Origin of the sequence: Rhodococcus sp. MTM3W5.2 (assembly GCF_001984015.1) — a bacterium.
Classification (GTDB): domain Bacteria; phylum Actinomycetota; class Actinomycetes; order Mycobacteriales; family Mycobacteriaceae; genus Rhodococcus_G; species Rhodococcus_G oryzae.
The window spans coordinates 4,262,844-4,373,448 of the sequence record NZ_CP019572.1; the positions used below are offsets into that span (position 1 = coordinate 4,262,844).

The 110,605-nt window shown below is 68.5% G+C and carries 115 protein-coding genes and 9 pseudogenes (1 of these 124 running past the window's edge); 42 read left to right on the forward strand and 82 right to left on the reverse strand.

Going from position 1 to position 110,605, the window contains the following annotated elements:
- From BTZ20_RS19185 to glgC, 3 genes are all read right to left on the reverse strand, one after another.
- A protein-coding gene (locus tag BTZ20_RS19185) for an FtsW/RodA/SpoVE family cell cycle protein (protein ID WP_077042444.1) crosses the window boundary here: on the reverse strand, positions 1-1,903 show its 5' portion. It extends 923 nt beyond the left edge of the window; 1,903 of the gene's 2,826 nt are visible here — the first part of the coding sequence; it begins with the start codon at positions 1,901-1,903; its stop codon lies beyond the left edge, outside the window.
- Between the two features lie 12 nt (positions 1,904-1,915).
- Positions 1,916-3,154 carry a hypothetical protein gene (locus BTZ20_RS19190; RefSeq protein ID WP_077042445.1) on the reverse strand — a complete coding sequence of 413 codons (1,239 nt, stop codon included), beginning with the start codon at positions 3,152-3,154 and terminating at the stop codon, positions 1,916-1,918.
- A 247-nt stretch (positions 3,155-3,401) separates the two neighbouring features.
- Positions 3,402-4,616 (reverse strand): glucose-1-phosphate adenylyltransferase, encoded by a 1,215-nt coding sequence (gene glgC, locus BTZ20_RS19195; RefSeq protein ID WP_077042446.1) that lies wholly within the window; start codon positions 4,614-4,616, stop codon positions 3,402-3,404.
- Positions 4,617-4,690: 74 nt separating this feature from the next.
- Between glgC and glgA the strand changes: the two genes are divergently transcribed.
- A complete protein-coding gene (gene glgA / locus BTZ20_RS19200; protein WP_077042447.1) occupies positions 4,691-5,896 on the forward strand; it encodes a glycogen synthase in 1,206 nt (401 codons plus the stop codon).
- Here the strand turns inward: glgA and BTZ20_RS19205 are convergent.
- The 8 genes from BTZ20_RS19205 to BTZ20_RS19240 form a co-directional block, all read right to left on the reverse strand.
- A complete protein-coding gene (locus BTZ20_RS19205) occupies positions 5,869-6,714 on the reverse strand; it encodes a putative RNA methyltransferase (protein WP_077042448.1) in 846 nt (281 codons plus the stop codon). The two genes, glgA and BTZ20_RS19205, sit on opposite strands and share 28 nt — an antisense overlap.
- Positions 6,715-6,830: 116 nt before the next feature.
- Complete coding sequence (locus tag BTZ20_RS19210) at positions 6,831-6,998, reverse strand: DUF3117 domain-containing protein (RefSeq protein WP_003931055.1); 168 nt, start codon at positions 6,996-6,998, stop codon at positions 6,831-6,833.
- 162 nt (positions 6,999-7,160) lie between these two features.
- Complete coding sequence (locus tag BTZ20_RS19215; RefSeq protein ID WP_077042449.1) at positions 7,161-7,745, reverse strand: DNA-3-methyladenine glycosylase I; 585 nt, start codon at positions 7,743-7,745, stop codon at positions 7,161-7,163.
- Entirely contained in the window at positions 7,742-8,053 is a 312-nt protein-coding gene (locus tag BTZ20_RS19220) for a DivIVA domain-containing protein (RefSeq protein WP_077042450.1), read from the reverse strand. Before BTZ20_RS19220 ends, BTZ20_RS19215 begins: the two co-directional genes overlap by 4 nt.
- A 55-nt stretch (positions 8,054-8,108) precedes the next feature.
- The gene (locus tag BTZ20_RS19225) at positions 8,109-9,035 is read right to left on the reverse strand and encodes a glucosyl-3-phosphoglycerate synthase (RefSeq protein WP_077042451.1); all 927 of its coding nucleotides are present in this window, start codon (positions 9,033-9,035) and stop codon (positions 8,109-8,111) included.
- Positions 9,032-9,916, reverse strand: a complete 885-nt coding sequence (gene folP / locus BTZ20_RS19230) for a dihydropteroate synthase (RefSeq protein WP_077042452.1) — start codon at positions 9,914-9,916, stop codon at positions 9,032-9,034. Before folP ends, BTZ20_RS19225 begins: the two co-directional genes overlap by 4 nt.
- A gap of 30 nt (positions 9,917-9,946) precedes the next feature.
- Entirely contained in the window at positions 9,947-10,495 is a 549-nt protein-coding gene (locus BTZ20_RS19235; protein WP_411269085.1) for a TIGR00730 family Rossman fold protein, read from the reverse strand.
- Positions 10,492-11,316 (reverse strand): TIGR00730 family Rossman fold protein, encoded by an 825-nt coding sequence (locus tag BTZ20_RS19240; protein WP_077042454.1) that lies wholly within the window; start codon positions 11,314-11,316, stop codon positions 10,492-10,494. Before BTZ20_RS19240 ends, BTZ20_RS19235 begins: the two co-directional genes overlap by 4 nt.
- A gap of 188 nt (positions 11,317-11,504) precedes the next feature.
- Between BTZ20_RS19240 and BTZ20_RS19245 the strand changes: the two genes are divergently transcribed.
- From BTZ20_RS19245 to BTZ20_RS19255, 3 genes and pseudogenes are all read left to right on the forward strand, one after another.
- Positions 11,505-12,158, forward strand: a complete 654-nt coding sequence (locus BTZ20_RS19245; RefSeq protein WP_189636687.1) for an MspA family porin — start codon at positions 11,505-11,507, stop codon at positions 12,156-12,158.
- A gap of 11 nt (positions 12,159-12,169) precedes the next feature.
- Positions 12,170-12,846: pseudogene (locus tag BTZ20_RS19250) on the forward strand (MspA family porin).
- 90 nt (positions 12,847-12,936) lie between these two features.
- Positions 12,937-13,827: an LLM class F420-dependent oxidoreductase gene (locus BTZ20_RS19255; protein ID WP_077042456.1), complete on the forward strand. Its 891-nt coding sequence runs from the start codon at positions 12,937-12,939 to the stop codon at positions 13,825-13,827.
- A 4-nt stretch (positions 13,828-13,831) separates the two neighbouring features.
- On the opposite strand, the gene dapE is transcribed toward BTZ20_RS19255, so the two are convergent.
- From dapE to BTZ20_RS19270, 3 genes are all read right to left on the reverse strand, one after another.
- On the reverse strand, positions 13,832-14,926 hold the full coding sequence (dapE, locus tag BTZ20_RS19260; protein ID WP_077042457.1) for a succinyl-diaminopimelate desuccinylase: 1,095 nt from the start codon (positions 14,924-14,926) through the stop codon (positions 13,832-13,834).
- Between the two features lie 137 nt (positions 14,927-15,063).
- Positions 15,064-15,993 (reverse strand): hypothetical protein, encoded by a 930-nt coding sequence (locus BTZ20_RS19265; RefSeq protein WP_189636509.1) that lies wholly within the window; start codon positions 15,991-15,993, stop codon positions 15,064-15,066.
- A gap of 149 nt (positions 15,994-16,142) precedes the next feature.
- The gene (locus BTZ20_RS19270; protein WP_077042459.1) at positions 16,143-17,063 is read right to left on the reverse strand and encodes an SMP-30/gluconolactonase/LRE family protein; all 921 of its coding nucleotides are present in this window, start codon (positions 17,061-17,063) and stop codon (positions 16,143-16,145) included.
- A 103-nt stretch (positions 17,064-17,166) separates the two neighbouring features.
- Here BTZ20_RS19270 and dapD point away from each other — a divergent pair, with 103 nt between their 5' ends.
- The gene (gene dapD, locus BTZ20_RS19275) at positions 17,167-18,120 is read left to right on the forward strand and encodes a 2,3,4,5-tetrahydropyridine-2,6-dicarboxylate N-succinyltransferase (protein WP_077042460.1); all 954 of its coding nucleotides are present in this window, start codon (positions 17,167-17,169) and stop codon (positions 18,118-18,120) included.
- 101 nt (positions 18,121-18,221) lie between these two features.
- The gene (locus BTZ20_RS19280; RefSeq protein ID WP_223263830.1) at positions 18,222-19,526 is read left to right on the forward strand and encodes an amino acid permease; all 1,305 of its coding nucleotides are present in this window, start codon (positions 18,222-18,224) and stop codon (positions 19,524-19,526) included.
- Positions 19,527-19,550: 24 nt separating this feature from the next.
- Here BTZ20_RS19280 and BTZ20_RS19285 read toward each other — a convergent pair whose 3' ends face one another.
- Positions 19,551-20,309: an SDR family NAD(P)-dependent oxidoreductase gene (locus BTZ20_RS19285; RefSeq protein WP_077042462.1), complete on the reverse strand. Its 759-nt coding sequence runs from the start codon at positions 20,307-20,309 to the stop codon at positions 19,551-19,553.
- A gap of 236 nt (positions 20,310-20,545) precedes the next feature.
- Between BTZ20_RS19285 and BTZ20_RS19290 the strand changes: the two genes are divergently transcribed.
- Positions 20,546-21,355, forward strand: a complete 810-nt coding sequence (locus tag BTZ20_RS19290) for an enoyl-CoA hydratase (protein ID WP_077042463.1) — start codon at positions 20,546-20,548, stop codon at positions 21,353-21,355.
- 1 nt (position 21,356) lies between these two features.
- Here the strand turns inward: BTZ20_RS19290 and BTZ20_RS19295 are convergent, their stop codons facing one another.
- The 4 genes from BTZ20_RS19295 to BTZ20_RS19310 form a co-directional block, all read right to left on the reverse strand.
- Positions 21,357-21,752: a PPOX class F420-dependent oxidoreductase gene (locus BTZ20_RS19295; protein ID WP_077042464.1), complete on the reverse strand. Its 396-nt coding sequence runs from the start codon at positions 21,750-21,752 to the stop codon at positions 21,357-21,359.
- Between the two features lie 164 nt (positions 21,753-21,916).
- Positions 21,917-22,246 carry a hypothetical protein gene (locus BTZ20_RS19300; protein WP_077042465.1) on the reverse strand — a complete coding sequence of 110 codons (330 nt, stop codon included), beginning with the start codon at positions 22,244-22,246 and terminating at the stop codon, positions 21,917-21,919.
- 288 nt (positions 22,247-22,534) lie between these two features.
- Positions 22,535-22,903: a YrdB family protein gene (locus tag BTZ20_RS19305; protein WP_145982355.1), complete on the reverse strand. Its 369-nt coding sequence runs from the start codon at positions 22,901-22,903 to the stop codon at positions 22,535-22,537.
- Positions 22,900-23,934 (reverse strand): NADP-dependent oxidoreductase, encoded by a 1,035-nt coding sequence (locus BTZ20_RS19310; RefSeq protein ID WP_077042466.1) that lies wholly within the window; start codon positions 23,932-23,934, stop codon positions 22,900-22,902. The genes BTZ20_RS19305 and BTZ20_RS19310 overlap by 4 nt, the downstream gene beginning before the upstream one ends.
- A gap of 97 nt (positions 23,935-24,031) precedes the next feature.
- On the opposite strand from BTZ20_RS19310, the gene BTZ20_RS19315 reads away from it, so the two are divergent.
- Entirely contained in the window at positions 24,032-24,928 is an 897-nt protein-coding gene (locus BTZ20_RS19315; protein WP_223263416.1) for a polysaccharide deacetylase family protein, read from the forward strand.
- A 12-nt stretch (positions 24,929-24,940) separates the two neighbouring features.
- Here BTZ20_RS19315 and BTZ20_RS19320 read toward each other — a convergent pair whose 3' ends face one another.
- Entirely contained in the window at positions 24,941-26,338 is a 1,398-nt protein-coding gene (locus BTZ20_RS19320; protein ID WP_077042468.1) for an acyl-CoA synthetase, read from the reverse strand.
- A gap of 104 nt (positions 26,339-26,442) precedes the next feature.
- Between BTZ20_RS19320 and BTZ20_RS19325 the strand changes: the two genes are divergently transcribed.
- Positions 26,443-26,949 (forward strand): DUF6790 family protein, encoded by a 507-nt coding sequence (locus BTZ20_RS19325; RefSeq protein ID WP_077042469.1) that lies wholly within the window; start codon positions 26,443-26,445, stop codon positions 26,947-26,949.
- A 44-nt stretch (positions 26,950-26,993) separates the two neighbouring features.
- Here BTZ20_RS19325 and BTZ20_RS19330 read toward each other — a convergent pair whose 3' ends face one another.
- The 10 genes from BTZ20_RS19330 to BTZ20_RS19375 all read right to left on the reverse strand — a co-directional run bounded on the left by BTZ20_RS19330 (position 26,994) and on the right by BTZ20_RS19375 (position 37,068).
- The gene (locus BTZ20_RS19330; protein ID WP_077042470.1) at positions 26,994-27,365 is read right to left on the reverse strand and encodes a hypothetical protein; all 372 of its coding nucleotides are present in this window, start codon (positions 27,363-27,365) and stop codon (positions 26,994-26,996) included.
- 166 nt (positions 27,366-27,531) lie between these two features.
- Complete coding sequence (locus BTZ20_RS19335; protein ID WP_077042471.1) at positions 27,532-27,759, reverse strand: hypothetical protein; 228 nt, start codon at positions 27,757-27,759, stop codon at positions 27,532-27,534.
- Positions 27,759-28,913 (reverse strand): Rieske 2Fe-2S domain-containing protein, encoded by a 1,155-nt coding sequence (locus BTZ20_RS19340; RefSeq protein ID WP_077042472.1) that lies wholly within the window; start codon positions 28,911-28,913, stop codon positions 27,759-27,761. The genes BTZ20_RS19335 and BTZ20_RS19340 overlap by 1 nt, the downstream gene beginning before the upstream one ends.
- Positions 28,914-29,039: 126 nt before the next feature.
- Complete coding sequence (locus BTZ20_RS19345) at positions 29,040-30,011, reverse strand: proline dehydrogenase family protein (RefSeq protein WP_077042473.1); 972 nt, start codon at positions 30,009-30,011, stop codon at positions 29,040-29,042.
- Positions 30,012-30,013: 2 nt separating this feature from the next.
- Positions 30,014-31,657, reverse strand: coding sequence for an L-glutamate gamma-semialdehyde dehydrogenase (gene pruA, locus BTZ20_RS19350; RefSeq protein WP_077042474.1), 1,644 nt, complete (start codon positions 31,655-31,657; stop codon positions 30,014-30,016).
- A gap of 103 nt (positions 31,658-31,760) precedes the next feature.
- Positions 31,761-32,849, reverse strand: a complete 1,089-nt coding sequence (dapC, locus tag BTZ20_RS19355) for a succinyldiaminopimelate transaminase (protein ID WP_077043835.1) — start codon at positions 32,847-32,849, stop codon at positions 31,761-31,763.
- Positions 32,850-32,889: 40 nt separating this feature from the next.
- Positions 32,890-33,213, reverse strand: coding sequence for a ferredoxin (fdxA, locus tag BTZ20_RS19360; protein WP_027502985.1), 324 nt, complete (start codon positions 33,211-33,213; stop codon positions 32,890-32,892).
- Positions 33,214-33,401: 188 nt separating this feature from the next.
- On the reverse strand, positions 33,402-34,184 hold the full coding sequence (locus tag BTZ20_RS19365) for a hypothetical protein (RefSeq protein ID WP_077042475.1): 783 nt from the start codon (positions 34,182-34,184) through the stop codon (positions 33,402-33,404).
- On the reverse strand, positions 34,181-36,766 hold the full coding sequence (locus BTZ20_RS19370; RefSeq protein WP_077043836.1) for a bifunctional FO biosynthesis protein CofGH: 2,586 nt from the start codon (positions 36,764-36,766) through the stop codon (positions 34,181-34,183). Before BTZ20_RS19370 ends, BTZ20_RS19365 begins: the two co-directional genes overlap by 4 nt.
- A gap of 107 nt (positions 36,767-36,873) precedes the next feature.
- Positions 36,874-37,068: a hypothetical protein gene (locus BTZ20_RS19375; RefSeq protein ID WP_077042476.1), complete on the reverse strand. Its 195-nt coding sequence runs from the start codon at positions 37,066-37,068 to the stop codon at positions 36,874-36,876.
- A gap of 152 nt (positions 37,069-37,220) precedes the next feature.
- Between BTZ20_RS19375 and BTZ20_RS19380 the strand changes: the two genes are divergently transcribed.
- From BTZ20_RS19380 to BTZ20_RS19400, 5 genes and pseudogenes are all read left to right on the forward strand, one after another.
- On the forward strand, positions 37,221-37,700 hold the full coding sequence (locus BTZ20_RS19380) for a PH domain-containing protein (protein WP_077042477.1): 480 nt from the start codon (positions 37,221-37,223) through the stop codon (positions 37,698-37,700).
- Between the two features lie 134 nt (positions 37,701-37,834).
- Complete coding sequence (locus BTZ20_RS19385; protein ID WP_083742966.1) at positions 37,835-39,295, forward strand: PH domain-containing protein; 1,461 nt, start codon at positions 37,835-37,837, stop codon at positions 39,293-39,295.
- A gap of 40 nt (positions 39,296-39,335) precedes the next feature.
- Entirely contained in the window at positions 39,336-42,347 is a 3,012-nt protein-coding gene (locus BTZ20_RS19390) for an alpha-mannosidase (RefSeq protein ID WP_077042478.1), read from the forward strand.
- Positions 42,348-42,445: 98 nt separating this feature from the next.
- Entirely contained in the window at positions 42,446-43,444 is a 999-nt protein-coding gene (locus BTZ20_RS19395) for an esterase/lipase family protein (protein WP_077042479.1), read from the forward strand.
- A 61-nt stretch (positions 43,445-43,505) separates the two neighbouring features.
- Positions 43,506-44,197: pseudogene (locus tag BTZ20_RS19400) on the forward strand (uracil-DNA glycosylase).
- Between the two features lie 23 nt (positions 44,198-44,220).
- On the opposite strand, the gene BTZ20_RS19405 reads toward BTZ20_RS19400, so the two are convergent.
- The 6 genes and pseudogenes from BTZ20_RS19405 to typA all read right to left on the reverse strand — a co-directional run bounded on the left by BTZ20_RS19405 (position 44,221) and on the right by typA (position 51,106).
- Positions 44,221-44,640, reverse strand: a complete 420-nt coding sequence (locus BTZ20_RS19405) for a hypothetical protein (protein ID WP_077042480.1) — start codon at positions 44,638-44,640, stop codon at positions 44,221-44,223.
- A 24-nt stretch (positions 44,641-44,664) separates the two neighbouring features.
- Positions 44,665-44,823 (reverse strand): hypothetical protein, encoded by a 159-nt coding sequence (locus BTZ20_RS27380; RefSeq protein ID WP_169310534.1) that lies wholly within the window; start codon positions 44,821-44,823, stop codon positions 44,665-44,667.
- A 106-nt stretch (positions 44,824-44,929) separates the two neighbouring features.
- Entirely contained in the window at positions 44,930-46,306 is a 1,377-nt protein-coding gene (locus BTZ20_RS19410) for a glutamate decarboxylase (protein ID WP_077042481.1), read from the reverse strand.
- Between the two features lie 147 nt (positions 46,307-46,453).
- The gene (gene mshB, locus BTZ20_RS19415) at positions 46,454-47,332 is read right to left on the reverse strand and encodes an N-acetyl-1-D-myo-inositol-2-amino-2-deoxy-alpha-D-glucopyranoside deacetylase (protein ID WP_077042482.1); all 879 of its coding nucleotides are present in this window, start codon (positions 47,330-47,332) and stop codon (positions 46,454-46,456) included.
- A pseudogene (locus BTZ20_RS19420) lies at positions 47,329-49,112 on the reverse strand (ABC transporter family substrate-binding protein). The gene mshB and the pseudogene BTZ20_RS19420 overlap by 4 nt, the downstream one beginning before the upstream one ends.
- A gap of 87 nt (positions 49,113-49,199) precedes the next feature.
- Positions 49,200-51,106: pseudogene (gene typA / locus BTZ20_RS19425) on the reverse strand (translational GTPase TypA).
- A 289-nt stretch (positions 51,107-51,395) separates the two neighbouring features.
- Here typA and BTZ20_RS19430 point away from each other — a divergent pair.
- Positions 51,396-51,611: a hypothetical protein gene (locus tag BTZ20_RS19430; protein ID WP_077042483.1), complete on the forward strand. Its 216-nt coding sequence runs from the start codon at positions 51,396-51,398 to the stop codon at positions 51,609-51,611.
- A 27-nt stretch (positions 51,612-51,638) separates the two neighbouring features.
- Here BTZ20_RS19430 and BTZ20_RS29225 read toward each other — a convergent pair whose 3' ends face one another.
- From BTZ20_RS29225 to BTZ20_RS19450, 4 genes are all read right to left on the reverse strand, one after another.
- Positions 51,639-51,800, reverse strand: coding sequence for a lipase family protein (locus BTZ20_RS29225; protein WP_145982356.1), 162 nt, complete (start codon positions 51,798-51,800; stop codon positions 51,639-51,641).
- Positions 51,797-52,849, reverse strand: a complete 1,053-nt coding sequence (locus BTZ20_RS29230; RefSeq protein WP_145982357.1) for a lipase family protein — start codon at positions 52,847-52,849, stop codon at positions 51,797-51,799. The genes BTZ20_RS29225 and BTZ20_RS29230 overlap by 4 nt, the downstream gene beginning before the upstream one ends.
- 101 nt (positions 52,850-52,950) lie before the next feature.
- Positions 52,951-54,336 (reverse strand): lipase family protein, encoded by a 1,386-nt coding sequence (locus BTZ20_RS19445; RefSeq protein ID WP_083742758.1) that lies wholly within the window; start codon positions 54,334-54,336, stop codon positions 52,951-52,953.
- A 210-nt stretch (positions 54,337-54,546) separates the two neighbouring features.
- Positions 54,547-54,963: a (deoxy)nucleoside triphosphate pyrophosphohydrolase gene (locus tag BTZ20_RS19450; protein ID WP_077042486.1), complete on the reverse strand. Its 417-nt coding sequence runs from the start codon at positions 54,961-54,963 to the stop codon at positions 54,547-54,549.
- A gap of 15 nt (positions 54,964-54,978) precedes the next feature.
- Here BTZ20_RS19450 and BTZ20_RS19455 point away from each other — a divergent pair, with 15 nt between their 5' ends.
- Complete coding sequence (locus tag BTZ20_RS19455; protein ID WP_077043838.1) at positions 54,979-55,269, forward strand: 4a-hydroxytetrahydrobiopterin dehydratase; 291 nt, start codon at positions 54,979-54,981, stop codon at positions 55,267-55,269.
- On the opposite strand, the gene BTZ20_RS19460 is transcribed toward BTZ20_RS19455, so the two are convergent.
- Positions 55,211-56,473: a mannosyltransferase gene (locus tag BTZ20_RS19460; protein WP_077043839.1), complete on the reverse strand. Its 1,263-nt coding sequence runs from the start codon at positions 56,471-56,473 to the stop codon at positions 55,211-55,213. The genes BTZ20_RS19455 and BTZ20_RS19460 overlap by 59 nt on opposite strands.
- A gap of 361 nt (positions 56,474-56,834) precedes the next feature.
- On the opposite strand from BTZ20_RS19460, the gene BTZ20_RS19465 reads away from it, so the two are divergent.
- The 3 genes from BTZ20_RS19465 to BTZ20_RS19475 all read left to right on the forward strand — a co-directional run bounded on the left by BTZ20_RS19465 (position 56,835) and on the right by BTZ20_RS19475 (position 58,586).
- Positions 56,835-57,593 (forward strand): hypothetical protein, encoded by a 759-nt coding sequence (locus tag BTZ20_RS19465; RefSeq protein WP_077042487.1) that lies wholly within the window; start codon positions 56,835-56,837, stop codon positions 57,591-57,593.
- Positions 57,594-57,674: 81 nt separating this feature from the next.
- Entirely contained in the window at positions 57,675-58,010 is a 336-nt protein-coding gene (locus tag BTZ20_RS19470) for a hypothetical protein (RefSeq protein WP_077042488.1), read from the forward strand.
- A gap of 54 nt (positions 58,011-58,064) precedes the next feature.
- Positions 58,065-58,586: a nuclear transport factor 2 family protein gene (locus tag BTZ20_RS19475; RefSeq protein ID WP_223263418.1), complete on the forward strand. Its 522-nt coding sequence runs from the start codon at positions 58,065-58,067 to the stop codon at positions 58,584-58,586.
- 172 nt (positions 58,587-58,758) lie between these two features.
- On the opposite strand, the gene BTZ20_RS19480 is transcribed toward BTZ20_RS19475, so the two are convergent.
- Positions 58,759-59,997, reverse strand: a complete 1,239-nt coding sequence (locus BTZ20_RS19480; RefSeq protein ID WP_077042490.1) for an MFS transporter — start codon at positions 59,995-59,997, stop codon at positions 58,759-58,761.
- A gap of 82 nt (positions 59,998-60,079) precedes the next feature.
- Here BTZ20_RS19480 and BTZ20_RS19485 point away from each other — a divergent pair, with 82 nt between their 5' ends.
- A complete protein-coding gene (locus BTZ20_RS19485) occupies positions 60,080-60,565 on the forward strand; it encodes a hypothetical protein (protein ID WP_077042491.1) in 486 nt (161 codons plus the stop codon).
- 49 nt (positions 60,566-60,614) lie between these two features.
- Here BTZ20_RS19485 and BTZ20_RS19490 read toward each other — a convergent pair whose 3' ends face one another.
- Entirely contained in the window at positions 60,615-61,340 is a 726-nt protein-coding gene (locus BTZ20_RS19490; protein WP_077042492.1) for a DUF1906 domain-containing protein, read from the reverse strand.
- 244 nt (positions 61,341-61,584) lie between these two features.
- On the opposite strand from BTZ20_RS19490, the gene BTZ20_RS19495 reads away from it, so the two are divergent.
- From BTZ20_RS19495 to BTZ20_RS19505, 3 genes are all read left to right on the forward strand, one after another.
- Positions 61,585-61,827 carry a maltose regulon activator MalT gene (locus BTZ20_RS19495; protein ID WP_223263419.1) on the forward strand — a complete coding sequence of 81 codons (243 nt, stop codon included), beginning with the start codon at positions 61,585-61,587 and terminating at the stop codon, positions 61,825-61,827.
- Between the two features lie 147 nt (positions 61,828-61,974).
- Positions 61,975-62,346, forward strand: a complete 372-nt coding sequence (locus tag BTZ20_RS19500) for a PLD nuclease N-terminal domain-containing protein (protein ID WP_077042493.1) — start codon at positions 61,975-61,977, stop codon at positions 62,344-62,346.
- Positions 62,347-62,401: 55 nt separating this feature from the next.
- Entirely contained in the window at positions 62,402-63,538 is a 1,137-nt protein-coding gene (locus tag BTZ20_RS19505; protein ID WP_077042494.1) for an NADH:flavin oxidoreductase, read from the forward strand.
- A 77-nt stretch (positions 63,539-63,615) separates the two neighbouring features.
- On the opposite strand, the gene BTZ20_RS29235 is transcribed toward BTZ20_RS19505, so the two are convergent.
- The 4 genes and pseudogenes from BTZ20_RS29235 to BTZ20_RS19530 form a co-directional block, all read right to left on the reverse strand.
- Positions 63,616-64,563: an antibiotic biosynthesis monooxygenase gene (locus BTZ20_RS29235; protein ID WP_077042495.1), complete on the reverse strand. Its 948-nt coding sequence runs from the start codon at positions 64,561-64,563 to the stop codon at positions 63,616-63,618.
- The gene (locus tag BTZ20_RS28395) at positions 64,560-65,222 is read right to left on the reverse strand and encodes a CBS domain-containing protein (RefSeq protein ID WP_317616103.1); all 663 of its coding nucleotides are present in this window, start codon (positions 65,220-65,222) and stop codon (positions 64,560-64,562) included. The genes BTZ20_RS29235 and BTZ20_RS28395 overlap by 4 nt, the downstream gene beginning before the upstream one ends.
- A gap of 3 nt (positions 65,223-65,225) precedes the next feature.
- A pseudogene (locus BTZ20_RS19525) lies at positions 65,226-66,630 on the reverse strand (chloride channel protein); the annotation flags it as partial.
- A 65-nt stretch (positions 66,631-66,695) separates the two neighbouring features.
- On the reverse strand, positions 66,696-67,412 hold the full coding sequence (locus BTZ20_RS19530) for a CPBP family intramembrane glutamic endopeptidase (RefSeq protein ID WP_077042496.1): 717 nt from the start codon (positions 67,410-67,412) through the stop codon (positions 66,696-66,698).
- Positions 67,413-67,532: 120 nt separating this feature from the next.
- On the opposite strand from BTZ20_RS19530, the pseudogene BTZ20_RS19535 reads away from it, so the two are divergent.
- Together BTZ20_RS19535 and BTZ20_RS19540 are read left to right on the forward strand one after the other, a co-directional pair.
- A pseudogene (locus tag BTZ20_RS19535) lies at positions 67,533-69,229 on the forward strand (fumarate hydratase).
- Between the two features lie 165 nt (positions 69,230-69,394).
- Positions 69,395-70,015, forward strand: coding sequence for a hypothetical protein (locus BTZ20_RS19540; RefSeq protein ID WP_189636510.1), 621 nt, complete (start codon positions 69,395-69,397; stop codon positions 70,013-70,015).
- Positions 70,016-70,031: 16 nt separating this feature from the next.
- On the opposite strand, the gene BTZ20_RS19545 is transcribed toward BTZ20_RS19540, so the two are convergent.
- From BTZ20_RS19545 to BTZ20_RS19565, 5 genes and pseudogenes are all read right to left on the reverse strand, one after another.
- On the reverse strand, positions 70,032-71,390 hold the full coding sequence (locus BTZ20_RS19545) for an MFS transporter (protein WP_077042497.1): 1,359 nt from the start codon (positions 71,388-71,390) through the stop codon (positions 70,032-70,034).
- Positions 71,391-71,425: 35 nt separating this feature from the next.
- Positions 71,426-71,776 (reverse strand): hypothetical protein, encoded by a 351-nt coding sequence (locus tag BTZ20_RS19550; protein WP_077042498.1) that lies wholly within the window; start codon positions 71,774-71,776, stop codon positions 71,426-71,428.
- Between the two features lie 86 nt (positions 71,777-71,862).
- Positions 71,863-73,808: pseudogene (gene htpG, locus BTZ20_RS19555) on the reverse strand (molecular chaperone HtpG).
- A gap of 307 nt (positions 73,809-74,115) precedes the next feature.
- Positions 74,116-75,516 carry a WS/DGAT domain-containing protein gene (locus BTZ20_RS19560; protein WP_083742968.1) on the reverse strand — a complete coding sequence of 467 codons (1,401 nt, stop codon included), beginning with the start codon at positions 75,514-75,516 and terminating at the stop codon, positions 74,116-74,118.
- 68 nt (positions 75,517-75,584) lie between these two features.
- The gene (locus BTZ20_RS19565; RefSeq protein ID WP_077042500.1) at positions 75,585-76,061 is read right to left on the reverse strand and encodes an SRPBCC family protein; all 477 of its coding nucleotides are present in this window, start codon (positions 76,059-76,061) and stop codon (positions 75,585-75,587) included.
- A gap of 166 nt (positions 76,062-76,227) precedes the next feature.
- Between BTZ20_RS19565 and BTZ20_RS19570 the strand changes: the two genes are divergently transcribed.
- Complete coding sequence (locus tag BTZ20_RS19570; RefSeq protein WP_083742969.1) at positions 76,228-76,602, forward strand: helix-turn-helix domain-containing protein; 375 nt, start codon at positions 76,228-76,230, stop codon at positions 76,600-76,602.
- A 16-nt stretch (positions 76,603-76,618) separates the two neighbouring features.
- On the opposite strand, the gene BTZ20_RS19575 is transcribed toward BTZ20_RS19570, so the two are convergent.
- The 4 genes and pseudogenes from BTZ20_RS19575 to BTZ20_RS19590 form a co-directional block, all read right to left on the reverse strand.
- On the reverse strand, positions 76,619-77,215 hold the full coding sequence (locus BTZ20_RS19575; protein ID WP_077042501.1) for an ATP-dependent Clp protease proteolytic subunit: 597 nt from the start codon (positions 77,213-77,215) through the stop codon (positions 76,619-76,621).
- 2 nt (positions 77,216-77,217) lie between these two features.
- Positions 77,218-77,819, reverse strand: a pseudogene (locus BTZ20_RS19580) (ClpP family protease).
- Positions 77,820-77,892: 73 nt separating this feature from the next.
- Complete coding sequence (locus BTZ20_RS19585; RefSeq protein WP_223263420.1) at positions 77,893-78,330, reverse strand: methyltransferase family protein; 438 nt, start codon at positions 78,328-78,330, stop codon at positions 77,893-77,895.
- A 185-nt stretch (positions 78,331-78,515) separates the two neighbouring features.
- Positions 78,516-78,728, reverse strand: coding sequence for a DUF4287 domain-containing protein (locus tag BTZ20_RS19590; protein ID WP_077042502.1), 213 nt, complete (start codon positions 78,726-78,728; stop codon positions 78,516-78,518).
- A 76-nt stretch (positions 78,729-78,804) separates the two neighbouring features.
- On the opposite strand from BTZ20_RS19590, the gene BTZ20_RS19595 reads away from it, so the two are divergent.
- Together BTZ20_RS19595 and BTZ20_RS19600 are read left to right on the forward strand one after the other, a co-directional pair.
- Entirely contained in the window at positions 78,805-79,131 is a 327-nt protein-coding gene (locus BTZ20_RS19595) for an ArsR/SmtB family transcription factor (RefSeq protein WP_077042503.1), read from the forward strand.
- 58 nt (positions 79,132-79,189) lie between these two features.
- Positions 79,190-79,618 (forward strand): SRPBCC family protein, encoded by a 429-nt coding sequence (locus tag BTZ20_RS19600; RefSeq protein WP_145982358.1) that lies wholly within the window; start codon positions 79,190-79,192, stop codon positions 79,616-79,618.
- 10 nt (positions 79,619-79,628) lie between these two features.
- On the opposite strand, the gene BTZ20_RS19605 is transcribed toward BTZ20_RS19600, so the two are convergent.
- Positions 79,629-79,994, reverse strand: a complete 366-nt coding sequence (locus tag BTZ20_RS19605; RefSeq protein WP_077042504.1) for a VOC family protein — start codon at positions 79,992-79,994, stop codon at positions 79,629-79,631.
- Positions 79,995-80,087: 93 nt separating this feature from the next.
- On the opposite strand from BTZ20_RS19605, the gene BTZ20_RS19610 reads away from it, so the two are divergent.
- The gene (locus BTZ20_RS19610) at positions 80,088-80,960 is read left to right on the forward strand and encodes a PE-PPE domain-containing protein (RefSeq protein ID WP_077042505.1); all 873 of its coding nucleotides are present in this window, start codon (positions 80,088-80,090) and stop codon (positions 80,958-80,960) included.
- 34 nt (positions 80,961-80,994) lie between these two features.
- On the opposite strand, the gene BTZ20_RS19615 is transcribed toward BTZ20_RS19610, so the two are convergent.
- A complete protein-coding gene (locus BTZ20_RS19615; RefSeq protein WP_136910480.1) occupies positions 80,995-81,249 on the reverse strand; it encodes a hypothetical protein in 255 nt (84 codons plus the stop codon).
- Positions 81,250-81,488: 239 nt separating this feature from the next.
- Between BTZ20_RS19615 and BTZ20_RS19620 the strand changes: the two genes are divergently transcribed.
- Positions 81,489-81,824 carry a hypothetical protein gene (locus BTZ20_RS19620; protein ID WP_223263421.1) on the forward strand — a complete coding sequence of 112 codons (336 nt, stop codon included), beginning with the start codon at positions 81,489-81,491 and terminating at the stop codon, positions 81,822-81,824.
- A gap of 100 nt (positions 81,825-81,924) precedes the next feature.
- On the opposite strand, the gene BTZ20_RS19625 is transcribed toward BTZ20_RS19620, so the two are convergent.
- Positions 81,925-83,400: an alkaline phosphatase D family protein gene (locus BTZ20_RS19625; RefSeq protein ID WP_077042508.1), complete on the reverse strand. Its 1,476-nt coding sequence runs from the start codon at positions 83,398-83,400 to the stop codon at positions 81,925-81,927.
- Between the two features lie 64 nt (positions 83,401-83,464).
- Complete coding sequence (locus BTZ20_RS28400; RefSeq protein WP_223263422.1) at positions 83,465-83,602, reverse strand: hypothetical protein; 138 nt, start codon at positions 83,600-83,602, stop codon at positions 83,465-83,467.
- Positions 83,603-83,756: 154 nt separating this feature from the next.
- Here BTZ20_RS28400 and BTZ20_RS19630 point away from each other — a divergent pair, with 154 nt between their 5' ends.
- From BTZ20_RS19630 to BTZ20_RS19640, 3 genes are all read left to right on the forward strand, one after another.
- Complete coding sequence (locus tag BTZ20_RS19630) at positions 83,757-84,860, forward strand: DUF222 domain-containing protein (protein WP_077042509.1); 1,104 nt, start codon at positions 83,757-83,759, stop codon at positions 84,858-84,860.
- Entirely contained in the window at positions 84,812-85,168 is a 357-nt protein-coding gene (locus tag BTZ20_RS19635) for an HNH endonuclease signature motif containing protein (RefSeq protein ID WP_077042510.1), read from the forward strand. The genes BTZ20_RS19630 and BTZ20_RS19635 overlap by 49 nt, the downstream gene beginning before the upstream one ends.
- 178 nt (positions 85,169-85,346) lie before the next feature.
- Positions 85,347-86,324: a pseudouridine synthase gene (locus tag BTZ20_RS19640; protein WP_077042511.1), complete on the forward strand. Its 978-nt coding sequence runs from the start codon at positions 85,347-85,349 to the stop codon at positions 86,322-86,324.
- 8 nt (positions 86,325-86,332) lie between these two features.
- On the opposite strand, the gene BTZ20_RS19645 is transcribed toward BTZ20_RS19640, so the two are convergent.
- The gene (locus tag BTZ20_RS19645; RefSeq protein WP_077043843.1) at positions 86,333-87,262 is read right to left on the reverse strand and encodes an arabinofuranosidase; all 930 of its coding nucleotides are present in this window, start codon (positions 87,260-87,262) and stop codon (positions 86,333-86,335) included.
- A gap of 487 nt (positions 87,263-87,749) precedes the next feature.
- On the opposite strand from BTZ20_RS19645, the gene BTZ20_RS19650 reads away from it, so the two are divergent.
- The 3 genes from BTZ20_RS19650 to BTZ20_RS19660 are packed head-to-tail and all read left to right on the forward strand — an operon-like array spanning position 87,750 to position 91,812.
- Positions 87,750-89,786, forward strand: coding sequence for a toll/interleukin-1 receptor domain-containing protein (locus BTZ20_RS19650; RefSeq protein WP_077042512.1), 2,037 nt, complete (start codon positions 87,750-87,752; stop codon positions 89,784-89,786).
- On the forward strand, positions 89,744-90,658 hold the full coding sequence (locus BTZ20_RS19655) for a WD40 repeat domain-containing protein (RefSeq protein ID WP_189636511.1): 915 nt from the start codon (positions 89,744-89,746) through the stop codon (positions 90,656-90,658). The genes BTZ20_RS19650 and BTZ20_RS19655 overlap by 43 nt, the downstream gene beginning before the upstream one ends.
- Before the next feature lie 17 nt (positions 90,659-90,675).
- Positions 90,676-91,812: a WD40 repeat domain-containing protein gene (locus BTZ20_RS19660; protein WP_077042514.1), complete on the forward strand. Its 1,137-nt coding sequence runs from the start codon at positions 90,676-90,678 to the stop codon at positions 91,810-91,812.
- A gap of 32 nt (positions 91,813-91,844) precedes the next feature.
- On the opposite strand, the gene BTZ20_RS27385 is transcribed toward BTZ20_RS19660, so the two are convergent.
- The 16 genes and pseudogenes from BTZ20_RS27385 to BTZ20_RS19715 form a co-directional block, all read right to left on the reverse strand.
- Positions 91,845-91,991: a hypothetical protein gene (locus BTZ20_RS27385; protein WP_189636512.1), complete on the reverse strand. Its 147-nt coding sequence runs from the start codon at positions 91,989-91,991 to the stop codon at positions 91,845-91,847.
- 553 nt (positions 91,992-92,544) lie between these two features.
- A complete protein-coding gene (locus tag BTZ20_RS19665; protein ID WP_077042515.1) occupies positions 92,545-92,880 on the reverse strand; it encodes a hypothetical protein in 336 nt (111 codons plus the stop codon).
- Positions 92,877-93,188: a hypothetical protein gene (locus BTZ20_RS19670; RefSeq protein ID WP_077042516.1), complete on the reverse strand. Its 312-nt coding sequence runs from the start codon at positions 93,186-93,188 to the stop codon at positions 92,877-92,879. The genes BTZ20_RS19665 and BTZ20_RS19670 overlap by 4 nt, the downstream gene beginning before the upstream one ends.
- Positions 93,188-94,066: a phage major capsid protein gene (locus BTZ20_RS19675; RefSeq protein ID WP_077042517.1), complete on the reverse strand. Its 879-nt coding sequence runs from the start codon at positions 94,064-94,066 to the stop codon at positions 93,188-93,190. Before BTZ20_RS19675 ends, BTZ20_RS19670 begins: the two co-directional genes overlap by 1 nt.
- Positions 94,067-94,099: 33 nt before the next feature.
- Positions 94,100-94,327, reverse strand: a complete 228-nt coding sequence (locus BTZ20_RS19680; RefSeq protein ID WP_077042518.1) for a hypothetical protein — start codon at positions 94,325-94,327, stop codon at positions 94,100-94,102.
- A 14-nt stretch (positions 94,328-94,341) separates the two neighbouring features.
- A complete protein-coding gene (locus BTZ20_RS19685; RefSeq protein ID WP_077042519.1) occupies positions 94,342-94,764 on the reverse strand; it encodes a hypothetical protein in 423 nt (140 codons plus the stop codon).
- A complete protein-coding gene (locus BTZ20_RS19690) occupies positions 94,757-95,152 on the reverse strand; it encodes a hypothetical protein (protein ID WP_145982360.1) in 396 nt (131 codons plus the stop codon). Before BTZ20_RS19690 ends, BTZ20_RS19685 begins: the two co-directional genes overlap by 8 nt.
- A gap of 180 nt (positions 95,153-95,332) precedes the next feature.
- Entirely contained in the window at positions 95,333-96,658 is a 1,326-nt protein-coding gene (locus tag BTZ20_RS19695) for a phage portal protein (RefSeq protein WP_077042520.1), read from the reverse strand.
- The gene (locus BTZ20_RS29240) at positions 96,655-97,494 is read right to left on the reverse strand and encodes a phage terminase family protein (RefSeq protein WP_262982499.1); all 840 of its coding nucleotides are present in this window, start codon (positions 97,492-97,494) and stop codon (positions 96,655-96,657) included. Before BTZ20_RS29240 ends, BTZ20_RS19695 begins: the two co-directional genes overlap by 4 nt.
- A 56-nt stretch (positions 97,495-97,550) precedes the next feature.
- A pseudogene (locus BTZ20_RS29245) lies at positions 97,551-97,919 on the reverse strand (terminase large subunit domain-containing protein); the annotation flags it as partial.
- A gap of 44 nt (positions 97,920-97,963) precedes the next feature.
- The gene (locus tag BTZ20_RS28415; protein WP_223263423.1) at positions 97,964-98,110 is read right to left on the reverse strand and encodes a hypothetical protein; all 147 of its coding nucleotides are present in this window, start codon (positions 98,108-98,110) and stop codon (positions 97,964-97,966) included.
- 807 nt (positions 98,111-98,917) lie between these two features.
- On the reverse strand, positions 98,918-99,205 hold the full coding sequence (locus BTZ20_RS19705) for a hypothetical protein (protein WP_077042521.1): 288 nt from the start codon (positions 99,203-99,205) through the stop codon (positions 98,918-98,920).
- Between the two features lie 798 nt (positions 99,206-100,003).
- Positions 100,004-100,255 (reverse strand): hypothetical protein, encoded by a 252-nt coding sequence (locus BTZ20_RS19710; protein WP_077042522.1) that lies wholly within the window; start codon positions 100,253-100,255, stop codon positions 100,004-100,006.
- Positions 100,255-100,416, reverse strand: a complete 162-nt coding sequence (locus tag BTZ20_RS27390; protein WP_189636513.1) for a hypothetical protein — start codon at positions 100,414-100,416, stop codon at positions 100,255-100,257. The genes BTZ20_RS19710 and BTZ20_RS27390 overlap by 1 nt, the downstream gene beginning before the upstream one ends.
- A complete protein-coding gene (locus tag BTZ20_RS27395) occupies positions 100,417-100,650 on the reverse strand; it encodes a hypothetical protein (protein ID WP_223263424.1) in 234 nt (77 codons plus the stop codon).
- Positions 100,651-100,697: 47 nt separating this feature from the next.
- A complete protein-coding gene (locus tag BTZ20_RS19715; protein ID WP_077042523.1) occupies positions 100,698-100,901 on the reverse strand; it encodes a helix-turn-helix transcriptional regulator in 204 nt (67 codons plus the stop codon).
- Between the two features lie 187 nt (positions 100,902-101,088).
- Between BTZ20_RS19715 and BTZ20_RS19720 the strand changes: the two genes are divergently transcribed.
- The 3 genes from BTZ20_RS19720 to BTZ20_RS28425 all read left to right on the forward strand — a co-directional run bounded on the left by BTZ20_RS19720 (position 101,089) and on the right by BTZ20_RS28425 (position 102,771).
- Positions 101,089-101,346, forward strand: coding sequence for a hypothetical protein (locus tag BTZ20_RS19720; RefSeq protein ID WP_077042524.1), 258 nt, complete (start codon positions 101,089-101,091; stop codon positions 101,344-101,346).
- 231 nt (positions 101,347-101,577) lie between these two features.
- Positions 101,578-102,084, forward strand: coding sequence for a phage integrase N-terminal domain-containing protein (locus BTZ20_RS28420; RefSeq protein ID WP_223263425.1), 507 nt, complete (start codon positions 101,578-101,580; stop codon positions 102,082-102,084).
- A 51-nt stretch (positions 102,085-102,135) separates the two neighbouring features.
- Positions 102,136-102,771 carry a tyrosine-type recombinase/integrase gene (locus BTZ20_RS28425; RefSeq protein WP_223263426.1) on the forward strand — a complete coding sequence of 212 codons (636 nt, stop codon included), beginning with the start codon at positions 102,136-102,138 and terminating at the stop codon, positions 102,769-102,771.
- Positions 102,772-102,788: 17 nt separating this feature from the next.
- Here the strand turns inward: BTZ20_RS28425 and ychF are convergent, their stop codons facing one another.
- Both ychF and BTZ20_RS19740 read right to left on the reverse strand, forming a co-directional pair.
- Positions 102,789-103,868: a redox-regulated ATPase YchF gene (gene ychF, locus BTZ20_RS19735; RefSeq protein ID WP_072846694.1), complete on the reverse strand. Its 1,080-nt coding sequence runs from the start codon at positions 103,866-103,868 to the stop codon at positions 102,789-102,791.
- 62 nt (positions 103,869-103,930) lie between these two features.
- Positions 103,931-104,374, reverse strand: a complete 444-nt coding sequence (locus BTZ20_RS19740; protein WP_411269086.1) for a CD225/dispanin family protein — start codon at positions 104,372-104,374, stop codon at positions 103,931-103,933.
- A gap of 215 nt (positions 104,375-104,589) precedes the next feature.
- Here BTZ20_RS19740 and BTZ20_RS26900 point away from each other — a divergent pair, with 215 nt between their 5' ends.
- Complete coding sequence (locus BTZ20_RS26900; RefSeq protein WP_145982361.1) at positions 104,590-104,814, forward strand: hypothetical protein; 225 nt, start codon at positions 104,590-104,592, stop codon at positions 104,812-104,814.
- Positions 104,815-104,822: 8 nt separating this feature from the next.
- Here BTZ20_RS26900 and BTZ20_RS19745 read toward each other — a convergent pair whose 3' ends face one another.
- Positions 104,823-105,449, reverse strand: coding sequence for a class I SAM-dependent methyltransferase (locus tag BTZ20_RS19745; RefSeq protein WP_077042526.1), 627 nt, complete (start codon positions 105,447-105,449; stop codon positions 104,823-104,825).
- Positions 105,450-105,557: 108 nt separating this feature from the next.
- Between BTZ20_RS19745 and BTZ20_RS19750 the strand changes: the two genes are divergently transcribed.
- Together BTZ20_RS19750 and BTZ20_RS19755 are read left to right on the forward strand one after the other, a co-directional pair.
- Positions 105,558-106,124, forward strand: coding sequence for a LysM peptidoglycan-binding domain-containing protein (locus BTZ20_RS19750; RefSeq protein ID WP_077042527.1), 567 nt, complete (start codon positions 105,558-105,560; stop codon positions 106,122-106,124).
- 135 nt (positions 106,125-106,259) lie between these two features.
- Positions 106,260-107,849, forward strand: coding sequence for an FMN-binding glutamate synthase family protein (locus tag BTZ20_RS19755; protein ID WP_077043845.1), 1,590 nt, complete (start codon positions 106,260-106,262; stop codon positions 107,847-107,849).
- 21 nt (positions 107,850-107,870) lie between these two features.
- On the opposite strand, the gene BTZ20_RS19760 is transcribed toward BTZ20_RS19755, so the two are convergent.
- Both BTZ20_RS19760 and BTZ20_RS19765 read right to left on the reverse strand, forming a co-directional pair.
- Positions 107,871-109,253, reverse strand: a complete 1,383-nt coding sequence (locus BTZ20_RS19760) for a lipase family protein (RefSeq protein ID WP_077042528.1) — start codon at positions 109,251-109,253, stop codon at positions 107,871-107,873.
- The gene (locus BTZ20_RS19765; protein WP_145982362.1) at positions 109,253-110,539 is read right to left on the reverse strand and encodes a hypothetical protein; all 1,287 of its coding nucleotides are present in this window, start codon (positions 110,537-110,539) and stop codon (positions 109,253-109,255) included. The genes BTZ20_RS19760 and BTZ20_RS19765 overlap by 1 nt, the downstream gene beginning before the upstream one ends.
- Positions 110,540-110,605: the final 66 nt, after the last annotated feature.

Sequence of the window (110,605 nt, forward strand, 5' to 3'; positions counted from 1 at the left end):
ACCCGGGCACGCTGGCCAGCGTCAGCACCGCCCCCGTGCGGGCGTCCATCACGATCGCCGCACCCATGTCGCCCCCACTGCTGCGCACCGCGTCGGTCAGCGCATCGGTCGCGAGCTGCTGCATCCCCATGTCGAGGTGCAACCGCAGGTCGTGTCCCCGCACCGGGTCCACCCGGTCTCCGGTGGCCACCAGACGCCCGGACGGATCGACGAACATGCACTGCTTGCCGTCGGTGCCTCGGAGCAGCGCGTCGTACTCCTTCTCGAGTCCCGCCTTGCCGACCCGCGATCCGAGGGCGAGGTGCGGCCAGCGTGCCATGTCCTGCGGGTCCGCCATCCCGACATACCCGAGGACGGATGCCAGCGATGCCCCGTGCGGGTAGTGCCTGCGCCCGGTCGGATACACGAGCACCCACGGGAGTTGGGCGTCCACGATTCGCCGAGCCTGCTCGGCGGTGACCCGTCCCAGTACGACCTCCAACTCCTCGCCACCGCTCTCCAGAGTCGCCGCCAGCTGTTCCGGCGTGACGCCGAGCAGCGCGGCCAGTTCGGCGCGCACGGGCCCGTCGTCACGGTCGAACATTCGGGCAACCACCGCGACGGCGTACTCGGGGACGTTGTACGCCAGCGGCTCGCCGTTGCGGTCGAGGATGTGACCACGCTCGGCGGGGAGGCGGATGCACCGCTCCATCTGCACGTCGCTCATCGCGCGCAACTCCGTACCCCGACCGCTCTGCAGCTGCCACGCGAACACCGACAGCACGAGGAGCATCGCCGTGACCGTGACGGCTCCTGCCGACACTCCCCTGGGCAGGCGGCGCCGCCTGGACTCGGTGGCCCACAGGGGACGTGTGACGCCGTCCCTGCGGATCGCGAGCACCAGCCCGATCGCAACGAATCCGACGATTGCGGCCGTGCCCCCGTAGCTGAACAGCGGGATCGGCATGCCGGTGTGCGGCAGGAGCGAGAGGCTCTGAGCGATGGAGACCACGGCCTGCACTCCGAACAGCCCACCGATCCCGGCCGCGACGAGGGCGGCTTCCCTTGTCCTTGCCGTTCGGGCGGCCAGCGCGGCCCGCCACACGATGATCATCGTGGCGACCACTACTGCCAGACCGGCGAACAGACCCCATCCGTACACGAGGCTCGCGAAGGCGAGGTCGTGCTCCGACTCCGGAAGGTACTCGGCCCTCAGGTCGTAAAACGGTTCACGCCCCAGACCGAACCACCCGCCGCTGCCGATCGCGATGTCCGCCTGCAACGCCGCCCACCCCGACCCCTGCGGGTCGGCGTTGCTCGACAGGAACACGTGAATGCGCTCGAGCTGGTAGGGCCGGAGAAACAGCACGGCAAGGGGTAACGACGCGATCCCGAGCGCGAACAGCGGTAACAGGGGCAGCATCGGCACCCTGGCCAGGATCAGCATGAGTATCACGGTCGAGGCGAGCACCACCGCCGTCGACAGGTCGGGCTGCAGCGCGACGAGGCCGATCGGCACACTCGAGATCAGAAGGGCAGCCGCGAACCGGCCGAGGGTGTACCCACCCGCCAAGATCGCCGCGGGGACCATGACCAGTGCCAACTTGGCGAGCTCGGACGGTTGAACGGTGAACAGGCCGAAGTTCAGCCAGCGCTGGGCACCCTTGGTCGCGATCCCGATGAGTGGCACCGCAGCGAGCAGGACGACCGAAGCTGCGTACAACGACCAGCCGAATCGCCGGAGGTTGCTGGTCCGCAGGCGCGATATCGCGTACATCGCACCGAGGCCGATGGCAGCGAAGAGTGCGTGACGGACGGCATCCGTCGTCTTCCCCGTCGAGACCAGGTTGAGCAGGCCGAGAACGACGAGGGTGATCGCCGCCGCGACGAGCCAGGGGTCTGATTCTCGCTTGTGTGCCTGCATACGACCCCCACCTCAACAACGTGCGTTCGCGGCGGGCACGAACACAGGCTCCGACGCGGCGTTCGCCGGGGCGCTGGTCAGCGCGGCGACGGCAAGCGCGGGGGCGGGCGGCAGGACGACCCTGGTGATGCCATACACCTGCTGCCCACCCGGCGGCACGTGCATCGTGACGTCATTGCCGGGAAGGACGGCTCCGGAGCATCGGTCGTACACACTCGAATGCCAGGTCACCGCGCCGAGATTCGCCGCGGGATCGACGTGGACGTCGACCCGGATGGTGCACGGTTGTCCCGTCGCGCATTCCCCGTTGGCGAAGGTGGCGGTGACGAGGGTGATCGGCCCGGCCCTGCCAGGAAGCCCGGTGTCGACCGGACCCGGCTCGGCGGTTCCCTGCGCGGTCGGCGAGGTCGCCTGGTCTGCCTCGGGCGTGGGTGGCGGCGGCGAGACCGGACTGATGTGATTCTGCTCCGACAGGTTCACCGGATGGAGAAGGGCATCCCAGCCGCGGCTCAGCTCCGACCACGCACCTGGCGCCGCCCACACCACCCCGACGAGCAGCAGGATCGATATCAGGCCGAGTACACCCCGGCGACGCGACAGCCGTCTCCGTTTGCGATGCCACGGGTTCCCGACGGGTGGATACCAGCCCTTCGGGGCGAGCGACGATCCGGCCGCAGGGGACGGCGGGCTCTGCGAGTTCGCGGGCTCCGTCACCGCCCGGTCGTCCGAGAGCGCCCGTCCCTTGGTCGCCGAGACGAGCTCCGCGAGCTGGCACCGCGTCCTTCGCACCGTGGACGGGTCGAGCTCCGTTGCGACCGCGCCGCGAACCCTCTGCGCCAGGTCGGCCAGATCTGTTGTTCGGGCGATCGATTCGTCCAACCGGTCGGCGAGCGCGTGATCACGACAGTTCGTCGCGATACTTCGAAGCAGACCCGCCACCGCGTCGTCCACGTCGTGCCACGACTGCGCACTCCCGGTGCAATCGATCGCGAGCTGTCCCCGGTCGGAGACCGTCACCGCGTGGTCCAGGAGGATGGGGTAGCCGTCCCGGCTCCGCACCAGCTCGAGCTGATCGATGACATCGGTGACAAGCAGCGCGGCCTGCGCCGGTGTCAACGTCGCAATCGCGAGCAGCCCGTGGAGAACGACACCACCACCGCGAGCCTCGTTGCCGATTCGCTGCACCGGCTCGAGGCGGGGTTGCGCCGGCTCGCTTCTGCTCACGGAGAGCCCCAGCACTGCTTCGCTCATCGCGCGTCCCGAAACTCTGGGCCCCCGCGCGCGTGTACGACTGACCGGTACGGGTGGCCGGCGGATCTTGGGTTGGTGCGTACTCGCTGTCGAAATCCATTCTGTCTCTGTGCATTCCATTAGACCAGGCAGGCGAGATTCAGGGATTACGGACGAAGATCTCGTTACTCATCCGAGACGCCGCGGCGAACCGGCACACCGAACCGTTACCCGACCGGCCGCGGACGACGCGATTGGGAGAGATGCCCTAGATCCAGACGCCCTTGCCGATCGCGACGACGCCGCCGGGGCTGATCGCAAACCGCTGCCGGTCGCGCTCGAGGTCGACACCGATGATCTCGCCCTCACCGACCACCACGTTCTTGTCCAGGATCGCGTGCCGCACCACCGCGCCCTTGCCGACGCGGACGCCCGGCATCAACACGCTGCCCTCCACGGTGGCACCGTCGTCGACCATCACGTTGGAGCTGAGCACGGAGTTGCGCACGGTCGCGGCGGACAGGATGCAGCCGGCGCCCACCACCGATTCCTGGGCGAGCCCGCCCTGCACGAACTTGGCGGGCGCCAGGTTCTCCGCCGCGCCGCGGATCGGCCAGCGCCGGTTGTAGAGGTTGAACACCGGGTGCACGGACACCAGGTCCATGTGCGCCTCGTAGAACGCGTCGAGGGTGCCGACGTCACGCCAGTACCCGCGGTCCCGGTCGGTGGCGCCGGGCACCACGTTGTCTTTGAAGTCGTAGACATTGGCCATCCCGGCGGCGACAAGCGCGGGGATGATGTCGCCGCCCATGTCGTGGTCGGAGTCCGAGTTCTCCGAGTCGGCGCGGATGGCGTCCACCAGCACCTTCGTGGTGAACACGTAGTTGCCCATCGACGCGAACGTCGCGTTCGGGTCGTCCGGGGTACCGGGCGGATGCGCCGGCTTCTCCAGGAACTGGGTGATCCGGCCCGACTCGTCGCTGTCGATGCAGCCGAACGCGAACGCCTCGCTGCGCGGTACCCGGATCCCGGCCACGGTGACCCCCGCACCCGAGTCGATGTGGTGCTGGACCATCTGCTCGGGATCCATCCGGTACACATGGTCGGCGCCGAACACCACGATGTACTCGGGGTCCTCGTCGTAGACCAGGTTGAGCGACTGGAAGATCGCGTCCGCACTGCCGGTGTACCAGCGCGGGCCGAGCCGCTGCTGCGCCGGGACAGGGGTGATGTACTCCCCCGCGAAACCCGACAGCCGCCACGTCTGCGAGATGTGGCGGTCGAGGGAATGCGACTTGTACTGGGTCAGCACGCAGATCCGGAGATAGCCGGCGTTGACCAGGTTGCTCAGCACGAAGTCGATCAGGCGGTAGGCCCCGCCGAACGGCACCGCCGGCTTGGCCCGGTCAGCGGTCAAGGGGTACAGACGTTTCCCTTCGCCTCCGGCGAGCACGATTCCGAGCACATGCGGCTGGCTCCTCACCCTGTCAACCTATCGGCCGCGCCTGACCCCCGCCAGCGGTAGCCCCAAGTCGGCTCGGCGGCTACGTTTATCGCGTGCGGGTTGCGATGATGACCAGGGAGTACCCCCCGGAGATCTACGGTGGCGCGGGGGTCCATGTCACTGAGCTCGTGGCCCAGCTCACGCGGCTCTGCGATGTCGAGGTGCACTGCATGGGCGAGCCCCGTGAGGGTGCCATCGTGCACCGGCCCGATCCCGCTCTGACAGGCTCGAACCCCGCGCTGACCATGCTGTCGGCGCAGCTGCGGATGGCGCAGGCCGCGGCCGCGGCCGACGTGGTGCACTCGCATACCTGGTACACCGGCCTTGCGGGCCACCTCGCAGGCGAGCTCTACGGGTTGCCGCACATCATGACCGCGCACTCGCTCGAGCCCCGGCGCCCGTGGAAGGCCGAGCAGCTCGGCGGCGGCTACCGCATCTCCTCCTGGTCCGAACGCAACGCGGTCGAGTACGCCGACGCCATCATCGCCGTCAGCGCCGGCATGCGGCTCGACCTGCTCGACGCCTACCCGTTCGTCAATCCGGATCGAGTGCACGTGGTGCGCAACGGGATTGACACCGATGTCTGGTACCCCGACTTCGGCGGCGAACGCCCGACCTCCGTCCTGCGCGATCTGGGCGTCGACCCGGACGCTCCCATCGCGGCGTTCGTCGGCCGGATCACCCGGCAGAAGGGCGTCGGCCACCTGATCGCGGCGGCCCACGACTTCGACCCGGACGTGCAGCTGGTGCTGTGCGCCGGTGCGCCCGACACCGCGGAGATCGCCGAGGAGACCGAGCGGGCGGTCGCGAAGCTGTCCGAGGCACGGCGCAACGTGTTCTGGGTCAGGGAGATGCTGCCCACCGCACAGGTCCGGGAGATTCTTTCCGCGGCAACGGTGTTCGTGTGCCCCTCGGTGTACGAGCCGCTCGGCATCGTGAACCTGGAGGCGATGGCCACCGAGACCGCCGTGGTGGCCTCGGACGTCGGCGGCATTCCCGAGGTGGTCGAGGACGGCGTCACAGGGACGCTGGTGCATTACAACTCCTACGAGCCGGAGGCGTTCGAGCACGCGCTGGCGGCGGCGGTCAACACGGTCGCCTCCGACCGCGACGGCGCGGCCGCGATGGGCCGGGCAGGCCGGGAACGGGCGATCGCCGAGTTCTCCTGGGAGGAGATCGCCAAGCAGACCCTCGCGGTCTACGAGGCCGCGGCCCAGGGCTACGGCGGGCGTCAGCCGGCTGCCGGGACCGGGCGGTAGCTGCTGATCGTGACGGAGGCCGTCACCGTCGAGGTCTCGGGCAACCCGGCGATACGCTGCGCCCGCGCCTCGTCGCCGAGGTGACGCGCCGACGGGCCCATCGCGATCAGGCTGTCGACATCGGTGCGCGAGAGTGTCATCGGGTACTCGACGGCGACCCGGTCAGCCCGCTCGAAGTACCCGGACATGCTGGCGCCGAGGCGCACCGTCTTGTTCTCGTCCACCCGAACCAGGCCGAGCAGGTCCACGAGTTCACGCAGGTGCCGATCCGTCGGGGTCAGCACGATCAGCGTTCCGTCCTGCCGCAGTACCCGGCGCAACTCCGCGGCGTTGCGCGGGGCGAAGATCGACAGCACATGGCTGAGGGCGTGCGCGCGGACCGGCAGCTGGGTCCAGATGTCGGCGACCACCGAGCCGGCCCGGGGATGGCTGCGGGCGAGCCATCGCGCGGCGGCCTTGGAGACGTCGACACCGATACCCCGCGCGGCGGGCAGGGCGTCGAGGACGGCGGCGAGGTAATGCCCGGTACCCGCGCCGACCTCGAGCACCGCCGGGTCCGCCGGGACAGCGGTGGCGCACGCGCGCGCAACCGCGTCCATCAGCGGGTCGAAATGGTGGCCGTCGAGGAATCGGGCACGGGCCGCGATCATCTCGGCGCTGTCGCCGGTGAACTTCGCGGCCCCGGACAGCAGGCTGACGTAGCCCTGCCTGGCGATGTCGAAGCTGTGTCCCTGTTCGCACAGCAGGGTGCGGTCGGCGACGTCCAGTCCGCCGCCGCAGTGTGGGCAGGCGAGCAGCCCGACGACCTCGGCCAGCATCGGTCCGCCTCTCTGTCGATTGCACCGCAAAGACCCCGCGAGCCGAGGTGGCAAGCGGGGCCGTATGCCTGAAGGTCCGAGTCCGGCAAGGGCACCGCACCGAACCTTGCGAGGAGTTAGCTGGTGACGCCCTTCAGCTCGTCTCCGAGCGCGGCGGCTTCTTCCGGGGTCAGCTCGACGACGAGCCGACCTCCACCCTCGAGCGGAACCCGCATGACGATTCCTCGCCCTTCCTTGGTGGCTTCGAGGGGACCGTCACCGGTCCGGGGCTTCATGGCCGCCATTACCTGCTCCCTCCAGATCTGCGCTGACAAGCTCTGCGCCTAGGCTTACCGTCGGTACCCCGACAGCTGTTGTCGGGGATCACATGTGCCATTCTTCCCTATTGCAAGGAATGCCGGGAACCTGAGTCTCGTTTCCGATCGAATGCGGACCGGAAACCGGGCTCAGCGGCGCACCTCCACCCAGCAATCGAGCAGGTGATCGTCGACCATCCCGGTCGCCTGCATCAGGGCATAAGCCGTGGTGGGACCCACAAACTTGAATCCCCGGCGCTTGAGTTCCTTGGCCATCGCCGTCGATTCCGCGGTCACCGCGGGCACCTCGTCGACGGTGCGTAACCGGCTCGGGCGTGGCTCGGGGGCGAACGACCAGAGCAGCGAGTCGAGATCGGTGTCCGTCATCTCGAGCACGGCCCTCGCGTTCGCGGTGCAGGCCTCGATCTTCGCCCGATTGCGGACGATTCCCGGATCGGCGAGCAGTCGCTCGACATCGTCGGCTCCGAACGCGGCAACCGCCTCGACGTCGAACCCCGCGAACGCGGAGCGGAACGCCTCCCGCTTGCGGAGCACGGTGATCCAGGACAGCCCCGATTGGAAGGCCTCCAGGCACAGCCGCTCGAAGAGCTCGTCCCGACCTCGCAGGGGCACACCCCATTCCTGGTCGTGGTAGTCGCGGTAGATCCGCGATCCCGACCCGTCGACCGCCCACGGGCACCTGGTCCGGCCGTCGTAGGACGCGTCCCCGCTCATGGCTTTTCCGGCCCGGAGACCGGCGCCTCGCGCAGGCTCGCCAATTCGCCCCGCAGCGAATCGATCTCGCGACCCAGCCGATCGAGTGCCCAATCCACCTCGGCGGCCTTGTACCCGCGCACGGTCTGCTGGAACCGCAGCGCGCGGACGTCGGCGCCGGTGACGTCCTCGGCCGGGAGCATGGTGGCGGTGGTCCCCGGCGGCAGCGGGGCCATCTCCTCACCGCGTCCGAACACCGCCGAGGCGGCCAGGAACAACAGCCCACCGACCAGCGCCATGATCAGCAGATAGAGCAGCACCGTGAACATGATCCGATCCTGTCACGGCGGTCCGACATGCGCCGCAACCCGGTGACCCGCCCGCCTACGGCCTGAGCGTGTTCATCGGCGGCCGATCCGCCAGCGACACCTCGGTGGTCACAGGCACGAACGAGTCACCCTCGGCAAGGAACTGCGTCAGCCCCGCTCCGGAATCCTCGATACCGCACCGGCGGAGCATGGTGCCGATGATCTGCCTGCTCATCACGCCGAGCTCGACCAGCGGCCGGTTGCGGTGCTTGCGCACCCCCAGGTTCACCTGGCCGATGGCGCTGAGCCCGAGCCGGTCGTAGGTGTCGAGCAGCAGCCCGATCTCCACCCCGTACCCCGGCGCGAACGGGACCGCGGACAACAGTTCCCTCGTCCCCGCGTACTCACCGCCGAGGGGTTGCAGCACCGAGGTCAGCTCGGGCCGCATCGCCGCAAGCAGCGGTCGCGCGACCAACTCGGTGACCCGGCCGCCGCCGTTCGCATCCTCGGTCCCGCTGACCCGCAGCGGCCGCCGGTAGTACCCCTTCACGAGGTGGATGCCGTCGACCGTCAGCAGCGGGCCGAGCAACTTCGGCACGAACTCCGGGTCGGGGTTGATCAGGTCGGAATCGACGAAGGCGATCAGGTCGCCCGTGCTCGCCGCGATCGAGCGCCAGAGCACCTCGCCCTTGCCGGGGACCGGCGCGAGGCCGGGCACCGCCTGCTCGCGACTGACCACGGTGGCCCCGGCCGCAGCGGCCCGCTCCGCGGTCTCGTCGGTGGACCCGGAGTCGAGCACGATCAGCTCGTCCACCAGGCTGCCGAGCAGCGGATGGATGGTGTCCACCACGGCGGAGACCGTCTTCTCCTCGTTCAGTGCGGGCAGCACGACGGACACCGTCCGGCCTGCCTTCGCCGCGATCAGGTCGGCGATGCTCCACGCGGGGTGGTCCCAGCTGTTCGCCTCCGACCAGACACGCTCACCGCTCGTGCTCGTCCTCATGCCAGCCCCCTGACCGTCCGGGCCGGCGCCCTGGTGCCGATGATCGCGGCGACCATGTCGACCACTCGTCTGGTGGATGCGACCTCGTGGACCCTGAAGACTCGGGCACCTTCTGCGGCTGCCAATGCTGTCGCTGCCAACGTACCCTCCAACCGCTCGGCGAGTTCTACACCTAGAGTCTCCCCGATAAAATCCTTGTTGCTCAGTGCCATCAGGACAGGCCACCCGGTGTTAACAAGAACGTCCACGCGCCGCAACAACTCGAGCCCGTGGAAGGTGTTTTTGCCGAAATCGTGGGTCGGATCGATGAGGATCCCGTCGGCGGGGACGCCGAGATCGCGCGCCCGCTGCGCCGCCGTCACCACCTCGTCGACCACATCCGCGACCACGTCCGTGTAGCGGACCCGGTGTGGCCGGGTCCGGGGCACGGCGCCGCCGGTGTGCGAGCAGACGTAACCGGCGCCCAGTTCGGCCGCGACCTCCACCAGGGTCGGATCGGCACCGGACCAGGTGTCATTGATCAGGTCGGCGCCCGCACCACAGGCCAGCCGGGCGACGGGGCCGCGCCAGGTGTCCACGGAGATCAGCAGGTCCGGGTACCGGCCGCGGATCGCCTCCACGAACGGCACCACCCGGCGGATCTCCTCGGCGGTGTCCACCTCGTCTCCCGGGCCCGCCTTGACGCCGCCGATGTCGACCAGGTCCGCACCCTCGTCGACCGCCCGGTGGACGGCCGCCATGGCCGCCTCATCGGTGAAGGTGGCACCCTTGTCGTAGAACGAATCCGGGGTGCGGTTGACGATCGCCATCACCAGGGCCCGATCGGTCGCCACCGGCTTGCCGCACAGGGTCGGCGAGGCCGCGAGGTGGGGTTCGGTCATGGCTTCATAGTGACATGCAGGGACCGACGATCACGGGGTGGTGCAGGCGTCGAGCGCCTCGCCGACCCCGGACGTCACGAGCAGCCCGTCGAGGGCCCGCTGCTGCACGAAGCCGCCGTCACGCAGTCCGTCCAGCCAGCTCAACAGGCCCGAGTAGTGGCCGACCGGGTCGAGCAGGACCACCGGCTTGGCATGCATGCCCAGGTAGCCCGCAGTCCAGGTCTCGAAGAGCTCCTCGAGCGTGCCGATCCCACCCGGCAGGGTGATGAAGGCATCGGCCCGGTCCTCCATGATCTGCTTCCGCTGACGCATCGTGTCGGTGACGATCAGTTCGTCGGCGTCGGTATCGGCGACCTCCCTGTGCACCAACGCCTTCGGGATGACGCCGATGGTCCAGCCACCGGCCTCGCGGGTGGCCCTCGCCACCGCGCCCATCATCGAGACGTTGCCGCCGCCCGAGACCAGCCGCATCCCCCGTCGGCCGATCTCGGTGCCCAGTTCCGCCGCGAGCGCCAGGTACGACTCGTCGACCGGCCCGGAGGCGCAGTACACACAGATGGTGCGGATCGGGAAGATCACCACTCCTCCTCGGTGCCCATCAGCTCGGCGGCATCGACGCCGTGCTGCGACTCGACGACGATGCGCACGGCCTCCTCGATGCTGTCGGTCACATGCAGCAGTTCGACGTCGCTCTCGGAGATCTTGCCGCTCTCCACCAGCGTCGTCTTGATCCACTCGAGCAAGCCGGACCAGTACTGGGTACCGAACAACACGATGGGGAACCGGGTGACCTTGCGGGTCTGCACCAGGGTCAGCGCCTCGAACAGTTCGTCGAGGGTGCCGAAGCCGCCAGGCAGACAGATGAAGGCCTGCGAGTACTTGACGAACATGGTCTTGCGGGCGAAGAAGTAGCGGAAGTTGATGCCGAGGTCGACCCACTCGTTGAGGCCCTGCTCGAACGGCAGTTCGATGCCGAGCCCGATCGAGTAGCCGCCCGACTCGCTGGCGCCACGGTTCGCGGCCTCCATCACGCCGGGGCCGCCCCCGGTGATGACGGCGTACCCGGCCTCGGCCAGCGCGGCGCCGAGTTCACGGCCCGCGGTGTACTCGGGGTGATCGGGCCCGGTTCGCGCCGAGCCGAACACCGTCACCGCCCGCGGCACCTCCGCGAGCGCCCCGAAACCCTCGACGAACTCGCTCTGGATCCGCAGCACCCGCCACGGATCGGTGTGCACCCAGTCGGTCGGACCGCGCTGATCGAGTAGCCGCTGATCGGTGGTGCTGGTGCCCGCCTTGCGATCGCGGCGCAGCAGGATCGGCCCGCGGTGCTTGACCGAGGCGCTGCCCCGCTTCGAGGTGTTCTGCTTCGCGGCCCGGCCGGGCGTCTTGTCGGGTGCCATGCGAGCAAGGCTATCCCGACGCGGGTGACCCAATTCACCGGGCAAACGCCAAAGCAAGCGATTGCAAAATAGCTTAGCCTTCACTAACTTCTTGTTCGCGGCGGCAACGATACGCCCCCGCCCGCCTCGGTCACCCGAGCTGCCCGGTCGAGATTCCTTGTGAGGGGATTGCTTTGAGTGTGAAGAACATGTCCGTGGTGCGCGGCGCCCGCATGGCGGGCGCAACCGCGGTCGCGGCGGTCGCGATCGGCCTGATGTCGACGGGCGCGGCCAACGCCGACACCTTCGTGCCGCTGCCCGACGGGCAGAAGGCAGGACCGGGTGCGGTCATCTCCCGCACCGGCGAGAGTGCCCTGATCTCCCCGTCGCTGGCCGCCAACGGCGCAGGCCGCACCGCATGGGTCTCGGGCACCGTCACCGCCGATGTCACCGGCATCGCCAAGGAAACCGAGGCCGGGCCGTCCAACGGTGCCACCAATGACAAGGGCACCAACAACTCGTCCACGCACGGGGTCTCGCGGATCAGCACCGGCTACATCGTCGGATGCCAGGTCGACATCACCGGGCTCGGCGGCTCGATCGGCGCCTCGATGGACCTGACCGGTCCGTCGGTCTCGGGTTCGCTGACCGTCCCGGTCTCCGCGGGCCAAGTCAAGTTCGTGGGCGTCTCCGGCAAGGACATCAAGAAGAACGGCAAGTACTCCGTCCAGTACCAGGACACCCAGCTCGAGGTCCAGAACTGCGGCGGCTTCGCCCAGGCCCGTTCCTACACGGTGGTCGAGATCGTCGGCGACAACTACTCCAAGACCACCCTGTACGGCCAGCCGTTCAGCATCGGATAACAAGGGAAATCATGAACTCCAGCAACACCGGCCTGCGTCGCGGGCTGCAGATCGCCGCCATCGGCGCCGCCACCGCCGTCGTGGTCGGCTTCCTGTCCGCGGGCGCCGCGAACGCCGACACCTTCGTCCCCTGCCGGACGGCAGCATCAGCAAGACCCTCGCCGACGGCACCGTCGTCACGATCACCCGCAGCGGTGAAACCGCCAACATCTCGCCGTCGATGGGCGCGACCCCGCTGCACCGCAACGTGTGGGTGTCCGGCCGGATCGGCGCCGAGGTCACCGGGCCGAACGCCAAGGGCGGCAGCATCACCGCGGGCTACGTGGTGGCCTGCCAGCTGACCCTCGGCGGCAAGGGTGGCGCCGACACCGGGATGTCGTCTGGTTGGGAGGGCGAGAGCGTCAAGCAGACCGCCAAGGGCGCGGGCACCGTCAGCATCGGCCCCGGCCAGGCGAAGAACATCCGGCTCCTCGACCTGGAGAAGGAGGACGGCTTCGGCAACGAATCCCACTCCGGCGCAAACTCGTTCAAGGGCACGAGCGGCAGCGTCACCTACGCCGACTCCACCATCGGTGTCGAGGGCTGCGCCGGCTACGCACAGGCCCGCTCCTACGCCACCGTTTCGGTGAGCACGGACAACATCACCAGCAGCACCACGCTGTGGGGACAGCCGTTCAGCATCGGCTAGTCACCTCGGCCGGCCTCACCCATCGACCGCCTGGGTGAGGCCGGCCGCGTTCCACCGGCGGCGCCGCGTCGCGTGTGCCACGATTGACCGATGCGTCTGGGGCTCCACGCGCTGGGAATCGGCACCGGCGCTCGCCGGGAGGTGATCGACGCCGTCGCAGTCGCCGCCGACGACTCCGGATTCGCGACGCTCTGGGCGGGTGAGCATGTCGTGATGGTGGACCATCCGACCTCCCGCTACCCGTATTCCGACGACGGCAGGATCGCCGTGCCTGCCGTCGCGGACTGGCTCGACCCGATGATCGGGCTCAGCTTCGCCGCCGCGGCGACGCGCAGGATCCACATCGCGACGGGCATACTCCTTCTCCCCGAGCACAACCCCGTGCTGGTGGCCAAGCAGGCGGCGACATTGGACCTGATGAGCGGTGGCCGGTTGACGCTCGGCGTCGGCATCGGTTGGTCCGAGGAGGAATTCGCCGCACTCGGTGTCCCGTTCGCTCGGCGTGGCCCGCGCGCCGCCGAGTACGTCGCGGCCATGCGGGCGCTCTGGCGTGACGACGTCGCCTCCTTCGATGGCGAGTTCGTCAGCTTCGACGCCGTGCGGGTCAATCCCAAACCGGTCCGTGAGCGTCGCATCCCCATTGTCGTCGGCGGCAACAGCGACTCGGCGCTGCGGCGGGCCGCGACCTGGGGCGACGGGTGGTACGGCTTCAATCTCTCCGACGCCATGGAGGTCGCGGAACGGATCGACACCCTCCGTGGACTGTGCCGCACGATCGGCCGCGACCCCGGCGAGCTGCGGATGGCCGTGGCGCTGCGCGACGTCGATCTCGGCGACGTCACCGCACTCGCCGGGTCGGGCGTCGATGAGCTGGTGCTCGTCCAGGCTCCGCCGGACGAGCCGAGCGCGGCGGCCGACTGGGTTCGGTCGCTCGCCGACCGCTGGCTGCCGGCGATCGACGGAACGGACGCGTCCGCGTGAGACGTCAGGCGCTGAGGTAGCCGCGCAGTACCCGCGTGACCTCGGTGATCTGCGTGGTCGGGACGTGCTCGTCCCGCTTGTGCGCCAGGTTCGGGTCTCCGGGGCCGTAGTTGACGGCCGGGATGCCCAGCGCCGAGAACCGGGCGACATCGGTCCAGCCGTACTTCGCTCGGAACTGTCCGCCCGCCGCTCCGATCAGCGCGGCGGCGGCAGGGGCACCCAGACCGGGAAGCGCCCCCGCCGAACTGTCCGTCACCTCGAAGCCGAGTCCGAGTCCGTCCACCACCTCCCGGACATGCTCGATCGCCTGGTCCACGCTGCGGTCGGGCGCGAACCGGAAGTTCACGTCCAGTTCGGCCGCGTCGGGCACCACGTTCCCGGCCACTCCCCCGGCGATGCGCACCGCGGACAGGCCCTCGCGGTAGACGCAGCCGTCGATGTCCACCGAGCGCGCCTGGTATTCGGCGAGCCGGGCCAGCAGCGGCCCGAACTTGTGGATCGCGTTGTCCCCCAGCCAGGATCGCGCCGAGTGCGCGCGCGTGCCGGAGGTCGTCAGCCGCACCCGAAGGGTGCCCTGGCAGCCTGCCTCGATGAACCCGCCCGACGGTTCGCCGAGCACCGCGACGTCGGCCCGCAGCCACTGCGGCAGCTCGCGCTCGATCCGGCCCAGCCCGTTGTGCACGGCCGCGATCTCCTCGCAGTCGTAGAACACCAGCGTCAGATCGTGCGCGAGTTCCTCGATCGTCGCGGCCAGGTGCAGGAACACCGCGTCGCCGGACTTCATGTCGACGGTGCCGCAGCCGTGCAGCAGCTCCCCCTGCACGGGGTCGAAGGTGCGGGTGCTCGGCACGTTGTCGGCGATCGGCACCGTGTCCAGGTGGCCGGCCAGCATCACCCGGCTCGGCAGTCCCAGGTCGGTGCGCGCGAGCACCGCGTTGCCGTTGCGGATCACCTCGAAGCCGATGGTCTGCTCGCGCAGCGCCGCCTCCACCGCATCCGCGATCAGCGCCTCGTCGTGGGAGACGCTCGGGATGTCGACCAGCGCGGCGGTCAACTCGATCGGGTCGGCGTGCAGGTCCAGGCGGGGCGTCGGAGTCACCAGATCAGATTAGGCGGCTCCGCCGCCTGTGCGCGGTAAGCGAGTCCAGGGACTCGTCAACCGCTCACGGGCGCGAAGCGCCTTCGCCTAGTTGTTGGTGATCTGGAATCCGGCACCGACGTTCTGCGGCCTCGAGTTCAGATCGTCGAGGATCCGCCTGGCGGAGGTGTACTTGTAGTGCTGGCCCACCCATGGCACGTACGGAATGATGTCCGTGATCCACGAGGCGATCCCGGCCCATTTGGCGCTCTCCCCTGAATGAAGGCGGGACCGCCGGAATCACCCTGCTTCGAGCCTGCCTGGGTGGTGAGTATTCCGTTGCTGTTGCCCAGGATCGGGCCGCACTGGACCTGCTTCGCATCGCCACTCTGGGCGAAGTACTGGGTCGTTGTCGTACCGGCGTTGCACAGCGTTTGGTTCACCGACGGGTCCGTCGGATTGCCTGCCGCGTCGCCATAGATCGCGTTCATCTTGAACCAGGGCACGGAGGCAACCTCGATCGGACCGGGGTCATACGGCTCATTGGGAGGGAAGGCAGTTCCGCTCGCATCGGGGCCGTACTTCGGGGTCGTCATCACCTGGCTGGAAAGAGTGATGTTGTCGGCGAACTCGATCACCATGTAGTCGAGCGTGCCAACCAGGGCACCGAATCCGTCCCGATCGTCGTTCGACACATAGCGGATCCAGCCGATGGGCCCGGCGCCCACGTCGCGCCAATCCCAGACCCGGTGCGTGTTGTCCAGAACTTGGACCTGTCGCCCCGGACCGATATAGCGCCTGTGGCTCTCCCAGGGATTGCAGTGCCCCGCAGTGATACCGATCTTCCGGTTCTGCGAGTCGGTGCCGACTGCACCGAGGGAGCAGGAACCCCCTTCGCGCGTGTAGTCGTCGAATGTGATCCGCATGCCCGCCGAAACCGTCTTGGCGGGCGGGACAGCGGGGCCAGGAATCTGAACTCCGGTCCCCGCGCCAGGCGGCTGAGTGGCCTGGGCGGTACCGCCGGCGAGGCCCACAGTCAGCGCACACGCGGTGAGCAGGCCGGCGAAATACCGGGTCGAACGTTTCATGTAGAGCTCCTGCTGGGTCTCGTGGACATGACAGGCGCACGATAAACCATCCGGTCGGTTTGTATTGAGGAAAAGCCCAAGGCGACTCCGCCGCCTGTGCGTGGTTACCGAGTCCAGGGACTCGTCAACCGCGCACGGGCGCGGAGCGCCTAGATCTCGTAGATGTCGCCGTCGAAGCCGGCCCGGAACAGCCGGCCTGCGGAGAACCCGGAGCCACCGCTGCCGAAGGTCAGCACGCTGGAACCCGGCAGGCCACCGGCGAGGGCGCAGTACCGGTTCGGCCCGTCCACCCGCAGGATCTCGCCGCTGATGTCGGTGGGCACGATCGGACGGCCCGCCGCGTCCAGCGCCAGCCCGTCCGGCGCGACGAACGTGTCGGCGCCGCCGAAGTCCACCAGCGACTCGGGCGCCGCAGGGTTCGCCAGCGGGATCCGGCTCACGCCCGGGTTGGCGAAGGTCCGCGAGACGTAGAGATAGCGGTCGTCGCCGCTGAGCGCGGCACCGTTGGCGCTGGGCAGCACGGCCCAGTCGGGCTGCACGACACCGTTCGGCAGCACCCGCCCGACCAGCGACGCGAGGTCGTTGGTGGCGTACACGGTGCCGTCGTGGGTCACGGCCAGGCCATTCGCCGCGGAGAGCCCCGACGCGAACGGGTGCACCGCGCCGGTCCCGACGTCGATCCTGACGATCCCCGCCTGCCGCGCGATATCGCCCACGAACACGCGAGCGTCGCCGTAGCCGACCAGCAGGGCGCCGTCCGGCGCGAAGGCAAGGCCGCCGCCGATCGGGCCGGGCAGGGTCGCGAACGGGACCGCCGGGCCGCCGGGCCGATCGATCCGGAGCACCCGGTTGCTGCGCAGGTCCGTGAGGTAGAGCCTGCCCGCACCGTCGACGGCCGCTCCCTCGATGGCCGCGCCCGGCACCCGTCCGACCAGCACGGGCGCCTGCCCCGCGCCGGGGCAGAGGGGCGCGGCGCCCACCTGCGGCGTCGACAGCAGCGAGAGAGCCGCGACCACCGCTGCCCCGACCGCGGCGATCCTGACCGAGCTGGCGAATCCGATTCCACGCATGCGTCCCCACATCCATTCGGCCGGTACGACGGTCTGCGCTCAGCCTTGCACGGGATGCGCGCGGGTGACGGTTCAATTACTCCAGCCGGTACCCTGACTGCCCGTGAGCACTCAGGGAGCATCGGCAGTCGGTATCGCAAACGTGACCACGGGCGGGGTCGTCCTCGACACCTGGTACCCGGAGCCCACGCTGGGCGATGTGGCCGAGACGGGCACAGTCGTGCTCGAGGGCGCCGACATCCCGGCCGAGCTGGCCGCGCTGGTCGGCGAGGACGAGGCCCGCGGCGTCAAGCAGGTCGCGGTGCGCACCTCGATCGCCGATCTGGCCGCCGCGCCGGTCGACGCGCACGATGCCTACCTGCGCCTGCACCTGATCTCGCACCGCCTCGTCCAGCCGCACGGCGCCAACCTCGACGGCGTCTTCGGCCTGCTCGCCAACGTGGTGTGGACCAACTTCGGCCCCTGCGCGGTCGACGGCTTCGAGGTGGTCCGCGCCAAGCTGCGCGCCCGCGGCCAGGTCACCGTGTACGGCATCGACAAGTTCCCGCGCCTCGTCGACTACGTGGTCCCCTCCGGCGTCCGGATCGCCGACGCGGACCGGGTCCGCCTCGGCGCGCACCTGGCCAGCGGCACCACGGTCATGCACGAGGGCTTCGTGAACTTCAACGCAGGCACCCTCGGCAACTCGATGGTCGAGGGCCGCATCTCCGCGGGCGTCGTCGTCGACGACGGTTCCGATGTCGGCGGCGGCGCCTCGATCATGGGCACCCTCTCCGGCGGCGGCAAGGAGGTCATCTCGGTGGGCAAGCGCTGCCTGCTGGGCGCGAACTCCGGTCTCGGCATCTCCCTCGGCGACGACTGCGTGGTCGAGGCGGGCCTGTACATCACCTCCGGCACCAAGGTCTCCGGCCCGGACGGCACGGTGATCAAGGCCAAGGAGCTCAACGGCCAGTCGAACATCCTGTTCCGCCGCAATTCGGTGTCCGGCGCCGTCGAGGTGGCGCCGTGGAAGGGCACCGGCGTCGAGCTCAACGCCGCGTTGCACAAGAACGACTGACGATGTCGACGAGCGACCCGGCAAAGGACACCGCAACAGCCCTCGCCGAGGAGGGCGACACCTCGCACCTCGGGCACGGGCTCAAGGTCCGCCATCTGACGATGATGGGCCTCGGTTCCGCGATCGGCGCCGGGTTGTTCCTCGGCACAGGTGTCGGGATCGCGAAGGCAGGCCCGGCCGTGCTGATCTCGTACATCATCGCCGGCATCATCGTGGTCTTCGTGATGCGGATGCTCGGCGAGATGGGCGCCGCGATCCCGGCCAGCGGCTCCTTCAGCCACTACGCGCGCATCGGCATCGGCGAGTGGGCCGGCTTCACGATGGGCTGGCTGTACTGGTTCATGCTGATCATGGTGCTCGGCGCCGAGATCACCGGTGCCTCGGCGATCGTGCACGGATGGCTGCCCGGCGTGCCGCAGTGGGTGGTCGCGCTGGTCTTCGTCACCTTCTTCGCGGTGGTGAACCTGGCCAAGGTGAGCAACTTCGGCGAGTTCGAGTTCTGGTTCGCCGCCATCAAGGTCGCGGTCATCATCGCCTTCCTGGTGATCGGCGTGCTGCTGGTCTTCGGGCTGCTGCCGGACACCGACCCGGTCGGGTTCACGAACCTGTTCGGCCAGGGCGGCTTCATGCCGAACGGCTTCGCGGGCATCGCCGCGGGCCTGCTCGTGGTCGCGTTCGCGTTCGGCGGCATCGAGATCGTGACGATCGCCGCCGCCGAGTCGAAGGACCCGGAGCACTCGATCGCCACGGCGGTGCGCAGCGTGGTGTGGCGCATCAGTGTGTTCTACATCGGCTCGATCGCGATCATGGTGCTGGTGCTGCCCTGGAACTCGCCGCAGCTGCAGAGCGGTCCCTTCGTGGCCGTCCTGAACCAGGCACACATCTCCTACGTGGCCGGGTTCATGGAACTGGTGGTCGTGGTGGCGCTGCTGTCAGCGTTCAACGCCAACGTCTACGGCACCTCCCGGATGGCCTATTCGCTCGCCCGTCGCGGCGACGGTCCGGCGTTGCTGAGTGGCCTGTCCAAGACCGGGGTGCCGACCAACGCGGTGCTGCTCTCGGTGTTCTTCGGCTTCGTCAGCGTGCTGCTGAACTGGCTGCTGCCGGACTCGCTGCTGTCGATCCTGCTCAACGCCGTCGGCGCCGCGCTGCTGGTGATCTGGATCTTCATCGTGGTCTCGCAGTTGCGGCTTCGACCGCGGCTGGAGGCCGAGGGCAAGCTCAGCCTCCGGATGTGGGGCTTCCCCTACCTGAGCTGGTTCACCCTGGCCGCGCTCGGCGGCCTGATCCTGCTGATGCTGACCGACGCCGACGCCCGCAAACAGCTGATCTCCACGGCCGTGCTGTTCGCGGTGATCGCCGGTCTGTCGGTGCTCAACGCGCGCAGGCGGCGTGCGGACGCCTAGGCGTCCGCACGCGCCCGGTTCCGCTCAGCGCGCAGTGAAGCCCCCGTCGATCGCGAGCGCGGCGCCGGTGACGAACGACGCCTCTTCGCTCAGCAGGAAGGCGACGAACGGCGCGATCTCCTCCGGCTGGGCGACGCGGTTCACCGGATGCAGGGCCGCGATCTGCGCCATCGCCTCGTCGGTGGGGGCCATCGATTCGCGGGAGAGCGGCGTGTCGACCCCGCCGGTGGTGATGGCGTTGACCCGCACCCCCCGCTCGGCGACCTCCAGCGCGACGGCCCGGGTCAGTCCCACGACGGCGTGCTTGGCTGCGACATAGGGCGCGACCCCTGGCAGCCCGACGGCTCCCAGGTTGGACGCGTTGTTGACGATGGCCCCGCGGGTCTCGAGCACGGCGGGAATCTGGTGCTTGAGGCAGTGGAAGACGCTGGTGACGTTCTGCGCGAGCTCCGCGTCCCAGTCGGCCCCGTCGATCCCGGACACCGGGCCGGACGCGTTGACGCCGCCGGCGTTGTTGAAGGCCCCGTCCAGCCGCCCGAACTCGGCGACCGCAGCGGCGACCAGTGCCGCGGCGTCCGCCTCCACCGACACGTCCGCAGGCACGAAGATCGCGGTGCCTCCCGAGGCTCGGATGCCCGCGGCTGCGTCCTCGCCGACCTCCCGGCGGCGAGCGCCGAGCACGACCGCGGCGCCCTCCGCCGTGAGCCGACGGGCGACCGCGAGGCCGATGCCGGAGGTGCCGCCGGTGACGATGAAGACCTTGGAGTCCAGGCGCGAAGACATGATGAGTCCTTTCGGGGGATCTGCTGAAAGCGGTGCGGTGAGCACCTGATTCAGACTGCGGAATCCCGGGACTCGGTGCTGGCGGGAATCGGACCACGCGTTTCCGGACGAGTCGGGTCGGGGTGGACACCTCCCCGACGCGCATCCTGCACCTGGTGCCAGAAACCGCTCCGCTGCGGCCCGGCAGGACGTAGTGTCGGCGCGACCTACGTCCGTCGTCGAGCAGGAGAACGGCCATGAGTTTTGTCCTCGTCGAGCGGCCCCGCGAGAACGTGGCCCTGGTGACCCTCAACCGCCCCGAGCGGATGAACGCCATGGCGTTCGACGTGATGGTTCCGCTGAAGGAATCCCTCGAGGCGATCAGCAACGACAACTCGGTGCGCGCGGTCGTCCTCACCGGCGCGGGCCACGGCTTCTGCTCGGGCGCCGACCAGGCCTCCGCGGGCAGTCCCCCGCACATCGACGGCCTCACCCGTCCGTCGATCGCGTTGCGCGCGATGGAGATCCTCGACGACGTGGTGCTGGCAATCCGCCGGATGCACCAGCCGGTGATCGCCGCGGTCAACGGTGCCGCGATCGGCGGCGGCTTCTGCCTGTCGCTGGCCGCCGACATCCGGATGGCCGCCCCGGAGGCATACTTCCGGGCGGCAGGCATCAACAACGGACTGACCGCCAGCGAGCTCGGGCTGAGCTACCTGCTGCCGCGTGCGATCGGATCGTCCCGCGCGTTCGAGATCATGCTGTCCGGTCGAGATGTCGATGCCGCGGAGGCGGAGCGGATCGGGCTCGTCTCCCGCATCGTCGACGGCCAAACCCTGCTCGACGAGTGCTTCGACCTGGCGACGCGGATCGCGGCCTTCTCCCGGCCCGGCGTCGAGCTCACCAAGCGCACCCTGTGGTCCAGCCTGGACGCCTCCTCGATGGCGCAGCACATGAACCAGGAAGGCCTGGGTCAGTTGATGATCCGGCTGATGACCGACAACTTCGAGGAGGCCACCCTGGCCCGGCGCGAGAAGCGGGAGCCGGTTTTCCGGGACAGCAAATAGTTCAGGCGCCCACGCCGGAGTCCAGCCCGAACGCGATCACCCGGTCGGGGTGGATGCGGATCAGCTCCGGCGACATCCCCCTCCCCCACGGCTCCACGCCCGTCAACGCCTCTGCCCTGCCGCGGATCTCGATGCATCGCACCATCCACGGCTGGATCGACGCGAGGTCGTCGACGACGAAGGCCACCCGGTCATTGCCCGCGAGATTGCGGAACTTCCTGCTGGCACCGAGGTTGTGGCCGCCGATGTCGATGGTGCCGAGTTCGGCGTTGTACCGATATCCCACCGGGTTGTTCTGCGGGGCGCCGCGGCGATCGACCGTCGCGAGACGGCCGAGCCGCTGGCTGCCGAGGTACTCGATCTGAGCGGGCGTGAGGGCGGACGCTGTCGCGGTCATGGGGGCTCCCGTCGTCGGTGCGATGCACCCGCGACGCTATGACCTCAACCGCGGTTCAGGTCAAGTAGCGATCGGTCGCCCTCGAGCCGGACATGACATCCAGGGTGGATCCGCACGAGTAGCTGCCCGCCGTCGAGGTGACGGCGGGCAGCTGATGTCCGGCTCTACTTGGGGCCACCGCCTCCGCCGGTGCCACCACCCGTTCCCCCACCGGTGCCGCCACCGCCGCCGGTGCCACCACCGGGTCGGCCCGGGCAGGGCTTGGGAATGGTGGGTCCGGTGCCGCCACCGGCCGGCGCGGCGACGTAGGACGCGGCAGCGACACTCTTCGGCGGGCAGGGCGTCGGAGCCGGAGCCGTGGGACCCGGTACGGGATCGGCGGGCTTGACGGCGCTTGCGGCCGTGACCGCGTAGGCAGGACCGGCGGCGGCCGCGGCAACGGCGAAGCTGGCGGCGGCGACTGCGATTGCGGTGCGGATCTTCGAGCTGGACATCTGGGACTCCAATGGTTTGGGATTGGTTTGCCCATCAATCGTCATCTGCACCAACGTTTTTCAGTAGCCGCCCTGGGGTGTTGGAGGGGCACCCTGAGGAGGTCGGAATGTTCACCCTTGGCGGGGTTGCGTGGTCACGCCACCCTTGATGATCAGCGTGCCGAAGTCGAGCCCGAACGCCTCCTCGATGGCCATGCACATGAACCAAGAGGACTGGGCCAGTTGATGATCCGGCTGATGCCCGACAACTTCGAGGAGGCCACGCCACGGAACCACAAGGGTGGGTCGCTAAGTGGCGCGCAACTCCCGCCTCCACCGCTCCGCGAACACGACCGCGGACACCACGAAGAAGGCCGCGCCGACGAGCCAGCCGAGGGCCGACCCGACGATCAGCCCGACCACCGCGAACAGCGCGACCTGCGCGTACAGCCGGGAGGGATTGGGGAGCCTCCGGCGGGACGTCGGCGCCATCCAGACAGCCCAGATCCCCGCCGCCGCGGTCGGCAACGCGATCGCCACCAGCACCCGACCGAGAATTGAATCCATCATCGCGATCCCGGCCAGGGCGAGCAGAACGAGCATCGCCAGCTCGCACAGGAACGCGATCAGTTCGAGCGGACCGACCTTCTCCTGCGGCCGTTCACCCAACTCTGTCACCCGCCCATCTCCGCGACCTTGATGATCAGCTTGCCGAAGTTGCGCCCGGCCAGCATCCCGTTGAACGCGGCGGGCGCATTCTCCAACCCCTCGACGATGTCCTCGCGGTACGCGATGCGGCCGTTGTGCATCCAGCCGGACATGTCGGCGACGAACGCCTTGAAATCGCTCTTGACGAACTCGCTCTGGATGAAGCCGCGGATCGTCAGGCTCTTCTTCAGCACATCGTTCATGAAGCCAGGCAGCCGGTCGGGGCCGGTGGGGGCCGCGGTCTCGTTGTAGTGCGACACCAGCCCGCACACCGGAACCCGGGCGAAGTCGTTCAGCAGCGGGAACACCGCGGCCCACACCGCTCCGCCGACATTCTCGAAGTACACGTCGATGCCGTCGGGACAGGCCGCCGCGAGTTGCTCGGCGAAATCCGGTGCGCGGTGGTCGATCGCGGCGTCGAAACCGATCTCGCGCAGGTAGGCGACCTTCTCGGGCCCGCCCGCGATGCCGACCGCCCTGGCACCCTTGATCTTTGCGATCTGCCCGACGGCCGATCCGACCGGCCCCGTCGCGGCGGCGACGACCACCGTCTCCCCCGGCTTGGGATCGCCGATGCGCAGCAGCCCGGCGTAGCCGGTGAAGCCGGGCATCCCCAGCACGCCCAACCAGCTCTGCACCGGCGCGGCATGCGGGTCGAGCTTGCGCACGTGATCCGCGTCGATCGCCGAGTGCGTCTGCCAGCCCGAGAAGGACAGCACCACATCGCCCGGGTGGAAGGCCGGGTCCTTCGAATCGATCACCTCGCACACGGTGCCGCCGACCATCACGTCGCCGAGCTCGACCGGATCGGCGTACGACTTCGCCGCACTCATCCGGCCCCGCATGTACGGATCGAGGGAGAGGTAGAGGGTCTTGAGCAGCAACTGCCCATCGCCGGGAACCGGGACCGGGACTGTCTCGATCCGGAAATCGGACGGCTGGGGTTCGCCGACGGGGCGTGACGCGAGCACGATACGGGTGTTCTCGGCTGGCTTGGTCATGGTTATCGAGGTTAGTCGCGTCGGCCCGGAAAAGAGCCGCCAATCGGGCGGTTCGCGCCGGCGCGCGGGATCGACTGCGATGCCCTACGGTGACCGAGTGCGTGCGACACCGACCCGTCGGGCCCTCCTATTCGGCCTGCTCGGCGGGGCCGCATCCGCAGCGACGGGCTGCGCGGATCTCGGCGTCTCCTCGGTCTCGAACGCCGGGACGACCTCCCCTCCCAGGTCCGCCGAGATCCAGGGCGGCGCGGTGCCGCAGCCCCCACTGCTGCCCCCGCCGCCACCTGACCCTGCCACCCTGATCGCGCGCCACGCGGGCGCCGTTCCCCATGAATGGGGCCCGGCCGTGACAGGGACCCGGACCCGCCTCGCGGCACCCGGCCCGCGTATGGCCCTGACCTTCGACGGCTGCGGCGGACCGCGCGGCAGCGCGGTCGACCCCGACCTGATCGCCCTCCTCGAACGCGAGCACCTGGCCGCCACACTGTTCCTGAACGCCAGGTGGATCGACGCGAACCGGGAGCTCACCGACCGGCTCGCCGCGAACCCGCTCCTCGAGCTCGCGAACCACGGCACCATGCACCTACCGCTCTCGGTGTCCGGGCGCTCCGCGTACGGGATCGCGGGCACCGCGTCGGTCACCGAGGTGATCGACGAGGTGATGGTCAACCACCAACGCCTGCAATCGATCACCGGCGTCCCGCCGCGCTGGTTCCGGCCCGGCACCGCCCACTGCGACGAGGTCGCGGCCGCCGTCGTCCGGGATCTCGGCGAGGAGGTCGTCGGTTTCACGGTGAACGGCGACTCCGGCGCGAGCATGCCCGCCGCGAAGGTCCAGGACGCGCTGACCTCAGCGGCACCCGGCTCGATCGTGATCGCGCACCTCAACCGCCCGCTGGGCGCAACCGCCGAGGGTCTGGCCGCGGCCCTGCCCGCGCTGCGGGCTCAGGGTCGCGAGTTCGTCACGCTCGGCGGTGCGGGCGCGTTGACCTAGGGCACCGCGGGATCAGCCGAGCTGCTTCTTCTGCACCTTGCCGAGTGCGTTGCGCGGCAACGAGTCCACCACCCGGATCTCGCGGGGCCGCTTGTGCGCGGACAGCTCCGCGACCACGTGCTCGATCAGGTCCTCGGGCGAGGGCACATCGCCGACAACGTAGGCGACCAGCCGCTGACCGAGGTCGTCGTCCGGCACCCCGACCACCGCGACCTCGCGGACCGCCGGGTGGCCCAGCAGCGAGGCCTCCACCTCGCCTGCCCCGATCCGGTACCCACCGGACTTGATCAGGTCGGTCGATTCGCGGCCCACGATCCGATGGAATCCGTGCTCGTCGATCACCGCGACGTCCCCGGTCTTGAACCAGCCGTCCTCGGTCCACGAGGCCGCGGTCGCCTCCGGGCGGTTCAGATACCCGTCGAACAGCATCGGACCGCGCACCTGCAGTTCGCCGATACTCTCGCCGTCGTGCTGGACCGGGGTCCCGTCCTCGTCGATCAGCCGGGTCTCCGCGCCCGCGACCGGCAGCCCCACCCAACCCGGGCGGTGCTCGCCGCCGACCCGGGTGCTGACCGTGATCATGGTCTCGCTCATGCCATATCGCTCGATCGGCACCAGCCCGGTCAGGTCCGCGAGCCGCTCGAACACCGGCACCGGGAGCGGGGCGCTGCCGGAGACCAGCAGCCGGGCGCCGCTCAGCGCCTTGGCCGACGCCTCGTCCTCGACGATCCGCGACCACACCGTCGGCACACCGAAGTAGAGCGAGCCGTTGGCCTGCGCATACGCCTCGGGCGTTGGCCGCACGGTGTGGACCAGCCTGCTGCCGACCCGCAGCGGGCCGAGCAGCCCCAGGATCAGGCCGTGCACGTGGAACAGCGGAAGTCCGTGCACCAGTGTGTCGTTCGCGGTCCACTTCCAGGCATCCGCGAGCGCGTCGAGGCCGGCGGCGATGGCGCCCCTGCTCAGCAGCACGCCCTTCGGCGGGCCCGTGGTGCCGGAGGTGTAGAGCACGAAGGCGATCGAGGACGGGGGCGGTTCGGGGTGAGAGTGCCAGTCACGGGTGTGCAACCGCACCGGCACGACCGGCAACCCGCTGCCGTCAGGAGCCTTCCCGAGCCAGGCCTGCGCCCCCGAATCGGACAGAATGTGGCTCAACTCGGTCTGACCGGAGTCCGGCGGCACCGGCACGACCGTGACTCCCGCGAGCAGGCAACCGACCACCGCGATCACCGTCGACGCGGTCGGCGTGGCGAGGACGGCGACCCGCTCGGCGCCGCCGATGCGCTTGGCGAGCGCTCCTGCAGCGCCGAGGAGGTCGCTGCGCGAGAGCGTGGTGTCGCCGATCCGGACGGCGTCGGCGACATCGTCGCCTCTGGCGACGGCGAGGGCGTCTAGCGATCGAAGCAGCACCAGCCCAGCGTCTCACACGGAGCGTTCACCAAAAGGGCAACACGACGACGTCCGAGCCGCAACCATGGAATCGACGCCCGTGACGTTCAATCCGAGGAGGTCCAGTGACCACTGTGATCGCCGTTGCGCTGGCGTTGATCGTCGCCGCGATACAGGCCCGCCGACACCGGACGGACACCAGGCCCGCGGCGGTGATCGACACCTACCTCGTGTGGTGGCTGGTGCTGGCGATCGGGCTGAGCTCGGTGGTCGGCGCCGCCTTCCACGTGTTCGACGGCCCGGCCATCGCCGAGATGATCGGGTACACCAGGGGCGACGGCGGATTCCAGTTCGAGAACGCGATGGGTGACCTCGCGATCGGCGTCACCGGCGTCCTGTGCTTCTGGTTCCGCGGCTACTTCTGGCTGGCGTTGCTGACCGTCACCACGATCCAGTACCTCGGGGATGCGGCGGGACACGTGTACTTCTGGATCGCCGAGGACAACACCAAGTCGGGCAACATCGGCGCGCCGCTGTGGTTCGACATCATCCTGCCCGTCATCGGGTTCACGCTGTACGCGCTGTCCTACCGGCGGGGCGGCGACGCGCGGCCGGTCGGCGCCCGAACCTGATCGCTAGGCCGTGGGGCTACCAGCTCACTGCTCGGACAGCTCGGTCACCGTGACGGAAAACTGCCCGGAGCCGACCGGAAACACGCTGCATTCGAAGGTGCTGCGGACACTCCCCCGGAGCTGTCTAGCGAATCGACCACGCCACGGACCTCGTGACCGAGCCCCGCGAGAGTCGTCTCGTGTGCCTCCGGGAAGTCCGGGGTCGCAGGCGAATTCAATCGTTCCGCCACGGCCTCCTCACAGCGCGATTCCGCATCGAGGGCGGCCTGCGCCGCGGAGGCGCGATCGCGTGCGTCCGCCGCCCGCGGGGCGGCCAGGTCCTCGGCGGTCGGCTGCGGCGTGTTCTCGCCGCGGATGATTGGAGTGATGACCACATAGCCGACGACGGCCCCGACGACGACACCGAGGACACTCAAGACTCGGCTCTTCCGTTTCCGGGGTGCCGCGACGTCTTGGACTTGCTGGGGTGCACTCATACAGAAGAAATATCAGACAAACCCGGCAACCCAAGAATCCGATAAGGGCTCCTATGGAACTCGCCGGGCGCGGCGTGCTCGTGCCGCGCCCGGCGAGGGCGGTAACTCACTCCGGGACGGGAATGCGTCCGTCCAGGACGGCCTTGCGGATCGATTCGCGCAACGCCGAACAGCGACCGACCCGCGCACCGCGCTGGGTCAGCGACGGATCCTTCTGGTACTCCTCGCAGATGACCTCGGGGTGGTCGGTGCTCCACTGGACAGTGGTGTGCTCCCAGCTGCTCTTCTCGACGAGCACCCGGTTGCCGCAGCGTTGGCAATCGACCGGCTCCATCAGGCCGAGGCCTCCGCGTCGGCCTTGCGGGCGATGTTGTCGGCGACTTCCTGCTTCCACGCCTCCACCGGCCTTGTGGTGTCGAGCTCGAACTCGAAGCGGTCCACCATCTCCGGCTTGACGTCGGCGACGTCCACGTAGAACTGCTCGTACCAGCGGCGCAGCTGGTAGACGGGGCCGTCCTCGTTGGTGAGCAGCGGGTTGTCGATCCTGGTCTTGTTCTTCCAGATCTCGATGTCCTGCTCGAAGCCGATGCCGATGTAGCCGATCATCGCCTGCACCATCTGGTCGGCGATCTCCGCCGGGACCTCCGCGGTCTTCTTGACCTTGATGCCGTACATCAGCACGAACTGGTCCGGGCCGACCGGGTAGTGGCAGTTGATGAGGATCGACTCGGCCTTGAAGTGCTCGTAGTGGTACGTCAGGTCGTCGATCATGAACGACGGGCCGTGGTACGCCGCGGTCGAGGTGGTCGAGACCAGCTGCGGGACGTCCGGGTCGTCCCACTCGGTGATGTCCTCGCGGCCGACGCCCTCGTACTCCTGGATCGCGACGTGTCCCTCGAAGATGTTCTTGAAATACGTCGGGAACGAGTAGTGCACGTAGAAGAAGTGCGCCATGTCGACGACGTTGTCGATGATCTCGCGGCAGTTGGTGTCGATGACGATCGACTTCCACACCCAGTCGGTCCACTCCGTGCCCTCGGGGCACATCTGCGGGATCGTCACGTCCGCGGGCGGCGGGTTGCCCTCGGGGTCGTTCCAGACGAACAGCAGCTCGTCCTGCTCCATGATCTTCCAGGCGCGAGTGCGGGCCAGCGGCGGGACGCGGCGGGCGTAGGGGATCGCGGTGCACTTGCCGTTGCCGCCCCAGCGCCAGTCGTGGAACGGGCAGGCGATCGAGTCGCCCTTGACGGTGCCCTGGCTCAGGTCGCCGCCCATGTGCCTGCAGTAGGCGTCGAGGATCTTGATCTCGCCGTTGCTGTCGGCGAACACGACGAGCTTGGTCCCGAAGGCCTCGATGGAGTGCGGCTTCCCGTCCCGGAACTCCTCCGCAAGCCCAAGGCAGTGCCAGCCACGTGCGAAGCGAGCGGGCGGGGCGCCCTGGTCGATGACGCGAACCTCATCGGTTATCTCGGTTTCCACGTTGGTCATGAAGCGTCCTCTCGTTCAGCGGCCCCCGGGGTGACCGCAGTGATACCGGTCACAGCTCCCTTCAATCTCCTTGGCCGAGAACCCGTTCTCCATAGCTGTTCCCACCCACCGGGCGGTTGCCCCTTCTCAGTCCCTCGTGAAGACCGAACGGACGAAGAAGCCGAGGTTGGCGGGCCGCTCCGCGAGCCTGCGCATGAAGTAGCCGTACCACTGGCCGCCGTACGGCAGGTAGACCCGCATCTGGGCGCCGAGCCCGGCCAGGCGGAGCTGTTCGCCGTCCCTGATCCCGTAGAGCATCTGGTGTTCGAAGTCCGCCGCGTCCCGCCCGGACGCCGCCGCCATCGAGCCCGCGTCCGCGATGATCGCCGGGTCGTGGGAGGCCACCATCGGGTAGCCGCTGCCCTCCATCAGCACCCGCAGGCAGCGCAGGTAGGAGGCGTCCACGTCGGCCTTGGCCTGGAAGGCGACCGATTCCGGTTCCCGGTACGCGCCCTTGCACAGCCGGATCCGCGAGTCCGGTCCCGCCAGGTCGCGGCAGTCTGCCTCGGCGCGGCGCAGGTACGACTGCAGCACCGCACCCAGCCACGGATAGTCGGCCCGCAGTTCGCGGACGATGGACAGGGTCGAGTCGGTGGTGGTGTGGTCCTCGGCGTCGACGGTGATCCAGACCCCGCTCCGCTCCGCCGCTGCGCAGAGCGTCCGCGCGTTCGCCAGCGCGATCGCGCGGCCGTCGACCGGCAGCGCCTGCCCCAGCGCGGACAGCTTCACCGACACCTCGAGTGGGCGCACCCCGCCGGGCTCCTTCGCCTCCTGCAGCTCCGCCAGGTCGGAGAGCAGGGCCAGGTACTCGGCGACGGCGGCCCCCGCCTGGGCCTCGTCGGTGGTGTCCTCGCCGAGGTGGTCGATGCTGATCAGCCGGCCGGTGTCGAGGATCGCGCGCGCGGCCGTCAGTGCTTCCGCCCTGGTCTCCCCCGCGATGAACCGTTTGACGATGGATCGGGTGACGGGCGCCTTGGTGATCGCCGCCTTGAGCGTCGTCGATCGCGCGGCCGCCAGGATGGCGGGCCGCAGCGGGTTCTCGAACACCTGAGCCACCACGGCTACTCTTCCGGCTCCATGTGCGGGTAGCGGTGGTCCGTCGGCGGGACGAAGGTCTCCTTGATCGTCCGGGCGGACGTCCAGCGCAGCAGGTTGATCGGCGAGCCCGCCTTGTCGTTGGTGCCGGACGCACGGGCCCCACCGAAGGGTTGCTGTCCGACCACCGCACCGGTCGGTTTGTCGTTGACGTAGAAGTTGCCTGCCGCGAATCGCAGTGCCGCGGCTGCCTTGTCGACCGCGACCCGGTCGTCCGCGATGATCGATCCGGTGAGCGCATAGGGGGCGCCCGAGTCCACCACCGCGAGCATGTCCTCGAAGGCACCTGGCTTGTCGTCGTCGTAGACGTGCACCGACAGGATCGGTCCGAAGTACTCGGTGGCGAAGGACTCGTCGCGCGGATCCTCGGCGAGCAGCACCGTCGGCCGGACGAAGTACCCCTCGCTGTCGTCGTACTTGCCACCGACCGCGATCCGCACCCCGGCTGCGTCGCGCGCCCGCTCGATCGCGGCGACGTTCTTGTCGTAAGCCGCGCGGTCGATGAGGGCCCCGCCGAAGTTCGACAGGTCCGTCACGTCGCCGTAGCTGACCTGATCGACCTCGGCCAGGAAGGACTCTCCCATCCTGTGCCACACCGACTTCGGGACGTAGGCGCGGGACGCGGCCGAACACTTCTGGCCCTGGTACTCGAAGGCTCCGCGCACCAGCGCCGTGCTCAGCACCTCCGGATTCGCCGAGGAATGCGCGACCACGAAGTCCTTGCCGCCGGTCTCGCCGACCAACCGCGGGTACCCCCGGTACGAACCGATATTGGCCCCCACCTCCCGCCAGAGGTGCTGGAAGGTCCTGGTCGAGCCGGTGAAGTGGATGCCTGCCAGGCGCGGATCGCTCAGCGCCACATCGGAAACCGCGGCGCCCGAGCCGGTGACGAGGTTGATGACGCCCGGCGGCAGCCCCGCCTCCTCGAGCAGCTTCATCGTCCAGTAGGCGGCGACGGTCTGCGTGGTCGACGGTTTCCAGACGACGGTGTTGCCCATCAGCGCGGGCGCGGTCGGCAGGTTGCCCGCGATGGCGGAGAAATTGAACGGCGTGATCGCGTAGACAAAGCCCTCGAGCGGCCGGTACTCGAGCCGGTTCCACACCCCAGGACCGGAGACCGGCTGGTCGGCCAGGATCTGCCGGGCGAAGTGCACGTTGAACCGCCAGAAGTCGATCAGCTCGCACGGCGCGTCGATCTCGGCCTGCTGGACCGACTTGGACTGACCGAGCATGGTGGCGGCTGCCAGCGTCTCCCGCCAGGGACCGGAGAGCAGGTCCGCGGCCCGCAGCAGCACGGCGGCCCGGTCGTCGAAGGACAGGGCCCGCCAGCCGGGCGCGGCGGCGACCGCGGCCTCGATCGCGTCGTCCGCATCCTCGTGGGTGGCGTTGGTGAGCGTCCCGAGCACCGCCGAATGCCGATGCGGTTGAACGACGTCCACCCGCTCACCGGCGCCCTGCCGGTGCACGCCACCGATCACGTGCGGCAGCTCGAGCGGCTCCGAGGCCAGCACGGTGAGCTTGGCGGTGAGCAACAGCCGCTCGCGGCTACCCGGTGCGTACGAGTACACCGGTTCGTTGCTGGGCGAGGGAACCCGAGTGACGGCGTCCATGCTGCCTCCTGCCCGCGGGGGACGCTGCAGGGGCGGTACCCCGGCAACGAGGAACTCCGCCCCAGGCTAGCGCCGTGGCGGGTCCGCGGCCAGGTAACGAGGGTCAGGCAGTGAGTCGCGTCGCGGCGGCGGCGATCCGCTCATCGGTCGCGGTGAGCGCGATCCGCACGTGCCGCCTGCTGCCGGGCCCGTAGAAGTCGCCGGGCGCGACCAGGATGCCCCGGTCCGCGAACCAGTCCACCGTGTCCCGGCAGGCCTCCTCGCGGGTGGCCCACAGGTACAGGCCCGCCTCCGAGTTGTCGACGGCGAACCCGGCGGCGCGCACGGCGGGCAGCAGCACCTCGCGGCGCGCGCGGTACCGCTCACGCTGCTCGTTCTCGTGCGCGTCGTCGTTCAGCGCCGCGGTCATCGCGGCCTGCACGGGGAACGGCATGATCATCCCGGCGTGCTTGCGCACCTCCAGCAGCTCCGCGACCAGGGCGGCGTCACCGGTGATGAAGCCGGCCCGGTAGCTGGCCAGGTTCGAGGTCTTCGACAGCGAGTGCACCGCCAGCAGACCGGTGTGGTCGCCGTCGCAGACGCGGGGGTCGAGGATCGAGTACGCCTCGGCCTCCCAGGTCAGGCCCAGGTAGCACTCGTCGGAGACGACGATCGCGCCGCGCTGCCGGGCGAAGTCGACGACCTTGCGCAGGTGGTCGATGCCGAGCACCTTGCCGGTCGGGTTCGACGGCGAGTTGATGAAGATCAGTGCCGGACTCTCGGGGCCGAGCCGCATGGTGCCGTCGGCGCGCAACACCCTGGCGCCTGCGAGCAGCGCGCCCACCTCGTAGGTGGGGTAGGCGACCTCGGGGATCACGACCAGGTCATCGGCGCCCAACCCCAGCAGCCGAGGCAGCCATGCGATCGCTTCCTTGGTGCCGATCGCCGGCAGCACGGCCGCCGGATCGAGCCCGGTGACCCCGTACCGCCGGGCCAGCGCACCGACCGCGGCCGCGCGCAGCTCCGGAGTGCCGTGCGTGGTCGGGTACCCCGGCACCTCCGACACGGAGGCCAGCGCCTCGCGGATCAGCGGGTCCACCGGGTCGACCGGGGTGCCGACCGAGAGGTTGACGATCCCGTCGGGATGGGACTCGGCCTTGGCCTTGGCGCCTGCCAACGAGTCCCAGGGGAAGTCGGGCAGCCCCGCGGACACGGGGACCCGGGTGCGAGCGGTCACGGCGGTACCGAGCAACTCAGTGCTCGCCCATCGGCGGCAGCGCCTTGATGAACGGCGGGTCGTAGTCGACCTTGCCGAGCTTGGCTGCGCCACCGGGCGATCCGAGGTCGACGAAGAAGTCGACGTTCGCGCTCACGTAGGCATTCCACTGATCCGGCACGTCGTCTTCGTAGAAGATCGCCTCGACGGGGCAGACGGGCTCGCACGCGCCGCAGTCCACGCACTCATCGGGGTGGATGTAGAGCATGCGGCCACCCTCGTAGATACAGTCGACAGGGCATTCCTCGATGCACGCCTTGTCGAGAACATCCACGCACGGTTCAGCAATCGTGTAGGGCACTGCTGCTCTCCCTGCCTTTCGTCAAAAACCATCACGCCGGGCGAACCCCCATGTCCGCCCAGGAGTTACCAGTATCTCCTCCCCGGGCCGGGGACACCCGCTTAGGGTGCCCTGACCGCCGGATTCGGCGCGAAACCGGGGAGCACTCACAGACTACTGGGGAGCGGCCCGCGGCACCGGGTCGAAAGTCAGACGCTCGACAGGCCCTGCACGCCCGATCGGCCCGCAGCCGTCCGCACCGTGTGGCCGTCGATCCAGCGCTGGCCCTGCGCGGCCGCCCTGGCGAGGGCGCCCCGCTCACCGAAGTAGTCAGCCACCGCGCCGACCAGGGGCAGCTTCCCGAGGGTCCGATAGGGCTGGCCCGGCCTCGGCCGCTTCCCGAGCTCGTCGGGGATCGCCCGCAGCATCCGGGAGGTGGTCCACATCGCGCCGAGCAGGGCGAACGGCCGCCAGGACGAACCGGCCTCGGGGGGCGTCGCATCCGGGTGCGCGAGCAGCGTCCTGGCGTCGGTCTGCCTGCGGCAGAGCACCGAGGCGAGCAGATCCACCTGGGCGCTGCGATCGGTGACGCCGAGCTCCCTGGCCACCGCGACCAGCACCAGCGTCTGATTCGCGAACGCCAGCAGGTCCTGGATCGGCAGCCGCCGGACGAGCGGCCCGAACACGCCGGGGAACGCCACCGCGATGGTGTTCAGCGCGCCGAGCCGGGTCACCCACCACCGGGCGCGGCGCTCGTCGCTCGCCCGCTCCCACGCCGCGGTGCCGGGCACCTCGGCTACATCGAGCAGCCAGGCCGCGGCGTCGAGCACCTTCTCCGCGATCGAGCGCTGCTCGGCCGTCGGTGTGAAGGTCCGAGCCTTGATCCGCAGCGGGTCGGTGCTCATCAGGTCGAGCACCGGGTTGATCCCCCAGGCCGCGCGGTCGAGCACCGCGACGACCCTGCCGTCACCGATCCGATCCTTCTCGCTCATGCCACTCCCACCCTTTCGGCATAACCCGTCGTGCGCTGCCGGGCCGGGCGTCCGATCCCCTCGGCGATCGCCCGGAGCTCCGCCACCGTCATCTCCGATCCGTGCTGCGAACCGGCCATCCGCGAGATGGTCTCCTCCATCAAGGTGCCGCCCAGGTCGTTGGCGCCGCCCTGGAGCATCGCCTGCGTCCCCGCGACGCCGAGCTTGACCCAGCTGGTCTGGATGTTGTGGATCCGCCCGTGCAGCATGATCCGCGCCAGCGCGTGCGCGGCCCGGTTGTCGCGCTGCGTCGGCCCCGGCCGAGACGCCCCTGCCAGGTACAGCGGCGAACTCTGGTGCACGAACGGCAGCAGCACGAACTCGGTGAATCCGCCGGTGCGGTCCTGGATTCCGCGGAGCACGTTGAGGTGCCCCACCCAGTGGTGCGGCTGATCGACGTGCCCGTACATCATCGTCGAGCTGGATCGCAGGCCCACCTCGTGCGCGGTGGTGACCACGTCGATCCAGGTGCTCGTCGGCAGCTTGCCCTTGGTGAGCACCCAGCGCACCTCGTCGTCGAGGATCTCGGCCGCGGTGCCGGGGATCGAGTCCAGGCCCGCCGCGCGCAGGTCGGTGAGCCAGTCCCGCACGCTCTGGCCGCCGCGGGAGGCGCCGTTGACGATCTCCATCGGGCTGAAGGCGTGCACGTGCATCGACGGCACCCGCGCCTTGACGGCGCGAACGAGGTCCGCGTAGCCGGTGACGGGCAGCTCGGGGTCGATGCCGCCCTGCATGCACACCTCGGTGGCCCCGGCGACGTGCGCCTCCCACGCCCGGTCGGCCACCTCGGCGGTGGACAGGGTGAACGCGTCGGCGTCGCCCTTGCGCTGCGCGAAGGCGCAGAACCGGCAGCCGGTGTAGCAGATGTTGGTGAAGTTGATGTTCCGGTTCACCACGTAGGTGACGTCGTCGCCGACGGCGTCGCGACGCAAGGCGTCGGCCAACGCGACCATCGCCTCGAGGCCCTCGCCGTCGGCGGTGGCCAGGGCCCGGTACTCGTCGTCGGTGCAGGCGCCGGGGTCGCGCTCGGCGCTGCGGAGCGCCGCCAGTACCTCGGAGTCGAGCCGCACCGGCGCGCCCTGGCTGGACAGCTCGAGGACCTGCTCGCGGACCGAGTCCCAGTCACCGAACGCGCTGCCGAGGTCGCTGCGGGTCTCGGTGTTGCGGCCCTCGGTGTCGATCGCGGTGTTCAGGTCGATGCGCCCGGCCGACACCCACGCCTCGTCCGGCTCCTGCCAGGGCAGGCCGGTCGGCCGGGTGTCCGGCCTGGCCAGCCCGGTCACCGGGTCGGCGAGGGCCTGGACGTGCGCGGAGATGCGGGGGTCGATCCACGGCGAGCCGGCGAGCACGTACGGCGGCTGCGCGGCCGTCCGCTCGGTGAGGGTGTAGCCCGCCTCGGCTGTGATCGCGGCCAGCGTGTCGAGGTTCGGCCACGGCCGCTCGGGGTTGACGTGGTCCGGGGTGAGCGGCGAGACGCCGCCCCAGTCGTCGACGCCCGCGGCGATCAGGGCGAGGCACTCGTCCGCGGACACCAGGTTCGGCGGTGACTGGATCCGCATGCCGGGCCCGAGCAGCAGCCGGGCGACGGCGATGGCGGCCCGGAACTCCTCGATTCCCGCGTCCGGCGCGTCGCGCATCGCGGTGTCGTCCTTGGCAAGGAAGTTCTGGATGATGACTTCCTGGATGTGACCGAACGCCTTGTGGGACTTGCGGATCGCGAGAATGGACTCGGCCCGTTCGGTCATCGTCTCGCCGATCCCGACCAGGATGCCGGTGGTGAACGGGACCGAGAGCCTGCCCGCGTCGGTGAGGGTGCGCAACCGCACGGCCGGATCCTTGTCGGGGCTGCCGTAGTGGCATTCACCCTTCTCGGTGAAGAGCCGGGTGGACGTGGTCTCGAGCATCATGCCCATCGACGGCGCGACCGGCTTGAGCCGTGAGATCTCCTCCCAGCTCATCACGCCCGGGTTCAAGTGCGGCAGCAGTCCGGTCTCCTCGAGCACCCGGATCGACATCGCGCGCACGTAATCCAGGGTGGAGTCGTAGCCCCGGGACTCGAGCCACTCCTGCGCCTCCGGCCACCGTTCCTCGGGCCGGTCACCGAGGGTGAACAGCGCCTCCTTGCAGCCGAGTTCGGCGCCACGGCGGGCAATGTCGAGCACCTCGTCCGGGTCCAGGTACATCCCCCGCCCCTCGGCCCGCAGCTTGCCGGGGACGGTGACGAACGTGCAGTAATGGCACTTGTCGCGGCACAGCCGGGTCAGCGGGATGAAGACCTTGCGCGAGTAGCTGACCGTCTTCGGCCGCCCCGCCGCCTCGAGGCCGGCATCGCGGACCCGTGCCGCCGAGGTGCACAGATCCTCGAGGTCGGCGCCGCGGGCGTGCAGCAGCACCGTCGCCTCGTCGACGTTGAGGGTGGCGCCGTCGCGGGCGCGGCGAAGCGCCCTTCGCATCGCGGACGCCGACGGGGCCGCCAGACCTGCGGGCGGGGCCGGTGCACCCACCTGCGCGGATCCCGACGGCATCGCGGGATCGGGCAGCATCGCGGGCGTGGTCGAGGGGGCGTCGTCAGTGCTCACGCGTTCGATCATGCGCCATCACCCGTTGGACCTGCCAGGGGAGGCCTCCCCGCCGCCGCAAACGCGCCCGGTCACCCGTGCGGATACTCGTCGTCGTCAGGCACGACACGCGCCTGTTCGGCCGCGTCGGCGTCGTTGACCTCGAGCGAGCCGGGCGACGCTTCCGCCGTGGTTTCCGCGTCGTCCTGCTCGACGACGGGGGTCTCCTGCTCGGCGCGGTCGGCCTCGGGGACCTCGGGTCCGGAGGCGGGATCGAATCGGTCCATGGTCGTTCCTTCCCTCGCCTCTCCCAGGCTAACCCTCCCGCGGACCCGCGGGAGAGGGGCGACATCGACCGAAACCGGCGGATGATCGCACTGTGACGGCACCGGATCGGGCAGGCTGGAGAGGTGAGCACTCCCCTCCCCCCGTCGTCACCATGGCCGACCCCCAGTGGCGACCCAGCACCCGCGCCCCGCAGTTGTGGGCGATCAACGCCGCGCTGATGTGGATCCCTGTCTTCATCGCCCAGATCGTCTGGGGATTCGTCGACGGGCGCTGGACCACCTGGCCGCATGTCGCGGTGTTCGTCGTCAGCCTCGCGGTTGCGGCGACGCACGTCTTGGTCGTCCCGCAATGGCGGTACCGCGTGCACCGCTGGGAGATCAGCGCCGACGCGGTGTACACGAAGACCGGCTGGTTCACCCAGGAGCGCCGCATCGCCCCGATCTCCCGGGTGCAGACCGTCGACACCGAGCGCGGACCGATCGACCGGATGCTCGGCCTCGCCACGGTCACCGTCACCACCGCCTCGTCCGCGGGCGCGGTCACCATCACCGCGCTCGACCGCGAGGTCGCGGACCGGACCGTCGCGCAGCTCACCGAGATCGCGGGCCGCAACGTCGGGGACGCGACGTGAACGCACCAGGGCACCCGGCCCCGCCGCACTACGCGACACCGCACCCCGCACCCGGTACCGCCCCACCGGAGGCCTCGGGCGCCGCCGCCCTGGCGGCCGAGCAGGAACAGCCGTGGCTGCGGCTCGACAAGCGGATGCTGCTCGTCCATCCGGTCGACGAGGTCGTCAAACTGCTACCGGTGCTGCTGATCTCACTGGTCGTCGGCACCCAGAGCGGCAACCACACGTTCGGGCTGATCGTCGTCGCCGTCCTGGTGGCGTACGCGCTGCTGCGCTGGTTCACCACCAGCTACCGGATCGGCCCGGTCCACGTGCAGCTGCGCACCGGGGTGTTCCAGAAGAACCTGCTCTCGGTGCCGCGCAACCGGATCCGTTCGGTCGACGTGGAATCCGGCGTGCTGCACAGGTTCCTTGGCCTGTCGGTCGTCCGGATCGGTACCGGCCAGCAGTCCGGACACGGCGACTCCAAGAGGTTCGAGCTCAACGCGCTCGATTCCGCCCTTGTCCCAGCACTGCGCGCGGCCCTGCTGGCCGGGCACCAGCAGCCCGCGGCGCCTGCCGATGCCGAGACGGTCCGGGTGGGCGCGGACGCGGGCACCCCGAACCCGGAAACGGAGATCGCGCACTGGACGCCGGCGTGGGTCCGCTACGCACCGTTCTCCGTCACCGGGGTGGTGACGGTGGCCGCCGCGATCGGCCTCGCCTTCCAATACGGGCTCGGCAAGCGGATCGCCGACTCCTCGGCGGTGAGTCGAGGGGTCGACTCCATGCAGCACCTCGGCATCGCCGCCGCCGTCGTGCTCGGGCTGGTCGCACTCATCGTCGTGGCGAGCGGGCTCTCCTGCGTGCGCTACCTCATCGCGTTCGGCAACCTCCGGGTCACCGACAACGGCAAGGTGCTGCACGTCAGCCACGGCCTGCTCAAGATCAGGCAGACCACCCTGGACCGGGCCCGGCTGCGCGGAACCTCGCTGCGGGAGCCGCTGCTGCTGCGGGCCGCGGGCGGTGCCCACCTCGACGCGATCATGACCGGGATCAGCGCAGGCAAGGGACAGTCCACCCTGCTGATGCCGCAGTCGCCGCGGGCCGAGGCCGAGCGGGTGGCGGCCGTTGTCCTCGGCGGCGACCACTCCCCCGTGGCACTCACCCCACACGGCCCGGCGGCCAGGCGCCGCCGGTACACCCGGGCATTGCTCCCGGTGGCAGCGCTGGCCGTTGCTACCGCGGTCGCAACGGCTCTTGGCGTGCCGCTGCGGTGGCAGGCATGGGCCGGGCTGGCGGTCCTGGCTGTGGCCGCCACCGCGCTGGCCTGGGACCGCTATCGCGGCCTCGGTCACGCCACGCCGCCCGGATGGCTCATCACCCGCAGTGGCTCGCTGGACCGCAGCCGGGCCAGCCTCGAGGCCGACGGCATCATCGGATGGACCGTGCGGCAGAGCTGGTTCCAGCGGCGCGCCGGGGTCGCCACCGTGGTGGCGGCCACCCCGGCCGGTGCCGGCCACTACGAGGTCCTCGATCTGCCCGCCGACCGCGCCTGGGCCCTGATCGAGACCGTGACCCCTGGCGCGGGCGACATCTGGACCCGCACCACCTGAGCCGATCCTTCTGACCCTCATCGACGCACGGAGGACACCGATGCACGACGATCGCGAAATCGTGGAGGAGCGGCTGCGACGGTTCGTCGATCAGCGGCTCGGTGCGGCGCTCTACCGGGACACCGCCCCGGTCGAGCTCACGGCGTGGCAGGTGCCGGGCGAGCCGGTGCCCGTGTCGGAGGCACTGAGGCAGGAGTTCGCGGCCATCGCGATCGGGACCCGCTGGGGCAGGCCGTGGGGGACGATGTGGCTGCACGTGACCGGGCGGGTGCCGGATCGTTGGCAGGGCCTGGGCGACGACGTCGAGGTGGAACTGGTGGTCGATCCCGGGTTCACGGGCGGCCCCGGATTCAACGCCGAGGCGCTCGCCTACCGGCCCGACGGCACCGTCATCAAGGCGATCTCCCCGTTCAACACCTACCTTCCTGTTGACCCGCACCGGCCGGTCGACCTCTACCTCGAGCTGGCCGCGAATCCCGATGTGGCACGGAGTTTCGGCTTCCAGCCCACCGCGCTCGGCGACCTGGACACCGCCGGCGAGGAACCGATCTACCAGCTCCGCCAGGTCGACTTCGCGCTTCGCGACCGCACGGTGTGGGAGCTGACGCAGGACATCGCGGCGCTCAGCGGCCTGATGCACGCGCTGCCGTTCGACCTGCCGCGCAGGCACGAGATCCTGCGCGCCCTCGAGCGGATGCTCGACGCCGTCGACCCGGACGACATCGCGGGCACCGCCGCGGCCGGCCGCAAGCAACTGCGCGAGGTGCTCGCGCGACCGGCCTACGCCAGCGCACACAACCTGATCGCCGTCGGGCACGCTCACATCGACTCGGCCTGGCTGTGGCCGGTGCGCGAGACGATCCGAAAGTGCGCCCGCACCTTCTCCAATGTCGTTGCGCTGATGGACGATCACCCGGACTTCCGGTTCGCCTGCTCGTCCGCGCAGCAGCTCGCCTGGGTCAGGGACGGCTATCCGGAGCTGTTCGAGCGGATCCGGGACAAGGTCGCGACCGGCCAGTTCGTCCCGGTCGGCGGCATGTGGGTGGAGGCCGACACCAACATGCCCGGCGGCGAGGCCATGGCGCGGCAGTTCGTGGCGGGCAAGCGGTTCTTCCTCGACGAGTTCGGCGTCGACACCCCCGAGGTCTGGCTGCCCGATTCGTTCGGCTATTCGGCCGCGCTGCCGCAGTTGGTCCACCTGTCGGGGTCGCAGTACTTCCTCACCCAGAAGATCTCCTGGAACAAGACGAACCGGATGCCGCACCACACCTTTCGATGGGAGGGCATCGACGGCACCCAGGTCTTCACCCACTTCCCCCCTGTCGACAAGTACAACTCGGACCTGTCCGGACACGACCTCGGTCACGCCCAACGCAACTACCGGGAGCAGGGCGCGGGGACGGTGTCCCTTGTCCCGTTCGGGTGGGGCGACGGCGGCGGCGGGCCGACCCGCGAGATGCTGGCCGCGGCAGAGCGGACCCGTTCGCTCGAGGGCTCACCCACCGTGACGCTGGACTCGCCGGTGAACTTCTTCCGCCGGGCCGAAGCCGAGTACCCCACCCCGCCCGTGTGGTCCGGCGAGCTTTATCTGGAGCTGCACCGCGGGACCTACACCTCGCAGGCCAGGACCAAGCAAGGCAACCGGCGCAGCGAGCACCTCCTGCGCGAGGCGGAACTGTGGGCGACCACGGCCGCCGTGCGGGCCGGGGCGCACTACCCGTACGACGAGCTCGAGCGGCTCTGGCATCTGGTGCTGCTGCAGCAGTTCCACGACATCCTGCCGGGCAGCTCCATCGCGTGGGTGCACCGCGACGCCGAACGCAACTACGCCGCCGTCGCGGCCGGTCTGGAGGAGATCATCGCCGACGCGGCAGGAGCAGTGACCGGGGAGGGCTCGGCGACCCTCACCCTGAACGCGGGCCCCCAGGCGCGCGAGGGCGTGCCCGCGTTCGGCATCGCGACCGCAGTCCCCGAGGCCACCCCCACCCGGATCACCGGGCGAGGCAAGGGTTTTGTCCTCGACAACGGCCACGTCCGGGTCAGGATCAACGGCGACGGCCTGATCACCTCGCTGACCGATGCCGACACCGGACGCGACGCCATCGCACCCGGCGCGGTCGGCAACCTGCTTCAGCTGCACCGGGACGTGCCGAACCAGTGGGACGCCTGGGACATCGACGAGTTCTATCGCCGCACGGTGACCGACCTGCGGGATGCCGACTCCGTCGATCGTGACGGCGACGCCGTGGTGGTGCGCAGGTCGTTCGGGGACTCGACCGTCGTGCAGCGGCTCGAGCTCGCCCCCGGCGCCTGCGCGCTGGAGATCAGCAACGAGATCGATTGGCACGAACGGCAGAAGCTGCTCAAGCTGGCCTTCCCATTCGACGTGCACGCCGACCGCAGCGCCGCGGAGACACAGTTCGGCCACGTCTTCCGACCGACGCACTCCAACACGTCCTGGGACTTCGCGAAGTTCGAGATCTGCGCGCACCGCTGGGTCCACGTCGGTGAGCCCGGGTACGGCGTCGCGGTCGCCAACGACTCCACCTACGGCCACGACATCGGACGCTCCGCCCGGCAGGACGGCGGCAGCACCACCACCGTGCGCCTGTCGCTGCTGCGCGCGCCGCTGTACCCGGACCCCACCTCCGATCAGGGCGCACACACGTTGCGGGTCTCCGTCCGGCCGGCTGCCACGATCGGCGACGCCGTCGCCGAGGGCTATCGGATCAACCTGCCACCCCGCACGATCACGGGCGGCGCGCCGGTCGAACCGCTGCTGCGGGTGTCGAATCCCGCGGTGGTGGTGGAGGCAGTCAAGCTCGCCGAGGACCGCAGCGGCGACGTCGTGGTCCGGCTGTACGAATCCACCGGCGCCAGATCGACCGCGCGGATCGACGTGGACTTCCCGCACGCGGGCATCGAGACCGTCGACCTGCTCGAACGGCCGGTGGCCGCCCCCACCGGCGCCACGGTCGACGGCGACACGATCACGGTGACGCTGAGGCCGTTCCAGGTGCTTACGCTCAGAGTGCGAGCCGCGTCGGACTGACCGAACGGGGCATTCTCCTGCGCCGACCCCGTCGGGGGTGTTACAGATGACGGCTGCACTGTCTCGCACTTCCCGCACCCAGCCTCAGGAGTACTCACGTGAACGACCGGCTCCGCGCGGTCGCGACGAGCGTCGCAACCGTCGCACTGTTCGCCCTCACCACCGCGATCCTCCCGTCGGCGACGGCGTCCGCCCAGTCCTCGATGACGGGTTCCGCGGCGGAGCCCGAACAGGGACTGCTCGCAGGCGCGAACGACTGGGAATGCGAGCCGTCGCCGGAGCACCCTCGACCGGTCGTGCTCGTGCACGGCACCGGTAGGAGCATGCAGGAGAGCTGGGGTAACACGGAGAACCCGAGCGACAAGGGCCCGCTGATCAAGCCGCTCAAGGACGATGGGTACTGCGTCTTCGCGCTGAACTACGGCTTCGCCCCCTCGCTCTTCCTTGGCCCGACCCCCATCCCGGCAGGCCGGGACTGGTGGGGACACGCGGCGATCGAGGACGCGGCGGTCGAGCTGGCCGAGTTCATCGACAGAGTTCGCACGGAAACCGGTTCCGCGCAGGTCGACGTCGTCGGGCACTCGCAGGGTGGCACCGTGACCCGGCAGTACCTCCGGTTCGCCGGCGGGGCGGACCAGCAGAACCCCGCGAACAGCAAGGTTCACACCCTGGTCATGCTCGCGCCGTCCACCCACGGGACGAGCTACCGCGACCAGTACCCGACCGTGGAGGCGGCCAGGGCAGCGGGCGCCTCGAAGTCCTCGCAGCAGCAGATCATCGGATCGGAATTCCTGGCCAAACTCAACGCAGGCCAGGAGACGTTCCCGGGGATCGACTACACCGTCATCGCATCGAAGACGGACCGGACCATCACCCCGTACACGGGGTCGTTCCTCGACGCCGCCCCCGGACCGTCCCTCAACAATGTGTACGTGCAGGACGAGTGCCAGGACCAGGACCTCTTTGTCGGGCACTCCAGGAAGAGCTTCGACACCGGCCCGAATCCGCAGGTCGGCCTCCTCGAGCACTCGGCTCCGATCTTCCTCGCCCGCAAGGCACTCGACCCGACGCTGACGGGCACGGTTCCCTGCTCCTGACCGACCTGGACCACGCGCGGGTACCGTCGGATCTGTGGAAGCCCATGCCACCCTCGCCGAGATGGACGGCGAGCTCGTCGACTGCAGGCGCTGCCCACGGCTGGTCGAGTGGCGCGAGCGCGTGGCCGTCGAGAAGCGAGCCGCATTCCGCGACGAGACGTACTGGGGCAGACCCGTTCCCGGGTTCGGTCCGGCCGATGCCGCGCTGTTGATCGTCGGGCTCGCCCCCGCCGCGCACGGCGGGAACCGGACCGGCCGGATGTTCACCGGCGACCGCAGCGGGGACGTGCTGTACGCGGCGCTGCACGCGGTCGGGCTGGCGAACCAACCGGCCGCAGTCAGCCGCGACGACGGCCTGCGGCTGCGCGGGGTCAGGGTCACCGCACCCGTGCACTGCGCGCCCCCGGACAACAAGCCGACGCCCACCGAGCGGGACACCTGCCGCCGCTGGATCGACGAGGAACTGCGACTGCTCAGCCCCACCCTGCGGGCGGTAGTCGTGCTCGGCGGATTCGGTTGGCAGGCACTGTTTCCCGCGCTGGCCGACGCAGGCTGGGCGGTACCGCGGCCGCGGCCGAAGTTCGGCCACGGCGCCCACGTTGTCCTGCCCCGACCGGCGACGGCAGCGCGCTGGAGGTGTTCGGATGCTTCCACGTCAGCCAGCAGAACACCTTCACCGGCAGGCTCACGCAGGCGATGGTCGAGGCGGTGTTGTCCGATGCCGGTCTGGCTGCGGGGTTGCTGCCCCGGTAGCCGACACTCTCACTTACCCGCGTCTAGGCCCGGCGGGCGGAGTTGCCGCGCGCGACGGCGTCCTCGGAGGCGTACCTCAGCAGGAGCAGCCCGGCGGGCACCACCGCAAACCCGAGCAGCACCAGGGTCAGTGGGCTCGCGAGCAACAGGGCGTCCCCACCCGGACCGCCGACCATGCACAGCACGAAGCCGAGGAACCAGCCGACCAGCGGCAGCGCCGCCATCGAGGCCCGGTCGGTCACGGTGCGGGCCCCGAGCACCAGCAACACGTTGACGACGCCCGCGGCGAGCGCGCTGATCGGAAACGCCACCGCACCCAGGTAGGTGGGCAGGAACAGCACGGCCAGCACGGCCGTGAGCGCGCCGTCGAACATCAGCAGGCCGAGAATCGCCGAGTCGAGGATGCGACGCCCGGTCGGTGCGGGGCTGGTGCCGGAAGTCATGGCACCAATCGTAGGCCGGGGGCTTCAGCCCACCGGCGGGTAGCCGAGGAGCGTGAGCAGGTGACTCTGCATGTCGACGAAGTTGTACAGCGCGTTCATGTACATCTCGTGATGCTGCTCCGAGTGGGGACGCAGCGAATCCACGAATGCCACGATCGCGTTCTGAACACTCCAGTTGTACATCGACACCCTTCCGTCAGCCCGACCCGGCTATGACCCGCATCACAGTCTAATCGGATTGGTGTCGGCCGTCACAGCCGACCCCTGCCTCGGGAGGTACCTGAACCCGTCAGTGATGGAACCCCGACCGGGCCTCGTCGGACGGCGTGCCCCCGGCCAGCCGCGCCAGCGATCGACGGATGTCCTCCGCCAGCAGGGAGATCACATCGCGGGAGATCCCGTGCCGTACCAGGACCCGCTGGATGACGGTCTCCTGACGGTTTGCGGGCAACGGGTACGAGGGCACCTGCCAGCCGCGCCGCCGCAGCTCGTCACTGAGGTCGTACAGCGAGAAGCCCGCCGTCGCCGGGTCGGTCAGGGTGTAGGACACCGCGGGCAGCCCGCCGGTCCCGTCGTAGAGCAGGGTGAACGGCCCCATCGTCTTGATCTCCTCCGCGAGGGCCTGGGCGGTCTCGGCGCACGTCTGCTGAATCCTGCGGTAGCCCTCGCGGCCGAGGCGCAGCATCAGGTAGTACTGGGCGACGATCTCGCCGCCCGGCCGGGAGAAGTTGAGCGCGAAGGTCGGCATGTTGCCACCGAGATAACTCACCCGGAACACCAGGTCCTCAGGCAGCAGGTCCGCCGACCGCCACACCACCCAGCCGACCCCGAGCGGGGCCAGTCCGTACTTGTGACCGGAGGTGTTGATGGAGGCTACCCGCGGGATCCGGAAGTCCCACACCAACTCCGGCTGCACGAACGGGGCGATGAATCCCCCGCTGGCCGCGTCGACGTGAACGGGCACGTCCAGCCCGGTATCCGCCATGATCGCGTCCAGCTCCGCCGCGATCTCCTCCACGGGCTCGTAGTCGCAGGTGTACGTGACGCCGAGGATCGCGACGACACCGATGGTGTTCTCGTCGACGTACTCCCGCAATTGGTGCGGACGGATCCCCGTCGCGCCCGGCTCGAGCGGGACCTGGCGCAGTTCCACGTCGAAGTACCGGGCGAACTTGTCCCAGCAGATCTGCACCGGTCCGCACACCAGGTTCGGGCGGTCGGTGGGCTTGCCCTCCGCCTGCCGCCGCTGGCGCCAACGCCACTTGAGGGCCAGCCCACCGAGCATCGCGGCCTCGCTCGATCCGGTCGTGGAGCAGCCCATGGTGTCGCGGCCCGCAGGCGAGTTCCACAGGTCCGCCAGCATGTGCACGCACCGGGACTCGAGTTCCGCGGTCTGCGGATACTCGTCCTTGTCGATCATGTTCTTGTCGAGGCAGTCGTTCATCAGCCGGTGGACCTCGTCCTCGGACCAGGTCGAGCAGAACGTCGCGAGGTTCTGCGAGGAGTTGCCGTCCAGCTGGAGTTCGCTGTGGATCAGCGCGTAGGCGATCCGCGGGTCCGACGCTTCGTCCGGCATCTGGTACTTCGGCAACACTTCTCGGCTGAGCGGCGTCGAGTAGATGTCCTGGGCGTCCCCGCCCCTGTCGGTGACCCTGTGCAACGCCATCGGGCTGATCCCTTCGTGATCCGGAAATCGATAATCGATCTGGATACAACGTGCGAGAGAACTCAGGAACGACTGATGAAGCACCCGAGGGTAACCCGGATCGGGTCACGCCGTGGGGGGACTGGAAGCCTTCGGGACGACCGCTTGCTAGAAGGCGATGCCGGAGAACAGGTCCCGCTCGCGACCGTCGGCATCGACCGCGCCGCGGGCGCCGCGCACCAGGACGTAGTGTTCCTCGGCCAGGATCGGCTGCGCGACGTTGTTCGACAGCGCGTACTCCGTGCCCGTCTCCGAGACCGTCACCTGCGTCGCATGCGAGGCCAGCGCGGCCCGCTTCGCATCGAGCACCGCCCGCACGTCCACCGCGGCGGTCACCGTCTCGTCGAGCACACAGGGCAACTCCCCCGGCTCCGGCATCCGCCACGACGCCGGGATCTCGGTGATGCACTCCATCCCCTGCGCCAACGAGTTCGCCTCGGTGACAGTCCAATACACCTTTGCCGGCTCCCAGGGCCGGCCCGCGTCCGGATACGCATCAGTGCCCGCGGCCAGGGCCGCGTCCATCGTGAAGCGGTGCGCCTGGATGTGATCGGGGTGGCCGTAACCGCCGTCCGGGTCGTAGCAGACCACCACGTGGGGACGGACCTCCCGGATCACCGCGACCAGAGCCGCGACCGCCTCCTCGGGGTCCGCGTTGACGAAGGCGCGCGGGTTGGCTGCTGACGGGGTGCCGATCATGCCGGAATCCCGCCAGCGTCCCGCCCCGCCGAGGAACCTGGGTCCGTCGACGCCAAGCCTTGCGAGCGCCTCGGTCAGTTCGAGGATGCGGTAGCCGCCGAGCTGATCGGCCCGGTCCGCGACGAGACCGGCCCACCGCTCACCGATCACCTCGCCCTCCTCGCCGAGCGTGCAGGTCAGCACGGTCACCTGCGCGCCCTCGGCGGCGTACCGCGCGATGGTGCCCCCGGTGGTGAGGGTCTCGTCGTCGGGATGGGCGTGCACCAGCAGCAGTCGACGTTCGCTCACTGGGGGCTCCTCGACCAGCCTGCGGCATCGGCGAAGATGCCGACCTGGATCGCGCCGGTCAGCGACACACCCTGGACGCCTGGCCCGGCAGCGACCACGGTCGTGTCCTGCAGGACGGGCAGCACGGCGGCGAGATCCCACAGCTTCGGCTCGGCCTGCGCGATCACGTGTCCGACATCCGCGGTCCCGCGAAGCGCCTCGTCGATCCCCGCCTGCAGGGCCGAGTCACAGAGTCCCGACAGATTGCTCGGGGCAAGCGGATCGGGCACGACGTCGGGATCGGCGTCTGTCGACTCACCGGCGCCGGATGGGGCCGGGGCAGGCATCGCGGGCGGGGGCAGGCGAACCGGGAGGCCATCGAGGTCGCCGGGTCGGAGCCCGCGCGCGACCAGCCGACCACGGCATCGACCTCGCCCTCGACGAGCGACTTGCCGTACAGCTCGTCCGGACGCATCGTCGTCACCGAGGCATCCACCCCGGCGCCTCGAAGCTGGTCGGCCGCCGTGTTCGCGACGGCGATGGCGGAGTCGTCGCCCTCGGGCGCACCGATGACCAGGGCCAGCTGCTCGCCGTCCTTCGCGATCGTGGCCGTCGTCGTCTCCCCGGGGCCTTCAACGGACGCGTGAACCCAGCCCGCCTCGGCGAGCAACCCGAGCGCCTGCTCGCGGCTCGGCGCGGGCGGGGCGGTCGGGACGTAGCCCGGATCGGACGGCGCCAGCACCTGGGCCCGGGCAGGCGTCGCGTTCGCGCCGGTCGGGGTGCCGACGGAGGCCAGCAGGTCGGGGCTGAGCAGCCCCATCAGACCGCGACGCAGCCGCTGGTCGGCGAGCGCGGGGACCCTGCCGTTCAGGGTCAGCTCCAGCACCCGGGGCGCGGGGGTGACGGCGGCGCGCACCGAGGGGATCGCGGCCAACTGAGCCTGCAGCGGGCCGCTGCCCCGCACCTGCGCGACCTGGGCGTCACCGGAACGGATCGAGTCGGCCAGCTGCGCGGACGAACCACCGCGACGCATGAGGATCTGATCGGGGGTCGCGGGCTTGCCCCAGAACCGGTCGTTGCGTTCGAGCAGGATCTCGTCACGGCCGCGGTCGATGGACTTGATGTGGAAGTCGGCGCCGGACACCGGGATGTTCTCCGCCAGTCCGCGGGTGAACCCACCCGGCGAGTCCTTCACCAGGTGCGAGGGGAGCAGGTCCGTGAACAGCTCCCGCCACGCCGGATACGGCGAGCTCATCGTCACGGTGACGGTCTTGCCGCCGCCCGAGGAGCCGATGTCGGTGATGAGGCCGTAGCCGGCCGGGTCGACGACGCCGGGCTGGCTGATCATCTGCCGCCACAGGTAGCGGAAGTCCTCGGCGGCGATCGGCGCGCTGTCGGACCACTGCGCCTCGTTGCGGAGCTGGTACGTGACCGTGAACGGATTCTGGGAGGTGACGTCCGCGGAGATCAGCAGGGATTCGTCGGGGAGCCAGTCCGTGCCGCCGGGGCGCGTCGGGCTCGGCACCGGGCGGAAGGCGCTCGGCAGCACCATCGAGCTGACCGCCGAGGTGACCGGGGACTGGTCGGAGAGCAGGTGCGGATTGAAGCCGAGGCCCACGTCGTCGATCGCGACCACGACGGTGTTCTTGGTGGGCACCGCCGTCGTCGGCTTGGGACTGTCGGTGCTCTCCACCGGCGGCGGCGGGTTCGCGGTGCAGCCCGCCAGCACCAGGCCGGCGACAAGGGCTGTCGCGATCGGCAGGATCCGTCGGGTTCGTCGTCCCGCTCGATGCACTCGCACGTCCCTTTCGATCTACGGCTGTAAACGCCTGTGCGCGGCTGACGGGTCCGCAGACTCGTCAACCGCGCACAGGCGCGAAGCGCAACTCTACAGCGCGGCCTTGTCGCGGGACTTGCTGCGCGAACGCTCGCGGGCGCGGTCGGTCTGCGACAGGTGCACCTTGCGGACGCGGACCACCTCGGGGTGACCTCGACGCACTCGTCGCCTGCACAGAACTCCATGGCGCCCTCGAGCTCGAGCTTGATCGGCTTGGCCAGGGTCTCCATCACGTCGGCGGAGGACTGACGCATGTTGGTCAGCTTCTTCTCGCGGGTGACGTTGATGTCGAGGTCTTCCTGACGCGGGTTGATGCCCACGACCATGCCCTCGTAGGTGTCCGCGCCGGGCTCGACGAAGAAGGTGCCGCGGTCGGCGAGCTGGATCATCGCGAACGGGGTCACCGAGCCGGTGCGGTCGGAGACGAGCGACCCGGTGTGGCGGGCGCGGATCTCTCCCGCCCACGGCGCGTAGCCGTGGAAGACGGCGTTGGCGATGCCGGTGCCGCGGGTCTCGGTGAGGAAGTCGGTGCGGAAACCGATCAGGCCACGCGAGGGAACGATGAACTCCATGCGAACCCAGCCGGCGCCGTGGTTGGCCATCTGGACCATCTTGCCCTTGCGGTTCGCCAGGAGCTGGGTGATGGCGCCGAGGTACTCCTCGGGGCTGTCGATGGTGAGCTCCTCGAAGGGCTCGTGCACCTTGCCGTCGACCTGACGGGTGACCACCTGCGGCTTGCCGACGGTCATCTCGAAGCCCTCGCGGCGCATCTGCTCGACCAGGATGGCCAGCGCCAGCTCACCACGGCCCTGCACCTCCCATGCGTCCGGGCGACCGATGTCGAGGACCTTGAGCGAGACGTTGCCGACGAGCTCCTGATCGAGACGCGACTTGATCATGCGGGCGGTCAGCTTGTGGCCGCTCACCCGGCCGACGAGCGGCGAGGTGTTGGTGCCGATGGTGACGGAGATGGCGGGCTGGTCGACGGTGATCCGCGGCAGCGCGACCGGGTTCTCCAGGTCGGCGAGGGTGTCGCCGATCATGATGTCGGGGAAGCCGGCGACCGCGACGATGTCACCGGCGACGGCGACCTCTCCCGGCTGACGCTCGACGCCGACGGTCTGCAGCAGCTCGGTGATCTTGGTCTTGGTGACGACGGGCTCGCCGTCGACCTCACGCATCCAGGAGACGGTCTGGCCCTTGCGGAGCTCGCCGTTGTGGATGCGGACCAGGGCCAGGCGGCCGAGGAAGGCGGAGGCGTCGAGGTTGGTGACGTGTGCCTGCAGCGGCGCGTCGACGGTGCCCTTGGGCGCCGGGACGTTCTCCATCAGGACCTCGAACAGCGCGTCGAGGTTCTCGGCGTCGGGGGCCTGGCCGTTCTCGGGCTGGACCTTGCTGGCCTTGCCCTCACGGCCGGAGGCGTAGAGCACCGGCAGGTCGAGGGCGAGCTCGGCGGCCTCGGCGGCCTCGTCGTCCAGGTCGGACGCCAGGTCGAGGAGCAGGTCGTGGCTCTCGGAGACGACCTCCTCGATGCGGGCATCGGGGCGGTCGGTCTTGTTGACGACCAGGATGACGGGCAGCGAGGCGGCGAGCGCCTTGCGGAGCACGAAACGGGTCTGCGGCAGCGGGCCCTCGGAGGCGTCGACGAGCAGCACAACGCCGTCCACCATGGACAGGCCGCGCTCCACCTCGCCACCGAAGTCGGCGTGGCCGGGGGTGTCGATCACGTTGATGACCGTGACCGAACCGTCCTCGTTGTGCTTATGCACGGCGGTGTTCTTCGCGAGGATGGTGATGCCCTTTTCGCGCTCCAGGTCACCGGAGTCCATCACGCGGTCGACCAGTTCGGCACGCTCGGCGAAGGCGCCGGACTGCCGGAGCATGGCGTCGACGAGGGTGGTCTTGCCATGGTCGACGTGTGCGACGATGGCAACATTGCGGAAGGTGGTGCTGGGCACGCTGCGGTCTCCTGGCTGGCTTGATTCAGCCACGCGAAACCTAGGCTCGCACGGCTCGGGCGGCCGCGTCGCGAATGCGAATCCATCAGCACAGGACGACCTGTGCAGGCATTGCGGCCAGCTAGATACTACCCGCCCGCGGCAATTCCGCCGAAAACGAGTTGTGAATCACCCTGGATCTGCTACTCGGCGATCTACCCGGACCGACCGACGAGGCCGCCATCCCGACCGCGGCACGCGCCTGCGCCTGGCCGATTCGTGAGGGCAAGCTAACCTCGGGTAGGCCGGGATGATCCGGTATCCGACCGGGCAGGAGGGCCGTGCCGACATGGGCAAGGTCAAGGCGAAGAAGGTCTCGAGCCTCAAGCCGAAGAAGAAGTGCTGCCGCAGCAAGACGCGATGCCTCAAGTGTCCCGTCGTCATCATGCGGATGAAGAAGCTCGAGAACGAGGGCGTCACGGGCAAGGACCTGAAGAAGGGGCTCAAGAAGGCACGCGCCTCCTGAGCCCCTTCCCCTCGCGCGCCGTCTAGATCAGCAGTTCGGCGTGGTCGGACGGCCGACGACGCGGTCGTCGAGCCACTTGTAGGCGGGCGGCATCCCGACGAACGCCCCACCGACATGATCGACGCCCAGTCCTGGCGCGTACTGGACGTCGACCCCACGGTTGCAGTACTCGCGGACCACTCCGGTCATCCCCAGTCCGGGATCAGCACGTCCTTGGTGTCGTGGAAGACGAACAGCGGCATGTCCGGCGTGGCGGCGGTGCGTGCCAGCGAGTTCTCCTCGATGACGGCCTCGACGCTCGGGATGGTGAGGATGTCGCCCACCTTCGAGTACTGGGCGAGGCTGATGCCCTTGGTCTTGCCGAGCAGGTCCGTCAGGCACCCGTCGGTCAGCGTCTTGGCGAACTCGATCCCCTCGGGGGTGAGGTAGTCCTGCGGCCTGATCTTGTCCGGGTACTCCCTCGACAACCCGAGCAGGGTGCCCCAGGCGGTGAAGCCGACGGCCGGCTGTTTCTCGCTGAGCCCGGCCAGGTCGCCGGGGACCCCGCCCTCGGCGACACCGATGACGTTGAGTTCCGGCGCGTAGGTGGCCTTCTGCTCGGCCGCCCATGCGGTGGCATGGCCGCCGCCCGAGTAGCCGTACATGACGACCGGCGCCTGCGAGAGCCCAAGCGGCTCAAAGCGTTGCGCGGCACGAATGCCGTCGAGCACGCCGTGTGCGGTCTGTCGTCCGGCAATCCATGCCATCTCGGGGCCCTGGTAGTCGGAGGCGACGACCGCGTAGCCGAGCGCGAGCATCGGAGAGATGAGGGCCAGGTCCTGGGACTTGCCCGCGGGCAGGGTCACCGAGGGGTTGCACGCCAGACCGAGGGCGTCCATCGCCTGCTGCTGGGAGAGCAGCGGGCGGGCCCCCGGTCCGGTCCACGGGCGGTCGGGGACCATCACCGTCGCCGTCGTGGTCACCGGCGCCCCGAACGAATCGGTGGTGCGGTAGAGCAGTTGGGTGGTCTTGACCACCGGCCACGGAGTGTTGGCCGGGAAGCGGACCTCCACCGGGCGGCTGCGGATCACGTCCCCGTTCGCGTACCCCGACAGATCACCGGGACCCTGAAACCAGTTGTCCACCAACGGCGTCGGACCGGCCAGCGGTTCGGCCGCCGCTGAGGGGGTCACCCCCAGTGTCAGCGCGGCGGCGCAGGCCACCACCAAGCCGAGAATTGCTCTCGTCGATCGCCCCATGGCTGATGCCTTCCCCTCGATTCGCCGATGAACGCTACCAGCGGGCAGCGGAAACGACTGGGGCCGCCGGTTTCCCGACGGCCCCAGTCAGTTATCGGTTGTCACGCGCAATTGTTCGGCGCCTGCTTGTGTGCAAACCGGTCATCGGTGTAGTCCATCAGCTCGTTCCAGTGGTTCATGCTGACGTCGACGTGACCACCGGGGACCCGCCGGCAATCGACCGTCACACCCGCGGCGCAGTACTTCCCGACCATCGCCGTGGTCGACTCCACGGGCACGATGCCGTCCTCGGTGCCGTGCACGATCAGCAGCGGCACCTCCGGGATCTGCCCCGGCCTGGCGGCCTGGTTCTTCTCGCCGACCGCGACGGCCTTGGGCCAGTGCGGAATCGGATCGTCCGACTCCGGCCAGTGGGTGAGGCTCTGGAGCGTGCGCGTTCCGTACCCGTTCGGACCCGTGCCGAGACCGTCACCGAGCATGCAGGCGTCACCGAACTGCTTGACGACCTGCTTGCCCTCTTCGGTGAAGAACCCGTTCGGGTCCGCCTCCTCCGGGTACTCGCGGAACAGCGCGACGACCGCCGCCATGTAGAAGAACGAGGTGCCCTTCCCGTTGTTCTGACGCCCGGTGGCCAGGATGTCCAGCGGCGGGCCTGCCATCGCGGCGCTGATCACGTTGAGCTCCGGTGCATATGTCGGGGCGAGCTGAGCACCCCACGCCGTGGCGTGTGCGCCACCGGACTGACCGACGAGGGCCACCTCCGTGTCGGCCGCGAGCCCGAGATGGCTCTCGGTCGCGCGGATACCGTCGAGCACCGAATGTCCTTCGGTGTTACCGGCGATGAAGGAGGACAGCGGGCCGTTGTGGTCAGGCGCCGACACCGTGTAGCCGCGCTTGAGCGCCTCCTGCAGGAACGGCACCGCCACCGTCAGGGTGGTGATCGGATTGCTGTCGTTGAACAGCACCGACGGCTGGCATTTCATGCCGAGGCTGTTGGTCGCGTGCTGATACGACAGCAGCTTGCCCGCGCCGACGCCACACTCTCCGCCGCCGCCGAGCGAACCGCCGGCTGACCCGAGCAGCGTGCCGATCGAACCGGACGACCCCGCGCCGCCGCATTCGGGCGTGAACACCGAGGTCACCGCGAGGATCGGCTTGTCCTGCGAGTTGGTGGTCTTGTATGCGAGCTGCCTTGCCTTGCCGCCCACGATCGGGATCGGCCGAACATCGCGCTCGCGGATGATCGCGCCGTTCGGCAGCGAGGCGAGATTCGCGGGTGGGGAGTAGAAGGCGTCCTTGAATCCGGCGCCGCTGCTGCCGAGTCCGGCGAGACTGCCGCCGCCCCCGGCGAAGTCGCTGTTCTGTCCGTACAGCCAGTCAAGGCTGGGGTCACCGGTGGGATTGGATGGCGTCTGGGCGTTCGCAATTCCCGGGGCCGCGATCGCGACTGCGGCCGCCGCGGCGACCACCGCCGATCTTCGTATCATCGTGGAGAGTGTTCTTGTTCGCACCGTTCACACACCTTTCATTGGCGGGCCGGAAGCTCAAAAATCACTGCCTTGAGACACTTTTCACGGTCTGCACTGGGCCTGTGTGAGACCGCAGCCGAAACCTAGCACCCGTCCAGGTCGATCATGATCATTTCGAAACCATCCGAAATGGAAAGGGTCTGACGCGGTTCCGACGCTGTGCGCGACTCACCCCGCGTGCAGCACCGCCATCAACTCCGCCAGCCACGCCCTGTCGTTCGGCACCAGATCGGCGGCGGCGAGCTCCGGCCCGGTCACCCAGCGCACCGCGGAATGTTCCAGCGCTGTCGGGGTCCCGTCGCACAGTGACACCAGGTAGGCGCGCAGGACCATGCCCTTCGGCAGCGGCACGTCCACTCCGATCCGATCGCCGACCACGGTGTCCACCCCCAGTTCCTCGCGGAGCTCGCGGCGCAGGCCCTGTGCCGGGGTCTCCCCCGGCTCGATCTTGCCGCCGGGCAGCTCCCACATGCCGGCCAGTTCCGGCGGCGCGACCCGCTGCGCGAGCAACAGCCGACCGCCCGCGATGATCGCCGCCGCCGCGACCTCTCGCACCGCATTCGTTTCCGCCCGGGCTTCATGCATGGCACCATCATTGTCATGGCCGAGTTGCTGTCGGACGCCGAGGTCGAAGCCGCGCTGGGATCGCTGCCCGATTGGCAGCGCGCGGGCGACTCGATCACCCGAACACTGAAGTGCCCGACCTTTCCCGCCGCCATCGCGCTGGTCGATCGGGTCGCGGCAGCCGCCGAGAGCCGCAATCACCACCCGGACATCGACATCCGCTGGCGCACGCTCACCTTCACCTGCGCCACCCATTCCATGGGCGGGATCACCGATCTGGACGTGGGCCTTGCGCAGGAGATCGATCGTCTGGCTGCCGAAGGCTGAGCCGTCCGGCGTAGATCACCCAGGCGTAGAACGCGACGGCGCCCACCACGTTCACGGCGCCCAGCCAGGCCAGCACGGCAGGCCTGGAGATCAGCCAGATCGAGTCCTGGAAGAAGGACAGCACCCACGGCACCCCGACGATGGTCGACGCCAGCCAGCAGCCTGCAAGGATCTTCGACCCCAGCCGCTCCGCCAGCGGTCCGTGCACGAGCCAGATCAGCATCGGGATCAGCCATACCCAGTGGTGCGACCACGAGATCGGCGAGATCAACAGCCCGAAGAGCTGCACCACGACGAGGGTGCCGAGCCTGTCGTCGGCCCCGAGCGCCCGCCAGGCGAAGAAGGCGAGCAGTGCCGCGACCGCCACCGCGACCAGCCACGGCCAGCCGCTCTCGACGTCATGGCCGAGTACCCGACTCAACGCGCCGCGCGCCGACTGGTTCCACACCGACCCGACCGGGCCGATGCGGGATGCATCGCCGAGCAGGTGTTCGAAATACTCGCGCGCCGACGGGCCGATCGTGAGGTAGCTGACCGCCACCGTCAGCCCGAAAGCGACCGCGGAGAAGACGGCGGCCTTCCATCGCCTTCGCGCCACGAAATAGAGGCCGGTGATCGCGGGCGTGAGCTTGATGCCCGCGATGAAGCCGACCAGCCCGCCCGCGATCCACCACCGGGTGCTGCGGACGGCGACCATAGCGCCGAGCACCAGGAACACGTTGACCTGCCCGTAGTCGAGCGTGGTGCGAACCGGCTCGGTCCAGATCCCGACCGCCGTCCAGGTCAGCGCGATCGCGGTCCAGCGGGGTTCCCTCGCCGCCGCGCCGTAGATCAGTTCCAGGCTGATCCGGATCACCAGGAACAGCGCCGCGATGGTGAGCAGCGTCCAGCACACCCCCACCACAGGGAAGGGCAGGTAGTGCAGCGGGAAGAACACCAGCGCGGCGAACGGCGGGTACGTGAACGGGAGCGGAAAGTCCGGGGTCAGCTCGGCGTAGGTGAAGTCGTAGAGGTTGTCGCTGAGGAGCGCGGCCGAGCCGTCCACATAGACGTGCAGATCGACCAGGTTCATGCCGTTCGGGCTCAGGAGCACCCATGCCATCCGCACCGCGACGGAGACCGCCAGCAGCAGCGGGGCGAAGCGAAGGATCGATGCCGACCGGCTATCGGTGCGAGCATCCCGGGTCTGGGGTGCGGGTGGCATCTCGGACACGTCTCGCGTTCTCCCGTGTGGTGTGGGCCGACGGGTGGAACCCGAAGCGTTCGACAGCGAGCCTAACGGCAGCCGCGTCGGCCGCTGAACCTCCCCGAAAATTGTGGATAACAGTTGCATCAACAATCTCAATTTTCACTCTAGTCACACGATATGGTCACCGGGCAAGCATCATCCGGCCAGCATTGCCATAGACTCCCGACCCGGAGTCACTCTCGGGTGACAAAGAAATAACAGGGTTGTCTCGGCTAGCGCTGTACAACCGCCTGATGGCCTGCATAGAGTGGCCCCTCGTTACCGCTGGGGGCCTGCAGGCCAACCGACGCTTGAAGAAAATAAGGATGGGACGACTGTGCTTCGTACGCGAGGACCGCGCAGAACGATCACCGCGCTAGCGATAGCCGCGGCCGCTGCCTTGGCTGCTCCGACCAACGCTGTGGCGCAGCCCGCGCCCGTGCTCCCGGAAGGCCTCAACATCGAGGCCCTGGCCTCGCTGGCACCGGCCATCATCGGTGCCGCCGCAGGCCCGTCCGACATCGCAGGCGGACCGCAGGCAGACCTGCTCGCCCAGGCGAAGGCGCTGCTCGAGTCCTCCAACCTGCCCGAGTCGACCAAGGCGACCCTCGCCAAGGTCATCACCTTCCTCGACGGCAGCGGCGGCGGCGGCCCCGAGCTCCCGCCGGAGAGCGGCCCCGTGATCGCCCAGTTCCTCTACCCGACCCTCGGCAAGGGCTGCATCTCGGCCACCGCCGACTCGGTGGGTACCGCGCTGGCAGTCCCCGGCCCCGCGCACCTGCCCCCTCCGGGACCGAAGGCCGGCCAGGCCGGGTTCGTCTTCACCGCGCTGGGCACCAAGAAGCCCGCCGACGTGCAGCCGGTCCCGCTCACCGTCAGCTGGGTCAACATCGACAACCAGAAGTCGGCGACCCAGAACCTGACGTCCGAGTCGAAGATCAACCCGGACGGACCGGCCACCCTGTCCGCCATCGCCGACACCGGCCGCGGCCGCGTTCTCGCGGTGATCTCCGGTTCCCTCACCACCCAGGCCGAGGGCGCCGCGCCGATCACCTGCAGCTTCCTGCCGACCGTCGGAATGGTTGTCGTTCCGTAAGTCACCAGCCATCCCAGAAGGGCCCTTTCGCATCGCGAAGGGGCCCTTCTGCTTTGCCCGGCCCTGTGGTAAACCTCAGCGATGGCCTCCGTACCGCATTCGGTGAAGTCCGTGCACTCGCGACGCTCGATCCTGTCCATCCGATCCGAGGGCTCCATCCTCTCGATCGGCTCGGCCTACTCGATTCTCTCGATCGGCAGCGTCGGCTCGATCCTCTCGATAGGCTCCATCGGCTCGGCCGGTTCCGCCCTGTCCTCCGCCTCGTTCGGCAGCCTGGGTTCGGCGCTGTCCGGACTTTCGAAGTGGTCGGTGCTGTCCTGGCGAGCCGACACCACGAGCCCGAGCGACCGCCCGCTGCATGTGCTGGCGGAAGAGCCCGGACTCGCGGTATCGCCGATGTCGCACACCCAGACCTGAGCCGCATTACCCAGAAACTGACAGCCGCACAACACGATTCGACGGAGGATGCACGTGACCGAGGCGGACAAGACCGACAACCGGACGTGGACGAGGGCCGAACTGGAGTCGGCCTTCGAGGGCTACCAGCGCACCGTTGAGAAGGCCACCGCGACGGGCGACTGGAACCTCTTCGCCGACATGTTCACCGAGGACGCCACCTACATCGAGCACGCATATGGGAACTTCAGTGGCCGGGAACAGATCCGGGAGTGGGTGGTGCGGACGATGACGAGCTTCCCCGGCAGCCACATGACGGAGTTCCCCGCGGCCTGGTACACGATCGACGAGGAGCGCGGCTGGGTGATCTGCGAGATCCGAAACCCGATGCGCGATCCCGGCGACGGCACGCTCCACGAGGCCTCGAACCTGACGATCCTGCACTACGCGGGCGACGGGCTGTGGTCCTGCGAGGAGGACGTCTACAACCCGATGAAGTTCCTGAAGATGGCCAAGAAGTGGTGCCGCGCCGCGGAATCGTCCGGAGGACTTCCGGACGAGGCCCGCGCGTGGCTGTCCGCGGTCGGCGGCGCCTAGGGCGCGTCGCGCACTAGGGGTTCTGCGGTTCCTGCGGGGCCACGGATCCGCTCGACACGCGGTCGTAGATGTTCGCCGCGAGGGCGTACAGGATGTTGATGATCGGTTCCACGTCTGTCCTCTCTCGAAATGGTCCCGCTGACGGTACCGGCAGCGGGACCGACCTGCTGTGCTACACGCGGTCGTGTCGGCCTGCCCGCGCGGCCGCGCCCCACAGCCTGGCCACGTACCCCACCAAGCCGATCACCATGCCCACCGCCGCGACCGCGGTGAATCCGGCCGACGGTCCTGCACGGTCGACCATCGCACCGGCGAGCGGCGAACCGACCGCGCCGCCCAGGGTGAACGAGGTCCCCTGCCATCCCATCGCCTCGCCCCGCCGGTCCTCCGGAACCAGGTCTGCGATCGCCTCGCCCGTCGCCGCCATCACCGGCGCGCAGAACAGCCCGGCAGGGATGGCGAGTGCCGCCAGCGTGAAGGTCGAGGTGGCGAAGGCCATCGGAAGCGTGAACAGGCCGAGCAGGAACAGCAGTAGCGCCGGGCTCACCGGGCGGTGCATCGCGCCGTAGATCAGACCGCCGACGATCGAGGACGCGCACCAGAAGAAGAACACCACACCGAGGGACTGCACCTCCCCGCTCGCCCGGAGCGCGGCCAGGATGCCGACGTCCGTGCCAGCCAGGATCAACGTGGCACCCGCCGAGGCGGCGAACACCCCGACAGCGGCGGCGGTGAGCCAGCCGGGGCGCGTCGCGGCGCTCATGGCGGCGGCCGTCGCGTCGTCGACCGCGGGTGCGACCGCCGACTCGGCACCGGCCGCGACGGCGATCTGGCTGCGGGTCGGCGGGTTGAACCACATCAGGAACAGCCCGGCCACCACGACGGACGCGCCGATCGCGATGAGGGTGACCCTGGTGCTGAAGTGGGTGCCGAGAAAGACCCCGGTCGCCGGGCCGACGATGAACACCAGCTCGGTGCCGATCGAGTCGAGCGCGTACGCGGTCCGCCGATCCGCCTCGCCGACGAGCACGCTGATGCTCTGGCGGACCACCGTGAAGATCGGCAGCGCGAAGGCCCCGCAGACGAAGGCGACCGGGATCAGCGCCTCAAAGGGGACGAAGGCGGCGATCGGCCACAGCACGCCCTCGGCGATCACGGAGGGCAGCAAGGTTCTTCGCAGCCCGATCCGGTCGATCAGCCGGCCGCGCCAGGGCGAGCCGACCGCGATGCCGATGGTCAGCGCCGCCGCCGCGAGTCCCGCGGCCGCGTATCCCCGACCGAGGGTCTGCACGACGTGCAGGGTGAGTATCAGCCCGGCCGCGGAGTGCGGCAGCCGCGCGATCATCCCGACCAGGATCAGCCTGCGCACCGGCCGGCGTGCCAGCAGTGCGGCGTAGCGACCGATACCCATGCGAGAAGTCTGTCATCGAGTCGTGATCGGACTGCGCTCGTCTTGCTCCGAATCCCCCGCCGTCGCGGCTAGGCTCGACCGCATGAGAAAAGCAGCAGCAGTGCTCGCCGCCTCCACCGCCGCCCTCGCGCTCGCCCTCACCGGCTGTAGTTCCGACGAAGCCAGCGACAACGCCCAGACCGCCAAGGACAAGGCATCGGCCGCGATGTCGTCCGCCGCCGGTGCCGCAGAGGGCGCGATGTCGTCCGCCGCCAACGCCGCGGAGGGCGCCATGTCCTCGGCGAATGCCGCGGCCAGCACCGCAGCCTCGAAGGCAAGGGGTGCCCTGGACAGCGCGAAGGTGGCGACGTTCACCGCGGCGTTCAAGGTCGCGAATCCCGATCTGGCCGAGGGCCGCGACGACGACGCGATCGAAGACATCCTCGCGCAGACCTGCGCCGACATCGACGCAGGCCAGTCCGAGCAGGAGATCGTCGCCGGCCTCGAGACCAGGGCCGAGAACAACGGCGTCAAGGCCACCCCGGACCAGGCACAGCAGATCTACAACATCGCCAAGCCGGCCTGCTGATCATCTGACCGATCGCCGTGCCCGGGCGTGCCCGGGGCACGGCGTTCGGTCAGGCCAGCGACCACTGGCCGTAGTCGGCCTTGAGGATCGCGTTCAGGTCGATGCCGACACCGTCGACGGCTCGCTTGTCGATCTCGTACTGGTGCAGATGCGCCTCGGGGTGCACGAATCCCGAGGGCGTGCCCCAGTTGTGCTGCCAGTAGAACGCACCCAGGCCCTCGGCCACCAGCAGATCGAGGGTCGGGGAGTTCGCGTAGACGCCCGTGTTCTCGTGCCCGACAACCGATTCCCAACCCTGGATGTATGGGGCGATCAGCTCGGTGAAGTCGTCCTCGCTCGGGTTGTCGTCGATGGAGGCGTAGATGGGCCGGTTCTCCGGACCGCCCGCGGCCAGGTGCAGCTCGAGTCCGCGCTCGGCATGCTCCACCCCTGCCTCGAATCCGCCGCGCCAGTCCGCGGTGTCCGCCTTGCCGAACTGGTAGCAGGAGACGACCTCCAGCCCGGACTCGGCTAGCGCCGTTGCCTCCGCCTCCAGCATCGGCTTGCCCTCCATCCACTCCGCCCCTGGCCGACGGTCCGAGACGTAGCGGATGGCACCGACGTGTCCGGCGGCGAGGATGGCCTCCGCGGACGGAACCCCGCCCGCGTAGTCGATCAGGGTGCCGAGGTTCGGGGATGCCTGCGCGAGCAGGGAATTGGATCCGAGCGCCGTGACGCCAAGAGCGGCGGATCCGGCGGCCACGTACTTGAATAGTTCTCGACGGGAAACCTGCACGACGCCCTCACATCACTGATTGCTGTCGTCACCGGCACGCCCCGACTGCCGACGAGGGGCCACGGTGACCTGGGTGGTTCGGCCATTCCATCACAATCACTCTGGTGTCGCCAGTCACATTAGTATCTCCAGCAACATCTGTTGCGGCGTCGCCGCAGCGTATCGGCCCTTCGACGCCGAATCGGGACGCCCGCCTGGTGTCGATCGGCGGTAACGTCTGACCTGTCCGCACAACTTCTCCCGGATGGGACTCGAGGTCATGGGCAATCAGACGTGGTGGGTCATCGCTCCCGAAAGTGGATTCGCGTTCGAGCAGCGCGCCAACGGCGACATGGTGGTGGTCGACGAATCCGCGGCCGAGGAACACGTCCTGCACGGCTATGAGTGGATGCACGTCAAACACCCCGACACCACCGAGCAGAGAATCAAGGTCCACGGCGAGGGCCCGCCGCCCTTCGGTAAGTGGATCGTCCTCGACGAGGGATGACGGGGATCACAATCTGAGCAAAGCTCACGAATCGGCGCCCGCAACACATATTCTCCCCGCGGGGTCATCCCGGCACAGCAGCCATGCGCGCGCGGCCGGGTGACGCGGCGCAACAGGGCGCGGTGCTGGACTGGGGAGGACATTTTCATGCCGTACGCGGCTTTCGGACTCGTGATGATGGCGCTGTGGATCTTCTGCATCGTCGACGTGCTCACCTGTGAGGACCACGAGGTACGCCACCTCCCCCGGATCGGCTGGATCCTGATCGTGCTGTTGATCCCGACAGTCGGCTCCCTGCTGTGGCTGATCCTCGGCCGCCCACAGGGCGCGCGACCGCAGCGCGGGCGACCGCACCCCTCCGCCTACAGCGAGTACGACCGCCCTGGCAGGCAGCTCCCGCAGAATCCCGACGACGACGAGGCCTTCCTGCGCCAGTGCCGAGAGCGGGCCGAGGAACAGCGCCGGATCGCCAAGCAGCAGCGGGTCGAACGCGAGAGCCGCGAGCGCGACCTCGACTAGCCGGGCGTCGACCACCCCTGGAATAAGTTGCGCCTGCATGTAGTTACCCAGGGTCATGACCGAATCACACGTCCCCCTGCCCGTCGACGGACTCTTCGAACCGTTCGCGGTCAAGTCCCTGACCCTGAAGAACCGTTTTGCGATGGCCCCGATGACGCGGGGCTTCTCGCCGGACGGGATCCCGGGCGCGGACGTGGCGGAGTACTACCGCCGTCGCGCCGCGGGTGGGGTCGGCCTCATCATCACCGAGGGGACCTACATCCCTGACCCGGCCGCGGGCCCGCACACCCGGGTGCCGCACCTCTACGGCACCGAGAGCCTGGCGGGCTGGCGCGGCGTGGTCGACGCCGTGCACACGGAGGGCGGTGCGATCATCCCGCAGCTCTGGCACCTCGGGGTCGAGCGCGGCGAGAACCCCCACCTCAACCCGGAGTCGACCACGGTCAGCCCCTCCGGCCTCGCGCTCGACGGCTCGCCGGTCGGGCGGGCGCTGACGACGGGCGACCTCGACGACCTGCGTGAGGCCTGGGTCGCGGCCGCGGTCAACGCGAAGGACATCGGATTCGACGGCATCGAACTGCACGGCGCGCACGGCTACCTGCTCGACGAGTTCCTCTGGGCGGGCACCAACCAGCGCTCGGACGGTTACGGGGGCTCGCTGCAGTCGCGGACCCGGTTCCCCGCCGAGGTGGTCGCGGCCATCCGCGCGGCGGTCGGCGAGGACTTCGCCATCGTCTACCGCTTCTCCCAGTGGAAGTCGAACCACTACGACGCGCGCATCGCGCAGTCACCCGCGGAGCTCGAGCAGGTTCTCGACCCGCTGGTCGCCGCCGGTGTCGACGTGCTGCACGCGTCCACCCGCAGGCACTGGGAACCCGCGTTCACCGAACTCGATGGCTCCGACGGGAAGCTCGGCCTGGCCGGGTGGACGAAGAAGCTCTCCGGGCTGCCGACGATCACGGTCGGCTCCGTCGGACTCGACAAGGTGTTCACCACGGCGTTCTCCCCCGACGGCGCCTCGAACACCGTCGGCATCGACCGCGTGCTCGAGCAGTACGAGAATCAGGAGTTCGACCTCGTCGCCGTCGGACGGGCGCTGCTCGCCGACCCGGAGTGGGTGAACAAGCTGCAGGCCGGGCGCGTCGACGAGCACGTGCCATACGCCAACGAGCACCGCGAGGTGCTGCGCTGAGTTGAGCCGCCACGAACGGGCGGTTTCCCGCTCCGTCACCCGACGGATGCCAGGGAAACCGCCCGTTCGCCGGACGCTCAGTCCATGTAGTCCCAGAACTGCAGCCAGTGCACCGTTGCGAACGTGGTCAGCGTCGCCGTGTAGACGACCGCGACCGCGAACGCCCCGATCAGCCCCACGCGCGGCCCTGCGCCGTCCACGGGATCGAGCCAGCGCCGGAACCACCGGGTGACCGCGGGCATCAGCAGCCAGGTCATCAACCCGACGCTGACGATCTGGCTGAGCCACATCGACAGCCAGGGCGGCACGCCCCACTCGTTCAGCACCGGGCCGAGGAATCGCGAGAGGGTCATCACGGTCGGGTAGAGCACGAGCAGGATCAGCATCGCCGTGCGCCACTGCGGCGTGATCCGCGTCGTGCCGTCCTGCACCCGCAGGATCGACCCGAACGGTGTGCTCCTCGCGACCACTGAGAAGTCCTCCGACAGCTGCGAGCGGAGCTCCGGAAGCGCCTCGGTGCGCTCCTTCGAGCGCATCCAGGCCGCCAGCTGGCGATCGGTGCGGAACCGGAGCACCGACATCCAGGTGCCCGAACCCGCAGGCCGCAGCACCGTGGTGCCCTCGAACCCCGAGAAGGTGGCGATCAACGCGGACAGTCGCACCTGCGTCGCCTCGAAGGCCCCTTCGCGCCCCAGCGCCACCGGGTGCTCGAAGACCGCGGTTCCTGGTGGCAGACAACCCTCGAGCAGGATCAGGTCCGAGCTCGCGCGCCGGAATCCCATGCTCTCCCCCGTCGCGATCAGCCCCGCCCGCCCGGCCGAGTCCAGCCAGCGGTGCAGGTGCTCCTCGGAGTCGAACGTCACCGACACCGCCCAGTCCAGTTCGGGCGCCTCGTACGCGGCGACCCTGGCGTCGACGAAGCCGTCCGCGTCCCGCGCGGCGACGCCCATGCTGTCGGCCCACCCGGCGAAACCGGCGACATCGGGTGTCCGGTGGAACACCGTCACGGCGGTCGCGGCGCTCATCGGTCACCTCCCGCGGAGTCGCCCTCGACAAGCAGTCGGACCGACTCGCTCTGTTCGGGCGGAACCAGGACGGTGACGAGGTCGCCTGCGCGCAGCCGGGTCGCGGCGGTGCCTGGGAGCACCGCGTCGCCCCGCCGCACCGAGACCACCAGCGACCCCGCGGGAAGGGCCCTGTCCGCCAGCCGTTTTCCCAGTACGGGCGAGTCTTCGGCCGCGCGCACGTCCAGCACCTCGACGTGCGTCCCGACCCGCTCCACTCGCCGCTGCTCGGCCATGACCTCGATCCGATAGCCGTGGACGACGTCCGGCACCCCGACGATGCCGCACACCCGCCGTTGCCCGTCGAGCACGGTTAGCCACCGGGTCTCGTCCGGCATCGCCTCCAGCGCCTCGTCGAGGGTCGCGGTGACGTCGACCGTCGGCGCCCCGGCATCGGCGCGCCGCGCGAGGGTCGCATCCGGAGCAGCGGTCGCGAGTTCCGACGGCGAGACCGCGCCGATGAAACGCCGCTCGCCGTCGACGACGGGCGCCCCCGGCACTCCCGCAGCTCGCAATCGCGCCAGCGCGTCGGCGACGTCGGTGCCGCCGCCGAGGACCAGCCGCGGGGGCGACATCGCCTCGCCGACGCCGACCCGGCCCAGCAGCGGCATCCCCGCCATCAGCCGCGCCGCGCGAGCGTCCTCGCGGGTGCCCAACTGGGCCCGGTAGATCGTCTCACCGGAGCGACGAACGATGAGGTAGGCCAGCCCGACCGCGACCATCGCGGGCGTGAGGATGGTGAGGCTGCCGGTCATCTCGGCGACCATCAGCATCACCGCGATCGGCGCGCGGGCGATGCTGCCGAAGCAGGCCATCATCCCGACGATGACGAACGGCGCGGGCGAGTCCGGGACCGCGGGCGCGATCGGTTCGAGGAGCCGCCACACCGCCGCGCCGGTGAAGGCGCCGATCACCATGCCGGGCCCGAAGATGCCACCCGATCCTCCGGTCCCGATCGAGAGCGAGGTGGCCAGGATCTTCGCGATCGGCAGCACGAGCACCACCCAGAGCGGGATCGCCAGCAGACCCGTCCGGTCCAGCGACTGCTGCACCCAGCCGTATCCGCTCCCGAGCACCTCGGGCAACGCCAGGGCCATCAGGCCGACCAGGAGTCCGCCGATCGCCGGCTTGAGGATCCGGCTGCAGCGCACCCGGTCCGATATCGCGACGGTGCCGTAGAACGTCCTGCTGTAGAGCAGCCCGACGAGCCCCCCGAGCACGCCGATGGCCGCGAACCACACCAGCTGCAGAGGGTCGTCGAACCGGTAGTCGGCCGCGGCGTAGCCGAAGAGCGGCGCGAAGCCCAGCAGGGACCCATAAACCGTGTAGCCGACGATCGAGGTGATCAGCCCCGGCACCACCGCGTCGAACTCGAAGTCGTCCCGGTAGGCGATCGACCCGGCGAGCAGGGCGCCGCCGAGCGGGGCACCGAAGATCGCGCCGATGCCGGATCCGATGCCGACCGCGACGGCGACCCGACCGTCCTTCGGCGACAGGTCGAGGGTGCGCGCGAGCAGGGAGCCGAACCCGGCGGAGATCTGGGCGGTCGGGCCCTCGCGTCCACCTGAGCCGCCCGAGCCGATCATGATCGCCGAGGCGACGAGCTTCACCAGCACCGCGCGCATGCGGATCATCCGCGGGTTCCTGTGGATCGCCTCGATGGCCGCGTCGGTCCCGTGTCCCTGCGCCTCGGGGCGAAGGTGAACACGATGACCCCGGAGGCCAGCCCGCCAAGGCAGACGACGATCGGGATGGCCCACGGGCGGGTCGAGTCGCCGCTGCCTGCTCCGCCGCCGTCCCCGCGGCCTCCGGCGGCGTGTAGCCGCCGAGCACGCCGAGCAGCAGGTGGGTGGCCTCGGAGAGCGCGAGGTAGAAGACCACGGCACCGAGCCCCGCGATGATGCCGATGGCGGTGCCGAGCACCAGCCATTTCTTCAGGTAGCTCGCGTGCTTCACCCAGCGACCCGCGGCGGTCCCGGCCGAGCGCAGCCCTGTCGCCGCGAGAAGCCGGCGATCGCCGGCCGTCATACTCGGCAAGCGTAGTCAGCGTCGACGCACGCCGACGGCTGTTTGACCTGGGTGTCCGCCCGAGGTCAGGCTACGGACATCTGCCACACCACGGCGGCGGCGAGCGCGCCTGCCCCGTTCAGCGACCAGTGCAGCGCGATCGGTGCGATGAGGCTGCCGCTGCGGCTGCGCAGCCAGGTGAAGACGAATCCCGCCGCGGCGGTGGCGAGCACCGCCCCCGCGATCCCGAGCACCTGCCCCCACACCCCACCGCCGAGGATCCCGGTGAGCCCGCGGTTCCCGCTCGTCAGCCCGAGCGACGACGCGATGTGCCACAGGCCGAACAGCAGCGACCCCGCGGCGAACACCCCGCGCGCACCCCATGCGCGATCCAGGGTGCCGTGCAGCACCCCCCGGAACGCGAGTTCCTCCGGGATCACCGTCTGCAACGGGATGACGATCATCGACGCGATCAGCGCGCCCGAGATGGTGGCGTAGCGATCAGCCATGAAGAACGGCCGGGTGATCGGGAGCAGGGCCCCGATCGCGACGACCGCGACGACAACCCCGACCGCGGCGAGCGCGTAGATCGACCCGGTGCGCCAGTGCCGCCGCGACAGGCCCAGCTCCGACCAGCCCAGACCGCGGCGGCGGATCATGGCGACCAGCACGATCGCGGCGATCGGCACGGTGGCGATGCTCGCCCAGGCATTGGTGAAATGTGCGATCAGGTTGGTTCCCACCAGGACCAGCACCACGACGGCGACGTCGAGGTAGGCGTGCAGCCTGGGGTGGGTGTGCATCTCGTCAAGTGTACGGACCGCCCGCGCGGGCGACAGGCTCGTTCCCGCCCCCGGATCGGGGCGCGGGAGCAGCGCCGCTAGCCTGAACGTGCATCGCACGCCCCGTGTACAGGAGAGATGATGGCCGACTTCCTCTATGAGGACCTGCTGCCGATCGGTGACGACAACACCGAGTACCGGCTGCTGACCACCGAGGGGGTGTCCACCGTCGAGGGACCGGACGGGCGCACCTTCCTGAACGTCGAGCCCGAGGCGCTGCGGCTGCTCACCGAGACCGCACTGCACGACATCTCGCACTACCTGCGCACCGACCACCTGACGCAGCTCGCGAGCATCCTCGACGACCCGGAGGCCTCGAACAACGACAAGTTCGTGGCGCTCGACCTGCTCAAGAACGCGAACATCGCCGCGGCGGGCGTGCTGCCGATGTGCCAGGACACCGGCACCGCCATCGTCATGGGCAAGCGCGGCCAGCAGGTCCTCACCCCAGGGGACGACGAGCAGGCCATCTCGCGCGGCGTCTACGACGCCTTCACCAAGCTGAACCTGCGGTACTCGCAGATGGCCCCGGTGACCATGTGGGACGAGAAGAACACCGGCAGCAACCTGCCCGCGCAGGTCGAGCTGTACGCGGACACGGCCAAGGGCCACGAGAACTCGTACAAGTTCCTGTTCATGGCCAAGGGCGGCGGCAGCGCCAACAAGTCCTACCTGTTCCAGGAGACGAAGGCGATCCTGAACCCGGACTCGATGATGCAGTTTCTCGAGGCCAAGATCCGCTCGATCGGTACCGCGGCCTGCCCGCCGTACCACCTCGCGATCGTCGTCGGCGGCACGTCAGCCGAGTTCGCGCTCAAGACGGCCAAGTACGCGTCCGCGCACTACCTCGACGAGCTGCCCTCCGAGGGCGCGATCACCGGCCGCGGTTTCCGTGACCACGAGCTCGAGAAGAAGGTCTTCGAGCTCACCCAGAAGATCGGCATCGGCGCGCAGTTCGGCGGCAAGTACTTCTGCCACGACGTCCGCGTCGTCCGGCTCCCCCGCCACGGTGCCTCGCTGCCCGTCGCGATCGCCGTCTCCTGCTCGGCGGACCGCCAGGCGAAGGCGAAGATCACCCCCGAGGGCATTTTCCTCGAGCAGCTCGAGTTCAACCCTGGCCGTTTCCTGCCCGAGGTCACCGACACCCAGCTCGACGCCGAGACCGACGGCATCTCGGGCACCGGCAAGGGCGCCGCGGTCAAGATCGACCTCACCAAGCCGATGCCCGAGATCCTCGCGGAGCTGTCCAAGCACCCGGTCAAGACCCGGCTGTCGCTGACCGGCCCGCTGGTCGTCGCGCGCGACATCGCGCACGCGAAGATCAAGGAACGTCTCGACGCGGGCGAGGAGATGCCGCAGTACCTCAAGGACCACCCGGTGTACTACGCCGGTCCGGCCAAGACCCCGAGGGTCTCGCGTCCGGCTCGTTCGGCCCCACCACGGCCGGCCGGATGGACTCGTACGTCGAGCAGTTCCAGGCGGCGGGCGGCTCGATGGTGATGCTGGCCAAGGGCAACCGGTCCAAGCAGGTCACCGACGCCTGCGACGCGCACGGCGGCTTCTACCTCGGTTCCATCGGCGGGCCGGCCGCGCGGCTTGCGCTCGACTGCATCAAGAAGGTCGAGGTCATCGAGTACGAGGAGCTCGGCATGGAGGCGGTCTGGAAGATCGACGTCGAGGACTTCCCTGCCTTCATCGTGGTCGACGACAAGGGCAACGACTTCTTCGCGCACACCGGCGAGGTCACCCTGACGGTGGGCAAGCGTCCCGGCCTGTGAGCTGAGACGACACGACCCGAGGCCCGGCGGAGCTCACGCTCCGCCGGGCCTTTGTCGTTTCGATCCACCATTGCCATGCGCACCCGGTGGGAGGAGGGTGAGGCATGGAGGGGGGTTGACCGGTGGCGCCCGCCGGGTGCTGCCTCGAGAACAAGGAGGTGGATCGTGTTTGCACGCTCAACCACTATCCAGGCCCACCCGTCGTTCATCGACGCGGGAATCAAACATATTCGCGACACGGTGATGCCTGCACTCGCCGAACTCGAGGGCTGCGCGGGACTGTCCCTGCTGGTCGACCACGACACCGGGCGGTGCATCGCCACCAGCTCCTGGATGGACGAGGAATCGCTGCGCAGGAGCGAGGGGCCCGTCCTGCAGCTGCGCGACGAGGCCGCCAAGGTCTTCGGCGGCACCACCACGGTCGAACGCTGGGACATCGCGGTCCTGCACCGCGACCACCATTCGGGCCACGGGGCGTGTGTGCGGGCCGTGTGGCTCAAGCTCGAGCCGGGCCGGATGGACCACGCCATCGACGTCTACAAGATGGTGTCCATGCCCGCGATGGAGGACCTCGAGGGGTTCTGCAGCGCCAGCCTGCTCGTCGACCACGCGGCCGGACGTGCGGTGTCCTCGGTGACCTTCGACAGCCACGAGGCGATGGACAACAATCGCGAGCTGGCCCAGGAGATCCGAGCGGCAGCGGTCCGCGAGATGGGCGGCGAGATCCTCGAGGTGTGCGAATTCGAACTCGCCATCGCCCACCTGCACGTACCTGAGATGGCCTGAGAGGAGGCCGGGTTCGTCAGCGCTCGGCCAGCGCCTGACCCTTGAGTTCGGGCAGCGCGAGGGTCGCGGCCGCGGCGAACCCGAAGGACACCGCGAACACCCCGAACACCAGTCCGTTGACGCCGGTCAGCAGCCACGGCACGATCAGCGGCGCGATGATGGACGCGATCCGTCCGAAGGCCGCCGCCGCGCCGGTGCCCGCTCCCCGCACCGTCGTGGGGTAGAGCTCCGGACCGATCGCGTACAGCGCGCCCCACGCGCCGAGATTGAAGAACGACAACGCCATACCCGCCGCGACGATCTGCGTCGGTGAGTCCGCCAACCCGAACAGGCCTGCGGCGACCGCGGATCCGAGGAGGAAGGTCGCCAGGGTGCCGCGGCGGCCCCACGCCTCGATCAGCCAGGCCGCCATCGCGTACCCGGGCAGCTGGGCGAGGGTGATGATCAGCGTGTACTGGAAGGACTTCACCAGGTCGAAGCCCTGCGCGAGCAGCAGGCTCGGTAGCCAGATGAAGGCGCCGTAGTAGGACAGGTTGATGCAGAACCAGATCGCCCACAGGGCGCCCGTCCGCCTGCGCAGCCGCGGCGACCAGATCGACTCGACGACGGTGTCGTCGGCAGGCTGATCCGGTCGCCCCGCCCCGGGCTCGGTCGAGGTGTGGGGCGCGGTCGCGGTCCGCTGCGCCCGGCGGATCGGCGCCGACTCCTCGAAGGACCGCACGGCCGCCTCGGCCTCGGCATACCTGCCGCGGCCCTCGAGGAAGCGCACCGATTCGGGCAGGCCCATCCGGACCACCACCGCGTAGGCGGTCGGCACGATGCCGACCGCCAGCGCCCAGCGCCAGCCGTCGTCGGAGAGCGGGATCACGAAATAGCCGATCAGGGCGGCCAGGATCCAGCCCACCGCCCAGAACGCCTCGAGCGCAACCACCATGCGGCCCCGCTGCTTTCGCGGCGCGTACTCGCTGACCAGGGTCGACGCGACAGGCAGCTCGGCGCCGAGCCCGAGCCCGACCACGAACCGGAGCGCGATGAGCACCGCAAGCGACCCCGCGAGCGCGGTGGCACCGGTGGCGAGCCCGTAGACGAGCAGGGTCGCCGCGAACACCTGCCTGCGACCGATCCGGTCCGCCAGCAGCCCACCGACGCTGGCCCCGATGGCCATCCCGACGAAGCCGATCGAACCGACCCAGGACAGCTGTGTCCTGCTCAGGTCCCAGTGCACGGCCAACGCGGCCATCACGAACGAGATGAGGCCGACGTCCATCGCGTCGAGCGCCCAACCGATCCCGGAACCGACCAGCAACCTGCCGTGCCGACGGGTGAACGGGAGCTCGTCGAGTCGCTCTGTGCGGGTTCTGGTTTCGGGTCTCACCGAGATGACCTACCTGGAGCCGTGCCTGCCCCCGGCTACGTCCAGAGCGCGGCGATCAGAGCGGTGATGATCGCGAGCACCCCGGCCGCGTGCGCCAGGTTCGGGTTCGCCTCGCCCCGCTTCTGCTTGGCCCGACCGATCTCGGCGAGCGCGACCACCACGAGTGAGAGCACCAGCTTGGTCGCGATCTTGGCGGTGATGTACTCCTTGTCCAGCGCACCCTCGCCGATCCCGACGATGATCAGTCCGGTCAGGAACTGGATCCGGGCGCCCCACACCATGACCTCGGACACCCGCGGCTCCGCCAGCACGGCGAAGTAGCCACCGACGATGGCGGCCATACCGAGCAGGTGGATGGCGACGAAGACGTTGTATACGACAGACATACCCGCACTGTATCCGCCGGAACGCAGGAGCGCCGCGCCGATTCGCTATCCCACGAGATCGGCGCGGCGCGTCGGCAACCGCGGGTCTAGACCGTTCGAGCCAGTCGGTCGGCGAGCATGCCGGTGAACCGCGCGGGGTCGTCGAGCTCGCCGCCCTCGGCGAGCAGCGCCATCCCGTAGAGCAATTCGGCGGTCTCCGCCAGCGCCGGATCGTCGGCGCGGTCGGTCTGGGCCGTCCGCAGCGCCGCCACGAGAGGGTGCTCCGGGTTGAGCTCGAGGATCCGCTTGGTGGGCGGGAGCATCTGACCCGAGGCGCGGTACATCTTCTCCAGGGTCGGCGACATGCTGAACGCGTCACCGACGATGCACGCCGGGGAGGTGGTCAACCGGGTGGACAGCCGCACCTGCTTGACCTGCTCGCTGAGCGCCTCGGTCATCCAGGTGAGCAGGCCCGCGAAGTCCTTCTCCTTTTCCTCGCGCTCGGACTCGCTGGCCTTCTTGTCTTCCTCGGTGTCGAGGTCGACCTCTCCCTTGGCGATGGACTGGAAGACCTTGCCCTCGTATTCGGGCACCGCGCCGACCCACATCTCGTCAACGGGATCGGTCAGCAACAGCACCTCGAGGCCGCGGGCTCGGAACGCCTCCATGTGCGGCGAGCTCTCGAGCAGCTGCCGCGTCTCGCCCGTCGCGTAGTAGATCTGCTCCTGCCCGTCCTTCATACGCGCGAGGTAGTCGTCCAGCGTGGTCGGCTCGTCCTCGCTGTGGGTGGACGCGAACGACGAGATGCCCAGCAGCGCATCGCGATTGTCCGTGTCGGACAGCAGGCCCTCCTTGAGCACGCGACCGAACTGGGTCCACAGGGTGCGGTAGTCCTCGGGGCGTTCGGTCTGGATGTCCTTGATGGTGGACAGCACCTTCTTGGTGAGCCTGCGCCGGATGGCCCGGATCTGGCGGTCCTGCTGCAGGATCTCGCGCGAGACGTTGAGCGAGAGGTCCTGTGCGTCCACCACACCCTTGACGAAGCGCAGGTACTCGGGATCAGCTGGTCACAGTCATCCATGATGAACACGCGCTTGACGTAGAGCTGCACGCCGGTCTTGGCGTCGCGCTGGAAGAGGTCGAACGGCGCGTGGGTGGGGATGAACAGCAGCGCCTGGTACTCGAAGGTGCCCTCCGCCTTCATCGCGATGGTCTCGAGCGGCTCGTCCCATGCGTGCGCGATGTGGCGGTAGAACTCCTGGTACTCCTCGTCGGAGACCTCGTCCTTCGAGCGCGCCCACAGCGCCTTCATGGAGTTGATCGTCTCGGACTCGACGGTCACCGTCGCCTCGGCGCCGTCCTCGCCAGGCACACTGCGCGCGACGTCCATCCGGATCGGCCACGCGATGAAGTCGGAGTAGCGCTTGACCAGTTCCTTGATCTTGTACTCGGAGGTGTAGTCGTGCAGGTGATCCTCGGCGTCCTCGGGCTTGAGGTGCAGGGTCACGGAGCTGCCCTGCGGCGCGTCGTCGACCGTCTCGATCGTGTAGGTTCCCTCGCCGCTCGACTCCCAGCGAGTCGCCTGGCTCTGGCCCGCGCGGCGGGTCAGCAGGGTGACCTTGTCCGCCACCATGAAGGTCGAGTAGAAGCCGATGCCGAACTGCCCGATCAGCTCTTCTGAAGCGCCCAATGCCCCGGCGGCGGCCGCGTCTTTGGCCTCGCGCAGCTTGCGACGCAGATCCGCGGTGCCGGAGCGGGCCAGCGTGCCGATCAGGTCCACGACCTCCTCGCGGGACATGCCGATGCCGTTGTCGCGCACGGTCAGCGTGCGTGCCTGCTTGTCCACCTCGATCTCGATGTGCAGATCCGAGGTGTCCACGTCGAGATCCTTGTCGCGAAACGCCTCAAGGCGTAACTTGTCCAGCGCATCCGAGGCGTTGGAGACCAGCTCGCGGAGGAAGGAGTCCTTGTTCGAGTAGACCGAGTGGACCATCAGGTCCAGCAGCTGACGGGTTTCCGCCTGGAATTCGAGCTGCTCAACGTGCGCGTTCAATCCGATTCCCTTCGACAGCCGAGGCCCTCAATGTCGGGTCCTCGACACCTGATTCGTAGTCGAATATAACGCCGACCCCGAGGCAGCCCGTCTGGGCATCACCCACACGACACCCGACCCCGGACATGCGTGAGGCCCGGTGGAGCGCACGCTCCACCGGGCCTCACGTGAGGTTGTGTGTGGTCCTTACGGTCCGACGGCCAGCAGGGTGGCCAGGTTCGCGGCCTCGGCCGGTCCGACGTAGGGAACCAGCGCATCATAAATGTAGGTCGACATCTGGGTACTCCTTCGATGACTCGTCGAGTCGTCACTGCTCTGCCGGAGCTTCCGACACCGAATGCAGGGTATCCGGGGACGGCGCGGCTCGCCACCCGATTGGCCCGAATGCGGCGCTGACCTCGTCTATCGCCTCGTGCAGCATGGTCTCGTAGGCGTCGAGGTCGGCCAGCACGGACGGACTGGTGCTGACACCGATCGTGACGGTGTCACCGATGCCGTGCACTCCGTGTGTCAGGCCCATGAACTGGGACAACGCCGGGAATCCGGCCGTGAAACGCACCGGTCCGCCGCCGAGAGACAGGTCGGCCGGACCGCGGTCGACGCTGGAGACCACGGTGTTGCCGGTGACGGTGTCGGGGATCGCGCCGAAATCGAACTGCTCGACGCCCCACCGCACCAGCGGACCAGGAACCGAGCGCAGCGCGCGGTCCGCGGCCGCCGCGGCCGGGTGCTCGCCGCGGATCCGACGGGTTGCCATCGACGCGGCGATCGCCGCGGCACGTTCCCGCGGATCGGCGACGCCGGGATGCAAGTCGACCGCGACGTTGCGGAAGTGGTTCCGCGCCGTCGACTGCCCGGGCTTGGCGACCGTCACCTCCGCGGCGAGGTCTCCCGGCGCCGCGCTCCCCTGCGCCCGCAGGTACCGGGTCAGCGCCAGCGAGATCGCGGTCATCGCCCCCACCGTGACGGTGACGCCGGGCCCGCGCAGGTCCGCGGCGTCGCGGACCACCATCCGCACCGACCGGCGCTCGTCCGGCCGGGCATTGGTCGGCCCCTTGGGGAGGCTCGGCGGCTGCGGCGGCAGCACCCCCGCGGCGGTGTCGCGCTCGAGGTCGCGGTGGGTCCGGTGGGCGGGCACCGCGGCGGCCAGGAGGGCGGCCAGCTGCGCCGGGAGTCGGGCGGCCGCCAGCGTGAGCGCCCAGGCCGGCCGCCACGGCGCGCGGCTCGGCGCCCGCCGCACCGCAGCGTCCTGCCCACCGAACAGGGCTCGGGCCAGCGTCGAGGCGCCTCGACCGTCGGCCAGTGCGTGCGCGACCTGCAGCACCGCGACCACCGCGGGTCCGTCGCCGCACCGCGGCGCCCCGTGCGCGACCGCGAAAAGGTGCAGCTGCCACGGTGATTCGCGCGAGTCCAGTCGTTCGGTCAGCAGCTCTCCCACCGCCCGCAGGCAGTCCGGCCAGCTCTCGAGCGGCTCGTGGACCACCACGTGCTCGGCGCCGAGGTCCATCGGGACCCAGTGCGGGTAGTCGGCGTGGAACGGGACCTCGCGGATCTTGAGCCGCAGATCCGGGACGAGCGCGGCGCGCGCGAGGAGCGAGCGGCGCATCGCAGCCGTCGAGTCGGCCGGGTCCTCGAAGCAGTAGAGCAGGAACTGGTCGCTGTGGATCTTGGTGGAGATCCAGTACGTCTGCGCATCAGGGGGACTCATCCGCGGCACCGACGGAAGGTATCACCGACCGCCGGCCGCCGATGCGCCCGCAGGGGCGGACTAGGGAGCTATCCGGCCTCGGCGAGGGCCTTCAGCTTGGCCAGGCCCTTCTCGAAGTCCTTGCCCACCATCTTGTCCATGCTGAAGACGAACCCGAAGACCTTGAAGAACCAGTTCTTCCTACCGGTCATCTGCCAACGGAGCGTGGTGCGCGCACCGCTCGGCTCCAGCAGGAAGGTCGTCACGTTCTCGGCCTTGAACGGCTTGAGGAACGCCAGGTCCAGCACCACCTTCTGCCCGGGGACCGACTCGGTGATGACCATCGACCCCGATCCGGCCTTGCGGTTGCCCGACCAGGAGTAGGTGGCGCCGACCCCGCGGTCGGCCCCGCCGTAGGTCCTGGTCATGGTGGGGTCGAGCTCCTCCCAGGGCGACCACTCGGGCCAGCGGCGGAAGTCCTCGATGAGGCCGTGCAGCGTGGCCGGGCTCGCGGCGACGTCGATGGAGCGTTCCACCAGGAAGCTGTCCGTGCTCTCGGGTGCCATTGCGGTCTCCGTTTCCGTTGCGCCCGACGGCCGGGCTCTCGCCGAATTGTCCACCGCGGAACGGACGGTCGCCACCGAACCACGCGCGACGCCCGAACGCGTCGCCGGGTCAGCCCTCAGCGAACAACCGCGACTGTCGCCGCGGACCGGTGGCAGGCTTGCGGACATGACAGCTGCGGACCGGCCCGTCGTCGTCGACATCACCACGAGGCGACGCGACGGCCGACGCCCGGACCGCGACGACCGACCCGCTCCCCTGCTGCGGCAGGTCTATGGCGAGATCCTGCGCGACGAGCGCCGCGATCAGGACCGCACCCTCGACGACGTGGCACGCACGGTGGGCATGTCCAAGCAGTACCTCTCCGAAATGGAGCGCGGACGCAAGGAGCCGTCGTCGGAGATGCTGCGCTCGGTGTGCGACGCGCTCGGCATGCCGCTGGAGAATCTGCTGGCCCGAGGTGTGCGGCGACTGTCGTCCCAGCGGCACGCCGGTCAGCGCACGGTGACCGGTCCGCCGCGGGTGGAGCTGGTGGCCGCCTGATCGGCGACGCCGTCCGCTACGCCGCGTCCCTGGAGATGATGATCTGGTCCGCGAGGCCGTAGTCGAGCGCCTCCCGGGCGGTGAAGATCCGATCCCGGTCGGTGTCTTTGCGCAGTCGTGCCACGTCTTGACCGGTATGCGCGCTGAGGATCTCCTCGGTCTGCGACCGGACCCGCAGCACCTCCGCGGCCTGCAGGGCGAGATCGGAGATGGTGCCCTGGCCCTGCGCGGACGGTTGATGCAGCAACACCCGTGAATGCGCGAGCACGTGCCTGCGCCCCGGCGCGCCTGCGGCGAGCAGCACCGCCGAGGCGGACGCGGCCTGACCCATGCAATACGTGGCGACCGTGGGGCGCAGGAACTGCATGGTGTCGTAGATGGCGAGCATTGCTGTGGTCGAGCCGCCTGGTGAGTTGATGTACAGGCCGATCTCGCGGTCCGGCGCATCCGCCTCGAGGTGCAGCAGCTGCGCCATCACCACATTCGCCACACCGTCGTCGATCTCGGTACCAAGGAAGATGATCCGTTCGTTGAGCAGCCGGCTGAACACGTCGAAGGATCGTTCGCCCGCCGGGGTCCGCTCGATGACGCTGGGAATCGCGTACTGCGCCATGGCTACAGCCCCATCCGTCCTGTGGTCGCGAACGGCGCGATCTGCGCGAACGATCCGACCACGTGGTCGACCATCCCGTACTCGCGTGCCTGCTCGGGGTGAACCAGCGGTCCCTGTCGCTGTCGGCGGCGATCTCCTCGACCGTGCGGCCGGTCTCGGCCGCCAGGATCTCCTCCGACTGCCGCTTCATGTACTCCCAGTTGTCGGCCTGGATGGCGATGTCCATCGCCGTGCCGCCGATGCCTGCCGACGGCTGATGCATCATGATCCGGCTGTGCGCCAGGCTTATTCGCTTCCCGTGGGTGCCGGAGGCGAGCAATACCTGGCCCATGCTCGCGGCGAACCCCAGCGCGACGGTCACCACGTCGTTGGGGATCAGCTTCATGGTGTCGTAGATGGCGAGCCCGGCCAGCACGGAGCCGCCGGGTGAGTTGATGTAGACGACGACGTCGCGCTCGGCGTCGGCCGTCGCGAGCAGCACCATCTCGGCGCAGGCCCGCTCGGCCATCTCGTCGTTCACCTCACCGGTCAGCATCACGGTGCGCTGCCGGAACAGTCGGTCGGTGAGTTGGTCTCGGTAGGTCAGGGCTGGTGTCGCGGTCATGTGTTCCGTTGTATCCGCTTGGCGCGGTGGCGAATCGATTTGTCTGCCGAGGGCAGACGGATCCGGTCGGCGCCTAGAACACGAACGGGATCAGCCGTTTGGTCCGGCGCATGTACAGCCGGTACGGCTCGCCGAGACCCTCGGCCAGGGTCCGCTCCTCGTGCGGGATCCGCACCACGTAGCCGAGCACGAGCCCCAGCACCGCGAGGGGTGCGAGCCAGTTGGTGTATGCGATCGTGAACCCAAGGGCACAGATCAGCGCGCCGGTGTACGAGGGGTGCCGGATCCACCGGTACAGGCCGCTGTCCACCACTGTCTGACCAGGCGCGACCTGGACCCTGAACGTGAAGGCGGCCCCGAGTTCGGACACCGCACGCAGGCGCATGCCCTGACCCGCGGCCGCGATCGCCAGGCCCGCAACGAAATACCAGACTGCGCCCCTGGTGATCACCGTCGACGTGACGAGCAGGCTGATCGCCAGCCCACCCGCGTAGGCGACCAGCAGCCCCAACCCGACTGCGAGCCCGCTGCGGGCGTCCTGATCCCGCCCGGCGCTGCCGGGCGGGTACGCCCGATCCAGAACTCCGAGAACACAAAGGCCGTGAAAGCCGCCGCGAGGATCGCCCCGGCGGCGGGGTCGGACGCGAAGAGCGGGAGCACGGCACCGCCTCCTCGTCCTTCGCGTCCGTGGCCGATCTAGCCGGCCGCGTCCTCGTCCAGGGTGTGCTTGACCAGCGCGTTGGCGTGCCCGTGCCCCATCTCGTGCTCGGCCTTGAGCCAGTCGACGAGTTCCTTGTGCTTGGTCAGGTCCGACGACCGGATCATGGTCTGCCACTCCGCGATCGGCCGGCCGTACTTCTTCTCGATCGACGGGAAGTAGGACGCCGGACCCTTCACTGCTTCAGTCATGAATGGGACGCTACCTCCCAGAGTCTCGTCATTCCCGCCATTGACACCGTCAGACCCGCGGTCAATACTGAACTAGATGGTTCAGCATTCACGGCTCGACGCCTCGTTCGCGGCGCTCTCGGATCCCACCCGACGCGGGATCCTCGAACACCTCGGCCGGACGGACGCCACGGTCAGCGAGCTGGCGGAACGCTTCGAGATGACCCTCACCGGGATCACGAAGCACCTGCGCCTCCTCGAGGATGCGGGCATGGTCGTGACCGAGAAGCGCGGCCGCGTGCGCCACTGCCGACTCGGCACGAACCCGTTCGACCGCGAGCTCGCCTGGATCCGGGGTCACCAACTCGAGATCGAGGGCCGCCTGGACCGTCTCGGACAGTTCCTCAACCGCATGGAGGAGTAACGATGACCACACAACACACCCCCGCCGCCGCGACCGTGTCCACCCCGGGGACCGCGACATCCACGTCGAACGCGTCTTCAACGCCACCCGCGATCGAGTCTGGGCCGCGTACACCGAACCCGAGCAACTCGCCAAGTGGTGGGGTCGCGGGAACCCGCTCGACGTCGAACGCTGGGACTTCGAGCGCGGCGGCCACTGGCGGTTGGTCGAGCATCACGAGGGCGGAACCGACGGCTTCGAGGGGCGCTTCCGGGAGATCACCCCGAAGGAGCGGCTTGTCTACTCCTTTGAATGGGACGGCATGCCCGCGCACCCGTGCATCGATTCCGTCGAATTCGTCGACCTCGGCGACGGCCGCACCAAGGTCGTCATCGACAGCCAGTTCTTCACCGCCGCCGAACGCGACGGCATGCTGCAGTCGGGCATGGAGGGCGGCATGAACGACAGCTACGCGGCGCTCGACGCGCTGCTCGCGAAGACTGGGTGAACGCCGCCGCTCAGTCGTTCAGGCACAGGCAGAAGAGGTGCCCGGCCGGATCCCGGAACACCGCGAAGTCCGGGTGGTCCGCCGGTCCCTCGACGAGCTCCGCGCCCAGCCCGAGCACCCATCTCGTGGAGGCATCCATGTCGTCGATCCGCAGGTCGAGGTGCACCCGCACGCCGCGGGCCGGCCAGTCGACCGGGACGAAGTCGGGCGCGAGCTGGAACGCCAGCCGGAGGGCGCCCTGCCCCTGCAGGACCACCCAGTGGTCGTCCGACCGCGTGACCTCCCAGCCGAGCACCGCGCCATAGAAGGCGGCCAACGCGCCGGGATCTGGACAGTCCAGAACGGTGTATTCCATACCGATGGCGGGACGGGTCATGGCCTCGACCCTAGGCCGCGCCGGGCCCCGATTGCCAGGATCTTCTCAGGCGTCCCTGAACGGATCCTTACCCGGCGCGGGCATCGTGGACTCATGTCGCAGATAACCGTGCTCGCCGTCGGTGGCACCGGGGAGTCGCACCCCGACGACCGCCGCACCGAGGTGTCCGGGCTGCTGCGCGAGGTCACCGACACGCTCGACGGCCGCTTCGACGCCCGCTGGGTCGGCTACCCCGCCTCCTACGGCCCCGTCGCCGTCGGCGGGCTCAGCTACCGGCAGAGCACCGAGGTCGGCGTGCGACGGGTGATCGAGGCGGTTGCGGAGACCGACGGCCCGGTGATGCTGATCGGCTACTCGCAGGGCTGCACGGTGATCCGCGAGGTGCTGGGGCACATCGCCGCGGGGCACCTGGCCGCGGGCGGTATCGCCGCGGTCGGGCTGATCTCCGACCCCGAGCAGCCGGACGGCGCCGTGCCGGGCTGCCGCGGGTACGGCGTCGCCGGGCCTGGACCCGCGATACCGGAGTCGGTCCCGGTCCTGTGGGTCGGTCACCCCGAGGACATGATCTGCAACGCCAGCGATGACAGCTACGTGCGCGACATCGCGGATCTCACTCGTTGGATGTCGCTCCGGGAACCCCGCACCTGGCTGGGCAAGCTCTGGGAACTGCTCCGAGACAACAGCTTCCAGAACGCGACGAAGACCCGTCTGAGCGTCCGGCAGTGGCGCACGGACCTGCGGCGCCTGCGCACCGCCGCGCTCGAGGTGCTCGGTTACCTACCCGCGCGCTTGACCTGGGGTGGCGTCCGGGTGCGCAATCCGCGGGGCGGGCGGCACGTCGCCTACGCCACCGAACCGCTCGACGCGGGCGGGCTGACCGGATGCCAGGTGCTGGCGCAGTGGATCCAGGTGCAGGCGACGTTCGGGGCTCGACATGCGCGCCGCACGCTGACCCGGTCCGCCTGAGCACGACGAGCGCTCACTTCGCTGTGGATCTGGGTCAGGCGGGCTCGGGCGCGAGGTCGTCGGCGTCGGGGAACCGCATCTGCAGCCTGGCGATCATTCGGTGCACCTCATACATGCGCCGATCCAGCGCGCCTGCCCTGACGAGCAGTTCGGCGTGACGGGTGAGGTTGCCATCGCTTCGGGCGTGGACCGCGTCGGCCTCGGCCGATTCGATGCCTGACGCCAGGTCATCGACCTCCCGACGGAGCATGGCCAGGAACATCCGAGCCTGCGCTTGTTGCATCGGCATCGATCGGGACCTCCCTCGTGCTGGCGGCCCACTCCGGCCTTACGGCAGTGTCTCCGGACACTCCGGCCCGTCAACATGCGGACCGTCCAGTACGCGCGCGATACGGTGGGTCGTGTTCAGGGTCGGGTCCTCTAGCGTTGCAGGAGATCTGTTGTGAAGCTCGCTCGCAAGCTCGGTATGTGTGCCATCTCTGCCGCCGCGTTGGGGTTGTCGACCGCGGGGTTGCGGGGGCGGCGCCGGTGACCGTTCCGTTTCAGGTGAACCCGGCCCCGTACGGGAATCCCAACGGGAGCTTCGACGCTCCCGCGCCTCGGTGCGCGGCGGTGGTCGGCACCCAGCCCGGAGCTGTGGTGATCACCGGCGGGAATCCCGGCGGCTGGGGCTGCCCGCTGTCCTCGCAGGTGCAGTGGATGAACCTGTCGACCGGCGCGACCGGCACCACCCACCTGTCGGATGGGTTGAACGGGATCCCGGCCGCGGCGACGGTGAACACCGGGATCGGTCAGGTCGCCGTGATCCTCAACCCGGTAGCCGGGGCCGTCACTCCCGGTTTCGCGACGCTCTACGTGCCCTGACACCAGATACACCGACGAACGGGCGGTTTTCCGGGACGCCTACTCGACGTTCGTTCCGGAAACCGCCCGTTCGTGGGGCCTAGGCGCTATCGAGCGCTGGTCACAGGGTCTCGATCACCGACTGCCCGGCCGGGGTGCGCAGCGCCTTCGTCGTCTCCACGCCCGAGTTCGGGTTCAGCTTGTCTACGGTCCGGAACTGGAAGCGCGCCTCGGCGGCGTCGACCTCGAGAACCCCGTAGCCGTGATCGACCATGTCGGCGTGCCGCAGGTGCGGGTTCTTGGCGCGCCTGCTCGCCTCTTCGGCCCGCGCCGCTCCCGTGTCACTGCTGCCGGTGGCACCGCCGTCCCCGGTGTTGGCTGAGGTGACCGACGGGACCACGAACTCGACGCCCGCGCGCCGGGTGCCGGGCGCGTTCACCTGGGCACCGGTCGACGTGCCCGGCGCGAATCCGGTGTCCCACAACTCGCCCGCCCATCCGTCGTGGTCGTCACCGGTCACCAGGACCAGGTTCTCCACCGACTGGGCCGCGGTGGACAGGATCTCGGTTCGCTCGGCGCCATAGCCGTCCCAGGTGTCCATGTAGGCGCGGGCGCCGTCGTCCGCCACCGCCATGCCCATCATCATGTTGGCGTTCGCGATCACCTTCCACCGCGCATCCGATCCGGTCAGCCCGTCGAGGAGCCACCGCTTCTGCGTCGCTCCGAGCATGGTCCGGCTCGGCGCATCAGCCTCGGCGCAGACGACGAGTTCAGCGTCGCCGCAGGCCTGTCGGTCGCGGTACTGCCTGGTGTCCGGCGCGAACAGCTCCACCGTCTTGCCCACCCTCAGCGAGCGGTACGTGCGCGTCGGGTCGTTGGCGAAACGGGGAACCGGCATGTGCTCGAACCACGACTGCCACGCCCACTGCTTCTTCTGCTGGAACCCGATCGCGCCGTCGATGTCCGAGACCACCGGGAACGACCAGCCGTCCTTGCTGTAGTTGTTGCGGAACTCGTGGTCGTCCCAGATCGGGATGAACGCGTGCTGACTGTGCATCTGCCGCAGATTTTCGTCGGTACGGTATTGGCGGTACTTGTCCCGCATGGCGTCGATGGTCTGCGGGAACGCGTTGGTCGCGACACCCCGGACGCCGGGCTTGGTGAACTCGTACACGTAGTCGCCGAGGCACACGACGAAGTCGAGGTCCTCCGCGGCGAGATGCCGGTGTGCCGCGTAGTAGCCCTCCTCGAAGCCCTGGCAGGTGAACCAGCCGATGCGGACCGGCTCGTTGGAGTCGGCGGGCCGCAGCGTCCGGAAGCGACCGACGGGCGACTCGCCCCCGTTACCCCGGAACTGGTAGTAGTAGGCCTCCCCCGGAGCCAGTCCGTTCACATCGAAATGCACTGTGCCGTCGGCATCTTCACGTACCTGAACCCGCTCGGCGAGCACCGGGCTGGACAGGTCCTCCCGCTTCGAGACGACCAACGCCAATTCGCCGCCCGCGCCGCTGCTACCGGCACTGCCGCTGCCGAGGCTGCCGGTCCCGAGGCTGCCGGTGGCGCTGCCGGTTCCCCCGCCGCGCCCACGCGCGTCCACAAGGTCGCGCCGTCGGTGCGCGGCACCCCGGCCATGACCCCGTTGCCGAACTCGGGGTTGCGTATCAGTCCAGCCCCGGCATCGGGGCCTGGCGGAGGACGGGCGTGGCGTTCGCCGCGGCGGGCAGCAGGGTCGCGCCGCCGAGCACGGACAGGCCGGCCAGGAAGGCGCGGCGGGAAACGTTGGTGGGCGGAAAGGACACAAGCCACCTCAGGTGCGGTAGGGACAAATTCCAGATGACACTAGATGTGAACCGACCGTTCCGTGGTTGTTTCCCCACTGTTCACCATTGGCCCGGCGGCGGCATCATCGCGAGGTCTTGATATCGAACACTTGTTCGAATATACTTCAGGGGCATGGATCTCGATGAGATGCTCACCGCGCCACCGGATGTGGCCGCGTGGCAGCTCGCAGACGCCGAACTCCTCAGGTTGATCCCCGAGCTTTCGTTGCGGATGCGGCAGCTCGAGGCGCTGCGGGTCCGTCTGATTCATCAGGTCGATCAGCGGTGCGTCGCCGAACAGGTCGGGGCCTCCTCCCCCGGCAACTGGCTCGCCGGCGCGGCCACCATGACCCCCGGCCAGGCGAACAAGATCGTCAAACTCGGGCGGGAACTGGCCAATCATCCGGAGGTCGCCGCCGCATTCGACGCCGGCGACACCGATTACGACCAGATCCGGGTGATCGTCGAACTCCTGAACAAGGTGCCCGACCCTGATGCCCCGGCCCGCTCCGACGACAACGCCGCAACCGAGACCGACAGCGACGCTTCCGGTGACGGCGACGGCGACGGCGACGGCGACGGCGACGGCGAGAATGTGTTCGACATCGTCGGAACCGACGCCACCCGAACCGAGGCCTGCGCCCGCTACCTCCTCTACGCCGCCCGCACCGAAGACTCCACCACCCTCGCCCGGCGCGCGAAGGCACTCGAGCTGATCCTCAACGGGGACAAGAAGAACCCCGACTCCGAGAACACCGAACTCAACGAATTCCACGCCTCACCCGGACTCGGCGGCCGCGTCCATCTCAAAGGACACCTCGACGCCGCCTCCGGCGAAGCCCTCCTCACAGCCTTGTCGGCGCTGTCCAAGCCGCGCCCCGGAGCCGACAACCGCGACGGACAACACGGCAAAGACCAACGCACCCCAGCCCAACGCCGAGCCGACGCCCTCACCCACATCGTCCGCTCATATCTGGACTCCGGGCAGGCGCCCACCGAGGGCGGCGAACGACCACACATCAACGTCTTCGTCGACGCCGACGACCTCGCCGCCACCACCGACGACCACCAGCACCGTCACCACCACAAGGGGCGCCGGCGCGGACCGGCCTGGATGCCCTGGTTGGGGCCGATCTCGCTCGACCTCGCCGCCCAGATCTCCTGCGACGCCGACATCACCCCATCACCATGGACTCCGACGGCAACCCCATCGACGTCGGACGCACCACCCGCCTGATCCCCCGCAAACTCCGCCGCGCCCTGGCCGCGCGAGACTGCGGCTGCGCCTTCCCCGGCTGCGGACGACCCGCCGCCTGGACCGAAGGCCACCACATAATCCACTGGTCGAACGGCGGACCCACCAACCTGTCAAACCTGGTACTGCTCTGCCGCTTCCACCACACCACCATCCACCGCGGCGACTGGACCGTTCACATCAGCAAAGACGACGGCCACCCCTGGTTCACCCCACCCGCCTGGATCGACCCCCAACGAAAACCACTGCCGGCACACAACCGGCGCAACCAACTCCCCTTCGCCGCCTAACAGCGAAACCACAGGGCACCGCCCGACACCACCCAGAAACGGGAGGCGCCGGCGGTGCCCTGCGCTGTCAGTCTTCGTGGCCTACGGGCTGAGACGGCGGTACCGTGCGTTGTTTGCCTGGGTAGCGTTCCAGCCCCTCGTCGCGGCCCGCGGCACGTCCGCGCCAGTTATCGGTGGGATGATGATGCTCGTGCCGATGCCCTCACCGCTGCCCGTCAAGAACGGGGTCGGACCGACGCGGCTGCGCGTCCCGACGTCCGGGCCGTGGGCGACGATCGCCGAGTACGTCGTCGACAGGTTCGACCACCTCGACGCGGACGCACTGCACCGGCGGTTCGACGCCGGCGAGATCGTGGGCACCGACGGCCGTCCGATCGGCCGCGGCACGGCGCTGGGCGCGCACCCGTTCGTCTGGTACTACCGCAACCTGCCGGCGGAGGACCCGGTGCCGTTCCACGAGGAGATCCTGCACGTCGACGACGACCTCGTCGTGATCGACAAGCCGCACTTCCTCCCGACCACGCCGAGCGGGCGCTACCTGCGCGAGTCGGCACTCGTCCGGCTGCGGGTCCGCCTCGACAACCCGGACCTGGCGCCGATCCATCGACTCGACCGCGGGACCGCAGGCCTGGTGATGTTCTCGGCCCGCCCCGCGACGCGAGGCGCATACCAGTCGCTGTTCGAGAAGCGGCGGGTCACGAAGGTCTACGAGGCGGTGTCGGCGCGACCGCCCAGGTGGGACCCGGACGCCCCGACGCTTGCCGGTCGCGCCGTTCCCCTCGTCTACCGCAACCACATCCAGGCTCGGCGAGGCGAGTTGCGGGCCGTCGTCGACGACTCACGTGAGCCCAACGCCGAGACGGCAGTCGAGGTGCGTGACACCGGCGTCAGCGCCTCCGGACGCGCTGTGATGCACACGGTCCTGCGTCCGCACACCGGGCGGATGCACCAGTTGCGGATCCATCTGGCGGCGCTCGGCGTCGGGATCCTGGGCGACCGCTTGTACCCCGACCTACAGCCTGAGGCGCCGGACGATCATTATCTCCCGCTCCAATTGCTCGCGCGAGAACTGGAATTCACCGATCCGCTGTCGGGGATGCCGCAACGGTTCGTCACCCGGCGGACGTTGAGCGAGGCGCCCGTGTCGGGGCGCTGAGCATGCTGTTACGCAGGTTCTCTCATCACGCCGACATGGCGCACCGTCCCGGAAAGGCCTGGAAGCTCTTGCACGGGCGACCAGGTGTTCAGCCCATCCGTGCTGTCGGAATAGAGGTACTTTCCGTCGGTATAGGCGTCGAGATACATCCGCCAGGAGCCGTTCGGCAACTGGACCACGGCCGGGCCCTCCACCGGCGAACCCCAATTTCCGGGCGGGACGAACGAATAGGGTCCCGTCACCGACGACGCGACCGCATGCTCGATGACCTTCTTCGTCTCGTTCTTGGTGAACGCATGGTAGGTCGATCCCACCTTGACCACGGTGGTGTCGATGTGGTCCGCGCCGATCCCGTCGAGCGGGACCGGCAGGCTCCAGAACCGGAGTGACGGGTCGAGCGCCGTCATCAGATACGGCACGAATCCTCCGCCGGTCGACATCGACAGGATGACGTTGACGCGGTCGCCGTCCACAAACCATTCGGGCGCCCAGGCCTTGGTGGTGAACGGCGACAGCGACGGTCCGTCGCTGAACCCGGCCGACCCCGAGGAACCCGGCGGGCTCGCCGAGCCGGTGCCGTCCCCGGTGCCCGGCAGGAAGGCGCAGCAGAACGGGACCGGCCAGGAGGCCAGGTACGTCCAGTCGATCCGGTCACTGCTGCGCGCGAAGCCGATGTTCGCCCCGTCGACGGTCGTGTAGGTGAGGTAGTAGGACCCGTCCGTATGCCGGAAGATGCTCGAGTCGCGCACCACCCCCGACGGGGGCCGATACGCCGACAGTCGGAGGGGCTGGAAATGAGTGGCGTCCGCCGACTCGTATACATCCAGGTCGTGGTCGCTGACGTTGCTAAACGCCACCATCGTGTATCGCCAGTCTGGCGGCGGCGCGGCGCCACTGCTCCCCGAGGCCGCGACCAGCAGGCCCGCGACAACGAGCATCACCGTCGATATAGCGGAAAAGGTGGTTCGCTTGGTGAGCGTCACCGGTGCAGTATCTCTGGCAACAGGCGCACAATGCACAGCTTTGGCAACAGGCGCAGCTGATCGTTACCGACGGCAGTATGACGACGCCGTATATGAGCGAGGACTATGCCACTACACGTTGAATCGGAACGCCCGATCAGCAGATCCAGTTCGCTCTCGACCCGATCAAGCTGACGATCGAGGTGGTCGTCACCAAAGGACGCGAACGGCAAGATCGGCTGCAAGGTCCTCGAATTCGGCGGCTCCTAGGCGAAGGCCACCACCTCCCCGGCCGTCAGGCGGTCGAACGCTCCGCACTGATCCATCGCGGCCATCAAGGGAAGACGTACTCACGCGGTGACCAATGAATTACAGCGTATTCGAGTAGTCCACTACGCATTCCGGATCGGTGAACGAGAGCTAGGTTTGGCTGTGGCGCCAGCAATAGAGCAGGGAGGCACTCGTGGCAAACGTCTTCATCAGTCACGCAAGCGCCGACCATGCCTGGGCGGAGGAGATACGTCGGTGGCTGTCCGAAGACGCGCACGAGGTGTTCTTCGACCGCGATAAGCGTGATGGAATACCCGCGGGGGACGAGTGGGAACCGCGACTATACGAACGTCTTCGGTGGGCAGACGCCGTCGTCTGTATTGTCACACCCTCATATCTAGAGTCGGTATGGTGTGCGGCGGAGATTGGTGCCGCGCGCGCGTTGGGCAGTGAACTGCTGCCTGTGCGTGCCACTTCCGAGTCAGTGAACCATCGACTGTTGAAGCTCAAACAGTACGTCGACGTGGCTCGGGACCCAGTGGACGCGCGTGAGCGTTTGCGGTCACGATTGAGCGTAATCGACGGCGGCGGTGGCCGGGGCTGGCCAGACGACCAGTCGCCCTACCCGGGGTTGCGCGCATTCGAAACCAGTGAGCACCGTGTGTTCTTCGGGCGGAGCCGCGAAATCACCCAGATCGCCGAAAGGCTTCGGTCACCCGCGGAACGAGCCGCACGGACAATTCTCACCGTTGTGGGACCCTCCGGGTGCGGGAAGTCGTCGCTGATTCGCGCCGGGGTTCTTCCCCGTATTGCCGGCGAAGAACACTGGCTGCCCTTACCACCGATCCAGCCGGGAACTGATCCGCTGGGAAGCCTTACGCGTGCAATCGCCGCTGTCACCCGTGGACGGCACATTCCCTTCGATGTGACATCACTGCGTAAGGACCTCCACCGCGACGGGCTCAAAGCCATCTCAACCGACCTTCTCCTTGCGGCGGGCGTCGACAGCCAGTGCAAGCTGTTGATAGTCATCGACCAGTACGAAGAGTTACTCACCCAAACCGAACGGGACGAACGCGCCGAGTTGGTGGCCGCGCTCGAACCGGCCCTCGGAGGCCCCGTTCAGGTCCTGGCAACGCTGCGCCCGGAGTTCCTCGACCCCCTGTCCACAGACGCAGACTTGTCGAAACTGGCGCTGCGAATACACCAGGTTCGACCCCTTCAATCCGACGCCTTGCGCTCAGTCGTTGAGGAGCCCGCTAAGGTCGCCGGACTAGAGTTCGAAGACGATCTGGTCACTCGCCTAATCGCGGACACCGGCAGCGGCGAGGCACTCCCGCTGCTGGCCTTCACACTCGAGCAGCTCACCCGCGGCACCAAGCGGGGAGGCGAACTGACGCACCAGCACTACGTCGGTATCGGCGGCGTGCGGGGCGCCCTTCAACGTCAAGCCGATGCAGCGCTAGCAGACGCGTGCAGCAAGGCCGGGGTGACGCGCCATCAGATCATTTCAGCGTTGCTGGACCTGGTGACGATCGATGAGCAGGGCAGACCGACGAAACGGCGAGCTGCACTCGACGAATTCTCGAGCACCATCGTTGACGAGCTTGAGCCGTTCGTGGATCGGCGACTGCTGTCCACCGAAGCCGAAGGTGAGCGCACGTCCGTTTCGGTGGCGCATGAAGCATTCCTGGTGAATTGGCCACCGCTCAATAATGAGATCGAGGCGCAGGCAGCCGCCCTGCGAGCGCGTCGCGTGGTGGAAAGCGCCGCAAATGACTGGGCTGCGGGCGGCCGCGACGACAGCGCGCTGCTGCAGGGCCGGCGACTCGCCAAGGCAACCGTTGACATCGGCGCGGAGTTGGAACGCGTCGCCAACGGCGACGGGACCCTCACCTCGGCTGGAGAACGGCGCTTGACGTTACCCACATGGTGGCCCGGGGACCGTCGGCTGGTCACCCGGGTAGACCTCAACAAGGGGGGCGGGCGTTCCTCGAAGCCAGCATCCGAACCGATCGATCCCGCCGCCGACTCCGAATCATCCAAGTGGTGGGTGTCATCGTGGTCCTCACAGTCGCAGCCATCACCGCGGGGGTGGGCTTTGTCCAAGCCAACTACGCCGCGGAGCGCGCATACCAGCGCCTGCAAGAATCGACCGCGCTCCGACTGGTGTCGGAGGGGCAAGCGATGCTCGCCAACGTTCATGAGGGCGGCGATGTGCGCGCGATAAACCAAATCCTCGCCGCGCAAAAGATCGCAGCCAAACCAGACGAAGGCGCGCTCCTCAACGCATTGCAGGCCACGCCCGACCAACTGAAAATCATCGACACCGGGGCGGTCGTCCACCGGGCCGCGGTCTCCACTGATGGTCAGCGAATCATGTCCGCGAGCGGCACTCGGTCATTCAACGACTCCACCGTGACATTCCGGGATGCCGGCACGGGCCTCGTCACGGCGACCTTTCCCGCGTTCACGTTCAGTGCGGACGGCAGTCGAGTTCTGTCGTTCACCGACGACCGCACTCTTCAAGTGCGCGACACACGAACGGGACAGCCGGTGGGACCCGCGACAGTTCCGAACAAGGATGGCGGCTCCCTCATGGACTTGGAATTCAGCCCAGACAGCCGCAAGATCGTGTTCGCCCAGTATCCCGCACTTCTGCACTTGTGGGACATCGAGAGCGGCAAGGTTATCCAGATGACCGGGTTCTCCGAAGGCATCAGCGGCGTCGCCTTCGTGCCGGACGGTCGCCGAGTGGTGACGAGCGGCTACGACGGTTCCATCCGCGTTTGGGACGCCGAGTCCGGTCTTCAACTTTCGCAGCCTATCTCGATGAAAGACCCGGACTCGGCCTCTGCGCTTGCGGTATCAAAGGACGGGCGGCGCCTCATAACCGACGGCGAGCTCAGCAACGGAATCCGCATTTGGGACCTGGAGACTGGACATCTGATCGCGCACGGGGAAGAACACGCGGCGAAGTTCCAAAACTACGTCAGGTCGGTCGCTGTCAGCCGTGATGGCCGTCGAATCGTGTCCGGAAGCATGGACCACACGATCCAGATATACGATGCGGAAACAGCAGTGCCGATTGGGGCCCGCTGACCGGACACCGCGACGAAGTGGCTGCTCTCGCGTTCAGCGCCGATGGGGAGCAGATCATCTCAGGAAGCTCGGACAAGACTATTCGCATCTGGAAGGCCAACCCGAGCAATTCCTTGAGCAAACCGATTACGGGCGCCATCAAATCCGACGTCGCGATTAGCCCCGACGCGCGGCGGATCGTGTGGTACGGCGGCGCAAAAATCAACGTCTGGGACGCGCAAACATTCAAGCCTGTCCTCGCTCCGTTAGTGGGAGAAGCGTACACTTTTGCGCTTAGCCGCGACGGCTCACGCATCGCCACTGTGAACGCAACCACTGTCACCATTTGGGATGCGAATACCGGCGAACGACTAAATGAATGGAAGACCGGCCAAGAGCTTAGCCCTTCCTTCAGCGGGATCTCCTTCAGCCCAGACGGCCAGAAGATCGCGACATTCGGAGGCACCGTGGACAATATCGGCCTGAACCAGACTTCCGACATGAGCATCATTGTCTGGGACGCAAGATCCGGCGAACAGATCGGCCTCCCAGTGGACCAGCATATCGACTGGGTCAGCAGCGCGGCATTCAGCCCGGATTCACAATACCTCGCCTACAACAAGGACCAGCAACTAAGAATCGTGGATGTGGCGCCGGACCACACGGAGAAAGAGCTGTCCGCCGACAACCGACGTGTGCTTTATCTGGTCTACCGACCCGACGGTACGCAGCTCCTGACCGCAGACGATAAAACCATCCGTCTGCTCGGCACCCACTCCGGTCAGGTCCTCGCCGAAATGACCGACACCGGCGGGATGCAAACACCGGCATTCAGCGCTGACGGCAAATACATCATCTCCGGCCAAGGAGGCAACATCCGCATCTGGGACGCCGAAACCCATCTGGCCATCGGCGACCTTACCGAGGGAAGCAAAGACATTGGCAGCCTCGCAATCACCGACGACAACCGACACATCGTCGCTGATAATTTGCAGTCCGACAAATTCACGGCTGCAGGACTTTGGCCCGGCCCAGCAGAGTGGCCAGACCTACTGTGTGCCAAGCTAACTCAAAACATGAATGAAGAACAATGGAATGAATGGGTCGATCCTTCCATCCCGTACGACAAGCCATGCCGCGATCTGCCCAAAGCTCCCGACCAGGCACCTGGATAGACGTGACACCGTGCGCCGCTACCCGACTAAGGTCACCCGCGAACGAATTCGAGGCGCCGCGCGCCCGCACGCACGGTGCCCGAGTACTGCGGGCCACGCCCGGCGGTCTGGGTGGCGTCGAACAGCGGGCGCCGACCACCGAGTCGACCGTTCGCGGCTGCGGCGGCCAGCCCGGCCATCGCGTTTCGCGGACGACGTCGCGTTCGAGCCAGGCGGCGACAAGCTGGTCTCGAATCCGACCCAAGAGTAGTGGAACGACTAGGGCATGCCTCCTAATCGGCAAGGAGTCTAAGCCAGGTGCAAACCGCTGAGAGCATCACGCCGGCCCGATAGGTAAGCGCGAGTTGGTCGCAACAGGGCGCCAATGATCTACGCGACTGCGGACGAAGAGTCTCAAATAGGCTGTTGAGCTGGGCCTCTACACGTTGAAGCGGAACTCAGTGCTGGGAGTTTGCAGTCTGCGGCATGTACCGGAATTCGCGCTCTACCTGCAGATTCTACCGTTGGCAAGGTTGGTCAGGATCGGGGCCTCTCAGTTCTACTGCGTACTCTCTGCGTACCGCGCAGACCCTTGGACGCGTCCGGAAATGTCCGGTGTGACATCAGTGTGACCGACCGGGTGAACCCTTGAGGAACCCTTCCGGAAGGGTTCGATAGATCAAGTCGGCGCACTTCATGTGCCTGTGATCTCGCCCGGATCAACTGACACATTTGTGTCACTAGCCAGCTGATCTATGTGACGGCCTTGGTGATCAGCTCGTAGTGGTGGAGCCGGCCACGAAGCATGTGCCGCTCGACCGTCCCGTCCACCAACAGCACACCCGAGAACCCGGACCACCTCATCGTCAGCGCCGAGCCAATATCCGACGGGATATCCACATCGGTGCGAAGAACCATCCGGTATCGAGAGATCACACGACCGCTCTGGTCGATGCTGTTGGCGGTGTCGAGTGGGAACACCTCGGCCCGAGTATCTGCCTCGGTGATGTCGACGATCGGGTTGCCGTGGGCGTCTTCCTCCCCGGTGGGTACCTCCATCCGGATCTGCACCTTGTCGTGGAAGATCATCGTGTCCGCCTCCGGTAGGCGTTCAGGACGAACAGTTCCGCCAAGGTCCAGCCGGTGAACGCTCCCCGAACCGCCACAGAGCCGACGGTCTGGTCCACTTGCTCCGGGTTCGACAGCAGGCGAGCGGTCGCGGTGACGATGACCGCGGCCACGTCCTCCGCCGGATCCGTGCCAGTGAACCCGTTTCCTCGGGTGTAGGCGCGGGCCATAGCCGTGACAATGCCGACATGCTGCCCGGCCAGGGCGACGAGCGTTGTGTCGTCACCCTGACCGAGGAACCCGGCAACCTCAGCGCCGGTAACTGCCATCAGATGGTGATCCCGGTCAGGGTGACGATGGCCTCCGGGTTCATCGGGGCAGCGTCGTAGCGCGCCACAACCCGGATTGCCTGCTGGTCGTAGTCACCGAACGTCTGGTCCAGGATCTTCACCGACGGGGCGAGGTCGCGGGCCACGGCGATCTGAGAGAAGTCCACCAGGGCGGCGCGGCCGGTCGGGGTGCCGCCGGTGGTGTCCGGGATCCGCTTGGTGACGATCACCGGGGAGCCGAACAGGCGGAAAACGCCGTCCTGGGTAGCGTCAGGGGTGAGTACGTACTGGTTGCTGCCGGTGCCCTGCTTGATCTTGCGGAGCGCCACGAACTCCCGCGGGGTGATCAGCCAGCGCAGGTTCGCCATGTTGATGTTGGCAGACAGTGCCTTGCCCCATGCGTCGATGAGGTGGTCCAGGCCGAGCGCGCCGCCCACTGCGACGGTCTGGGTGCCCGCGTAGGCGAACAGTCCCTTGGGGGTGGCGATTCCGTCGCCGCCGGCACCGAGGAACTGGGTGTCGAGCTTGTTCGCCACGTCGAGGACCAGGCGGTCCCGGAGGGTGGCGTCGAGGGCGACGACGGACTGACGGGCCAGCTCGTTGGAGTAGCGGGTCAGTACCTTGACGGACTTCATGGTGGACGGGAGCAGGGTGATCTCGTCGAAGTCGGCGTCCCGCTCGGGGATCTGCTCGTTCTCCCCGGTCCAGCCGGGGTCGGTGGTCGGGCCACCGAGCTTCGGGATCCGCACGGGCGACGCGGAGTCGAAGATCCGCGGGCCAGCGGCGAGAAATACCGACGCGGCCTGTAGAGGCTGCACGAGGATCTTCTGGACCTGCTCGGCGGTGAGTTCGGGGGCGGTTGTGGTCGAGTTGACCATGACTGGGTCCTAACGGTGGAGGGATTGGGAATCTCACCGGCCACCAGGACGAGCGAAGGGGCCGCACACCAGGTGCGACCCCTCCACTATACCCCTAGGGGTGGTTTTCAGCTCGATCGTCTGCACACGCCCGGTCGGCATCGCGAAGACCTGCTCCTTCGCTGATCCGGAGAAGACCACGAACGATCCCTTCTCGATAAAGTGGTCAGCCTGAACTTCGCGGCGATCGCTGTATTCCCCGTTCACAATGAAGGTTGCCATCGTTGCTTCTCCTCTTAGATTGCGCGGGACCGGAGTAGTCCCGCCAGCGAGACCGATTCCGCGGTCGGTACAACACCCTGCCCTACATCACCGACAGGCTTCCTTGAGGCCAGGTGCGCCTTCCGGGTGAGCAGTTCGTCAATCGCCGCTGTCAGCGCCTCGTCAGACTCGAGGTGCTCGGGATCGAACACCAGGTCCATGGGATCAGCCAGCCTGCCCGTGGCGGCGACGAGTGCGGTGTGCAGGCGCTGCGAGAGCTCGTCGGCGCGGCCGGCGCGCTGCCGGTACTTCGCGTTCTCGTCCCGCAACTTCTCCACGTAGGCGCGGTCGAACGTGTCGGGATCCTCGGCCTCATCCAAACTCGGCGGAGTTTCAGTGAGTTCGGGGAGATCCGTCGTGTGTTCGGCGTCGAGCTGGTCATCGGTGTTCTCAGGCATTGTTGAGCCTCCTTGTGTAGCCGGTGGATTGGACTTCGTCCCGCAGGACAGGTTTCTGGTGACACGTACAGCCCTTGTGTGTGGGCATCCGGTGATCGGCAGGCCAGACGCGGCCGTCGCGCCACCACCATTCGCAGAGCTGGCAGGACCCCGGCGAGCGTTGCCGGATCCATCCCTTCACCCGCTTGTTGCTGGCGATCGCCTGGCCATATGCCCGAGCGGCCGACTCCAGCGGCTCAGAGCGCGCCAGACGCCCGACGATCGCCTCCGGTGCCGCGGATGCCTCCGCAACCAGCAGGACCGTCGTAGACGCCTTGTGCAACCGGTCCAGATCCTCCACGGGGCGAACAACTCCCGCGGTCTCCACGGGGGTAGCGAGTTCGAGCATGAGCGTGGACGCCAGAGACATATCCGCCAGGGCCACGGCGGGAGTTCGCCACGGCGATGATCCGCGCCATCAGCGCCACTGTCTTGTCGCGGGAGAGCTGGCCGGCCACGAACTGCCGGTAGATCCCGAGCACCTTCTGCTCGGTGGCGTCACCGAGCCTCACGATCAGATCGCGGTAGCTCACGCGGACAGCTCCCGCAGATCCACACCCGCGGTGTCGAGGGCGTCACCTCGGCGGGCCTGGCGCACCCGGTCCACCTGCGCCGGGGTCATCCCCAATGTGTCGGCCAGGATCACCGACAGCGGCACACCGATTCCGGCGAGCTTGGCGGCGGCGTCCGCGGCCTGCGCCGGGGTGCGGGTCTCCGGGTTCGCCCACACCGTCTCCACGTCCAGGCTCTCCGGGTCCACACCGTCGCGGACCGCAATCACTAGACGCGCCACGTCGGCCCATGCCTGACCAAAGGTGCGGTGCAGTGCATAGGCGCGGGAGACGAGCGACGCCTCGGCCGAGCGGATCCCGTCTGCGCTCGGCGGCTGGTCCCCGTTCAACCCGAGGTAGTGCGGGGGCAGCCCGGTCAGCGCGCCGATCTGCTGCGTGACCGTCGCGGTCAGGTCGCTGTAGCCGTCGAGGCGGGCACCATCGAACTGCCCGAACTTCGTTGCTGGGTCCTCGGACTGCCACAGTCGGCCCATCTCATCGGAGAAGGGGTTCACCGCGTTGCCGTCGGCGTCCTCCACGACCTCCAGGCCGGTCACCCAACGGCGCGGGCGGGCGAAGAACTCGGACGTGACCAGGGCATCGGACATCAGCTTGTTGAGCGCGTCGGTCAGATCCAGAATGTCGCGCATCTCCGATACCCCGTCGAAGTCCATCAGCCGGCCGCGGTTGAGAACCGGGACGACGGGCACCACCCCGAGCGGGTTCGGAATGGTCTCGACCTGCTGCCACGATGTGGCGGGCATCGCCGCGGGATCGGCCACGAGCGCATCGGAGACATACCGGGTGATCTCATCCGGGCGGTACAGGACAGCGTGTCCGCGGCCGTCGCCCACCCAACGCTTGAGCGCGGCGACCACCTGACCGGATGCGGGGTCGCGGATCACAGCGACCTGACGCGGGGACTCCACGGTGATGCGCGGACCTCGGGGGCCAGCCCACACGATGACGAACGATCGACCGTAGACGAGGGCGTCGACGTGGGCCTGTGCGCTGGCGTCCTCCATGCCGTTGCGCCGCCAGATCTTCCACAGTTCGGCGTCGGGGGCGTCCTCAGGGCCGTCGAGGCGGAACCCGGCGACCGTCAGGCGTTCGGCCAGGGACGTGACGGTCAGCCGCGGGAAGTTGACGGCGAGCACCTTGAGCTTGTTGGCCAGCGCCTCCTTCGCCACCGGGGACAGGAACGCGGCCGGCTGGCTGCCGGTCCAGTAGCTATCGAGCCGGGACAGCTCCGGGATGGACTCGTCCAGCTTGTCGGACAGGGACTTGAGCAGATCGGTGGTCATCGGAAAGAAGCTCCTCGTCTCTTGGTTGCTTTGGATGCGTGCCAGGCGGCACGGTCGAACGCGACGATCGCGGCCACAGCGGCGTCGATCTTCCGGGGCGAGCCCTTCTTGTCCTTGCTGACGAGATCGCCCATCGGGGTGGGTTTGGCGACGCAATGCGCCACATGCAACGCCAGGCGTGAATCCCCGTCGTGAGTGACAGATTTCGTGGCGACCGCCTGATAGAGCCGGTCCGTGGCCGGGGCCATGCGTTGGGCGTTCGCGGTGTTCCACTCGAGAACCCGCTTCTCTCCGTGCCGTTTCGCCCACGCCTCGATCTCCGAGCGCCAGCCCCACGGATCACAGGCCACCTCAAGCACCTCGTACCGGGAGAACGCCACATCGACCGCGTTGTCCACGTCCTCCCGCGGCACCCGCCAGCGCGGATCCCCGGGGTTCTCCCACAGACCCTCCACCCACAGATGCCCGTCGAGGGTGCAGCCGACCAGCGCCGTGGAGTCACCCGACGCGGAACCGTCGAACGCCAGGATCACCTTCTCCTTGCCCGTGAGCACCCGGTCGGCGTCGGTACAGGCGTCCCACATGCCGAACGGCAACCACGACTCCACACCGGTAACCCACTGCCCGAGGCGGAGCTGGCGGAACACCGGCTCCCGGATCGTCTTTCGGGCGGCCTCGAGACCGTCCTCGGACAGGAACGGGTCCTTGCACGACAGCGCCGGATTGGCGACCCGCCAGGCGTCACGGTCCTTCGCGTCGCATCCGTCCGGGGCGGCGAACTCCTTGAAGAAGAACGCTGGGTCCTCCCCGAGCGGCCGTGCTCGACTAGTCGCCACATGATCGAGTCTGGCGACGAGGCGGGCGTGGAGATCGCCAATGTCAGCGACTCCGGGCGCTTGCCCGACACAGAGGTGACCGCCTCCCATACGTCCTCTGTGACCACGTGCAGCTCGTCCACGATCTGCAGCGACGGGTCGTGACCGTGCAGCGCACCGGGTTCCGCGGGCAGCGGCGTCAGGGTGGCGTCGTTCTCGGGGACGTAGAGCCGATCGGCGTAGATCTGCACCCGCTCGGCAAGTTCCGGGTGCAGCTCCACCATCCGCCTGGCGTACTTGAGCGTGATGTTCGCCTGCCGTTGGTCAGACGCCACGACCAGCACCTCAGCGGACGGCGGCCCGACGAACAGCTCGGCCACCGCTAGCGCCGCGGCCAGCATCGTCTTGCCGTTCGCACGAGGGATGGACACCAGGGCCGTACGCATACCGTTCGCGAACGCGCCGCGCACGATCTCGGTCTGGAAGTCCCTCAGCTTGAACGGATCCCCGCGCCGTGACCACGGGGCGTGACGACGTACTCCCGAATGAACCGCTCCCGACGTTTGGCACGGTCCTTGGGCCAGCCCTTGAAGTCGAGGGGTTCGGCGGTGACGGCGCCCTTCGCACCCGCTTTCATGGCACCATCCCTATATGGGGCAGAGGATCTATGACCTGACTGTGTTCGAGGACCAGGGGCCGAACAACCGGAGGGTGCAAATCGAGGCCACCGTGGTCCGGTACGAGTACGACCCCGACAACCGGACGATGGAGGTCAAGTACGCCCCGCCACTCACGGGGGATTCCTCTACACCGACGTGGTCGATTACACCGTTCGACCCGCTTAGCATTCGTGCCCCTGGGCGACTACTGACTCAAACTCAGCCTTGCCATCGGGTGACGCTGTGGGTCGGTCGACCCCTTCCCCCCTGGCTGCTCCGCGGGCACGGTTGCATCGGCCGCAGACGACGGCAACATCGAGCAGCCTGATCGGCTTGCCGGCGGCCTTGCGCTGCCAGGCTTGCGGGTGTGGTCTGCCTGTAGGTCGTCGGTTGTTCCGCAGTCGGTGCAGAACGGTTGGAGCTGGCGGGCGCGGGTGGAGAGCTTGCGCCACGCCGTGTCATACCCACGTGATGCTGGGGGTGGCTTGCTGTCGACACGGTGCTCGGGGCAGCGGTTGCCGTCGCTGACCTCTCCGCACTCGAGGCACGGCTGCATGGCCATAGGGGCCTCCAGTGGTTGGCGTAGGCCTCCAGGTAGGTCAGTCCGGCGGCGAGCATCTCGTCGTAGCGGTCGGCCTTGACCTGCAGCCACTCGACGTATGCCTGCGTCATCTCGGTGTCGAGCTTGGCTAGCTCGAGGCACTGTTCGATCTCGGTGTCAGAGAGGTCGTCCCATGGCTTGCCCATGTACCGCATCGAGAGCTCGTCGGCCTTAGCTTCGTCAGTCATTGCACCTCCAGGTTCTGCCAGCTCTCCCACTCAGGTGGAGCTGGCATGGATGTGATGTTCGGGTAGTCGGTGAACGTGGACAGGCGCAGCGAGTGACAGCGCACGCACGGGCACGTCGAGTAGTGATAGGTCTCCCGGCCCTCCACGACGGGCAGCGGGAACTGCACCATCCGCTGCGCCTCAGGCAGACGATCAGCCAGTTCCCCACCGGGACGGAGCTTGTCGATGTACCGGCAGACGCACGGGGTGAGACGGCAGACGAGGCAGTAGATCGTTGCGGTCACGATGCCCTCCGGTCAGACGGAAGCAAGGACTGGAGGAAGTCGTCGGAGACAACAACTTCTTCAGAAGATGTTGTTGTCTCTAGAGCCTTTCCTGTCCTTTCCTGTCCTTGCCTGTCCTGTCCTGTCCTGTCCTTTGAAGTCACGCGTTACGTCACGCGTGACAGGCGGGTCAGGGGGCGCATCCTCATCGCCCGACTTTCTCGCCCGGTGACGGGCTTGGCGATCGCGGTCGAGGACTCGCTTACGCTCAGCGGATTCGAGCTTGGCTCTCGTGGTCTGGTCGTGGTCGAATCGCTCGATCCACCAGCCTGACCCCGACTGGAGCCAGAGGCCCGACTCCGTGAGCTTCTGCTCCGCGCCGGGGATGAATCCCAGAATCAGCGGAAGATCCCCGGAGAGATGAGGCCTTCCGTTCGATTCGACACGGCCCACATCAGAGCCACGTGATAGCTCTTGAAGGCGTCGAGCGGGAGGGTCTGATACCGGCGATCAGTGAGCAGTCGTTCAGGGAGTCGGGCGTCAGTCAAGCTCCTCGCCCCCTCCATCGCCGGGTTATCCCACCGGACCTGGTTGGTCGTCGGGAGACACAGAATCCGGCCGGTTCGATCAACCCCTCCTTCTTCGCGGAAGCGAACAGACCGCCCCAGCGGGCGGGATGATCAGGTCCGTTGATCCCGTACCACTCGGTCAGGTCGTATGAGTCGAACTCTCTGCCCGTCGCGGCGGCGGCCTTGAGTGCAGCCATAGCGCCCGCCCACCACCACTCGTCGCGGTTCTCAACCGCATCCTGCACACCGCTCACAGCGCCTCCCGAATCTCGGCGGCGGTGCGGATCTCGTCCTCGTCGCGCACCAGCTCCGGAGCGGCGGCGATCCGCTTGAGTTCGGCGAGCGCGGTCAGCAGTCCGGCGGCGAGCTCTGCCGCCTCAGCGTCGTCGAGGGAGAAGTACAGCGACCCGAACGTGATGCGGACGCCGGGCGTGAGCCTGTCGTGGACCGGCGTCACCTTCGGAGTGATGTTGTCGTCGCGGTAAGTGAGATCGGCATACATCAGCGAACCTCCGCCGAGTCGAGGCCTGCACACAGCCTGAGGTGGGCGATGACGCTCCTGCGGACGGGCTCCGGCGCTTCCTGCACCATGCGGATGAACTGATCGGCGTAGTGGTCCATCGAGTCGGCAGACCGAGTGGAGGCGTGCAGGGTGGCAGCCATCTAGATCACCGCCAGTTCTGCGCGGCGGTTGACGGCGCTGTTCGCGGCCAGGTACCTCATCAGATCGAGCCGGATCCCCTCCGCGTGGAGCACCGTCAGGCACTCACGGCTGGGATCGTCAAGGTAGGACCAATCGGGGCCGATCAGCTCGGCGATAGATAGAGTGGTCAACGAATCTGCTCCTTCTTCTCGGTTGGTGCGGTTCTGGCCCTCGTCGCCCGCGGTTGCAGCCACGGGATTAACGGCGGGGGCTTCTTCGTATGGGTCTGGGGTCAGTGGCATTAGGCGACGCCCCCGCGGGTGGTCGCCGCTTCCTGCGCGAATATCCAGTCCTCGACTGCGCTGCGCCGGTACACAACACGCTTCGCACCCAGACGGAACGAGGCTGGACCCTCGTCGCAATGACGCCAGTACCGCAGCGTCCCCTCACTTATTCCGAACTCCTGCGCCACCTGCTTGGTGGTCAAGATCTCCGATTGAGTCACCGCTACCTCTTAAGCTCCACACGCTTGACTCTCAAGCTACCCAAGACGGTACCAACGAGGATGCGGGTTGTCCACCTGAAACGCTTGGAATCAACGCTTCTAGCGCTTACGGTGCTCTTGTGGACAGTGACGAAAACCCCCATTCCCGTCTGATGACCAGATCCGTGAGAAAAAGGAGCTGGCTGAGATGCTCCACCGGGTCCGCCTGCAGGAGCTTCAGGACCAGCACGAATCCGAGATAGGCGAGATCCGAGCCCAAACCCGGGAGTCCTTCGAGTGGTGGGAAAAATCATTCGGGGTCAAGACCAGAGACTGGCGGAAAGCACGGGGATGGTCGCAGGACGATCTGGCGCAGCGACTTAACGAGCTTGGCTTCGAGATGCACCAAACAACCGTTGCCAAATCGAACGCGGTGCGCGCCCGCTGCGAGTGGCCGAAGCTGTAGCACTAGCGCAGATCTTTGGCGTTCCACCGCTGTCGGTGTTCTACGGGCCGGGTCCGGAGAATGAGCCGTGGAGTCTGGCTCAGATGCGAGAACATATGGAGCTGCTCGAGACTGCCGCACAGGAAGCGCAAACGCACCTGGAGAGCCAGGCCAAGACCTTGGCGTACTACGAGGCGTCACGGGCATCTATGGCGGACGCAATCAACCGGGCTGCATTGCGTACGGACCAAGATGATTCCCCGTCGTAATCGTCGCGCTGACGTCGAGGACCTGTGGTGGAAGACGGTCCGAGAGGGAGACAGCGAGAAGCGCGTCGAGTCGAAGCTTCACGGAATCGGAAAGCGTTGGCGCGCAAGGTATGTGGATGATCAGAGCCGGGAGCACACGCGACGGTTCGATCGTAAGGTAGACGCTCAGGCGTTCCTCGATGGCATCACGACGAGCCAGGTGGTCGGCAACTACGTCGACCCAGTGCGCGGGAAGATCACCTTTCGATCGTTCTACCAGGAGTGGTCGTCTCGCCAGGTATGGGTTCCCGGCACCCTGCAGGCGATGAACCTTGCGGCCGGCGGCGTGACCTTCCCCGACGTGGCGTTCGCAGACCTGCGGCCCTCACACCTCGAAACGTGGGTGAAGGGGATGCAGGACCGCGGCCTGGCACCCGGGACGATCAAGACCCGATTCAATAACGTGCGCTCGGTGCTGCGGGCGGCGATCCGAGACAAGGTGCTTGCGTAGGACCCGGCGGAGCTGGTGTCGCTCCCCCGCAGGCGACGAGCCGACGCCGCGATGGTCATTCCGACTAGCGAGCAGGTTGGGGCACTGCTCACCGAGGCGGGCATCGAGTTCGACGCCTTCGTCGGGTTGTGTGCGTTCGCCGGCCTACGCCTGGGTGAGGCCGCGGCGCTGCAGGTCGGCGATATTGACTTCCTGCGACGGGAGATCCAGGTACAGCGCCAGGTGCAACGCGCCAACGGGCACGCCGTCGAGATCCGGGCACCCAAGTACGGCAGCGAACGAACGATCCCCGCGCCGGACGGCCTGCTCGAGCTGGTGTCGCTGCACATCGCGCACTGGCGGCCTGGCGATGATCCAACCAGGTGGCTGTTCCCGGGAGAGGGTGAGCATCCATGGCATCAGAACTCAGTGGGATACCGCTGGCGTAGGACGAGGTTATCCGCCGGCGTGGACACACTGCGGCTACACGACCTGCGGCACTTCTACGCCTCGGGGTTGATCGCTGCTGGGTGCGACGTGGTGACCGTGCAGCGGGCGCTCGGACACTCCTCGGCGACGGTCACTCTGAACACGTACAGCCACCTGTGGCCCGATGCGGACGACAGAACCCGCAGGGCTGCGGACGAGCTGTTCCGAGCCTCTGCGGGTTCTGTTGCGTACCCACTGCGTACCGATGGCCTCAAATAGGCCGTTGACCTGGGGTCCTACACGTTGAAGCGGAACTCCACGACGTCCCCGTCGGCCATCACGTACTCCTTGCCCTCCATGCGCACCTTGCCTGCGGCCTTGGCCGCGGCCATCGAACCCGCCTCGTCCAGGTCCGCGAAGGACACGATCTCGGCCTTGATGAAGCCGCGCTCGAAGTCGGTGTGGATGACGCCGGCCGCCTGCGGGGCGGTGTCGCCCTTGTGGATGGTCCAGGCGCGCGACTCCTTGGGGCCGGCGGTGAGGTAGGTCTGCAGCCCGAGGGTGTGGAAACCGGTCCGGGCCAGCGCGTGCAGGCCGGGCTCGGACTGGCCGATCGAGTCGAGCATCTCCTGGCGGTCCTCCTCGTCCAGCTCGAGCAGCTCCTGCTCGACCTTCGCGTCGAGGAACACCGCATCCGCGGGGGCGACCGACGCCCGCAACTCGGCGACCTTCGCCTCGTCGGTGAGCACCGCCTCGTCCGCGTTGAAGACGTACAGGAACGGCTTGGTGGTGAGCAGGCTCAGCTCGCGCAGCAGCCCGAAGTCCAGCTTGTCCTTGACGCTGAACAGGGTCTTGCCCTCGTCGAGGAAGGCCTGGGCCTTGACCGCCTCGTCGTGCAGCGGCTTGAGCTCCTTGTTCTTGCGCGCTTCCTTGTCCAGCCGAGGAAGCGCCTTCTCGAGGGTCTGCATGTCGGCGATGACCAGCTCGGTCTCGATCACCTCGATGTCCGACGCGGGGTCGACGCGGCCGTCGACGTGCACCACGTCGTCGTCGGCGAACACGCGAACCACCTGGCAGATGGCGTCGGCCTCGCGGATGTTGGCCAGGAACTTGTTGCCGAGGCCGGCGCCCTCGGACGCGCCCTTCACGATCCCGGCGATGTCGACGAACGAGACCGTCGCGGGCAGGATCCGCTCGGAGCCGAAGATCTCGGCGAGCCTGACCAGCCGCGGATCGGGCAGCTCGACCATGCCGACGTTGGGCTCGATGGTCGCGAACGGGTAGTTCGCGGCCAGCACGTCGTTGTTGGTCAGCGCGTTGAAGAGGGTGGACTTGCCGACGTTGGGCAGTCCGACGATTCCGAGGGTAAGGCTCACGGTCTCCAGAGTCTACGGACCGGTGTGGGCGCCCTGCACACACCGGTCCGTAGACCTGCGGATCAGTACCCGCTGGTGCTGTCCTCGATGCCGCTGATCGCGGCGGCGATGATCACCCCGTAGAGGATGAAGAACAGCACCCCGAGGCCGATCGCCAGCCCAAGCGAGATCTTCCCGAGTTGCTTGGCGCGGTCGGAGGCGTACTGGGCGCCCTGGTAGTCGCCGAGTGCCCATCGCGGGTACACCGAGGACGAGTGGTTGAACGCGGCGAACGCCAGCGGCCAGAAAAAGACGACCGCGGCCACCGCCCAGCCTGCGTTCGACGGCGGCGGCGCGGGCACCGCGCCGGGAACCGGAGGCCCGTACTGCACGGGGGCCTGCATCGGCTGCGGGACCTGCGCGGGCTGCGGATAGGACGGGTACGCGGGCGCCCCGTAGGGCGGCGCCGCCGCGGTCGTGGGCGCGCTCGCAAGATCGGTCTCGGACATGTTCCCCCAGAAGGTCATTCGGATACAGCGCAAGCACCCTATCCGAGCAAGTCGTCACCCTGTCGTCAGAGCAGGCCCGACCTGCGGGCGTGCACCCACGGCTCAGCGATGGCGGGAAAACGAGTAGCCCACGGCCGTGACATGCGGTGTCCCGGCGCTCACAATGAGAAGAGCGCAATCCGAGGGCACCCCGGAACCGCGCGGTGCGCCACGCCGCCACCAGGAGGAACACCATGACCAGAAATTCACTCCGCGCAGCGATAGTGGCCGCAGCCACGGTGCCGGTGTTCGTGTTCGGCCCGGCGATCGCCGCCGCGGCACCGGCATCGCCGGTCCCCACACCCGTCCAGCCCGCATACTTCAACCCACAGCAGGGCCCATTGGGCGCCGCACTGACCTGCTCGCCCTTGGCCTTCATTCCGTTCGCCGGGCCCATCGCCATAGCCTGTTGGGTCTGAGGCGGCCGCTACCCTCGCTTGCGCGCGACCGTCACCGCCCACGTCGCGTCCGGCCGCCAGGGCCGCAGGTCCCACGTCGCGAAGCGCTGCTCGAGCACCAGCCCGGCCGCCTCCAGGTCCGCGTCGAAGTCCCGGACCGTGTACCGGTAGTCGGTGGCGAACCCCGTCACCAACACCCCGCCGTCGGCCAGGTGCGCGGCAAATCGTTGCAGCACAGTCTGTTCCGTGCCGGGCTCGAGGAAGATCAGCACATTCCCTGCCGCGATGATCGCATCGAACACCTCGCCGGGCAGGTCGAGCTCGGAGAGGTCCGCCCGGTGCACGGTCAGCTCCTGGTGCGCCCGCGCGGCCTCGACCAACACAGGATCCAGGTCGACCGCCGTGACATGGTGCCCGCGCCTGGCCAATTCGACGCCGACACGCCCGGTGCCACATCCGGCGTCGAGCACCCGCGAACCCGGCGCGATCACGGCATCGAGCATCCGGGCCTCGCCGTGCAGATCCACGCCCTGCGCCGCCAACTCCTCGAAACGCCGGATATAGGCGCGTGATTGCTCTTCGTTACGTTCGTTCTCCCAGCGCGTCACATTGTTCAGACTATGTTCAGATCGCCGCTCAGCCCCAGCGAAACTCATTCGCGCCGCGTACGCTCTGTGAGCACGCCGAGGGCCGGATCATGCGGTCCCCGTGTGGATCAGCACTACAAGCGCTTCACCGACGATCACCTCTGAAAGGGGAACAACGTGGCGGACACCTTGCAGGCCGGTTCGAGCCTCACGGCCGGACAGTCGATCACCTCCAACAACGGCGCATACGCGCTGACGCTGCAGGACGACGGCAACCTCGTGCTCAGCGAGGGCGGCAACGCTGTGTGGGCCAGCAAGACCAACGGCAAGAGCGCAGTCAAGGCCGACCTGCAGGACGACGGCAACTTCGTGCTGTACACCGAGGGCAACGACGCCGTGTGGGCCTCCGAGACCTCGGGCAACTCCGACGTCAAGCTGGTCGTCCAGGACGACCGCAACGTGGTGCTGTACGCGGGCGACAAGGCCGTCTGGGCCTCGGACACCGCCGTCGAGGTCGTGGCCGAGCCGGAGCCCGAGCCCGCCCCCGTCGCCCCGGCCGCCGCCGAGGCTCCGCCGGCGCCCCCGGCCCCGCGCACCCACACCGTCGCCCCCGGCGACACCCTCTGGGACCTCGCCACCCACTTCTACGGCGACGGCAACCAGTACCAGCGCATCGCCGACGCCAACGGCATCCCGAACCCGGACGCCATCAACGTCGGCCAGGTTCTGACCATCCCGGCGTAGTACACCCGCTCCACCCGACGCGGCGGTCCCGGAACTCATTTCCGGGGCCGCCGTGTCGTTTTCGGAGCCCCGCTCGTCCGGGTGCGACACTCGGTCGACCCGACCGGCGATGGACGTGACGCGAGAGGATGCACCGTGGTGAGATGGCTGATCGTTGCCGGAGTGTGGCTGGCCGGGCTGGCGGCACTGGCGCTCGCCCTCCTCACGGAGTCCGGATGGCGGGTCGTCATCGCGGTTCTCGCCGCAATCCTCGTGGCGCTCGCGGGCCTGGGCACCTGGGATCTGCTCCAGCGCCGACACAGCATCCTGCGCAACTACCCCATCCTCGGGCACGCCCGGTTCCTGCTCGAGAAGATCCGCCCCGAGATCCAGCAGTACTTCATCGAATCGTCCACCGATGGAACGCCATTCGATCGTGAAACCCGCGATCTCGTGTACGAACGCGCCAAGGGCACCAAGGATGACGAGCCCTTCGGCACCGAACGCGACGTACACGCGCCCGGGTACGAGTTCATGGCGCACTCGCTGCGGGCACGGCACGCCCCGGAGGCGACCCCGACGGTCCGGCTCGGCGGGCCCGACTGCACCCAGCCGTACGACATCGCGCTGCTCAACGTCTCCGCGATGAGCTTCGGCTCGCTGTCCGCCAACGCGGTCGAGGCGATGAACGCGGGCGCCGCGCGCGGCGGATTCGCCCACGACACCGGCGAGGGCGGCATCAGCCCCTACCACCGCAAGCACGGTGGCGACCTGATCTGGGAGATCGGCTCCGGCTACTTCGGATGTCGCACGCCGGACGGGCGGTTCGATCCGGAGGCCTTCGCCGCGAAGGCGGTCGACCCTCAGGTCAAGGCGATCTCGATCAAGCTGTCCCAGGGCGCCAAGCCCGGCCTGGGCGGCGTGCTGCCGGGCGCGAAGGTGAGCCAGGAGATCGCCGACACCCGCGGCGTCCCGGTGGGGGTCACCGTGATCTCGCCGCCCGCACACAGCGCCTTCGACACCCCCGCCGGGCTGATCGAGTTCGTCGCGACGCTGCGCGCCCTCTCCGGAGGCAAGCCCGTCGGGTTCAAGCTCTGCGTTGGCTCGCGTGCGGAGTTCCTCGGCATCTGCAAGGCCATGCTGGAGACCGGGACCGCGCCGGACTTCATCATCGTGGACGGCTCGGAGGGCGGAACCGGTGCCGCCCCCGTCGAATTCGAGGATCACATGGGTATGCCACTGACCGAGGGCCTGATGCTCGTGCACAACGCCCTGGTCGGCGCGGGCCTGCGTGACCGGATCAGGATCGGCGCCTCCGGCAAGGTCGCGAGCGGCAGCGACATCGTCAAGCGCATCATCCAGGGCGCCGACTTCACCATGGCGGCCCGAGCGATGATGTTCGCGGTCGGCTGCATCCAGGCCCAGGCCTGCCACACCAACCACTGCCCGGTCGGGGTCGCGACGCAGGACCGCTCCCGCTCGAAGTCGATCGACGTGCCGGACAAGTCCGCCCGGGTGTACCGGTTCCAGAAGTCGACGGTGGCCAGCGCGAAGCAGCTGATCGCCTCGATGGGCCTGGACGGGTTCGACGAGCTGCGGCCGTCCATGCTCAATCGGCGCGTCGATGCGTTCACCACGAAAACCTATGCGGATCTTTATGAGTGGCTGCAGTCGGGCGAGTTGCTCGAGGACCCGCCCGCCGGCTGGCTGAATGACTGGATCGACGCGGACGCCGCCCGGTTCTGACCGCGCGGCCGCGCCGCGACGTCAGTCCGCGAAGTTCCGATCGATCCAGTCGATCGTCTGCATGCCGAACAGGTCGGTCCCCCACCCGTACGGGTCGGCGAACAACCGGTTCAGGTTGCAATCGCTCGGCGCATAGGTGACGTCGGTACCGCCCGCCCGGTAGCGGGCCGCAAGGTCGCGGGAATCCTGTGCGGGCACAAGGGACATCGGCGAATCGTCCTTGCCGCACGAGGAGATCAGCACCTTGGACCTCGGCGCCTGACCACCGAGCCTGTTGTCGTCGTAGACGTGCTGGAACTCGGGGATGTCGGCGGGACTCTGACCGCTGGAGAACAGCAGCCGGAGCGGCACGAAGGGCGCCGTGAAGTAGGACGGCATCTGACACTGCACGCGGTACTCGTCCGCCAGCGCCCTGCCGACCGGGTTGAGCTTGTCGTTGATCCGCATCTCCGGGTACCAGGGCTCGAGCCCGAGCAGGGTCGCGAACGCGAACCCCGATCCGACCGAGCCGTCCGCGGTCCGCATGAAGTTCCGCTGATCGATGACCATGCCCTCGAGGACAGTGGATTTGACGTTCAGCTCGGGTGCGTAGCCGGCCTGCATCTCCGCAGCGGAGGCCGCGCCGACGCCGCCGCCTGCGACGCCGAACAGCGCGATGGGGGCCTGCGGGCTCAGCCCCGTCCCGCCGCCCGAGGTGGCCGCGCGCAGTGCGTCGAGCTGGGCATGGCCGGCGAACTTCGCCGCGAAGACGCCGTGCGGATCCGGGTCGGCATCGTTGCCGACATCGGAGATCACGACGGCGTACCCCTTGCCGAACATCAGCGCCAGCGGGCCGAGCGCGGACCACGAGGCGCCGTCGAGGGGGTCCCCGCCCGTCCACTGGGTGCTGGGGTGACAGTAGGCACCCACGCTGTCATTGGCCTCCTGGTACCCGATGACCTTCTTCTCCGACGCGGGCACGCCGTCGACCGGGATCATCACGAACCCGGTGCTGATCGTCGGGGTAACCCCGTCGTTCCCCGTCGTGACGTACATGATCTTGTACGCCTCGAGGTTTGCCGGCTTGAAGCCGGTGAACATAACGTCCACCCGCTTGGCCTTGAGGAGGGTGCCCGGCTTTTCCGCGCCGGTGAGCGGCGGCTCGGCGTAGAACGGATCGTTCGGCCGCAGCGCGCCGAGGATCTCGTCGCGGGTGCCGAACTCCCCACCCTCGAACGCGCCGTCGACGAACGGGTTGAACACTTCCCCCTGCAAGGCGGGCGTGTCGACCGCGACGGACGGCGGGGGTGCCTGCGCCGCACCGACACCCGGCGACAGGATCGCGAGGACGACAGCCGCGGCAGCGGCCGAGAGCGATCGCGCCCCGCCGACGCGGGGGCGATGGTGGAGCGGATCGGTCGACATCAGGACACCGTCACTTTCGTGTTCTGGAGGGCCGATTGCAGGATCTGCGGAATGTTCAACAACGGCCGGTGGCTCTCGATCTGGATCTCGTAAGGGGTGCGGAGCTCCGCCTCGAGCCGCGGCCAGTCGTTTTCCACCGTCGCCTTGTACCTGGGCAGCAACTGGGTGGTGATGTAGTCCCACCGCTCCTCGTAGACCGACCAATTCCAGCTCGGCAGCGGCGTCGTCAGGGTGGCGGTCCGGCCGTCGGGCAAGGTGGCGGCGATCTCGATGGGACGGAACGAGCGTGGCGGCAGCACGCCTGCGACCGAGGGTGACCCCGCGACCGTGGACAGGTAGCTGACAGCCTCGCCGACGTCGCCCTTGTAGGCCCGCACGGCGTCCCATTGTTCCCGGATGATCACACCCTGTTCGCGACGCAGCAGGGCCACGTTGCCACGGGCGATCCGGTCCGCATCCGTCGAGGCGATGTCGTGCCACGCGTCCATCACATCCTGCCCGAACAGCCCCGCCGCGCGCATCTCCTCGAGAGCTGGCAGGCCCTCGGTGACGTACGCGCGGTGCATCGGCATCAGATCCGAGAAGATGTTCTTCTGCATCACCAGGATCATGCCCAGGATGTCGTGCAGGTCGTCGCCGGTCACCGTGGCGCCTGCCCCGGCCAACGCGCGCAACCCCTTCGGGAGCCGGTCGACGATCTGCGGGCCCGCCACGTCGGTCGCCGTCGCGACGATGGCGCGCGTGCTCTGTTGCAGCTGCGGAAAGTCGTAGATGTTCGTGATCAGCTCGAAATCGATGAGCCCGCCGCCGAAGTCGGCGCCGACCTGCCCGGCCATGCCCGCCCATTGCAGCTCGCGGTGCTGCAGCTGCAGGTGCTCGTAGTACCGGTACGACCGGATCAGGTTCTCCCTGTTCGCCTCGACCCCGGTGCGGGGGTCCCACCGTGCCAGGTCGATACCGGCCTCTGCGGTGACATCGGCCAGCCAGTACTGATAGAGCAACGCCGCGTACGAGGTCGGCGCCGCGCCGGACGCCCTGGCCTGGTCGAGCAGCCGCGCCAGCACGACGCGATCGGTCGGCAGCGCCGGGTTCACCCCGCCCGGCCCGTGCGCGGCGTCGCGGTTGACCAGGGGCAGGTTCAGGTAGGTGTCGGCGTCGGATGCGGTGGCTGGAGCAGGTGGTCCCGCCACCGCCACCGCCAGCCCGAGCACGACGGCGGCCAGCGCGGGCAGGCACCTCCGGAGAACGGAGGACCGCGACGGCGCGCGGGCGGTGCGAGCACTCATGGCTCTCCCGGTGTCGGAACATACCGCGAAGTAGGTTTTCCGAGACTAGTTCACGCTCCGGGAGGC

What these genes read in the sequence shown, in the direction of transcription:
- BTZ20_RS19190 (WP_077042445.1), bottom strand. Translation starts at nt 3,154, where the DNA reads ATGAGCGAAGCAGTGCTGGGGCTCTCCGTGAGCAGAAGCGAGCCGGCG.
- BTZ20_RS19205 (WP_077042448.1), bottom strand. Translation starts at nt 6,714, where the DNA reads ATGCTGGCCGAGGTCGTCGGGCTGCTCGCCTGCCCACACTGCGGCGGC.
- BTZ20_RS19210 (WP_003931055.1), bottom strand. Translation starts at nt 6,998, where the DNA reads ATGGCGGCCATGAAGCCCCGGACCGGTGACGGTCCCCTCGAAGCCACC.
- BTZ20_RS19215 (WP_077042449.1), bottom strand. Translation starts at nt 7,745, where the DNA reads ATGAGCGGGGACGCGTCCTACGACGGCCGGACCAGGTGCCCGTGGGCG.
- BTZ20_RS19220 (WP_077042450.1), bottom strand. Translation starts at nt 8,053, where the DNA reads ATGTTCACGGTGCTGCTCTATCTGCTGATCATGGCGCTGGTCGGTGGG.
- BTZ20_RS19225 (WP_077042451.1), bottom strand. Translation starts at nt 9,035, where the DNA reads ATGAGGACGAGCACGAGCGGTGAGCGTGTCTGGTCGGAGGCGAACAGC.
- folP (WP_077042452.1), bottom strand. Translation starts at nt 9,916, where the DNA reads ATGACCGAACCCCACCTCGCGGCCTCGCCGACCCTGTGCGGCAAGCCG.
- BTZ20_RS19240 (WP_077042454.1), bottom strand. Translation starts at nt 11,316, where the DNA reads ATGGCACCCGACAAGACGCCCGGCCGGGCCGCGAAGCAGAACACCTCG.
- BTZ20_RS19245 (WP_189636687.1), top strand. Translation starts at nt 11,505, where the DNA reads ATGTCCGTGGTGCGCGGCGCCCGCATGGCGGGCGCAACCGCGGTCGCG.
- BTZ20_RS19255 (WP_077042456.1), top strand. Translation starts at nt 12,937, where the DNA reads ATGCGTCTGGGGCTCCACGCGCTGGGAATCGGCACCGGCGCTCGCCGG.
- BTZ20_RS19265 (WP_189636509.1), bottom strand. Translation starts at nt 15,993, where the DNA reads ATGAAACGTTCGACCCGGTATTTCGCCGGCCTGCTCACCGCGTGTGCG.
- BTZ20_RS19270 (WP_077042459.1), bottom strand. Translation starts at nt 17,063, where the DNA reads ATGCGTGGAATCGGATTCGCCAGCTCGGTCAGGATCGCCGCGGTCGGG.
- BTZ20_RS19280 (WP_223263830.1), top strand. Translation starts at nt 18,222, where the DNA reads ATGATGGGCCTCGGTTCCGCGATCGGCGCCGGGTTGTTCCTCGGCACA.
- BTZ20_RS19285 (WP_077042462.1), bottom strand. Translation starts at nt 20,309, where the DNA reads ATGTCTTCGCGCCTGGACTCCAAGGTCTTCATCGTCACCGGCGGCACC.
- BTZ20_RS19290 (WP_077042463.1), top strand. Translation starts at nt 20,546, where the DNA reads ATGAGTTTTGTCCTCGTCGAGCGGCCCCGCGAGAACGTGGCCCTGGTG.
- BTZ20_RS19295 (WP_077042464.1), bottom strand. Translation starts at nt 21,752, where the DNA reads ATGACCGCGACAGCGTCCGCCCTCACGCCCGCTCAGATCGAGTACCTC.
- BTZ20_RS19300 (WP_077042465.1), bottom strand. Translation starts at nt 22,246, where the DNA reads ATGTCCAGCTCGAAGATCCGCACCGCAATCGCAGTCGCCGCCGCCAGC.
- BTZ20_RS19310 (WP_077042466.1), bottom strand. Translation starts at nt 23,934, where the DNA reads ATGACCAAGCCAGCCGAGAACACCCGTATCGTGCTCGCGTCACGCCCC.
- BTZ20_RS19335 (WP_077042471.1), bottom strand. Translation starts at nt 27,759, where the DNA reads ATGGAGCCGGTCGATTGCCAACGCTGCGGCAACCGGGTGCTCGTCGAG.
- BTZ20_RS19340 (WP_077042472.1), bottom strand. Translation starts at nt 28,913, where the DNA reads ATGACCAACGTGGAAACCGAGATAACCGATGAGGTTCGCGTCATCGAC.
- pruA (WP_077042474.1), bottom strand. Translation starts at nt 31,657, where the DNA reads ATGGACGCCGTCACTCGGGTTCCCTCGCCCAGCAACGAACCGGTGTAC.
- BTZ20_RS19365 (WP_077042475.1), bottom strand. Translation starts at nt 34,184, where the DNA reads ATGAGCGAGAAGGATCGGATCGGTGACGGCAGGGTCGTCGCGGTGCTC.
- BTZ20_RS19370 (WP_077043836.1), bottom strand. Translation starts at nt 36,766, where the DNA reads ATGCTGCCCGATCCCGCGATGCCGTCGGGATCCGCGCAGGTGGGTGCA.
- BTZ20_RS19375 (WP_077042476.1), bottom strand. Translation starts at nt 37,068, where the DNA reads ATGGACCGATTCGATCCCGCCTCCGGACCCGAGGTCCCCGAGGCCGAC.
- BTZ20_RS19380 (WP_077042477.1), top strand. Translation starts at nt 37,221, where the DNA reads ATGGCCGACCCCCAGTGGCGACCCAGCACCCGCGCCCCGCAGTTGTGG.
- BTZ20_RS19385 (WP_083742966.1), top strand. Translation starts at nt 37,835, where the DNA reads ATGCTGCTCGTCCATCCGGTCGACGAGGTCGTCAAACTGCTACCGGTG.
- BTZ20_RS19390 (WP_077042478.1), top strand. Translation starts at nt 39,336, where the DNA reads ATGCACGACGATCGCGAAATCGTGGAGGAGCGGCTGCGACGGTTCGTC.
- BTZ20_RS19405 (WP_077042480.1), bottom strand. Translation starts at nt 44,640, where the DNA reads ATGACTTCCGGCACCAGCCCCGCACCGACCGGGCGTCGCATCCTCGAC.
- BTZ20_RS27380 (WP_169310534.1), bottom strand. Translation starts at nt 44,823, where the DNA reads ATGTACAACTGGAGTGTTCAGAACGCGATCGTGGCATTCGTGGATTCG.
- BTZ20_RS19410 (WP_077042481.1), bottom strand. Translation starts at nt 46,306, where the DNA reads ATGGCGTTGCACAGGGTCACCGACAGGGGCGGGGACGCCCAGGACATC.
- BTZ20_RS19430 (WP_077042483.1), top strand. Translation starts at nt 51,396, where the DNA reads ATGATCCGGTATCCGACCGGGCAGGAGGGCCGTGCCGACATGGGCAAG.
- BTZ20_RS29225 (WP_145982356.1), bottom strand. Translation starts at nt 51,800, where the DNA reads ATGACCGGAGTGGTCCGCGAGTACTGCAACCGTGGGGTCGACGTCCAG.
- BTZ20_RS29230 (WP_145982357.1), bottom strand. Translation starts at nt 52,849, where the DNA reads ATGGGGCGATCGACGAGAGCAATTCTCGGCTTGGTGGTGGCCTGCGCC.
- BTZ20_RS19445 (WP_083742758.1), bottom strand. Translation starts at nt 54,336, where the DNA reads ATGATACGAAGATCGGCGGTGGTCGCCGCGGCGGCCGCAGTCGCGATC.
- BTZ20_RS19450 (WP_077042486.1), bottom strand. Translation starts at nt 54,963, where the DNA reads ATGCATGAAGCCCGGGCGGAAACGAATGCGGTGCGAGAGGTCGCGGCG.
- BTZ20_RS19455 (WP_077043838.1), top strand. Translation starts at nt 54,979, where the DNA reads ATGGCCGAGTTGCTGTCGGACGCCGAGGTCGAAGCCGCGCTGGGATCG.
- BTZ20_RS19460 (WP_077043839.1), bottom strand. Translation starts at nt 56,473, where the DNA reads ATGCCACCCGCACCCCAGACCCGGGATGCTCGCACCGATAGCCGGTCG.
- BTZ20_RS19470 (WP_077042488.1), top strand. Translation starts at nt 57,675, where the DNA reads ATGGCCTCCGTACCGCATTCGGTGAAGTCCGTGCACTCGCGACGCTCG.
- BTZ20_RS19480 (WP_077042490.1), bottom strand. Translation starts at nt 59,997, where the DNA reads ATGGGTATCGGTCGCTACGCCGCACTGCTGGCACGCCGGCCGGTGCGC.
- BTZ20_RS19485 (WP_077042491.1), top strand. Translation starts at nt 60,080, where the DNA reads ATGAGAAAAGCAGCAGCAGTGCTCGCCGCCTCCACCGCCGCCCTCGCG.
- BTZ20_RS19495 (WP_223263419.1), top strand. Translation starts at nt 61,585, where the DNA reads ATGGGACTCGAGGTCATGGGCAATCAGACGTGGTGGGTCATCGCTCCC.
- BTZ20_RS19500 (WP_077042493.1), top strand. Translation starts at nt 61,975, where the DNA reads ATGCCGTACGCGGCTTTCGGACTCGTGATGATGGCGCTGTGGATCTTC.
- BTZ20_RS19505 (WP_077042494.1), top strand. Translation starts at nt 62,402, where the DNA reads ATGACCGAATCACACGTCCCCCTGCCCGTCGACGGACTCTTCGAACCG.
- BTZ20_RS29235 (WP_077042495.1), bottom strand. Translation starts at nt 64,563, where the DNA reads ATGAGCGCCGCGACCGCCGTGACGGTGTTCCACCGGACACCCGATGTC.
- BTZ20_RS28395 (WP_317616103.1), bottom strand. Translation starts at nt 65,222, where the DNA reads ATGGCGGGGATGCCGCTGCTGGGCCGGGTCGGCGTCGGCGAGGCGATG.
- BTZ20_RS19530 (WP_077042496.1), bottom strand. Translation starts at nt 67,412, where the DNA reads ATGCACACCCACCCCAGGCTGCACGCCTACCTCGACGTCGCCGTCGTG.
- BTZ20_RS19550 (WP_077042498.1), bottom strand. Translation starts at nt 71,776, where the DNA reads ATGTCTGTCGTATACAACGTCTTCGTCGCCATCCACCTGCTCGGTATG.
- BTZ20_RS19560 (WP_083742968.1), bottom strand. Translation starts at nt 75,516, where the DNA reads ATGAGTCCCCCTGATGCGCAGACGTACTGGATCTCCACCAAGATCCAC.
- BTZ20_RS19565 (WP_077042500.1), bottom strand. Translation starts at nt 76,061, where the DNA reads ATGGCACCCGAGAGCACGGACAGCTTCCTGGTGGAACGCTCCATCGAC.
- BTZ20_RS19570 (WP_083742969.1), top strand. Translation starts at nt 76,228, where the DNA reads ATGACAGCTGCGGACCGGCCCGTCGTCGTCGACATCACCACGAGGCGA.
- BTZ20_RS19575 (WP_077042501.1), bottom strand. Translation starts at nt 77,215, where the DNA reads ATGGCGCAGTACGCGATTCCCAGCGTCATCGAGCGGACCCCGGCGGGC.
- BTZ20_RS19590 (WP_077042502.1), bottom strand. Translation starts at nt 78,728, where the DNA reads ATGACTGAAGCAGTGAAGGGTCCGGCGTCCTACTTCCCGTCGATCGAG.
- BTZ20_RS19595 (WP_077042503.1), top strand. Translation starts at nt 78,805, where the DNA reads ATGGTTCAGCATTCACGGCTCGACGCCTCGTTCGCGGCGCTCTCGGAT.
- BTZ20_RS19605 (WP_077042504.1), bottom strand. Translation starts at nt 79,994, where the DNA reads ATGACCCGTCCCGCCATCGGTATGGAATACACCGTTCTGGACTGTCCA.
- BTZ20_RS19610 (WP_077042505.1), top strand. Translation starts at nt 80,088, where the DNA reads ATGTCGCAGATAACCGTGCTCGCCGTCGGTGGCACCGGGGAGTCGCAC.
- BTZ20_RS19615 (WP_136910480.1), bottom strand. Translation starts at nt 81,249, where the DNA reads ATGCCGATGCAACAAGCGCAGGCTCGGATGTTCCTGGCCATGCTCCGT.
- BTZ20_RS19630 (WP_077042509.1), top strand. Translation starts at nt 83,757, where the DNA reads ATGGATCTCGATGAGATGCTCACCGCGCCACCGGATGTGGCCGCGTGG.
- BTZ20_RS19635 (WP_077042510.1), top strand. Translation starts at nt 84,812, where the DNA reads ATGGACTCCGACGGCAACCCCATCGACGTCGGACGCACCACCCGCCTG.
- BTZ20_RS19640 (WP_077042511.1), top strand. Translation starts at nt 85,347, where the DNA reads ATGATGATGCTCGTGCCGATGCCCTCACCGCTGCCCGTCAAGAACGGG.
- BTZ20_RS19645 (WP_077043843.1), bottom strand. Translation starts at nt 87,262, where the DNA reads ATGCTCGTTGTCGCGGGCCTGCTGGTCGCGGCCTCGGGGAGCAGTGGC.
- BTZ20_RS19655 (WP_189636511.1), top strand. Translation starts at nt 89,744, where the DNA reads ATGCTCGCCAACGTTCATGAGGGCGGCGATGTGCGCGCGATAAACCAA.
- BTZ20_RS27385 (WP_189636512.1), bottom strand. Translation starts at nt 91,991, where the DNA reads ATGGCCGGGCTGGCCGCCGCAGCCGCGAACGGTCGACTCGGTGGTCGG.
- BTZ20_RS19665 (WP_077042515.1), bottom strand. Translation starts at nt 92,880, where the DNA reads ATGATCTTCCACGACAAGGTGCAGATCCGGATGGAGGTACCCACCGGG.
- BTZ20_RS19670 (WP_077042516.1), bottom strand. Translation starts at nt 93,188, where the DNA reads ATGGCAGTTACCGGCGCTGAGGTTGCCGGGTTCCTCGGTCAGGGTGAC.
- BTZ20_RS19675 (WP_077042517.1), bottom strand. Translation starts at nt 94,066, where the DNA reads ATGGTCAACTCGACCACAACCGCCCCCGAACTCACCGCCGAGCAGGTC.
- BTZ20_RS19680 (WP_077042518.1), bottom strand. Translation starts at nt 94,327, where the DNA reads ATGGCAACCTTCATTGTGAACGGGGAATACAGCGATCGCCGCGAAGTT.
- BTZ20_RS19685 (WP_077042519.1), bottom strand. Translation starts at nt 94,764, where the DNA reads ATGCCTGAGAACACCGATGACCAGCTCGACGCCGAACACACGACGGAT.
- BTZ20_RS19690 (WP_145982360.1), bottom strand. Translation starts at nt 95,152, where the DNA reads ATGCTCGAACTCGCTACCCCCGTGGAGACCGCGGGAGTTGTTCGCCCC.
- BTZ20_RS19695 (WP_077042520.1), bottom strand. Translation starts at nt 96,658, where the DNA reads ATGACCACCGATCTGCTCAAGTCCCTGTCCGACAAGCTGGACGAGTCC.
- BTZ20_RS28415 (WP_223263423.1), bottom strand. Translation starts at nt 98,110, where the DNA reads ATGAAAGCGGGTGCGAAGGGCGCCGTCACCGCCGAACCCCTCGACTTC.
- BTZ20_RS19710 (WP_077042522.1), bottom strand. Translation starts at nt 100,255, where the DNA reads ATGTATGCCGATCTCACTTACCGCGACGACAACATCACTCCGAAGGTG.
- BTZ20_RS27390 (WP_189636513.1), bottom strand. Translation starts at nt 100,416, where the DNA reads ATGGCTGCCACCCTGCACGCCTCCACTCGGTCTGCCGACTCGATGGAC.
- BTZ20_RS19720 (WP_077042524.1), top strand. Translation starts at nt 101,089, where the DNA reads ATGCTCCACCGGGTCCGCCTGCAGGAGCTTCAGGACCAGCACGAATCC.
- BTZ20_RS28420 (WP_223263425.1), top strand. Translation starts at nt 101,578, where the DNA reads ATGATTCCCCGTCGTAATCGTCGCGCTGACGTCGAGGACCTGTGGTGG.
- BTZ20_RS28425 (WP_223263426.1), top strand. Translation starts at nt 102,136, where the DNA reads ATGGTCATTCCGACTAGCGAGCAGGTTGGGGCACTGCTCACCGAGGCG.
- BTZ20_RS19740 (WP_411269086.1), bottom strand. Translation starts at nt 104,374, where the DNA reads ATGACCTTCTGGGGGAACATGTCCGAGACCGATCTTGCGAGCGCGCCC.
- BTZ20_RS26900 (WP_145982361.1), top strand. Translation starts at nt 104,590, where the DNA reads ATGACCAGAAATTCACTCCGCGCAGCGATAGTGGCCGCAGCCACGGTG.
- BTZ20_RS19745 (WP_077042526.1), bottom strand. Translation starts at nt 105,449, where the DNA reads ATGAGTTTCGCTGGGGCTGAGCGGCGATCTGAACATAGTCTGAACAAT.
- BTZ20_RS19760 (WP_077042528.1), bottom strand. Translation starts at nt 109,253, where the DNA reads ATGTCGACCGATCCGCTCCACCATCGCCCCCGCGTCGGCGGGGCGCGA.
- BTZ20_RS19765 (WP_145982362.1), bottom strand. Translation starts at nt 110,539, where the DNA reads ATGAGTGCTCGCACCGCCCGCGCGCCGTCGCGGTCCTCCGTTCTCCGG.